The sequence below is a fragment of the Pantoea sp. DY-15 genome (genome assembly GCF_019795935.1).
In the GTDB taxonomy this organism is placed as follows: Bacteria; Pseudomonadota; Gammaproteobacteria; order Enterobacterales; family Enterobacteriaceae; genus Pantoea; species Pantoea leporis.
In genome coordinates, this window is the sequence record NZ_JAIMIF010000001.1 from 1,087,170 (window position 1) to 1,201,290 (window position 114,121).

103 protein-coding genes and 6 pseudogenes (2 of these 109 only partly in view) are annotated in these 114,121 nt (G+C 55.4%); 61 read left to right on the plus strand and 48 right to left on the minus strand.

Translation table 11 applies throughout. The features are described 5' to 3' along the window. Window positions 1-1,025, minus strand: partial view of an enolase C-terminal domain-like protein gene (locus tag K5Y32_RS05230; protein ID WP_192233810.1) — the 5' portion only. The gene continues 175 nt to the left of window position 1, outside the view; only the first 1,025 of its 1,200 coding nucleotides appear in the window; the start codon lies at window positions 1,023-1,025; its stop codon lies beyond the left edge, outside the window. A gap of 303 nt (window positions 1,026-1,328) precedes the next feature. Between K5Y32_RS05230 and K5Y32_RS05235 the strand changes: the two genes are divergently transcribed. Next, a complete protein-coding gene (locus K5Y32_RS05235) occupies window positions 1,329-2,720 on the plus strand; it encodes a PTS transporter subunit EIIC (RefSeq protein WP_222182005.1) in 1,392 nt (463 codons plus the stop codon). A 34-nt stretch (window positions 2,721-2,754) separates the two neighbouring features. Here K5Y32_RS05235 and K5Y32_RS05240 read toward each other — a convergent pair whose 3' ends face one another. Beyond that, window positions 2,755-3,771 (minus strand): lipoate--protein ligase A, encoded by a 1,017-nt coding sequence (locus K5Y32_RS05240; RefSeq protein WP_222182007.1) that lies wholly within the window; start codon window positions 3,769-3,771, stop codon window positions 2,755-2,757. A gap of 204 nt (window positions 3,772-3,975) precedes the next feature. Between K5Y32_RS05240 and K5Y32_RS05245 the strand changes: the two genes are divergently transcribed. From K5Y32_RS05245 to K5Y32_RS05255, 3 genes are all read left to right on the plus strand, one after another. Then, complete coding sequence (locus K5Y32_RS05245) at window positions 3,976-4,656, plus strand: type 1 glutamine amidotransferase domain-containing protein (protein ID WP_179451778.1); 681 nt, start codon at window positions 3,976-3,978, stop codon at window positions 4,654-4,656. A 68-nt stretch (window positions 4,657-4,724) separates the two neighbouring features. Then, window positions 4,725-5,480, plus strand: coding sequence for an alpha/beta fold hydrolase (locus K5Y32_RS05250; RefSeq protein WP_222182009.1), 756 nt, complete (start codon window positions 4,725-4,727; stop codon window positions 5,478-5,480). Window positions 5,481-5,534: 54 nt separating this feature from the next. Then, window positions 5,535-6,140, plus strand: coding sequence for a TetR/AcrR family transcriptional regulator (locus K5Y32_RS05255; protein ID WP_137385767.1), 606 nt, complete (start codon window positions 5,535-5,537; stop codon window positions 6,138-6,140). Window positions 6,141-6,205: 65 nt separating this feature from the next. Here K5Y32_RS05255 and tkt read toward each other — a convergent pair whose 3' ends face one another. After that, the gene (gene tkt / locus K5Y32_RS05260; protein WP_222182011.1) at window positions 6,206-8,197 is read right to left on the minus strand and encodes a transketolase; all 1,992 of its coding nucleotides are present in this window, start codon (window positions 8,195-8,197) and stop codon (window positions 6,206-6,208) included. Window positions 8,198-8,226: 29 nt separating this feature from the next. After that, window positions 8,227-8,685, minus strand: coding sequence for an RpiB/LacA/LacB family sugar-phosphate isomerase (locus K5Y32_RS05265; RefSeq protein ID WP_101764432.1), 459 nt, complete (start codon window positions 8,683-8,685; stop codon window positions 8,227-8,229). A gap of 446 nt (window positions 8,686-9,131) precedes the next feature. Here K5Y32_RS05265 and K5Y32_RS05270 point away from each other — a divergent pair, with 446 nt between their 5' ends. The 7 genes from K5Y32_RS05270 to K5Y32_RS05300 all read left to right on the plus strand — a co-directional run bounded on the left by K5Y32_RS05270 (window position 9,132) and on the right by K5Y32_RS05300 (window position 17,679). Continuing rightward, a complete protein-coding gene (locus tag K5Y32_RS05270) occupies window positions 9,132-10,466 on the plus strand; it encodes an MFS transporter (RefSeq protein ID WP_101764431.1) in 1,335 nt (444 codons plus the stop codon). Between the two features lies 1 nt (window position 10,467). Beyond that, window positions 10,468-12,213: a dihydroxyacetone kinase family protein gene (locus K5Y32_RS05275; protein WP_222182013.1), complete on the plus strand. Its 1,746-nt coding sequence runs from the start codon at window positions 10,468-10,470 to the stop codon at window positions 12,211-12,213. Window positions 12,214-12,216: 3 nt separating this feature from the next. Then, window positions 12,217-12,990: a triose-phosphate isomerase family protein gene (locus K5Y32_RS05280; protein WP_222182014.1), complete on the plus strand. Its 774-nt coding sequence runs from the start codon at window positions 12,217-12,219 to the stop codon at window positions 12,988-12,990. Next, window positions 12,990-13,799, plus strand: coding sequence for a sugar phosphate isomerase/epimerase (locus K5Y32_RS05285; RefSeq protein ID WP_222182016.1), 810 nt, complete (start codon window positions 12,990-12,992; stop codon window positions 13,797-13,799). The genes K5Y32_RS05280 and K5Y32_RS05285 overlap by 1 nt, the downstream gene beginning before the upstream one ends. Window positions 13,800-13,803: 4 nt before the next feature. Then, window positions 13,804-14,661 carry a phosphogluconate dehydrogenase C-terminal domain-containing protein gene (locus K5Y32_RS05290; RefSeq protein WP_101764427.1) on the plus strand — a complete coding sequence of 286 codons (858 nt, stop codon included), beginning with the start codon at window positions 13,804-13,806 and terminating at the stop codon, window positions 14,659-14,661. A gap of 193 nt (window positions 14,662-14,854) precedes the next feature. After that, complete coding sequence (locus tag K5Y32_RS05295) at window positions 14,855-15,829, plus strand: sugar-binding transcriptional regulator (protein WP_008104043.1); 975 nt, start codon at window positions 14,855-14,857, stop codon at window positions 15,827-15,829. 242 nt (window positions 15,830-16,071) lie between these two features. Continuing rightward, window positions 16,072-17,679 (plus strand): ABC transporter ATP-binding protein, encoded by a 1,608-nt coding sequence (locus tag K5Y32_RS05300; protein ID WP_222182018.1) that lies wholly within the window; start codon window positions 16,072-16,074, stop codon window positions 17,677-17,679. Here the strand turns inward: K5Y32_RS05300 and K5Y32_RS05305 are convergent. From K5Y32_RS05305 to K5Y32_RS05335, 7 genes are read right to left on the minus strand one after another with little or no spacing between them, the layout of a single operon-like run. Then, the gene (locus tag K5Y32_RS05305) at window positions 17,665-18,483 is read right to left on the minus strand and encodes a sulfurtransferase (protein ID WP_222182020.1); all 819 of its coding nucleotides are present in this window, start codon (window positions 18,481-18,483) and stop codon (window positions 17,665-17,667) included. The two genes, K5Y32_RS05300 and K5Y32_RS05305, sit on opposite strands and share 15 nt — an antisense overlap. After that, complete coding sequence (locus tag K5Y32_RS05310) at window positions 18,473-19,456, minus strand: ornithine cyclodeaminase (protein ID WP_222182022.1); 984 nt, start codon at window positions 19,454-19,456, stop codon at window positions 18,473-18,475. The genes K5Y32_RS05305 and K5Y32_RS05310 overlap by 11 nt, the downstream gene beginning before the upstream one ends. Further along, window positions 19,456-20,454, minus strand: a complete 999-nt coding sequence (locus K5Y32_RS05315; RefSeq protein WP_222182024.1) for a 1-aminocyclopropane-1-carboxylate deaminase/D-cysteine desulfhydrase — start codon at window positions 20,452-20,454, stop codon at window positions 19,456-19,458. The genes K5Y32_RS05310 and K5Y32_RS05315 overlap by 1 nt, the downstream gene beginning before the upstream one ends. Further along, window positions 20,454-21,857, minus strand: a complete 1,404-nt coding sequence (locus K5Y32_RS05320; protein WP_222182026.1) for a M20 family metallopeptidase — start codon at window positions 21,855-21,857, stop codon at window positions 20,454-20,456. The genes K5Y32_RS05315 and K5Y32_RS05320 overlap by 1 nt, the downstream gene beginning before the upstream one ends. Further along, window positions 21,854-22,768, minus strand: a complete 915-nt coding sequence (locus tag K5Y32_RS05325) for an ABC transporter permease (protein WP_110866134.1) — start codon at window positions 22,766-22,768, stop codon at window positions 21,854-21,856. The genes K5Y32_RS05320 and K5Y32_RS05325 overlap by 4 nt, the downstream gene beginning before the upstream one ends. Before the next feature lies 1 nt (window position 22,769). Further along, the gene (locus K5Y32_RS05330) at window positions 22,770-23,630 is read right to left on the minus strand and encodes an ABC transporter permease (protein ID WP_101764420.1); all 861 of its coding nucleotides are present in this window, start codon (window positions 23,628-23,630) and stop codon (window positions 22,770-22,772) included. After that, the gene (locus K5Y32_RS05335) at window positions 23,627-25,117 is read right to left on the minus strand and encodes an ABC transporter substrate-binding protein (RefSeq protein ID WP_222182028.1); all 1,491 of its coding nucleotides are present in this window, start codon (window positions 25,115-25,117) and stop codon (window positions 23,627-23,629) included. Before K5Y32_RS05335 ends, K5Y32_RS05330 begins: the two co-directional genes overlap by 4 nt. A gap of 168 nt (window positions 25,118-25,285) precedes the next feature. Here K5Y32_RS05335 and K5Y32_RS05340 point away from each other — a divergent pair, with 168 nt between their 5' ends. From K5Y32_RS05340 to K5Y32_RS05365, 6 genes are all read left to right on the plus strand, one after another. Beyond that, window positions 25,286-25,948 carry a GntR family transcriptional regulator gene (locus K5Y32_RS05340; RefSeq protein ID WP_222182030.1) on the plus strand — a complete coding sequence of 221 codons (663 nt, stop codon included), beginning with the start codon at window positions 25,286-25,288 and terminating at the stop codon, window positions 25,946-25,948. 129 nt (window positions 25,949-26,077) lie between these two features. Next, the gene (locus tag K5Y32_RS05345; RefSeq protein WP_222182032.1) at window positions 26,078-27,178 is read left to right on the plus strand and encodes an ABC transporter ATP-binding protein; all 1,101 of its coding nucleotides are present in this window, start codon (window positions 26,078-26,080) and stop codon (window positions 27,176-27,178) included. A 27-nt stretch (window positions 27,179-27,205) separates the two neighbouring features. Continuing rightward, window positions 27,206-28,480: an ABC transporter substrate-binding protein gene (locus tag K5Y32_RS05350; protein ID WP_222182034.1), complete on the plus strand. Its 1,275-nt coding sequence runs from the start codon at window positions 27,206-27,208 to the stop codon at window positions 28,478-28,480. Next, a complete protein-coding gene (locus K5Y32_RS05355) occupies window positions 28,480-29,394 on the plus strand; it encodes a carbohydrate ABC transporter permease (RefSeq protein WP_222182035.1) in 915 nt (304 codons plus the stop codon). The genes K5Y32_RS05350 and K5Y32_RS05355 overlap by 1 nt, the downstream gene beginning before the upstream one ends. Further along, window positions 29,391-30,209, plus strand: a complete 819-nt coding sequence (locus tag K5Y32_RS05360) for a carbohydrate ABC transporter permease (protein ID WP_110866140.1) — start codon at window positions 29,391-29,393, stop codon at window positions 30,207-30,209. Before K5Y32_RS05355 ends, K5Y32_RS05360 begins: the two co-directional genes overlap by 4 nt. Before the next feature lie 12 nt (window positions 30,210-30,221). Continuing rightward, window positions 30,222-31,115, plus strand: coding sequence for a metallophosphoesterase (locus tag K5Y32_RS05365; RefSeq protein ID WP_222182037.1), 894 nt, complete (start codon window positions 30,222-30,224; stop codon window positions 31,113-31,115). A 90-nt stretch (window positions 31,116-31,205) separates the two neighbouring features. Here K5Y32_RS05365 and K5Y32_RS05370 read toward each other — a convergent pair whose 3' ends face one another. Continuing rightward, window positions 31,206-31,943, minus strand: a complete 738-nt coding sequence (locus K5Y32_RS05370; RefSeq protein ID WP_222182039.1) for an HPP family protein — start codon at window positions 31,941-31,943, stop codon at window positions 31,206-31,208. A 179-nt stretch (window positions 31,944-32,122) separates the two neighbouring features. Between K5Y32_RS05370 and rluF the strand changes: the two genes are divergently transcribed. Continuing rightward, complete coding sequence (gene rluF / locus K5Y32_RS05375) at window positions 32,123-33,004, plus strand: 23S rRNA pseudouridine(2604) synthase RluF (protein WP_222182041.1); 882 nt, start codon at window positions 32,123-32,125, stop codon at window positions 33,002-33,004. Window positions 33,005-33,041: 37 nt separating this feature from the next. Here rluF and K5Y32_RS05380 read toward each other — a convergent pair whose 3' ends face one another. Both K5Y32_RS05380 and K5Y32_RS05385 read right to left on the minus strand, forming a co-directional pair. Next, window positions 33,042-33,782, minus strand: a complete 741-nt coding sequence (locus tag K5Y32_RS05380; protein WP_101764410.1) for a nitroreductase family protein — start codon at window positions 33,780-33,782, stop codon at window positions 33,042-33,044. A 134-nt stretch (window positions 33,783-33,916) separates the two neighbouring features. Further along, window positions 33,917-34,681, minus strand: a complete 765-nt coding sequence (locus tag K5Y32_RS05385; RefSeq protein WP_176970418.1) for a hypothetical protein — start codon at window positions 34,679-34,681, stop codon at window positions 33,917-33,919. Between the two features lie 294 nt (window positions 34,682-34,975). Between K5Y32_RS05385 and K5Y32_RS05390 the strand changes: the two genes are divergently transcribed. Genes K5Y32_RS05390 through K5Y32_RS05410 form a run of 5 tightly spaced genes read left to right on the plus strand, consistent with a single transcriptional unit; the run spans window position 34,976 to window position 40,835 of the window. Continuing rightward, window positions 34,976-35,953: a sugar ABC transporter substrate-binding protein gene (locus K5Y32_RS05390; RefSeq protein ID WP_222182043.1), complete on the plus strand. Its 978-nt coding sequence runs from the start codon at window positions 34,976-34,978 to the stop codon at window positions 35,951-35,953. Beyond that, a complete protein-coding gene (locus tag K5Y32_RS05395) occupies window positions 35,943-37,466 on the plus strand; it encodes a sugar ABC transporter ATP-binding protein (protein ID WP_222182044.1) in 1,524 nt (507 codons plus the stop codon). The genes K5Y32_RS05390 and K5Y32_RS05395 overlap by 11 nt, the downstream gene beginning before the upstream one ends. Then, a complete protein-coding gene (locus K5Y32_RS05400; RefSeq protein WP_222182046.1) occupies window positions 37,463-38,476 on the plus strand; it encodes an ABC transporter permease in 1,014 nt (337 codons plus the stop codon). Before K5Y32_RS05395 ends, K5Y32_RS05400 begins: the two co-directional genes overlap by 4 nt. Then, window positions 38,469-39,455, plus strand: a complete 987-nt coding sequence (locus K5Y32_RS05405; protein WP_370634169.1) for an ABC transporter permease — start codon at window positions 38,469-38,471, stop codon at window positions 39,453-39,455. Before K5Y32_RS05400 ends, K5Y32_RS05405 begins: the two co-directional genes overlap by 8 nt. A gap of 12 nt (window positions 39,456-39,467) precedes the next feature. Next, window positions 39,468-40,835 carry an LLM class flavin-dependent oxidoreductase gene (locus tag K5Y32_RS05410; RefSeq protein ID WP_222182048.1) on the plus strand — a complete coding sequence of 456 codons (1,368 nt, stop codon included), beginning with the start codon at window positions 39,468-39,470 and terminating at the stop codon, window positions 40,833-40,835. On the opposite strand, the gene K5Y32_RS05415 is transcribed toward K5Y32_RS05410, so the two are convergent. Then, on the minus strand, window positions 40,832-42,085 hold the full coding sequence (locus K5Y32_RS05415; protein WP_222182057.1) for an SfnB family sulfur acquisition oxidoreductase: 1,254 nt from the start codon (window positions 42,083-42,085) through the stop codon (window positions 40,832-40,834). The two genes, K5Y32_RS05410 and K5Y32_RS05415, sit on opposite strands and share 4 nt — an antisense overlap. Window positions 42,086-42,194: 109 nt before the next feature. Continuing rightward, complete coding sequence (locus K5Y32_RS05420; RefSeq protein WP_222182059.1) at window positions 42,195-43,223, minus strand: NADP-dependent oxidoreductase; 1,029 nt, start codon at window positions 43,221-43,223, stop codon at window positions 42,195-42,197. Between the two features lie 147 nt (window positions 43,224-43,370). On the opposite strand from K5Y32_RS05420, the gene K5Y32_RS05425 reads away from it, so the two are divergent. From K5Y32_RS05425 to K5Y32_RS05445, 5 genes are all read left to right on the plus strand, one after another. Further along, window positions 43,371-43,622 carry a helix-turn-helix domain-containing protein gene (locus K5Y32_RS05425; protein WP_222182061.1) on the plus strand — a complete coding sequence of 84 codons (252 nt, stop codon included), beginning with the start codon at window positions 43,371-43,373 and terminating at the stop codon, window positions 43,620-43,622. Beyond that, window positions 43,612-44,847, plus strand: a complete 1,236-nt coding sequence (locus K5Y32_RS05430; protein ID WP_222182063.1) for a type II toxin-antitoxin system HipA family toxin — start codon at window positions 43,612-43,614, stop codon at window positions 44,845-44,847. The genes K5Y32_RS05425 and K5Y32_RS05430 overlap by 11 nt, the downstream gene beginning before the upstream one ends. A gap of 197 nt (window positions 44,848-45,044) precedes the next feature. Further along, complete coding sequence (locus tag K5Y32_RS05435) at window positions 45,045-46,397, plus strand: MFS transporter (protein WP_101764401.1); 1,353 nt, start codon at window positions 45,045-45,047, stop codon at window positions 46,395-46,397. Then, on the plus strand, window positions 46,375-47,718 hold the full coding sequence (locus tag K5Y32_RS05440; RefSeq protein ID WP_222182065.1) for an enolase C-terminal domain-like protein: 1,344 nt from the start codon (window positions 46,375-46,377) through the stop codon (window positions 47,716-47,718). The genes K5Y32_RS05435 and K5Y32_RS05440 overlap by 23 nt, the downstream gene beginning before the upstream one ends. Window positions 47,719-47,727: 9 nt before the next feature. Continuing rightward, on the plus strand, window positions 47,728-48,846 hold the full coding sequence (locus K5Y32_RS05445; RefSeq protein ID WP_222182067.1) for a beta-propeller fold lactonase family protein: 1,119 nt from the start codon (window positions 47,728-47,730) through the stop codon (window positions 48,844-48,846). A 46-nt stretch (window positions 48,847-48,892) separates the two neighbouring features. Here the strand turns inward: K5Y32_RS05445 and K5Y32_RS05450 are convergent, their stop codons facing one another. The 3 genes from K5Y32_RS05450 to K5Y32_RS05460 form a co-directional block, all read right to left on the minus strand. Further along, on the minus strand, window positions 48,893-49,297 hold the full coding sequence (locus K5Y32_RS05450; protein ID WP_222182069.1) for a cupin domain-containing protein: 405 nt from the start codon (window positions 49,295-49,297) through the stop codon (window positions 48,893-48,895). A gap of 120 nt (window positions 49,298-49,417) precedes the next feature. Then, complete coding sequence (locus K5Y32_RS05455; protein WP_222182071.1) at window positions 49,418-50,848, minus strand: cytosine permease; 1,431 nt, start codon at window positions 50,846-50,848, stop codon at window positions 49,418-49,420. A 290-nt stretch (window positions 50,849-51,138) separates the two neighbouring features. Continuing rightward, window positions 51,139-51,420 carry a VF530 family DNA-binding protein gene (locus K5Y32_RS05460; protein WP_110866150.1) on the minus strand — a complete coding sequence of 94 codons (282 nt, stop codon included), beginning with the start codon at window positions 51,418-51,420 and terminating at the stop codon, window positions 51,139-51,141. Between the two features lie 125 nt (window positions 51,421-51,545). On the opposite strand from K5Y32_RS05460, the gene K5Y32_RS05465 reads away from it, so the two are divergent. Beyond that, window positions 51,546-51,854: a hypothetical protein gene (locus K5Y32_RS05465; protein WP_222182073.1), complete on the plus strand. Its 309-nt coding sequence runs from the start codon at window positions 51,546-51,548 to the stop codon at window positions 51,852-51,854. Between the two features lie 243 nt (window positions 51,855-52,097). Here the strand turns inward: K5Y32_RS05465 and K5Y32_RS05470 are convergent. The 3 pseudogenes from K5Y32_RS05470 to K5Y32_RS05475 form a co-directional block, all read right to left on the minus strand. Beyond that, window positions 52,098-53,017: pseudogene (locus K5Y32_RS05470) on the minus strand (carbohydrate porin); the annotation flags it as partial. After that, a pseudogene (locus K5Y32_RS25005) lies at window positions 53,018-53,146 on the minus strand (hypothetical protein); the annotation flags it as partial. A gap of 10 nt (window positions 53,147-53,156) precedes the next feature. Continuing rightward, window positions 53,157-53,932 (minus strand): annotated as a pseudogene (locus K5Y32_RS05475) (MFS transporter); the annotation flags it as partial. On the opposite strand from K5Y32_RS05475, the pseudogene K5Y32_RS05480 reads away from it, so the two are divergent. Both K5Y32_RS05480 and K5Y32_RS25010 read left to right on the plus strand, forming a co-directional pair. Then, window positions 53,932-54,159: pseudogene (locus K5Y32_RS05480) on the plus strand (AraC family ligand binding domain-containing protein); the annotation flags it as partial. The pseudogenes K5Y32_RS05475 and K5Y32_RS05480 overlap by 1 nt on opposite strands. A 3-nt stretch (window positions 54,160-54,162) precedes the next feature. Then, a pseudogene (locus tag K5Y32_RS25010) lies at window positions 54,163-54,270 on the plus strand (AraC family transcriptional regulator); the annotation flags it as partial. Window positions 54,271-54,316: 46 nt separating this feature from the next. On the opposite strand, the gene K5Y32_RS05485 reads toward K5Y32_RS25010, so the two are convergent. Then, entirely contained in the window at window positions 54,317-55,573 is a 1,257-nt protein-coding gene (locus K5Y32_RS05485) for an enolase C-terminal domain-like protein (protein WP_255602382.1), read from the minus strand. An 85-nt stretch (window positions 55,574-55,658) separates the two neighbouring features. Beyond that, a complete protein-coding gene (locus tag K5Y32_RS05490; protein WP_110866446.1) occupies window positions 55,659-56,360 on the minus strand; it encodes a FadR/GntR family transcriptional regulator in 702 nt (233 codons plus the stop codon). 286 nt (window positions 56,361-56,646) lie between these two features. Between K5Y32_RS05490 and K5Y32_RS05495 the strand changes: the two genes are divergently transcribed. The 4 genes from K5Y32_RS05495 (at window position 56,647) to idnD (ending at window position 61,206) form a co-directional block, all read left to right on the plus strand. Continuing rightward, on the plus strand, window positions 56,647-57,414 hold the full coding sequence (locus K5Y32_RS05495) for an SDR family oxidoreductase (RefSeq protein ID WP_222182075.1): 768 nt from the start codon (window positions 56,647-56,649) through the stop codon (window positions 57,412-57,414). Between the two features lie 74 nt (window positions 57,415-57,488). Beyond that, on the plus strand, window positions 57,489-58,781 hold the full coding sequence (locus K5Y32_RS05500) for an MFS transporter (RefSeq protein ID WP_222182077.1): 1,293 nt from the start codon (window positions 57,489-57,491) through the stop codon (window positions 58,779-58,781). 17 nt (window positions 58,782-58,798) lie between these two features. After that, window positions 58,799-60,154: an MFS transporter gene (locus tag K5Y32_RS05505; protein ID WP_110866447.1), complete on the plus strand. Its 1,356-nt coding sequence runs from the start codon at window positions 58,799-58,801 to the stop codon at window positions 60,152-60,154. 11 nt (window positions 60,155-60,165) lie between these two features. Beyond that, a complete protein-coding gene (gene idnD / locus K5Y32_RS05510; protein ID WP_255602383.1) occupies window positions 60,166-61,206 on the plus strand; it encodes an L-idonate 5-dehydrogenase in 1,041 nt (346 codons plus the stop codon). A 30-nt stretch (window positions 61,207-61,236) separates the two neighbouring features. Here the strand turns inward: idnD and K5Y32_RS05515 are convergent, their stop codons facing one another. The 8 genes from K5Y32_RS05515 to K5Y32_RS05550 all read right to left on the minus strand — a co-directional run bounded on the left by K5Y32_RS05515 (window position 61,237) and on the right by K5Y32_RS05550 (window position 68,356). Further along, a complete protein-coding gene (locus tag K5Y32_RS05515) occupies window positions 61,237-61,668 on the minus strand; it encodes a hypothetical protein (protein WP_222182078.1) in 432 nt (143 codons plus the stop codon). 94 nt (window positions 61,669-61,762) lie between these two features. Beyond that, the gene (locus tag K5Y32_RS05520; RefSeq protein ID WP_061718879.1) at window positions 61,763-61,972 is read right to left on the minus strand and encodes a glycine zipper 2TM domain-containing protein; all 210 of its coding nucleotides are present in this window, start codon (window positions 61,970-61,972) and stop codon (window positions 61,763-61,765) included. Between the two features lie 202 nt (window positions 61,973-62,174). Next, the gene (locus K5Y32_RS05525; protein WP_222182914.1) at window positions 62,175-62,906 is read right to left on the minus strand and encodes a YoaK family protein; all 732 of its coding nucleotides are present in this window, start codon (window positions 62,904-62,906) and stop codon (window positions 62,175-62,177) included. A 195-nt stretch (window positions 62,907-63,101) separates the two neighbouring features. Next, a complete protein-coding gene (locus K5Y32_RS05530; RefSeq protein WP_101764389.1) occupies window positions 63,102-63,962 on the minus strand; it encodes a DeoR/GlpR family DNA-binding transcription regulator in 861 nt (286 codons plus the stop codon). 106 nt (window positions 63,963-64,068) lie between these two features. Further along, the gene (locus K5Y32_RS05535; protein ID WP_222182080.1) at window positions 64,069-65,016 is read right to left on the minus strand and encodes a D-ribose ABC transporter substrate-binding protein; all 948 of its coding nucleotides are present in this window, start codon (window positions 65,014-65,016) and stop codon (window positions 64,069-64,071) included. 73 nt (window positions 65,017-65,089) lie between these two features. Continuing rightward, window positions 65,090-66,145 (minus strand): ABC transporter permease, encoded by a 1,056-nt coding sequence (locus K5Y32_RS05540; protein WP_008104141.1) that lies wholly within the window; start codon window positions 66,143-66,145, stop codon window positions 65,090-65,092. A gap of 22 nt (window positions 66,146-66,167) precedes the next feature. Further along, window positions 66,168-67,706 carry a sugar ABC transporter ATP-binding protein gene (locus tag K5Y32_RS05545; RefSeq protein WP_222182082.1) on the minus strand — a complete coding sequence of 513 codons (1,539 nt, stop codon included), beginning with the start codon at window positions 67,704-67,706 and terminating at the stop codon, window positions 66,168-66,170. Next, window positions 67,703-68,356, minus strand: a complete 654-nt coding sequence (locus K5Y32_RS05550) for a DUF2291 domain-containing protein (RefSeq protein WP_222182084.1) — start codon at window positions 68,354-68,356, stop codon at window positions 67,703-67,705. Before K5Y32_RS05550 ends, K5Y32_RS05545 begins: the two co-directional genes overlap by 4 nt. Before the next feature lie 422 nt (window positions 68,357-68,778). On the opposite strand from K5Y32_RS05550, the gene K5Y32_RS05555 reads away from it, so the two are divergent. The 4 genes from K5Y32_RS05555 to K5Y32_RS05570 all read left to right on the plus strand — a co-directional run bounded on the left by K5Y32_RS05555 (window position 68,779) and on the right by K5Y32_RS05570 (window position 73,920). Further along, entirely contained in the window at window positions 68,779-70,326 is a 1,548-nt protein-coding gene (locus tag K5Y32_RS05555; RefSeq protein WP_222182086.1) for an FGGY-family carbohydrate kinase, read from the plus strand. Between the two features lie 10 nt (window positions 70,327-70,336). Beyond that, complete coding sequence (locus K5Y32_RS05560) at window positions 70,337-71,863, plus strand: glycerol-3-phosphate dehydrogenase (protein WP_222182088.1); 1,527 nt, start codon at window positions 70,337-70,339, stop codon at window positions 71,861-71,863. Between the two features lie 10 nt (window positions 71,864-71,873). After that, on the plus strand, window positions 71,874-72,812 hold the full coding sequence (locus K5Y32_RS05565; RefSeq protein ID WP_222182090.1) for a sugar phosphate isomerase/epimerase: 939 nt from the start codon (window positions 71,874-71,876) through the stop codon (window positions 72,810-72,812). Window positions 72,813-72,966: 154 nt separating this feature from the next. Then, window positions 72,967-73,920 (plus strand): sugar-binding transcriptional regulator, encoded by a 954-nt coding sequence (locus tag K5Y32_RS05570; protein WP_222182092.1) that lies wholly within the window; start codon window positions 72,967-72,969, stop codon window positions 73,918-73,920. A gap of 40 nt (window positions 73,921-73,960) precedes the next feature. Here K5Y32_RS05570 and K5Y32_RS05575 read toward each other — a convergent pair whose 3' ends face one another. From K5Y32_RS05575 to K5Y32_RS05585, 3 genes are all read right to left on the minus strand, one after another. After that, window positions 73,961-74,704, minus strand: a complete 744-nt coding sequence (locus K5Y32_RS05575) for a DNA-binding transcriptional regulator YciT (RefSeq protein ID WP_222182094.1) — start codon at window positions 74,702-74,704, stop codon at window positions 73,961-73,963. A 42-nt stretch (window positions 74,705-74,746) separates the two neighbouring features. After that, entirely contained in the window at window positions 74,747-76,009 is a 1,263-nt protein-coding gene (locus K5Y32_RS05580; RefSeq protein WP_222182096.1) for a DUF1479 domain-containing protein, read from the minus strand. A 178-nt stretch (window positions 76,010-76,187) separates the two neighbouring features. Next, the gene (locus K5Y32_RS05585; protein ID WP_222182098.1) at window positions 76,188-76,700 is read right to left on the minus strand and encodes an AAA family ATPase; all 513 of its coding nucleotides are present in this window, start codon (window positions 76,698-76,700) and stop codon (window positions 76,188-76,190) included. Between the two features lie 105 nt (window positions 76,701-76,805). Between K5Y32_RS05585 and K5Y32_RS05590 the strand changes: the two genes are divergently transcribed. The 11 genes and pseudogenes from K5Y32_RS05590 to K5Y32_RS05640 all read left to right on the plus strand — a co-directional run bounded on the left by K5Y32_RS05590 (window position 76,806) and on the right by K5Y32_RS05640 (window position 87,378). Continuing rightward, window positions 76,806-77,144 carry a cupin domain-containing protein gene (locus tag K5Y32_RS05590; RefSeq protein ID WP_222182100.1) on the plus strand — a complete coding sequence of 113 codons (339 nt, stop codon included), beginning with the start codon at window positions 76,806-76,808 and terminating at the stop codon, window positions 77,142-77,144. 58 nt (window positions 77,145-77,202) lie between these two features. Further along, window positions 77,203-77,358: pseudogene (locus tag K5Y32_RS05595) on the plus strand (LysE family translocator); the annotation flags it as partial. A gap of 265 nt (window positions 77,359-77,623) precedes the next feature. After that, window positions 77,624-78,649 carry a substrate-binding domain-containing protein gene (locus K5Y32_RS05600; protein ID WP_222182102.1) on the plus strand — a complete coding sequence of 342 codons (1,026 nt, stop codon included), beginning with the start codon at window positions 77,624-77,626 and terminating at the stop codon, window positions 78,647-78,649. Window positions 78,650-78,659: 10 nt separating this feature from the next. After that, on the plus strand, window positions 78,660-80,168 hold the full coding sequence (locus K5Y32_RS05605) for a sugar ABC transporter ATP-binding protein (protein ID WP_222182104.1): 1,509 nt from the start codon (window positions 78,660-78,662) through the stop codon (window positions 80,166-80,168). Beyond that, window positions 80,165-81,160, plus strand: a complete 996-nt coding sequence (locus K5Y32_RS05610; RefSeq protein ID WP_222182106.1) for an ABC transporter permease — start codon at window positions 80,165-80,167, stop codon at window positions 81,158-81,160. Before K5Y32_RS05605 ends, K5Y32_RS05610 begins: the two co-directional genes overlap by 4 nt. Before the next feature lie 13 nt (window positions 81,161-81,173). After that, on the plus strand, window positions 81,174-82,163 hold the full coding sequence (locus K5Y32_RS05615; RefSeq protein ID WP_222182108.1) for a sugar-binding transcriptional regulator: 990 nt from the start codon (window positions 81,174-81,176) through the stop codon (window positions 82,161-82,163). Then, window positions 82,156-83,910 (plus strand): glycerol-3-phosphate dehydrogenase/oxidase, encoded by a 1,755-nt coding sequence (locus K5Y32_RS05620; RefSeq protein WP_222182110.1) that lies wholly within the window; start codon window positions 82,156-82,158, stop codon window positions 83,908-83,910. Before K5Y32_RS05615 ends, K5Y32_RS05620 begins: the two co-directional genes overlap by 8 nt. Next, complete coding sequence (locus tag K5Y32_RS05625; RefSeq protein WP_222182112.1) at window positions 83,894-84,733, plus strand: class I fructose-bisphosphate aldolase; 840 nt, start codon at window positions 83,894-83,896, stop codon at window positions 84,731-84,733. Before K5Y32_RS05620 ends, K5Y32_RS05625 begins: the two co-directional genes overlap by 17 nt. Before the next feature lie 60 nt (window positions 84,734-84,793). Continuing rightward, entirely contained in the window at window positions 84,794-86,278 is a 1,485-nt protein-coding gene (locus tag K5Y32_RS05630; protein WP_222182114.1) for an FGGY-family carbohydrate kinase, read from the plus strand. Window positions 86,279-86,395: 117 nt separating this feature from the next. Next, window positions 86,396-86,878, plus strand: coding sequence for an antitoxin Xre/MbcA/ParS toxin-binding domain-containing protein (locus K5Y32_RS05635; protein WP_222182116.1), 483 nt, complete (start codon window positions 86,396-86,398; stop codon window positions 86,876-86,878). Beyond that, window positions 86,878-87,378 (plus strand): RES family NAD+ phosphorylase, encoded by a 501-nt coding sequence (locus K5Y32_RS05640; RefSeq protein WP_222182118.1) that lies wholly within the window; start codon window positions 86,878-86,880, stop codon window positions 87,376-87,378. The genes K5Y32_RS05635 and K5Y32_RS05640 overlap by 1 nt, the downstream gene beginning before the upstream one ends. Before the next feature lie 41 nt (window positions 87,379-87,419). Here K5Y32_RS05640 and K5Y32_RS05645 read toward each other — a convergent pair whose 3' ends face one another. Then, window positions 87,420-88,682: a phosphatase PAP2 family protein gene (locus tag K5Y32_RS05645; RefSeq protein WP_222182120.1), complete on the minus strand. Its 1,263-nt coding sequence runs from the start codon at window positions 88,680-88,682 to the stop codon at window positions 87,420-87,422. Between the two features lie 75 nt (window positions 88,683-88,757). Further along, on the minus strand, window positions 88,758-88,997 hold the full coding sequence (locus K5Y32_RS05650; RefSeq protein ID WP_101764365.1) for a hypothetical protein: 240 nt from the start codon (window positions 88,995-88,997) through the stop codon (window positions 88,758-88,760). Window positions 88,998-89,247: 250 nt separating this feature from the next. Between K5Y32_RS05650 and hpxO the strand changes: the two genes are divergently transcribed. Then, the gene (gene hpxO, locus K5Y32_RS05655) at window positions 89,248-90,405 is read left to right on the plus strand and encodes an FAD-dependent urate hydroxylase HpxO (protein WP_222182122.1); all 1,158 of its coding nucleotides are present in this window, start codon (window positions 89,248-89,250) and stop codon (window positions 90,403-90,405) included. 24 nt (window positions 90,406-90,429) lie between these two features. Here hpxO and dcp read toward each other — a convergent pair whose 3' ends face one another. The 5 genes from dcp to guaD form a co-directional block, all read right to left on the minus strand. Next, on the minus strand, window positions 90,430-92,478 hold the full coding sequence (gene dcp, locus K5Y32_RS05660; RefSeq protein WP_222182124.1) for a peptidyl-dipeptidase Dcp: 2,049 nt from the start codon (window positions 92,476-92,478) through the stop codon (window positions 90,430-90,432). Between the two features lie 72 nt (window positions 92,479-92,550). Continuing rightward, window positions 92,551-93,333: a xanthine dehydrogenase accessory protein XdhC gene (gene xdhC / locus K5Y32_RS05665; RefSeq protein ID WP_222182126.1), complete on the minus strand. Its 783-nt coding sequence runs from the start codon at window positions 93,331-93,333 to the stop codon at window positions 92,551-92,553. After that, the gene (gene xdhB / locus K5Y32_RS05670; RefSeq protein ID WP_222182127.1) at window positions 93,320-95,686 is read right to left on the minus strand and encodes a xanthine dehydrogenase molybdopterin binding subunit; all 2,367 of its coding nucleotides are present in this window, start codon (window positions 95,684-95,686) and stop codon (window positions 93,320-93,322) included. Before xdhB ends, xdhC begins: the two co-directional genes overlap by 14 nt. Next, window positions 95,676-97,118, minus strand: coding sequence for a xanthine dehydrogenase small subunit (gene xdhA / locus K5Y32_RS05675; protein ID WP_222182129.1), 1,443 nt, complete (start codon window positions 97,116-97,118; stop codon window positions 95,676-95,678). The genes xdhB and xdhA overlap by 11 nt, the downstream gene beginning before the upstream one ends. Beyond that, window positions 97,115-98,443 carry a guanine deaminase gene (gene guaD, locus K5Y32_RS05680; RefSeq protein ID WP_222182131.1) on the minus strand — a complete coding sequence of 443 codons (1,329 nt, stop codon included), beginning with the start codon at window positions 98,441-98,443 and terminating at the stop codon, window positions 97,115-97,117. The genes xdhA and guaD overlap by 4 nt, the downstream gene beginning before the upstream one ends. Before the next feature lie 384 nt (window positions 98,444-98,827). Here guaD and ydfG point away from each other — a divergent pair, with 384 nt between their 5' ends. Continuing rightward, window positions 98,828-99,574, plus strand: coding sequence for a bifunctional NADP-dependent 3-hydroxy acid dehydrogenase/3-hydroxypropionate dehydrogenase YdfG (gene ydfG, locus K5Y32_RS05685; protein WP_222182133.1), 747 nt, complete (start codon window positions 98,828-98,830; stop codon window positions 99,572-99,574). Between the two features lie 127 nt (window positions 99,575-99,701). Here the strand turns inward: ydfG and K5Y32_RS05690 are convergent, their stop codons facing one another. Beyond that, entirely contained in the window at window positions 99,702-100,031 is a 330-nt protein-coding gene (locus K5Y32_RS05690) for a YnfA family protein (protein WP_192233901.1), read from the minus strand. 130 nt (window positions 100,032-100,161) lie between these two features. Here K5Y32_RS05690 and K5Y32_RS05695 point away from each other — a divergent pair, with 130 nt between their 5' ends. Next, window positions 100,162-100,497, plus strand: a complete 336-nt coding sequence (locus K5Y32_RS05695) for a DUF1283 family protein (RefSeq protein ID WP_222182135.1) — start codon at window positions 100,162-100,164, stop codon at window positions 100,495-100,497. Between the two features lie 52 nt (window positions 100,498-100,549). After that, the gene (locus K5Y32_RS05700) at window positions 100,550-100,846 is read left to right on the plus strand and encodes a DUF1161 domain-containing protein (RefSeq protein ID WP_222182915.1); all 297 of its coding nucleotides are present in this window, start codon (window positions 100,550-100,552) and stop codon (window positions 100,844-100,846) included. A gap of 31 nt (window positions 100,847-100,877) precedes the next feature. On the opposite strand, the gene K5Y32_RS05705 is transcribed toward K5Y32_RS05700, so the two are convergent. Next, window positions 100,878-102,338, minus strand: a complete 1,461-nt coding sequence (locus K5Y32_RS05705) for an MDR family MFS transporter (RefSeq protein ID WP_222182137.1) — start codon at window positions 102,336-102,338, stop codon at window positions 100,878-100,880. 384 nt (window positions 102,339-102,722) lie between these two features. On the opposite strand from K5Y32_RS05705, the gene K5Y32_RS05710 reads away from it, so the two are divergent. From K5Y32_RS05710 to osmV, 4 genes are read left to right on the plus strand one after another with little or no spacing between them, the layout of a single operon-like run. Continuing rightward, a complete protein-coding gene (locus K5Y32_RS05710) occupies window positions 102,723-103,439 on the plus strand; it encodes an ABC transporter permease (RefSeq protein ID WP_222182139.1) in 717 nt (238 codons plus the stop codon). A gap of 16 nt (window positions 103,440-103,455) precedes the next feature. Further along, complete coding sequence (locus K5Y32_RS05715) at window positions 103,456-104,382, plus strand: glycine betaine ABC transporter substrate-binding protein (protein WP_008108905.1); 927 nt, start codon at window positions 103,456-103,458, stop codon at window positions 104,380-104,382. A 9-nt stretch (window positions 104,383-104,391) separates the two neighbouring features. Next, entirely contained in the window at window positions 104,392-105,039 is a 648-nt protein-coding gene (gene osmW, locus K5Y32_RS05720; protein WP_064738719.1) for an osmoprotectant ABC transporter permease OsmW, read from the plus strand. Continuing rightward, window positions 105,039-106,175, plus strand: coding sequence for an osmoprotectant ABC transporter ATP-binding protein OsmV (gene osmV, locus K5Y32_RS05725; RefSeq protein WP_101764353.1), 1,137 nt, complete (start codon window positions 105,039-105,041; stop codon window positions 106,173-106,175). Before osmW ends, osmV begins: the two co-directional genes overlap by 1 nt. 144 nt (window positions 106,176-106,319) lie before the next feature. Here the strand turns inward: osmV and K5Y32_RS05730 are convergent, their stop codons facing one another. From K5Y32_RS05730 to K5Y32_RS05745, 4 genes are all read right to left on the minus strand, one after another. Next, on the minus strand, window positions 106,320-107,693 hold the full coding sequence (locus K5Y32_RS05730; protein WP_222182141.1) for a nucleobase:cation symporter-2 family protein: 1,374 nt from the start codon (window positions 107,691-107,693) through the stop codon (window positions 106,320-106,322). Window positions 107,694-107,871: 178 nt separating this feature from the next. Next, on the minus strand, window positions 107,872-108,576 hold the full coding sequence (bioD, locus tag K5Y32_RS05735; RefSeq protein WP_222182143.1) for a dethiobiotin synthase: 705 nt from the start codon (window positions 108,574-108,576) through the stop codon (window positions 107,872-107,874). A gap of 102 nt (window positions 108,577-108,678) precedes the next feature. After that, the gene (locus tag K5Y32_RS05740; RefSeq protein ID WP_222182145.1) at window positions 108,679-109,896 is read right to left on the minus strand and encodes an ROK family protein; all 1,218 of its coding nucleotides are present in this window, start codon (window positions 109,894-109,896) and stop codon (window positions 108,679-108,681) included. Window positions 109,897-110,030: 134 nt separating this feature from the next. After that, the gene (locus tag K5Y32_RS05745) at window positions 110,031-110,927 is read right to left on the minus strand and encodes a LysR family transcriptional regulator (protein ID WP_222182147.1); all 897 of its coding nucleotides are present in this window, start codon (window positions 110,925-110,927) and stop codon (window positions 110,031-110,033) included. A 94-nt stretch (window positions 110,928-111,021) separates the two neighbouring features. On the opposite strand from K5Y32_RS05745, the gene K5Y32_RS05750 reads away from it, so the two are divergent. From K5Y32_RS05750 to K5Y32_RS05760, 3 genes are all read left to right on the plus strand, one after another. Next, window positions 111,022-112,278, plus strand: a complete 1,257-nt coding sequence (locus K5Y32_RS05750) for an MFS transporter (protein WP_222182148.1) — start codon at window positions 111,022-111,024, stop codon at window positions 112,276-112,278. A gap of 168 nt (window positions 112,279-112,446) precedes the next feature. Then, window positions 112,447-112,704, plus strand: coding sequence for a hypothetical protein (locus tag K5Y32_RS05755; RefSeq protein ID WP_101764347.1), 258 nt, complete (start codon window positions 112,447-112,449; stop codon window positions 112,702-112,704). 365 nt (window positions 112,705-113,069) lie between these two features. Next, window positions 113,070-114,121 carry the 5' portion of a sugar transporter gene (locus K5Y32_RS05760; protein ID WP_101764346.1) on the plus strand. 133 nt of this gene lie beyond the right edge of the window, so the window shows 1,052 of its 1,185 coding nt (coding positions 1-1,052); its start codon is at window positions 113,070-113,072; its stop codon lies off the right edge, out of view.

A 114,121-nucleotide genomic window follows, 5' to 3' on the forward strand; every position in this document is an offset into this window, starting at 1 on the left:
GTCAGCGTTGAGCGTGGAATAAATTCCTGAATCGCAGCATTGTGCAGGTGAATATTCAGATGTGTATTAACCGCCACGCCAATCGGCGTCATATCGCCCGGTCCGTGCCATGCCAGTCGCACACCAAATGCCTGACACAGTGCAGCCAGTTTCAATGCCGGCGTAATACCACCAATCTGCGAGACGTGACAACGAATAAAGTCGATGCGACGATTGACAATTAACTCGTGCCATTCTGCGGGATTATTAAATAATTCGCCTAACGCTAACGGCACCGCGCTTTGCTGACGCAACTGCGCTAGCCAGCCAGTTTGCGCGGGTGGGAGCACATCCTCAAGGAAGTAGGGCATATATGGCTCAAGCTGTTTTACCAGCTGAATGGCCTGCTGCGGGAATAAGCGCTCATGCACGTCATGCAATATTTCAAAACAGTGACCGTATTTCTCCCGCAACGCGCGGAACATCTCGACCGTATTCGTCATGTACTCTTGCTGCGAGTAGTAAGCGCCGGAGGTGCTATTTTCCGGTGCGTGGAGTTCTTTCGGCGTTCCGCCGTAAAAGCCCAGCTGACAGCGGATATGGCGATAGCCTTTCTCTAAGGCGTTATCAACGGAGGTATAAAGTTCCTCCAGCGTTTCACCGCTGGCATGGGTGTAAGCTGCAATCGCATCGCGCGCTTTGCCGCCCCAAAGCTGATATAAAGGCATATCGGCTAACTGCGATTTAATATCCCACAGCGCCATATCCACGCCCGAAATGGCATTGTTGGTCACCGGCCCGTTACGCCAATAGGCATTAACGTTCATCATCTGCCACAGGTCTTCAATATTATTGGCATCGCGTCCAACTAATAGCGGCACCAGATACTCATCCACCATGGTTTTTACCGCCAAAGGACGCTGTTGAAAGGTGGCGCAGCCGTGACCGGTAATCCCTTTATTGGTGGTGACGCGTACGGTAATAAGGTTATGGCGATCGGGGCGGGTAATAAAACACTCAATACTTTCAATAAGGGTTGGGGTCACGTGAAATACTCCTGTGGCGTAGTGACTGCGCTCAATTTCAAGGCCTGTAGATAAGCTATTTTGGCGTATCATTACCGGGTTTTTATTGAGACGCAAACCCTTTTTCAGCCAATAAATATTGGTCAGTAAAAAAGAGCAATTATCGCGATAAAACAGACCAATTTGCCTTTTTAAAACTTAATAGCTCTGTTGCAGCGGGTTTTGTGATCGCAGTCAAGATTTATTGGTTTGTTTTGTTGAGCGTCATTTATTACCATCCAGTGCAGATTTTATCAGGCTGTTTTTCTTCCCTCAGGAGCACGTATGGGAACGCAGGAAGTAATAAAGAATATAATCCACTTAGTGGGTGGGAAGAATAATATCAATAAGGTCTGGCATTGCATGACGCGTCTGCGCTTTGACCTTATTGATGACAATAAAGTTAACCAGAGCGAAATTAAAACCTTGCCCGGCGTATTGGGCGCGCAAATGCAGAGTGAACAATTCCAGATCATTATCGGGCCCAAGGTTAATAGCTGGTATGAGCAAATCGTTCCGGTGTTAAATAACGATGTCGTTCAGCCCGCGCAAAACGAGAAAGCGCGCAAAAGCCTGATATCGCTGTTTATGGATACCGTTTCGGGCGTATTTGGCCCGATTGTTCCCGCCATTGCTGGCGCCGGGATGATCAAAGGTTTGCTGGCAGGATTAGTGGCGTTACAGCTGGTTTCGGCCAAAAGCGATACGGTGATGGTGATTGATTTAATTGCCAGCGGCGTGTTCTATTTCCTGCCGTTCTTTTTAGCAGTCTCCGCCGCCAAAATTTTCAAAACCAACGAGTATTTAGCCGCAGCCGTGGCGGCGTGTTTAATGTATCCCTCTTTAATTGATGCGGCAAAATCGCTGGCGGCGCATCAGGAGGGCGCAGTGAGCGCATTTTGGCTGATGGGCGTGCTGCCGGTTTCGGTATTTAATTATGCTTCCAGCGTTATCCCGGTCATCTTCTCTATTCTGGCTCTCAGCTATATTCATCGCTGGGTGGATCGCATTATGCCGGAAGTACTGAAAACCGTATTTACCCCAACCTTAACGCTGTTCCTTGCGGCATTAACCGCGCTGGTGGTAATTGGCCCGATGGGAATTTGGCTCGGCAAAGGTCTGGCGCTGTTTATTGAGGGCTTATTCAATATTTCAGCAAGCTTTGCTGGCTTAATTGTCGGCGCCATTCGCCCCGTTGCGGTGCTAACCGGCATGCATCACGCGATGACACCGATTGCGCTGCAGAACTTCAGCGATCGCGGTTATGACATGTTGATGCCGATGATGTTTATGGCAAATATGTCGATTGCCGGAGCCACATTTGCTATCTGGAAATTGAGTAAAAATCGTCAGGACAAAGTGGTCACGCTTTCAGCTGCCATTTCAGCCTTATTAGGCATCACGGAACCGGCGTTGTTTGGCGTATTAACGCGCTACAAAAAAGCCTTTATTGCGGCAACGGTTTCCAGCGCGCTGGCTTCGGCCTTTATCGGTTTCTTTGGCGTGCGTTTATACGGCTATATTCTTTCCAGTATATTCAGTTTGCCGGCCTATATTGGCCCGTACTTTATCTGGGCCATTTCCGGCGTCGCCATTGCGCTTATTATGTCGTTTAGTCTGACATTGATGTTGGTAGGCAAAGAACCGGATTTAGTCGTACAGCCCGAGAATAAGTAATGTTTGGTCGCCATTTATGGCGACCAATTTACGCTTAGCTCACACTCGCCACCAGCCAGTTTTCCAGCTCGCTCAGCTCATTCATCTGCTGAGGATATTCTGCTTTCAACTGCGCTAATTGCGCCAGTATGGTTTCAGGTCGATACACCGCGCCCTGCAGACGCAACGCCAGCGCTTCTAATGGCGAAGGGTTCAGGCTGTCGGTGAAAATCTGGCAGCGAGAAATCACGCCGCGTTCGACATCAAAGTGGATCTCAACGCCGCCCCAGACAAAACGCTCATTCAGCAGATGCGAGAAATCCGGTGCGTTACCAAAATTCCATTCCCAACTGCTTAGTCGCGCAAACTGCTCTTCAAAACCGGGCAAATCAGGCAGTGCGGCGGGGGAGATATGCTCCGGCTCGCACTCTTCCTGATAGTAATCGTAATAGGCGGCAATCACCTCACGGCAGATCGCCTCAAAGCTGATGCCTGGCACCAAATCGGCAATGTTGGCCACGCGCGATCGCACCGAGGTAATGCCTTTCGCCTGTAACTTTTTAATGTCTGGATTGAGGTAATCGGCGAGACGCGACAGATCGGCATTCATCAAAAAGGTGCCGTGATGAAAGCCGCGATCCGGCGTTTCACGATAGGCAGATCCCGAAATTTTGCGTACTTCACCCTCCACATTTACCACGATATCGTTGCGACCCGAGGCTTCAGCCGGAATGCCGAGCTGTTCCAGCGCGCGCAGAATAATCGCCGTGGAGACCGATTTATCGTATTCCGGTTTGCCGGCCATAAAGGTGAAGCAGCAGTTGCCCAGATCGTGAAACACCGCGCCGCCACCGCTGCTGCGTCGTGCCAGCTTGATGCCGTCTTCCGCCATGCGCCGCGTGTTGCACTCTTTCCACGGATTCTGGGCGCGACCGATAACCACGGTTTCGGCATTCTGCCAGAGAAACAGCACGCGCTGCGTTGTCGGCATCTGGCGGAAAATACACTCTTCAACCGCGAGGTTAAACCAGGGATCGTGTGAGTCAGAAATGAGTAAACGTAGGGTGGACATTATTCCTCCAGTTCCGTGAGAAAGGGCAAACCGGGACAGAGTACGCTGAAGCGGATCGAAAGGTAAGAAACAGCAGCGCATTTCATTTCAGTAAAAAAATGAATTAATCTCTAGACGACTGGTCTATTAGCTGTTACTTTGAATTCAAGCGCTAGACGACTGGTCTAGTTTAGAAGTTTAAACCCAGCAAGCAGGAGATTGATGATGAAAATTCTTATGGTTTTAACCTCACACGACCAATTAGGTAACACCGGACGTAAAACCGGTTTCTGGCTGGAAGAGCTGGCCGCGCCTTACTACGCCTTCAAAGATGCTGGCGCAGAAATCACGCTGGCGTCACCGAAAGGAGGCAACCCGCCGTTAGATCCTAAAAGCAATGAACCCGATTTCCAGACGGAGCAAACGCATCGCTTTGAAGCGGATGCAGCAGCAACCGCGCAACTCGCCGCCACCGTGCGTCTGGACAGCGTATCGCCAGCCGATTTCGACGCGGTGTTTTACCCAGGCGGTCACGGTCCGCTGTGGGATTTAGCAGAAGATCAGCATTCAATCGCGCTGATTGAAGGCTTCCTGGCCGCCAATAAGCACGTTGCACTGGTGTGTCATGCGCCGGGCGTACTGCGTCACGTCAAAACACCGGAGGGAAAACCGCTGGTAGCAGGCCGTAAAGTCACCGGCTTTACCAATAGCGAAGAGGAAGCGGTCGGCCTGACTCAGGTGGTGCCTTTCCTGGTGGAAGACGAGCTGATTGCGAAGGGCGGTCTGTATTCGAAAGGTGCGGACTGGAGTTCCTATGTCGTCAGCGATGGTTTGCTGATTACCGGACAAAACCCAACGTCTTCAGCAGAGACGGCGCAACAGTTGATTAAGCAACTGGCGCAATAAACGCATCGGGAGGCGAACCGCTGTCCGCCTCCCTTGTTCTGCATCGTGAAAATTGTGGAGAGAAAATCATGTTTAAAAAATCATTAACCACGTTAGCGTTAGGCGCAGTTCTGTCGATATATGCGCAGGCTTCACTGGCTGAGCCGGTGAAAAACATTGTGCTGGTTCACGGTGCGTTTGTGGATGGCTCGGGCTGGAATCCGGTGGCGCGCATTCTCGATAACGACGGATATAAAGTGTCGATTGTGCAGGAACCGCAAACTTCGCTGGCCGATGATGCGGCGGCTACCCGACGCGTTCTGGCGCTGCAGCAGGGCAAATCGCTGCTGGTCGGACACAGTTATGGCGGCATGATTATCAGCGATGCGGGTAACGATCCCTCAGTTGCCGGCCTGGTGTACATCGCCGCGTTCCAGCCGGAGCAAGGGGATTCGCTGCTCAGTCTGGCGAAAAAATATCCACCTGCCGCGCAATCTATCGCTGAAACGCCTGACCATTATCTCTATTTGAAACCGGAAAAATTCCACGCTGATTTTGCCGCAGATCTGCCTGTTAAACAGACCGATTTGCTGGCGCGTTCTCAGGTGATGCCTGCCGTCGCGGCCTTTGCTGCACCGGCCGGTGCGCCAGCCTGGAAAACCAAACCCAGCTGGGCGGTGGTGGCAACCGAAGATCGCGCGATCAATCCGCAACTGGAACGCTTTATGGCGCAACGTGCGCACAGCAGCGTGACGGAGTTAAAAGGAAATCATGCGATTTACGCCTCACAGCCTAAAGAGATTGCGGCGGTGATCGAGAAAGCGGCACGCAGCTTATCGCAGTAGTAAACGCATGTTCAGCACCTAGACGACTGGTCTAGTATTTGGTAATCTAACGCTATGACGACTACATCCCAATTGCATAGCAATGAAATCCGCGATCACATCCTTGCCACTGGCCAACGCATTATGGCCGGCAAGGGTTTTTCGGCTGTCGGATTAAATGAAATCCTCACCGATGCCGGTGTGCCAAAAGGCTCGTTCTATCACTACTTCAGCTCGAAAGAGGCTTTTGGGGTGGATATGTTGGCGCGCTATTTCGATGATTATCTGGCTGAACTTGACGCGACTTTGAGCCAGCCGGGCCTGACGATGGCGCAGCGGCTGATGAACTACTGGCAGCTGTGGCGTGAATCGCAATCGTTCTCCGATTGTCAGGGCAAGTGTTTGGCGGTGAAGCTGGGCGCGGAAGTTGCCGATCTCTCGGATAGCATGCGCGGCACGCTACAGACCGGCACGGCCGGCATTATCGCGCGACTGGCGGATGCGTTAGAAGCGGGTATTGAGGAAGGTTCGCTGTCTATCGATGATAAACCGAGCCGTGTGGCGGAAAGCCTGTATCAGCTGTGGGTGGGCGCCAGCGTGATGGTGAAAATCGTGCGCAATACCGGGCCGTTTGATTCCGCCATGAGCATGACGCAAAAGATCATTCGTATCACCGCTTAGTAAAAAGGGCGACTTAACAGAGTCGCCCTTTATTTTGTTGGGTCGCCATTAATGGCTACCTGAAATCAAAAAACCGATTTCGCCGTGTTAACCACGTTCTCAACGGTAAAACCAAACTCTTTGAACAGCTGATCCGCAGGCGCTGACTCACCGAAGGTGGTCATGCCGACGATCGCGCCGTTCAGGCCTGTGTATTTGAACCAGTAATCCGCGATACCCGCTTCAATCGCCACGCGAGCAGTAACCGCTTTCGGCAGCACGGATTCACGGTACGCCGCGTCCTGTTTGTCGAAGGCGTCGGTGGATGGCATGGAGACCACGCGCACCTTGCGGCCTTCCGCTGTCAGCTGCTCATAAGCGCTCACCGCCAGCTCCACTTCAGAACCGGTGGCGATCAGGATCAGCTCAGGCGTGCCTTCGCTGTCCTTCAGCACGTAACCGCCGCGCGCCACGTTAGCCAGCTGCTCAGCGCTACGATCCTGCTGCGCCAGGTTCTGACGCGAGAAGATCAGCGCCGACGGGCCGTCCACGCGCTCAATCGCGTACTTCCACGCTACCGCTGACTCAACCTGGTCGCACGGGCGCCACAGGCTCATGTTTGGCGTCACGCGCAGGCTGGCCATCTGCTCAACCGGCTGGTGCGTCGGGCCATCTTCGCCCAGACCAATTGAGTCGTGGGTGTACACCATGATCTGACGGATCTTCATCAGCGCGGCCATACGTGCGGCGTTGCGCGCGTACTCGACGAACATCAGGAAGGTGGCGGTGTACGGCAGGAAGCCGCCGTGCAGCGCGATACCGTTGGCGATGGCGGTCATACCGAATTCGCGCACGCCGTAATGGATGTAGTTGCCCGCCGCATCTTCGTTGATTGGCTTCGAGCCGGACCACATGGTGAGGTTGCTCGGCGCCAGGTCAGCGGAGCCGCCCAGATATTCCGGCAGGATTTTACCGAAGGCTTCGATGGCGTTCTGCGAGGCTTTACGGCTGGCGATTTTCGCCGGACTGGCCTGCAGCTGCTCGATGAACTTCTGCGACTCGCTGGCCCAGTTCGCCGGCAGCTCGTTGTTGACGCGGCGCTTAAACTCGGCAGCCAGCTCCGGATGCGCGGCGGCGTAGGCGGCAAACTTCTGGTCCCACGCGGACTCCTTCGCCTGGCCGGCTTCTTTGGCATCCCACTGCGCGTAGATGTCTGAAGGGATTTCAAACGGACCGTGGTTCCAGCCGAGCTGCTTGCGGGTCAGCGCGATTTCATCGGCACCCAGCGGTGCGCCGTGCGAGTCGTGCGTGGCGGCTTTGTTCGGCGAACCGAAACCAATCACGGTTTTGCACATCAGCAGCGAAGGCTTGTCGGAAACCGCTTTGGCTTCTTCCACCGCTTTTTTAATCGCGTCGGCATCGTGACCGTCCACGCCGCGCACCACGTGCCAGCCGTAGGCTTCAAAGCGTTTGGCGGTGTCGTCGGTGAACCAGCCGTCAACGTGACCGTCGATGGAGATGCCGTTGTCATCGTAGAAGGCAACCAGTTTGCCCAGCTTCAGGGTACCGGCGATGGAGCAGACTTCGTGTGAGATGCCTTCCATCATGCAGCCGTCGCCCATAAACACGTAGGTGTTATGGTCTACGATGTCATGACCCGGACGGTTGAACTGCGCCGCCAGCGTGCGCTCGGCAATGGCAAAACCGACGGCGTTAGCGATGCCCTGACCCAGCGGGCCGGTGGTGGTTTCAACGCCTGCGGTGTAACCGTATTCGGGATGCCCCGGAGTTTTGGAGTGCAGCTGACGAAAATTTTTTAATTCACTGAGCGGCAAATCGTAACCGCTCAGGTGCAACAGGCTGTAAATCAGCATCGAACCGTGACCGTTCGATAAAACGAAGCGGTCGCGGTTAGCCCAGTGAGGATTGCGTGGATTGTGCTGCAAAAAGTCGAGCCACAACACTTCAGCGATATCCGCCATGCCCAGCGGGGCGCCCGGATGTCCCGAATTGGCTTGTTGTACGCCATCCATACTCAAAGCGCGGATGGCGTTGGCTCTTTCCCGGCGTGTAGACATAAGGTTCTCCAGAGGTGCGACGTCGGCGCTTATTTAGCGTGGGATACTTGTTCGTAGTAACCGATCTTGTCTACTTTGGCGGTTGAGCCGCCACCTTCAAATTCCGATGCCAGCCAGGCATTAACAATGTTCTTCGCCAGCTCAGGACCAATGACGCGCGCGCCCATGGTCATGATTTGCGCGTTGTTGCTCTTGCGAGCACGCTCAGCAGAGAAGGTGTCATGGCACTGCGCCGCGCGCACGCCTTCTACCTTGTTGGCGACAATCGCCACGCCGATGCCGGTGCCGCACAGCAGAATGCCGCGCTCAAATTCGTTCTTCTGGATAGCGGTGGCGAGCGCAAATGCCACATCCGGGTACATTGGACGGTCGTTTTGCGCGTCATTGGTATAATCCGTCACCACATACTCTTTCTCTTCCAGCAGCTTTTTAATCACATTTTTCAATTCGATAGCCGCATCATCGGCGCCAATTGCGATAGTTTTCATCGTCGTTCTCCAGCAGGGTGTGCAATGACGCCTGCACGTTTGTTCAGCAGGCGAGAAGATGTTCATGGTTAGCCTGCCACAAAATCAATCATATGTTCAATGGTTGTTCATATGAATTGCCTTCAGGATCGCGCCTGAATGCCTCAGAAAACCCTGTTAAACCGCCTGTGTCGAGCCGTATGGGCGCAGTAATCCGATAAGTTGACCAAAATCAAATCTTATGCGGCTGCTCACACTTTCGCGTGTTGCAGTTGAGAGATGCACAATTATCCGTGTAGTGTTCATATGTTCGCATGACTATACCAATGTACAAGAAGACCCATCGAGGACTCGAACATGTGTCATTTACACCGTACCTCTCAGTACTCCTGCAGCCAGCGCCTGTTTGGCGATTGGTCAACACCACATAAAGAAATGATCACTCACGCACGTCGTGGAGGTGCGTTATGAACCAACCATCAATGACAGCGGTGGAACAATCCACCATCAGAAAAATCTCCTGGCGCTTAGTGCCGTTCGTGGCGCTGATGTTCTTTATCAACTTCCTCGATCGCACCGCGATTTCGTTTGCCGGCCCCAACGGCATGACGCAAGACCTCGGCCTCACCGCACTGCAGTTTGGCCTGGCATCGGGCATCTTCTTTATTGGCTACATTCTGCTGGAAGTGCCAAGCAACCTGGCGCTGCATAAGTTCGGCGCGCGTCGCTGGCTGGCGCGCATCATGATCAGCTGGGGCATTGTCTCGCTGCTGTTCACCTGGGTGAGCAGTGTGGAAGGCTTGTATACGCTGCGTCTGCTGCTGGGTATCGCTGAAGCCGGCTTCTTCCCAGGCGCGATTCTCTACCTCAGCATGTGGGTGCCGGGACGTCATCGCAGCAAAATCCTGTCGCTGTTCTATCTTGCCCAGCCGCTAACGGTGGTGTTCGGTGCGCCATTAGCCGCGTCCCTGATTCAGCAGCACGGCCTGTTCGGCATGGAAGGCTGGCGCGTGATGTTTATGGGCGTGTCGATTCCCGCGATTCTGATTGGTATCGTCGCGCTGTTCTGGTTGGTGGATTCGCCGCGTCAGGCCAAGTGGCTGACCGCCGAAGAGAAAACCTGGCTGACCACCGAACTGGAAGCCGAGCATCAACAGAAGCAGGGCCATCAAAAACACAGCCTGCGCTCGGTGATGGGCAACGGCCGCGTCTGGATGCTGTGCCTGATTTACTTCGGCTTTATTTATGGCCTGTATGCGCTGGCGTTCTTCCTGCCAACCATTATCGCGGGCTTCCAGCAGCAGTTCGGTACCACTTTTAACGTGATGCAGAAAGGGCTGATTACCGGCGTGCCGTACCTGATTGCGGCGGTGGTGATGTTCTTCTGGTCGAAAGATGCCACGCGTCGCGGTTGCAAAACCTGGCATATCGCCATTCCAGCGCTGGCAGGCGGCATCAGCGTGCCGCTGGCGCTGTATATGGATTCGCCGTTCACCACCATTATGGTGATTGCGATCACCGCCAGCTCCATCTTCGCTGCACTGCCGAATTTCTGGACCTTACCCACGCAGTTCCTGACCGGCGCGTCTGCCGCCGCAGCCATTGCCTTGATCAATACCTTAGGAAACGTAGCAGGCTTCTCCGCGGGCTACATCACCGGCGCGCTGCATGATGCCACCAACAGCTACGCCTTGCCGATGTTTGTGGTGGGTGGATTCATGCTGCTGTCCGCGTTCCTCATGCTGTTACTTAATCGCCGTCGCTCGCCGTCTCAGCCGACCTCTTTAGCTCAGGAGCATTAATATGACGTACCTGTTTAACCAACCTTCAGCCTTTGCCGCTGAGCTTATCGAAGGCTTTGTCGCCGCCAACGCCGATAAAGTCCGTCAGGTCGCCGGAGGCGTGGTGCGCAGCACCCGCAGCCAGCCGAATACGGTGGCGGTGATTGTGGGCGGCGGGTCCGGTCACTATCCGGCGTTCGCCGGGTTGGTTGGACAAGGTCTGGCACACGGCGCGGCGATGGGTAACTTATTCGCTTCGCCATCAGCGCAGCAGATCTACAACGTAGCGCGTGCGGCCCACAACGGCGCGGGCGTGTTGCTGATGTTCGGTAACTACGCCGGGGATGTGCTGCACTTCGGCCAGGCGTGCGAGCGTCTGCGGGCGGAAGGTATCGCCTGCGAAGTGCTGGCGGTGACTGACGATATCTCCAGCGCGGGTAAAGATGAGCTGGAGAAGCGTCGCGGTGTGGCTGGCGATCTGTGTGTGTTCAAAGCCGCCTGCGCCGCGGCTGAAGCAGGTCACGATTTATCACAGGTCCTGCAGCTGGCACAGCACGCGAATCAACGCACGCGTACGTTTGGCGTGGCGTTTTCCGGTTGCAGCCTGCCGGGCGCTTCGCATCCGCTGTTTGAAGTAGAAAAAGGGCGCATGGCGCTGGGACTGGGCATTCACGGCGAGCCGGGGATTAAAGAGACCGACATGCCGAGTGCGGATGAGCTGGCCGAGATCTTCGTGGAGCGCTTGCTCAATGAACTGCCAGCCGACATCCCGCAAGCTGACGGTCAGCGCGTGGCGGTGATCCTCAACGGTCTGGGCTCGGTGAAATACGAAGAGCTGTTTGTTGTCTATCGTCGCGTCGCGCAACTGCTGGAGGCCGCCAACCTGCAGGTGGTTGAGCCGGACGTCGGCGAGTTTGTCACCAGCTTCAATATGGCCGGTGCGTCACTGACGCTGATGTGGCTGGACGATCAGCTGGAAACCTTGTGGCGCGCGCCGACCAATACGCCAGCGTACCGCAAAGGCAGCGTATTGGTGGCCGAACCGTTAAGCGCCGCTGAGCGCGTTGAAAGCACGGAAGAAGCCTTGCCTGCAGCCACCACGGAATCGCAAGAGAGCGCGAAACGCGTACTCCAGTTGCTCGAATCCGTGGCGGAAATGTTACAGCGTAACGCTGAGCGCCTTGGCGATATCGATGCGGTGGCCGGTGACGGCGACCACGGTATCGGCATGGAGCGCGGCGTGCTGGGCGCGGTTGAGAAAGCGCGTGAAGTCGCTGCGCGCGGTGCCGGAGCGGGCAGCTTGCTGTGCCGCGCGGCAGATGCCTGGGCGGATAAAGCGGGTGGCACATCCGGCGCGTTGTGGGGCGTGGCGCTCACTGCATTGGGTACCGCGCTTGGCGATCGTCAGACACCAGATGCACAGCGTGTGGCCACCGGCGTACGTGAAGCAAAAGAAGGCATTATGCACTTTGGTAAAGCGCGCGTTGGCGATAAAACCATGGTGGATGTGCTGGTGCCGTTCAGCGACAGCCTGAATGAGTCGGTTGCTGCCGGTGCGTCGTTAACGGACGCCTGGCTCAAGGCGGCGCAGGTGGCCGATAAAGCTGCGCAGGACACCGCGCAGCTGGTGCCAAAAATGGGGCGTGCGCGTCCGCTGGCAGAAAAAAGCGTAGGCACGCCGGATGCCGGAGCCATTTCGCTGGCATTGATCGTCAATACCGTCGGCGATCTGCTAAAAGAACACAGTGCCTCTGAACAAGGAGCTTGAAGCATGTCTCAGCCAAAAATCTGGCTCGGCGTCAGTTTAAAAATGTACTTCGGCTATCAGCAAACCTTGCAATGGTGTCGTGATGTAGCGGCATTAGCCGACCATGCTGCGGTGAAAAACGGCGACGTGGGCTTGTTTGTGTTGCCGGCTTATCCGGCGATTCCGGCGGTTGCAGCCATCTTCGCTGACACGCCGGTGCGCTTCGGCGCTCAGGATGTTTGCCAGGCTGAGAACGGAGCCTGGACCGGCGAAGTCAGCGCCAGTATGTTGCAGGAGTTAGGCTGCTCGCTGGCCGAAATTGGTCACGCTGAGCGCCGTCGTCATTTCCACGAAGACAAAGTGCAAATTGCTGCCAAAGTGGCGATGTCGCTGCGTCACGGCATCACGCCGGTGCCGTGCATTGGCGAAGAAGTGCAGGCAGAACCGCAGCAGGCAATCGCGCTGTGCCAACAGCAGCTGGCCGAAGCGCTGGCTGAGTCAGCGCAGCAGGGCTTAAAGGGCGAGGTGTTCTTTGCCTACGAACCGCAGTGGGCGATTGGTGCGCCTCAACCGGCTCCAGACAGCTATATCCGCGCCGTGTGCGCCGGATTGCAGCAGCTCGCCACGCCGCCCGGTATCACGCTGAAAATCATCTACGGCGGCAGTGCCGGTCCGGGACTGATTCAGCGCCTCGGCGCGGATGTAAATGGCCTGTTTCTGGGGCGCTTTGCCCACGATCCCAAAGCCCTGGCAAAAATTATTGATGAAGCCAGTGAGCTGGCTCAGGAGCTGCGTTAATGAGCCGTATCGGACTAAGTACCTACGCCTTTTTCTGGCGCATGTCATCGAAAGCCCCTCATCCGCTGACGCTGGAGCAGATGCTGCAACAGACCGCCGAACTGGATGTGTCGGTGTTTCAAATCTGCGATTACCCGGCGATTGAAAGCTGGACTGACGCACAACTGCTGACGCTGCGCCAGCAGGCTGATGCGCTCGGCATCACGCTGGAACTCGGCACGCGTGGCCTCGGCACTGCGCATCTGCGTCGTTATCTGCACATGGCGGAAATCCTTGATGCGCGCGTCATTCGTTCGATGTTCTACACCGCCGATCACCGTCCCACGCTTGACGAAGCCGCCGAGCTGATTGGCGCCGTGTTGCCGGATTTTGCCCGCCAGCAGGTGCGTCTCTGTCTGGAGACATACGAGCTGGTGAACAGCGGCGCGATGATGTCAGTGATCAACAAGTTCCTGTCTCCGTGGCTCGGCGTGTGTCTCGATCCCGCCAACTGTGTCGCCGGCCTCGAACTGCCAGAGCAGGTGATTGCCAACACCGCCGCGCGCGTCGGCAATCTGCACATCAAAGACTTTGCCTTTACGCGCCGAGATGGCTGGGTCGGCTTTACCTTTGCCGGCTGCCCGATGGGCGAAGGCTTGCTGGATTACGACCGGATGATCGCCAGCGTGCGCCCGGCGGATAAAGGCATTAACCAAATCGTCGAACATTGGTTGCCGTGGCAAGACGATGCCGCTGTAACCTGCGAGCGAGAAGCCGAATGGACTCGCCGCACCGTTGAATTCTTACGTAGTAAACAAGATCAGGAGTAACAACATGAGCGTGCAACTTAAAACCATCACCGTGATTGGCGCGGGCGGCAAAATGGGTATGCGTATTTCTGCCAACTTCCAGAAAAGCGATTACCAGGTGTTTTACTGTGAGAACTCACCGAAGGCGCAAGAGCAGGTGAGCGCGCAGGGTCGCGAACTCTCTGATGCCGCCTCCGTGGTGCCATTGAGCGACGTGGTGATTCTGGCGGTGCCGGATATTGTGCTGGGCAAAGTGTCTGAAGGCGTGGTGCCACAGATGAAACCGGGCGCGATTCTGCTGACGCTGGACCCCGCAGCGGCCTACGCCAATCTGATCGCCCATCGTGATGGCATTGAATACGCGGTGGCGCATCCTTGCCATCCGTCGGTATTCCTTGAGCGTTACACCAAAGAAGAACATGCCGATGCCTTCGGCGGTATTGCGGCGATTCAGCACGTGGCGGCTTCCTATGAAACCGGTTCTGATGAGCAGAAAGCCGAGCTAAGCAAGGTGATCAGCGTGATGTACGGCCCGGTGGAGCAAGTGCATTGGGTTACCGTGACGCAGCTGGCGTATCTGGAACCGACGCTGGTGGAAACCGTGGCCTGCATGGTGGGTGCGTTTATGAAAGAAGCGCTGGACGAAACCGTTAAGCACAGTGGCGTGCCGGAAGAAGCGGCCAAAGCGATGTTGTATGGCCATATTCAGATCGCACTGGCCGTGGCGTTCCGCGCCACAAACCCGTTCTCGGATGCCTGCATGATCGCCATGGAGTACGGTCGTGAGAAGATTGTGAAACCTGACTGGAAACAGATCTTCGATCAGAAAGAGCTGGATATCGTGATTGCCCGTATGCTGAAAATCGACGCCATCAAGCGCTAAGCGTGATGCTCGATCGACTCGCGGCGCTGTGGTCTGGCGAAGCGAGTCGTATCAATGATATAACTCCCTGCCAACGTCAGATCTCGCCCCATTTTGTAGGGTCGCCATTTATGGTGACCTGGTGCGCATTAATGCGGACCCTACATGGCGCGGTCTTTACACCTTCAAATAACACCCAAAAGACAGGTTATGGATGGAAAAAAACACGCTTTCTCAGGACTCCGAGCTGCTGACGGAAATAGCTGTTGCCTATTATCAGGACGAAATCACCCAGGAGGAGATCGCGCGTAAGTTTGGTATTTCCCGCATTAAAGTCGGCCGGCTGCTCAAACGCGCACGCGAAGAGGGCATCGTCGAAATCAACGTGCGTTACCATCCCGTCTTCAGCACCCGCCTCGAACAACAGCTGCAAAATCGCTTCCCACAGCTGCAACGTGCGCTGATAGCGCTCGATCAGCCCGATCAGGAAGAGCAGCGACGTCAGGTCGCCGCGCTGGTGTCGTCACATTTAGCGCAGTCGCTGAAAGACGACGCCATTGTTGCCGTTGGGCAAGGACGCAACGTGGCCGCTGTCGCCGATTATCCCGGCCAGGTGCCGACGCGTAATTGTCTGTTTATCAGCGGTATTGGCGGCACGCATCGTCCCGGTGATGCCATTAACGCCGACCATATCAGCCGTCGTCTGGCGAAGAAGTTCGGCGGCATCAGCGAAACACTTTACGCGCCCGCTTATGTTGAGAACCGCGCGTTGCGCGATGCGTTTATGCAAAACGGCACCATCAAAGAGACGCTGGACCGCGCGCGTAAAGCCGACGTGGCGCTGGTGGGCATCGGCGACATGAATGAAAACAGCTACATGGTGAAACTCGGCTGGTTCACGCCGCACGAAATCATTGACGCCAGCGTTAATCAGGGCGTGACGGGCGATGTCGCTGGCTACGACTTCTTTAATTCGCAGGGCCAGCATGTGGATACCGTGATGAACGATCGCGTCATTGGTCTGAGCATTGATGAACTACGCAAGATTCCCTGCGTAATTGCCATTGCCGCGGAAAATACCAAAGCGATGGCGATCCTCGGCGCACTGCGCACTGGCGCGATCGATATTATCGCCACCACCGCGCAGAACATCCGCACCATTCTGAGTTTGTCGCAGGAGAAGGTTTAGTTAAACGGCTAAGCCTTTGTAGGGTCGCCATTTATGGTGACCGAAAGACGCTTAACCAATGAGCATTCTGCGAAAAAGTTTATCGTTTTACGATTCAACGGCGATCATCGCCGTTAATACGGAGTGTTTTAAACCTGGCGTGCAGCCTTATTCCGCAACGCGCAGTGCCATAACCGAACGGTCTTGTTCGTGCTATGTTCAGGATATATCCTGTATTTTTCCTTGTTGAGAATCCTTGCCTGATGACTAACGCGCGCTTGCTCTCGGTTGAAAATCTCTCGCTGCACACCCACGATCAGCGCTTGCTGGTGGATAACATCTCTTTTCATCTCGATCGCAAGGAAATCCTGGCGTTGGTTGGCGAATCGGGCTCCGGCAAAACCTTAACGTCGCTGGCGCTGATGAGCTTGCTGCCTGCGGGCGTGCAGCAGAGTGGCGGCCGCGTGGTGTTCAATGGCGAGCCGCTGGATGCGCGCACCACCCAGCAATTACGCGGCTGCCGCATCGCCACGGTATTTCAGGAGCCGATGACCAGCATGAATCCCACGCTGCGTATTGGTGAACAGATTGCCGAAGTGCTGGTGCGGCATCGTCAGTTCAGCTGGAAACAGGCACAACAGGAAGCGATAGCGCTGCTGGATCGCGTCGGCATCGTCAATCCAGCGCAGCGCGCGCGGCAGTATATTCATCAGCTGTCGGGTGGCATGCGGCAACGGGTGATGATCGCCAGCGCTATCAGCGGTCAGCCGGAGCTATTGATTGCCGATGAGCCGACCACCGCGCTGGACGTCACCATTCAGGCGCAGATTCTGGCGCTGTTGCAGGAGTTGCAGCAGGAGATGGGCATGGGGATCTTGTTGATCACCCACGATCTCTCGGTGGTGGCGCGCTACGCCGACCGCGTCTGCGTGATGCAGCAAGGGCAGTTGGTTGAACAGGGCGCGGTGCTGAGTACGCTCGGCGCGCCAACGCATCCTTACACGCGCAAATTGATTGCTGCTTCGGCAGCGCAAATCCCTGAGGCGATTGCGCCGGTTGAACAGCCGCCGCTGCTGGTGCTGCGCGACATCAGTAAAAGCTATCCGCTGCCACGCCGCATGCCGCTGTGGCCCGCCAAACGGCAAACCGTTTTGCATCCGGCGAATCTGTCGATTGCGCAGGGCGAAATTGTCGGGCTGATTGGCGAATCCGGCTCCGGTAAAACCACATTGGGCAGCGCGGCGATTGGCCTGATTACGGCGGATGGCGGCGAGGTGCATTTTCAGGGACAGCATTTGCAAGGCCGTCAGCTCCATAGTTTACGTCGCCACACGCAGATTATTTTCCAGGATCCTTATGCCAGCTTGAATCCGAAAATCCCGGTCGGTGAGCAGATCGCCGAACCGCTGCGCGTCTGGCAACTGCGCAAAGGCGCGGCGGTGGATGCGCGGGTCAAAGAGCTGCTGGCGTTGGTGGGATTGAAGGCCGAACATGCCACCCGTCTGCCGGGCGCGTTCTCGGGCGGTCAGCGTCAGCGTATTGCCATTGCGCGCGCGCTGGCGATGGAGCCGAAGCTGCTGGTGGCGGATGAAGCGGTAGCGGCGCTGGATTTATCGGTGCGCGGGCAGATTCTGGCGCTGTTTAATACGCTGCGCCACAAGCTGGGATTATCGGTGCTGTTTATCAGCCACGATCTCGGCGCGGTGCGGCAGTTGTGCGATCGCGTGGTGGTGATGTATCACGGCAGGATTGTGGAATCGGGCGCGACCGCCAGCGTGATTAACCATCCACAGGACAATTACACCCGCCAACTGCTCGCCGCTGCGCCGGACGTGCAGCAGGCGCTGGCGCTGCGATCAGCTGCCGTGTAACAGCGGCAGTTCGTGGTGCTCGGCCCATTCGTGCCAGGAACCGACGTACACCGAAACATGGGGATAGCCCGCCAGTTTTAACGCCGCCAACACCGTGGCGGCGCGGGCACCACGATGGCAATAAACCTGCAACTTCGCGTTTTTACTCAGTCCTGCCGCCTCGGCGCGTGCGGCAATCTGCGGCGCTGATAAGAAATGGCCGTTGGCAATGACATCTTCCCAGAACAGCAGCTGAGAGTGCGGAATGCGTCCGGCGCGCTGGCAGCAGGCATGCGCAAAGCTTCCGTCAAATTCGCTGGGGCGACGGGCATCCACGTTGATCACCGCCACGCCATCTGCTGCTAATACCTGTTCACGGCTGCACACCAATTCGCGGTTCCACGCGGGTGCGTTGGCTGCCGGTGGATGCGCCACCGTGCGGCTTAATCCCAATCCCGGACTGAGCTCATAGCCTGCTGCAATCCACGCATCGACACCGCCATCCAGAATCAGCGCATCATCACGTTTGATCAGCCAGGCGAACCAGGCGCCGCGCGGTGAACGCATGCCAACCTGCTGCTCGAAAAACACCGGCGTGGCGTTGGGATAGGCGGTAAACATCGGTTGCAGCGCGGTGGCGGCTTCGGCAGCCATCACCGCTAAACCTCTCTCGCTGCAATCCTCAATAAAATAGTCGTAGACGTTACAGTGCTGCGCGCCAGGCAAGGTGGCGCGTTGCCAGTCGGCAAATTCGCGGACATCGATCAGCAGAAACGCTTCGCCGCGCGCCTGGCGCTGATGCAGTGAAAGCACATCAATGATCATGCAGGACTCCTGAAAACAGCGACTGCAACGAACCGAGCTCGTCGTGCTCGGCGGCCTGTAACACGCGGGCGGCGAGGGCGATATCAAACACGTTGAGGCCAAACGAGGAGAAATAGACGCTGTCATCGGGCTGTGGACGCCAGTTATCCAGCAGCAGCGCGGCGAGATCGGCCGCCACATCCTGCTCAGCAAACTCCCCGGCGCGGAACATCTGGAACAGGCTTTTGGCGCTGCGCTGGGAAAAATCGCCCCACGCATCCACCACCACCTTGCTGCTGGCTTTGATGGCGGCAAAACTCACTTCGTGATAACCGACCTGCGCAATGATCCTACCGGGACGTACCGCTGCGGCGTCGACAATCGGCTGGTCGGCGCTGGTACAGGTCAGCACGGCGTCATAAGGCTGCGCCAGAGCGAGCGGCAGATCGGTTTCGATTTGCACTTCGCGCAACGCACTGAGTTTAAAAGGAGAACGATTCCACACGCCAATCTGTTCCAGCTGCGGAAACAGCTGCTGCAGCATGCGCAGATGCGCCTGAGCATGCAAACCGGCGCCGAGCAGCAGCACGCGTTTTACCGGACGCGGTGCGGCCAGCTGTAACGCCAGTGCGCTCACCGCTGCGGTGCGTGCCGCAGTGAGTGCGCCGCTGGCCAGCAAGCCGCGCGGAATGCCGCTCTGCGCATCGTTAATCAGGGTTAAGGCTAAGGCGGCGGGCAACGCATCCGGTCGCTGTGGACGATGTGCCGTCCACTTTACGCCCGCAGCGTTGTAGCTGCCGCCAACGCGCGCCGGTAAGGCATACGCTTTACCGAGCGGCGTGCCGAGGTCGATGTGATTTTCAGCGGGCATCTGCGCCTCGCCGAGACGCATCAGCTGAATCACCGCTTTGACGTCTTCCAGCGCCAAAGCGACATCGCCGCCGCCTAATTGCGCGACGGTGGCTTCATCCAGTACACGCAATAAGGCTTCCATTACTGCTCCAGCAGGCGATCGGCGAAAGGATAGAGCGCCGGAGAACCGCCACAATGCACGAAGGTCACGCGCGATCCCTGCGGAATGCGCCCTTGCTCGACCAGCGAGAACAGGCCGTGCATCGCTTTACCGGTGTAGACCGGATCCAGCAGCACGCCTTCCAGTTGGGCGAGTTGATAGATGGCAGCGATGCCGCCGTCCGATGGCACGCCGTACGCCTGACCGACATAACCATCTTCAATCCAGATATCCTCCGGCTGCCACTGCTGCGGCCATTGCAGCAGATCGGCACAATCCTGCGCCATGCCGGCAATGCGTGGCTGGAACCAGTCGGCTTTGGCGCTGACGCTCACGCCAATCACCCGGGTATTGGGCCAATAGCGACGCGTGCCCACATGCAATCCCGCCAGCGTGCCGCCGGAACCGGTGGGCGCGACGATGAAATCGGGTGCGGGCGTCTGGCTGGGTGCCAGCTGCGCCGCAATCTCTTCCACTGCGCGTACATAACCCAATGCGCCGAGTGGCGTTGCGCCACCCAGCGGAATAATCATGGGGGTTTCACCTTGCGCGAGAGCCGCATCAGCGTGCGCCTGCATCGCACCTTCAATCTGGCTGAAATAGCCGTCGGGATCGAGGAACTGCACCTCGGCCCCGAACAGCTTATCCAGCAGCAGATTCCCCTGCCAGCTTGCGGGCGGATTGCCCCGCAGCACCAGCACCGGACGCATACCAAACTTGCGTGCGGCGGCAGCCACCATGCGGGCGTGGTTCGACTGATGCCCGCCGGTGGTGATCACCACATTCACGCCTGTTTTGCAGGCCTCCGCCATCAGATACTCCAGCTTGCGGACTTTGTTGCCGCCGCCGCCGAAGCCACTGTAGTCATCACGTTTGATCGTCAGCGTAATCCCAAGTGCCTCACTGAGCCGCGGCAGCGGCTCGTGAGGAGTGGGGAAGAAGCCGAGCGGAACGCGTTCAAACTCTTCTACTGATTTCATTATTTACTACCTTTATTTTTGTGTACTGCGGTGTTTCCCTGGTGTGGCGCGACCCGGCCAATGGCCGAATCATTGAATGCGTTGAGCCACAGGCTCATGGATTGCTGGAAGCGTTCGAGCCCCGCCAGCGTGACAAACTCATTGACGGCGTGCGCGTTGCCGCCGTGGCCTAATCCGCCAATCAGAAAGGCGGGCGCAACGGCCGCGAAAGCGTAGGCGGGCGCACAGCCCGGCGCCCACGGCCAGATTTGCGGTGCCGCGCCCAGCGTTTGATAGCTGGCGATCAGGGCATCGACGCCGCTGGCGCTGCGACTAAAGCGCACGCCGGGATAGCGATCAAACAGGTGCAGCTCGCTGCCAGCTAAATCGGCTTGTGCCAGACGCTGCTGCACGTCGGCAATCATCGCGTCCTGATCGAAACCCGGCGGGATGCGAAACGCCAGTTCCGCGCTGGCACGGAACGGGATGACGCCGCGTCCGCCTGGCGGATCGCTGTGCAGTTCTGCCAGCGTTAACACCGCGCTGCCAAGCAGCGTTTGCAGGCAGCTCAGCGTGTCGCCGGCGATCATCAGGCGCTGACTGCGACGGAACTTCAGTTCGTCATCGATGCTGAATTCGGCGGCTAAGGTCGCCAATAATTGATTCGCCTCATCGTCCGTGGCGTGACACGCCAATACGCCGCTGTGTTCTGCTGGCGCAATGGCATCTAATGCCTGTACTAAACGCCACGCCGGATTGGCGATCCAACCGGCATTGCTGGCATGAATCGCGGAGGACGGTCCGCCCCATGCGCCGCCGGTGACGCTGAGGCGTCCGCTGGCCAGTCCGGTAAAGCCGAGATAGACGCGCGGTGCGCCGCCACCGTATTCACACAGTGACGGAAACAGCACCGCTTCAGCGGGAGCAATCGGGCAAGGCTGTTGCGCCAGATAACGCCGCAGCGCGCCGCTGCCCACTTCCTCTTCGCCTTCAAGCAGGATTTCGATATTAAAATCGAGCTGCTGGCTCTGCTGCAGTTCACGTAGCAGAATCAGCAGGGCGGCGACCGGGCCTTTATTGTTCTCTGCACCGCGTCCGACAAAGACCGCGCCGAAATCGTCCCAGCGACACACGCCACCGACAAACGGCGGCACATCCCAGCCGGCATCATCCGCAGGCATTACGTCATACATGTTGTACAGCACCACGGTTTTGCTGCTGCCGTTATCGATGCGTACATGGACCAGCGGCGGGACATCATCGGTTTGAGACGCCACCGGATAGACGATCACGGCATTCAGCTGCGTTACCATCCACTGTTCCAGCCAGGCGGCCAACCCGCGCTGCGAGGATAACTGACCGGCTACGCTTGGCCAGCGCGTCAGTTCACTCAGCAGTTCAAGCGTGGCGTCAAGGCGACTCATAAACGAATCCTCGGGTTCAGCACCAGATAGAGCAGGTCGATCAGCAAATTGATCGCCACAAACACCACGGCGGCGAGCAACACAATCGCCTGCACCAGCGGGAAATCGCGGTTTTGAATCGCCTGAATCGCCAGACGACCAATGCCGGGCCAGGCAAAAATAATCTCGGTCACCAGTGCGCCGCCGAGCAGCGAGGCGAAATACATGCCTTGCACGGTGATCACCGGTATCAGTGCGTTACGCAAACCGTGGCGTACCACGATGCGCCAGGCGCTGAGCCCTTTGGCGCGCGCGGTGCGGATATAATCCTGTTGCAGCACATCCAGCAGGCTGGCGCGCGTCAGGCGTGCCACGGCGCTCATGTAAAACGCACCCAGACTGAGCGCCGGCATTACCAGCGCGGCGAAAGTGCCGTAACCGCTGGAGGGCAGCCACTGTAACTTCAGGCTGAATAGCAGAATCAGCAGCAGCCCGAGCCAGAACACCGGAATCGCCTGGCCGGAGAAGGCCAGCAGGCGGCATAACAAATCCCACAGGCTGTGCGGCCGCAGGGCGCTGATAATGCCGAGCAGCAGACCGAGCAGCGAACTCCATGCCAGCGCACTCACCGCCAGCAGCGCCGTCGCCGGCAGACGTTCGGCAATCAACGCCAATACCGGCTGGCTGTAGCGCAGCGATTCACCAAAATCGCCGTGCAGCACGCCGCCAAGATAGTGGCTGTATTGCCACAGCAGCGGACGATCAAAGCCCATGCTGTGACGGAAAGTATCGATCTCCTGTTGGCTGGAGCCGGGCGGCATCATCAGCGCCGCCGGATCGCCCGTCATGTGCAGGCTAAAGAAAATCAGCAGCGACACGCCAAGTAACACTAAAACCGATTGGCCAAGGCGATTGAGCAGAATGTTCAGCATCTTAATCCAGCCTTGTGTGCGTGCGACGAAGCAGCGCATCGCCGAGCAGGTTGCAGCCAATCACCAGCGCTGCAATCACCAAACCGGGATAGAGCACCAGCCATTGCGACAGCAGCATGTAAGAGCGACCTTCGCCAATCAGATTGCCCAGCGTTGGCGTGGGTGGCTGAATGCCCATACCGAGAAAACCCACTGAGGCTTCGAGCACGATCAGGCGTGGGATATCCAGCGTTAGCAACACCACCAGCGGCGTCAGCAGATTGGGCAGGATATGCCGTAGCAGTATGCGCAGCGGCGAAAAGCCCATGGCGCGCACCGCCTGAATATATTCCAGTTCACGAATTTCTAAGGTTTTGGCGCGCGCCACGCGGGCATAAATCGCCCAGCTGGTGCAGCCCATAATCACAATGATGTTGGTGAGTGATGCGCCCATCAGCGCAATCACCAGCAGAATCAACAGAATAAACGGCACCGCCAGCTGGATGTCGATCAGGCGCATGATCAGCGCATCAACCCAACCGCCGGCGTAACCGGCGATCATGCCAAGCGCAACGCCAATTACCGCGCCAATCGCTGCGGCGACCAATACCACCAGCAGCGACAAGCGCGTGCCAGAGAGAATGCGCGCCAGCAGATCGCGGCCCAGTTGATCGGTGCCGAGCCAATGCGTGGCTTGCGCGCCGGGCGAACCCGGCGGCAGGAACATTTCATTGAGGTTATTACTTAAGGCATCGGGCAACGGCAGCCATGGAGAGAGCAGCGCCGCGGCAATCACCACGATCAGCAAAAGGCTGCCGATTACCGCATCGCCGTAAATCAGGCGGCGTGGACGGCGCTGCAGCACGGTGCCCGGTGAAATCATTTCAGCCTCAGATCAAACAGCGGGATGCGGGCATCGACGCGGCCTTTGAAGTTGAGTGACGTGCTATGCGCATACAAGGTGTCTTCACGATACAGCGGCAGCAGCGGTTGTTGTTCCACGACGCGTTGCTGAATCTGCTCTAACACTTTTTTGCGCGCAACGGGATCGACAATCTGACGGCTTTGGTCGAGCAGCTTATCCAGCTCCGCATCATGCACGGTGGAATAGGGCTCGCCGCTGCGCAGGATGGGGAACAGCGCGGCATCAGCATCCAGCGTCTGCGTGGATCCCCACGCCAGCATATACATCGGAGCCTGTTTCTGGGACGCGACCTGCTGGGTGTAAACCGACCATTCCGGTACCTCCAGCTCGGCTTTCACGCCAATGGCGGCTAAATCCTGCACGATGGCTTGGGCTACATCGGCGCTGGCAATATAGCGGCGCGGCGCCTGGAAGCGTAGGCTAAAGCCGTTTGCGTAACCGGCTGCAGCCAGCAGCGACTTGGCTTTCGCCACATCCTGCGCGGTGGCCGGAACTGCCAGATAACCAAAGTCATTAGCACCGGCCATGGTGCCGGTTGGCGTACCGAAACCGTGCAGCAGCTGTTGGGTATAAGCCTGACGGTTTAACGCCAGCGAAAGCGCCTGACGGACGCGCACATCACTCAGCGGTTTCTCATCATCTTTAAGGCCGAGATAAATCGTCAGTCCGCCGCCTTTCACCTGTTCCAGTTCGACATTGGGGCGATTTTTCAGCGCGGGTACTAAATCAGCAGGCACGCTTTCAATCAGCTGCACTTCGCCGGTCAGCAGTGCGGTGAGGCGTGCGGTGGCTTCGGGAATCGGACGCCAGGTAACGCGATCAATCGCCGGTTTGCCGCGCCAGTAAGTTTCATTGGCGACCATCACCACTTTTTCATCCGGGATAAAGCTATCAAGCTTGTAAGCGCCGCTGCCTACCGGTTTGCGTGCGAACTCGCTGGCGCCGACTTTCTTCACGTACGCTGGCGGCACAATGTAAGCCGGGTAGCGGCTCATGCGCGTGGGCAGCAGAGGATCCGGGCCGTTGGTATGGATCTGCACCTGATAGTCGTTAATCACATCCACCGATTTGATGGTGCGGATATAGGAAATCGTCGGTGCGTGATTGGCGGGGTCTAAAATACGATCGATGGAGAACTTCACCGCTTCGGCGTTCACCGGCTCGCCATCGGTAAATTTCACGCCCTGGCGCAGGGTAAATTGCCAGGTGGTGTCGTTAATCGCTTTCCACTCAGTGGCTAAGCCCGGCTGTAATGACATGTCATCGGCACGGCGCACTAAGGTATCGAAGAGGTTGTCGACTAAGGTGGCAGATTCTTTGAGAAAGCCGGGATCCATCGCCGTAGCAGACGTGGGTTGGCCAATGGTCAGTTCCGCTGCCTGTACGGCTGGCATCAGAGCAAATAGCAACGCGGTGGTGGCAAACTTCACTGCAGGTAGTCTCATAACGTTTCCCAAAATTGCCAACGGCAAGGTAGTGAAAAGAGTGGATACTGCCAGAATCAAGACTGTGCTTATTTGTAATACATGATATATCCTATAATCTGGCAAGTTGGCAATAAAACATTAAAAATAACTTACCATTTGCGAATTTCAGTAGAAGGCCCTCAACGTATGATCGAAATGGATAAAGCGCAGCGCATGAGTTTGACCGCGCAGGTGGAATCGTCACTGCGCAGCGCGCTGATTGTTGGCAAGTTAAAACCTGGCGCACGGCTGGTGACGCGCGATTTGGCGGCTCAATTGGGTACCAGCATCACGCCGGTGCGTGAAGCCTTGTTGCGACTGGTTTCTGCTGGAGCGCTGGATGCCACGCCAGCGGCGGCGTTTCTGGTACCGGAAATGACGCGTCAGCGCTTTGATGAGATTACGCTGATTCGTAAGCAGCTTGAAGGTTTAGCGGTGAGGGCGGCGACGCCATTTGTGGGAAAAAAACAGAGTTCTGAGCTGAAAAAACTCTGCGCGCGCTTTATGCAAGCCAAACAGAGCGGTGATGCGGAAGCAGCGTTAGAAGCCAATCGCGCGTTCCGTTTTACGCTGTATAGCTATGCGCAAATGCCAACGCTGGAGGCGCTGATCGAACAGCTTTGGGTGCAGATCGGGCCGTGCTTTAACTATCTCTATCCGCAGCCGGCCGAGGTGGTGAATGGGCATCATAATTATGATCATCTGCTGGAAGCGCTACAGGCGGGTGATGCGGTCATCAGTGAACAGATATTGATGAAAGCGATTGATGATGGTGCTGCGATTTTGCATCAACACTATTTTAATCAGTGATTGATGTTTGAAGGTCGTCATTAATGACGACCTTACGGTGGCCTTTAACCGCGCGGTCACCGCAATGACATAAAACCTTCATTTCCTTCCGCTAGCTTACCGCCATTCTGATTTCTGGATCGCGGATGCATGAGCCACCTTTCGCTTCACCACATCACTAAAGCCTGGGGCGAGAAAATCGCCCTTGACGACATCAGCTTCGACGCGGCAGAAGGCGCGTTTGTCGCGCTGCTCGGTCCGTCGGGCTGCGGTAAATCGACGCTGCTGCGCACCATCGCCGGATTGGAAACAGCCGATCGCGGGGCGATCCACTTTAAACACGCCGACATCACCCATCTGCCGCCGTCGCAGCGCAAGCTATCTATGGTGTTTCAGTCCTACGCGCTGTTTCCCCACCTCAATGTGCGTGAAAATCTGCTGTTTGGTTTGAAAGCGCGCGGCGAGGAGAAACAGTCGTTTGCTGCCCGCCTGGATAACGTCAGCAAGCTGATGGAGCTGGATAAGCTGCTGGATCGTTTGCCGTCGCAGCTCTCCGGCGGACAGCAACAGCGCGTGGCGCTGGGCCGTGCGGTGATCGCCAATAACACGCTGTGTTTAATGGATGAGCCGCTGTCGAACCTCGACGCCAGGCTGCGGCAAAGCATGCGCCGTGAAATCCGCGCACTGCAGAAAAAACTCGGCTTGACCATGCTGTACGTCACGCACGATCAGACTGAAGCGATGAGCATGGCCGACAGCATTATCCTGCTCAACGATGGCCACATTGAACAGCACGGCACGCCAGACGATCTCTACAACAATCCCGCCAGCGTGTTTGCCGCACAGTTCATTGGCGCACCGCCGATGAATATCCTGCCGCTGCAGCGCAATGGCGCGCATCACTATCTGCTGCATCTCACCGCGCCGGTAGTGGAATACCGCGACGCGCCGCTGAGCCTTGGATTGCGTGCCGAAGATATCCAGCTGATAGCCGCAGAACAGGCGGCGCTGACCGCGCGGGTGATCAGTTCTGAATATATGGGCGCTGATACGTTGCTGGTGTGCCTGCTTGCTGGCATCAGCGAACCGCTGACCATTAAAGTGCCGGGCATGCAGCGCTTCACCGATGGCAGTGAAGTGGGATTGCAGTGGTCCGCCGCGCGGCAATATCTGTTTCATCGCGAGAGCGGTAAGCGCTGCGTGCCAGCCGAACAACAGATGTTTGCTTCACAGAAAAAATACGCTGTTTAACCGTTGTCATTTGCCCAAGGGAAAATCATGTCTGCGATTCGTTATTCACGTCTTTCTGCATTAGTCCTCGCCATCACCACCTCAGCTTTTGCGGCTGAACCGGTCAAGCTGCAAATGTATTACCCGATCGCGGTGGGCGGCAAAGTGAGCCACACCGTGGATTCGCTGGTGGCGGATTTCCAGAAAGTGCATCCGGACGTGAGCATTCAGCCGGTGTATACCGGTGACTACGCCACCACCGTGACCAAAGCGTTGACCGCCTTTCGTGGTGGCAACGCGCCGCAGCTGGCGGTGATCGGTGATATCGAAGCGTATTCACTGATTGATGCCGGTGCGATTGTAGCGGCCAGCGATTTAGCGCAGGGTGAGGAAGGCAAAAAATGGATCGACGGTTTCTATCCGGCGTTTCTGCGTCATATTGACGGCAAAGTGTGGGGCGTACCGTTCCAGCGTTCAACTGTGGTGATGTACTGGAATAAACAGGCGTTCGAGAAAGCCGGTTTAAACCCCGATACGCCACCGGCCAACTGGCAGCAAGTGGTCGAGTTCAGTAAGAAGCTCACGATCAAAGATGCTAACGGCGTCAGCCAATGGGGCATCGAGATTCCGTCCACACCAAACGGCTACTGGAACTTCCAGGGCTTGTCCGCCACCAACGGCGGTCGCCTGGATAACGGCAAAGGCACCGCGGTGCACTTCAATACGCCGGGCAACGTGGAAACGCTGCAGTGGCTGACCGATCTCGGCCAGAAAGAGGAGGTGTCGCCGAAGGGTGCCATTGCGTGGGGCACCACGCCGCAGGACTTCATCAGCGGCAAAACTGCCATGATGGTGACCACCACCGGCAACCTGACCAACGTGCGTGATAATGCGAAATTCCCGTTCGGTGTGGCGATGCTGCCGGAGAAAACCCAGCGCGGCAGCCCAACCGGCGGCGGTAACCTGTATGTCTTCAAAAATACCTCACCAGAACAGCAGAATGCGGCGATGGAGTTTATCCGTTGGGTAACCTCACCCGAGCAGGCGGCGCGCTGGAGCATCGCCACCGGTTATGTAGCGACCTCTCCGGCGGCATGGGATACCACGGTGATGAAGGATTACGTTAAAGAGGTTCCTCAGGCATTGGTGGCGCGTGAACAGCTGAAGTATGCGCAGCCAGAACTCTCGACTTACAACAGCGTGCAGATTCAGGATGCGCTCAATCACGCGGTAGAAGCGGCGGTGACGCAGGCGAAAACGCCAGCCGAAGCGCTGGAAGGCGCGCAGAAGCAAGCCGATCGTCTGCTGAAGTCTTATCAATAATGACGAGCACGATTCTCACCGTTGCGCCGGTTCGGCGGCCCCGGTTATGGTCGATGCAGCTGTATGGCTACCTGCTGATTTTACCGGCACTGAGTTTTTTACTGCTGTTTACGCACTATCCGGCGGTTGCGACCGTATGGGAAAGCCTGTTCAGCGCAGCACGTAACGGTCGTCCAGCCCATTTTGTTGGGCTGGATAACTATCTTGCGCTGCTGGATGACGACATCTTCCTTCAGTCGCTGTGGAATAACCTGCTGTATGCGTTGATCACCATTCCGCTGGCGGTAACGCTGGCGCTGCTGATGGCGCTGGCGGTCAATCGTCACATGCGTGCCAATGCGCTGGTGCGCACTGCGTTCTTTATTCCTTCGCTGCTGCCGATGATCGCCATCGCCAATCTGTGGCTGTTCTTCTACACGCCGCAGCTGGGTTTGCTGAATAAGCTGCTGGCGCTGTTTTCGCTGCCAGCGATGAACTGGCTCGGCGAACCGGGTAGCGCCTTGTACTGTTTGATGGCGGTATCGGTATGGCGCGAAGCGGGCTTCTTTATGATCTTTTATCTCGCCGCTTTGCAGCAGATCGATCCGCGCCTCAGCGAAGCCGCGCAGATAGAAGGGGCGTCGCGCCGCTATTTCTTCCGCCGCGTGCAGTGGCCGCTGCTGATGCCCACCACGCTGTTTGTGCTGATCAATGCCTCGATGAATGCGTTTCGCATCGTCGATCAGGTGATCGCGATGACCAACGGCGGGCCGAATAACAGCAGTAGCCTGCTGCTGTTCTACATCTATCGCACCGCCTTCAGTTTCTGGGATATGCCCGCCGCAGCGGCAATGACGGTGGTACTGCTGGTGATCCTCGCCGCGATTGCACTGCTTAAATTCAACCTGCTGGACAAGCGAGCCCATTACCAATGAAGCCAACAATCACGTTTGGTCGCCTGTGTCTGAATATGGGCATTGGGCTTGCCGCGTTGCTGTGGTTTTTACCGATTCTGGTGGCGATCTGGGTGGCGATTCATCCGGCATCCGATCAGGCAAGCTTTTCGCTTTTTTCGCCGCTGACCTTGCAGAACTTCGTTAATGCCTGGCACGCCGCGCCCTTTGGTCGCTACTTCCTCAATACCAGCTTGCTGGTGCTGATGATTGTGGTGGTGCAGCTGATTCTGGCGACCATGGCCGCTTACGCATTAGTGCGCTTCCGCCTGAAATTCTCCGGCGCGATCTTCGCGCTGATCCTGCTGCAGCTGATGATCAGCCCCGACGTGCTGATTCTGAATAACTACAAAACCATCGGCGCGCTGGGTTTCCGCGATACGCTGACCGGCATCGCGCTGCCGTATTTCTCCTCGGCCTTCGCCATCTTTCTGCTGCGCCAGACCTTTAAAAGTATTCCGCTGGTATTGGAAGAGGCGGCGATTGTGGAAGGTGCCAGCCGCTTTTACATTCTGCGCAAGATTTATATTCCGCTGGCGAAGCCGATCTATGTGGCGTTTGCGCTGGTGTCGATCAGCTTCCACTGGAATGATTTCCTCTGGCCGCTGGTGATTACCGATTCCGTCAACGTGCGGCCGCTTACCGTTGGCCTGCAGCTGTTCTCGGCGCCGGAGCAGGGCGTGCAATGGGCGTTGATTGGTGCAGCCACTTTGATGACCACCTTGCCGCTGTTGGTGCTGTTCCTGATTTTCCAGCGTCAGTTTATTCAATCGTTTATGCGTGCCGGTATTCGCTGAGGAGTGCTTTTCGTGTCTTATCCGCATCCGCTGACTGAATTGCAGCGTGAACTGCTGGGCGATGTCGCCGAGCTCTATGCTTTGCCCGATGTGCGTTCCGCGCCGCTGAGCAGCACACTGCGTTTTGGTTTGATTGCCGATCCGCAATATGCCGACATCGACGCCGATATGGCGAAAAATCTCTACTATCGTCACGCGCTGCGTAAGCTGCCGCAGGCGATTGCGGTGTTGAATCAGCAGCCGCTGGATTTTGTCGTTACGCTGGGGGATTTAGTCGATCGCGACTGGAACAGCTACGCGGCGATATTGCCGATTTACGATCGCCTCAAGCATCCACATGCAGTGGTGCTGGGCAATCACGATGCGCAGACTATCGCGCAGCATCTCAACGAAGCAGCGGCGTTGCCCAAAAGCTATTACGCTTTTGGGCTGCAGGGCTGGCGTTTTATTGTTTATGACGGCAACGACATCAGCCTCTATTGCAACACGCAGAACGGTGACGATCGCAAGCAGGCGGAGGCGATGCTGGTGGACCTGACCGCGCGCCAGCAGCCGCAGGCCAAACCCTGGAACGGTGCGGTAGGAACGCAGCAACTGGCATGGATCGAGCAGCAGCTGCTGCAAGCCCAGCAGCAAGGGGAGAAAGTGGTGGTGTTTGGCCATTATCCGCTGGCGCCGCACAACAGCCACAACTTACTCAACGGCAGCGCGCTGGCAGAGCTGCTTTCTAGTTACAACATACAATGCTGTTTCTCTGGACACGATCACCGCGGCGGCTTTGCCCGCATCGGTCGAACAGGCTTTTATACGCTCAAAGGCATGCTGGATGGGGCAGATGAGGTGCCGTTTGCGGTGGTTGAAATTGAGGGCGATGAAGTCATCGTGACAGATTTTAGTCTTTCGTAGGGTGCGCATTCATGCGCACCTGGTCACCATAAATGGCGACCCTACGGGATGGGTAGCGATTGTGAGTCAGGAAAATGCTATGGCGACCGCTCATGATGATGCGGGCATTTGCCCGCGCTGACGAAGAATCGCAATCTCTTCAGCGCGTTGCAGCAACTGCTGCAAATCATCCTCATCAATATCCAGCACTTCACCGCTTTCCAGCGCCTGATGCAGGTCTTCACGCGTAATCGGTACGTCGATCACCACAGGCGGCGCTTTGGTTTCCGTTGCCGCCAGCGGATGCGGGTAACGACGTCCGGCGAGATTGTTAAACAGCAACGCCAGCAGCGCGAGGCAAACCGAGTTCAACAGCACCGGCGTCAGAATAAAGTGGTAACCCAGTTGCTGAACGCCGTTACCGCCTAAAATTGCGGTCAGCGCCACCGCGCCGCTCGGTGGATGCAAACAGCGCAGTTGAAACATCAGTGCAATCGTTACACAGGCCGCGATGCCACACGCCAGCGCGGGATGGGGAACCCACAGCGCGGTGGTGACGCCAACAACGCCCGCCACCAGATTGCCGCCGACAATTGACCACGGCTGCGCCAGCGGACTGTTCGGCAGACCAAACAGCAATACCGCTGAAGCGCCCATCGGCGCGACAAACCACAGATTCACTTCACCCAGCAGCCAGTGGCTGGTAAGGCTGGTAATCATTAAACCCAATCCCGCGCCAATGCTGGCGATGACCATTTGCTTTCTGCCTCCCGGTAACGGATGAGGCCAAAGGCGGGCCAGAAAGGTGCGCACGGAGGTTATCCACGTCACCGATGGCTGATCTGTCATTACGGAATCACTCTGTCATAAGAAAAAACGATGGGTGCGAATTGTCGCTGATCGATCCGCTGACAACAACCACATTGTTAGTGTGCTGTTATATCGTGGTAAGAGAAATGCTGATGATTGTCGCGAGGCTTAACCAACGCCTAAGGTTGCTGTATAGTCCGTTTTTTTTCGGAGGAACCATGCTGCCTAACTCATCCACACGCCTGAACAAATACATCAGCGAGAGCGGAATCTGCTCACGCCGCGATGCCGATCGTTACATCGAGCAAGGCAACGTTTTCATTAACGGTAAACGCGCTGCCGTCGGTGCGCAGGTGTTTGCAGGGGATGAAGTCAAAGTGAACGGGCAGCTGATTGAGCCGCGTGACGAAGAAGATTTAGTGCTGATTGCGCTGAACAAACCGGTTGGCATCATCACCACCATGGAAGAGGGTGAGCGTGACAACATCGGCGATTTCGTCAATCACAGCAAACGCGTGTTCCCGATTGGTCGTCTGGATAAAGATTCCCAGGGGCTGATTTTCCTCACCAATCACGGCGATCTGGTGAATAAAATCCTGCGTGCCGGTAACAACCACGAAAAAGAGTATGTGGTCACCGTCGATAAGCCGATCACCGATGAATTTATTGCAGGAATGGGCGCGGGCGTACCGATGCTCGGCACCGTCACCAAGAAGTGCAAAGTTAAAAAAGAGTCGGCCTTTGTCTTCCGCATCATTCTGGTTCAGGGGCTGAATCGTCAGATTCGTCGTATGACCAAGCACTTCGGCTTTGAAGTCACCAAGCTTGAACGTACGCGCATCATGAACGTCAGCCTGAAAGGGATTCCGCTCGGCGAGTGGCGCGATTTGACCGATGACGAGCTGATCGACCTGTTCAAACTGATTGAAGACTCATCATCTGAAGATCAAAAAACGCAGAAGACGCAGGCGAAAAAGAAACCCGCCAGCGCGGCGAAAAAGCCCGCGGCGGTTGCTGCAAAACCGGGCGAGAAAGCGGGTGCAAAACCGGCTAATCGTCAGCGTTTCGCGCAGCCGGGTCGTAAGAAGAAAGGGCGTTAATTCTCTTTCCCCGCGCACAGCGCGCGGGGAAAAGCCGTCACTTGTCGTTGCCAAACCCTTGCTTCTTCAGCGCGTCCAGCACGTGCGGGAAGTAAATCTTGTGATAATAACCGCTAACGCTTTCGCTCCAGCTCTCGCCATCTTCACGTCCGGTATTTTTCCAGTGCTGCACCATCTCCTGATTGTAGGCAGCGATGTGCTGCTCCAGTCCATCACGTTGATAGCGCTCTTCATGACGGAAGGTGGCCAGCGGCAGACGCGGCTTCTGATGCGCAGGCTGATCGACATGGCCAATCACCACGCCCGCCACCGGGAAGGTGTATTCCGGCAAATCCAGCAAGCGGATTAACGCTTGCGCATCGCGACGAATACCGCCAATCGGCACAATGCCCAAACCTTCCGCACGCGCTGCCGCCATGATAGAACCCAACGCAATACCCACATCGGTTGAGCCCGACACAATGCTTTCGATGCTCTGCTGGGCGATCTGCTCGCGGTCGATAGCGTTCATCGCCAGACGCGATTTATGCATATCCAGCACCAGAGTAATAAACACCGGCGCTTTGGCAATCCACGGCTGACCGCCAGCAATCTGGGAGATTTGTGCGCGTCTTTCAGCATCGCGCGTCACCACCAAAGAGACCTGCTGCGAGTTCACCGAGGTTGGCGCGCGATACGCGGCCGAAATGATGCGATCCAGCACCGCATCCGCAACGGGAAGGTCGGTAAAACTGCGATCGCTTTTATGACTGGTGAAAATATCGATTAATGAACTCATGGATCCTCCTGATTGGGAGGCGAGAGCGTAACAGAAGAGGGAGATATGTGACTTAACCGTTGTTGCCGTGGCTAACTACTTCTTTTGAATAAGCAAAGTGCGGAATGCGATAAGACCGGTGCGTAAAGCACCGGCTAAGCGACTCTGGCTTCAGCAACAGCCGGATGAACGCTACGGTCGGGTCCGCTCAGCATCACCGGTTTACCGGAACGTAATCCGCGCTGGAATTGGGTCATGCGTTCATGGCTGATCCCGGCACCACACCACAGCAAGTGATGATCGTGGCGGCTTTCTGAACCGTACAGCATCGGTTGTGAGGTTTGATCCACATCGACGCAGAATCCTTGTCCGGTAAGGCGAATAGCTTCCAGCCACACTTCCGTTTCATCGCCGGTGCTGACCACTTCCAGCAACAGCGGCATCTGCTGCTGACGGGCTGAAGCGCGTTTGACGCAGTCGCTATGATGAACGATCGCCTCATGGAAGCGCGTTAACCTGCGCGATGCGCCGCGACGCGTATCATCACGCAGCCAGCGATTGAGCGGTTTCATCAGCACATTGACGAAATCATCGCTGCTGTAATCGCCCGCCAGATTGCGCACAGTACGCGCCAGTTCACGGTCGGAACCTAACTCCAGCTGACGTAGCAGATCGCCGCGGCGTGCCACCCAACCAGACGAAGAGTAATCGAGCCCGCAGTGTCGGCCCTGATAGATTTGCCACAGCGTGGCGCCACCCGCGGTCAATGCCATCATGGCGAGCACTTCATCAACCTGATGTCGGCTCCAGTCCTTATTGACGTGATTCTCAGAAATTAATCCACCGCGCAACCAGCGACGTAAATTGGCGCGGTTGGCACCGGTAATGGCGCAAACGGTTTCAGTTGAATAAAAGTACATAACGAGCCCTCAGATTGAGGGTGAATTGCCGTGGGTGCTAATCCAGGATGAGCGACCATCCTGAACCTTATCTGTATGGATTACCAGTATCTTTACGTAACTGTGCATAAATAACCGGCAAAGCGCAGCGGGAAAAAACGCACCGAAATAGTGCGTATTGGCTATTACCAATCACCAGCTAGCCTAAGGAGAAAATAGCATTATGGATAAAAAATGGCTGTGATAATTTTTATTTCACACGCCAGATAACAGGCGTTATACAACATTATTTTATTGTTTCCAGGGATATTAAGAATGAAAAAGCACCGCCTGGCAGGTCTGTTATTGGCTTCTCTATCACTATTATCAGGAATGGCATACTCCGAAGAACAACCGATTCCGTCGCTGGCGGGTAAACGTATTGGCATCACCGTCGCGGGTACCGATCACTATTGGGATTTGAAAGCTTATCAGGGACAAATTGATGAGGTGAAACGCCTTGGCGGAACGCCGATTGCACTGGATGGCGGGCGTAAAGAGTCACAGCAAATTGCGCAGATTCAAACGCTTATTGCGCAAAAGCCGGATGCCATTATTGAAACGCTCGGCACGGCGTCGGTGCTGGAACCCTGGCTGAAAAAAATCCGCGAAGCGGGCATTCCTTTATTTACTGTTGATACCGCCAGCCCATCCAGTATTAACGTCACTACATCGGATAACTTTTATATTGGCGAACAGTTAGCATTAAAACTGGTGAATGACCTGCGCGGCGAAGGCAATATTTTGGTATTTAACGGTTTCTATGGCGTGCCGGTAGTAGCAATGCGCTACGACCAGTTAAAAGCCGTGCTGAAGTGGTATCCGAAAATTAAAATTATCCAACCTGAATTGCGCGATGTCATCCCGAATACCGTGCAGGATGCGTATGCGCAAATCAGTCAATTACTGAATAAATATCCGAAAGGTTCAGTGCAGGCGATTTGGGCGGCGTGGGATGTGCCGCAAATCGGCGCCACCCAGGCGGTAGACGCTGCCGGACGCAACGAAATCAAAACGTACGCGGTGGATGGCAGCCCGGATGTGGTGTCGCTGGTTAAAGATCCCAAATCCAGCGCGGCAGCGGTGGTGGCGCAGCAGCCGTATGTGATTGGCCAAACGGCGGTGCAGAACGTGGCGAAATACCTCGCTGGCGATCGTTCGTTGCCGCCCGCAACCTATGTGCCGTCGATTCTGGTGACTAAAGAGAACGCTGCCGAAGCGCAGAAAACCCTGGGTCAAACGGATGGTAAATAACGCGCCGCTGTTGCAACTGCACGCCATCAGCAAAGCTTTTGATGGCGTGCCTGCGCTGCAATCGGTGTCGCTCAGCGTGCATGCCGGTGAAGTACACGGCTTGATTGGCCATAACGGTGCGGGTAAATCGACGCTGATCAAAGTGTTAGGCGGCATTCACGCCGCCGATCGCGGCAGCATCGAGCTGGATGGCCAGCCGCTTACGCTCGCTACGCCCGCGCAGGCGCAACGCCAGGGCATCGCCATCGTGCATCAGGAGCGATTGTTGCCCGGCTCGCTAACGGTGGCGGAAGCGCTGTGGCTTGGCAACGAACCGCGCTTAGCCGGTACGCCGTTTATCCTGCGACGTCGTATGCGCCAGCAGGCAGAGCAGCAGCTGCAGCAGCACTTTGGTTTGCAACTCGATCCTGATGCGTTGATCGCCACGCTGAGCGTGGCGGAGCAGCAACTGGTGCAAATCTGTCGTGTGCTGCAAAACGCGCCGCGCGTGGTGGTGCTGGATGAACCGACCGCCGCGCTGGCGCGCCATGAAGTGCATGCGCTGTTCCGGGTAATTGAACGCATGCGCCAGCAGGGCATTGCGCTGCTTTATGTTTCGCACTATCTCGATGAAATTCAGGAACTGTGTCAACGCGTCACGGTGCTGCGTGACGGCAAAGACGTGGCGCAGTTCAACGCAGATCAACTATCACCGGTGGCACTGATCGCGGCGATGGTAGGCGACGCGCGTCATGAACTGGCACCGCGTCAGTCGCGCCGCGCCGGTGCGCAAGTGCTGCAGGTTAGTGCGCTCAGCGCCCCCGGCAGTTTTCACAGTGTGTCGTTCACCGGCCGACAAGGTGAAATCATCGGCATCACCGGTTTGTTAGGTTCCGGCGGTAAAGCGCTGATTCGCGCGCTGTTCGGGCTGGAAAACGGCGTCAGCGGCAAGGTTACGCTGGGCGAAGTGAGCGGCGTGCCGGCCTCTCCACATGCCGCAGTGAAGCGCGGAATCGCCTTTGTGCCAGAAGATCGCCGCGCCAACGGCGTCGCGTTAGACTTGTCATTGCGTGACAATGTCACCTTAACCACGGTGCAGCGCTTGCTGCGCTGGGGCGGCGTTTCGCGTCAGGCGGAGAGCGAACTGGTGGCGAAGAACATTCAGCAACTGGATATTCGCACGCCGGGGCAGCTGGCGGCGCTGCGTCAGCTTTCGGGCGGCAACCAACAGAAAGCGGTGCTGGCCAAATGGTTAAACACCGGTGCGCGCCTGTATTTGCTGGATGAGCCCACGGTGGGCGTTGATATTGCGGCTAAGGCAGCGATTTATCACACATTGCAGCAGTTGGCTGATGATGGCGCCCTGATTCTGGTGTTCTCCACCGATTTACTCGAACTGCAAACGCTGGCCGATCGCATTATGGTGCTGGCGCGCGGCGAACATGTCGCCACGCTGGAGGCACAGCACACCAGCCATCAGGAAATTCTCTCCTGGGCTTCGGGCACCGGCGCGTTAACGGAGCGTGCTTCATGAGTGATGTTACCCAATCTGCACCGGTTGCAGCGCCACGCAGCGTGCGCGGTCAGCAGTGGCTGCAACACGTTTCGCTGCTGATTATTTTGCTGGTTTTAGCCGTCTTTGCCTGGCTGTCGCCGATTTTTCTTACGGTGATGAATCTTGGCAACGTGCTGCAGCAGACCGCGGTGGTGGGCACGCTGGCGCTTGGCTTAACGCTGGTTTTAAGCGGCGGCGGCTTGCAGGGTATTACCGGCGGCATTGATCTGTCGATTGCCGCCAACCTTGGCCTTAGTGCGGCGGTGTTTGCCAGCCAGCTCAACGCCGGTCAGCCCATCGCGATTGCCTTGCTGCTGACGCTGTTTACCGGTGCGGCTGTGGGTTTGTTCAACGCGCTGGCGATTGTCTGGCTGGGGATTTTGCCGTTGCTGGCAACGCTCACCAGCATGAATATCGCTATCGGCCTCGAAATGGTGCTGACCAGCAACGCCTCGGTGTCGGCCAGCAGCGATCTGCAAAATCTGTTATTAAGCAACGGTCCGTTAGCGGTGTCGTGGCTGGGCTGGTCGTTTCTGCTGCTGGCGTTTGGCGTGATCGCCTTGAGCCGCCTGACGTCCTTTGGCCTGCGCTTGCAGGCGGTGGGCAGCCATCCGCAAGCGGCGAATGCAGCGGGCATCGGCGTCAAACGCTATCAGGGCTTGAGCTACGTGTTGTGTGGCGTCAGTGCGGCTATCGCGGCAATTGCGTCGGTGTCGCTATTAAGCGGCAGTTCACCTGGCGCCAACGACAATCTGTTGATGGTGATCGCGGCCGCGCTGTTGGGTGTGGTGTTTTCCCGTCGTCTGGTGCCGACACTTGGCGGCGCACTGATTAGCGCGCTATTTCTCAGCCTGATTGCCAACGGCTTTCAGCTGATCAATGTCTCAAGTTACTGGATAAACGGCGTCGAAGGCGTGTTGATCCTATTAGTGGTGGCGTTAACCGCGCTGTTACGTCGTCGCCAGTCAAGGAGAACGCAAGGTGTCTGATTCTTTGTTATCAGCTGTCGCGCCACGCCCGCGCCAGACCGGCTGGCTGCGCGCCATCATCGTGCTGACCTTTATAGCGCTGCTCGTGTTCTTTATTGTCGCGGCACCCGCTTTTGCCACTGTCTCCAATATTCGCAGTGTGTTGCTCAATAACGTCGCGCCGCTGGCGATTGTCGCCCTGGCGATGACGTTGGTGACACGCATTGGCGCGATTGATCTTTCGGTGGGCACGGCGATCGATATTGCCTGTCTGGTTTTGGTGACACTGGTGCTGCATCAGGTCAGTTTGCCAGTGGCGCTGATCGCGGCATTAATTGCTGCGCTACTGGTTGGCGTGTTTAACGCCTTTTTGGTGACACAGTTAGGCGTGGAGCCGTTTCTCGCCACGCTTGGCACGCTGTTTATCGGACAAAGCGTGCAGCAACTGTCGTCAAACGGCGGACAACCGGTTTATCTGCTGAGCCAGAAACTGCCCGATGGGTTTTCGGCGATAGGTCACGGCGCGCTGCTCGGCATTCCGCTGCCGTTATGGCTATTGTTGCTGGTTGCGCTGGCGCTCTATCAGTTGCTGCATCGCAGCGCCACCGGACGTTCGTTGCGGGTGATGGGCGAGCAGTACAGCGTCGCACAGCATTCGGGCGTGCCGGTGAAACGGCTCACTGCGCTGGCGTTTATTCTCGCGGCGTTGATTGCCGGTATCGTCGGTTTGATTCTGGCGGCTAACGTCAAAGCCTGGGTGCCGCTGTCGGGCAATGCCTATCTGCTGAATGCGATTGGTGCCAGTTTTATTGGCGCGACCTTCGCGCCGTCACGTCGGCCTAATGTGTTGGGCACGTTGCTTGGCGTAGTCCTGCTGAGCTTTATCGCCAACGGCTTGCTGCTGGTCGGCTGGAATTTTTACTGGCAACAGGTCGCCACCGGCGGATTAATTTTCATTGTGCTGGCCGTTGGGGCCCTGCGCGCGCGTCGTCATAGCTGAGAGAGGTCAAAGATGAGCCGGGCACCGTTTTTACTGTTTGGTTTTATGATGAATGTGCCGGGCCACATCTCCGCAGGATTGTGGCGGCATCCGCAGGATCAGGCTCATCGCTATACCGAATTGCGTTACTGGACCGATATTGCCCAACAGCTGGATCGCGCCGGGTTTGATGCGCTGTTCATCGCCGATGCGCTGGGTCAGTTGGACGTGTGGCAAAACAAGCCGGACGCGGCGTTGCGTCTGGCGACACAAATGCCGGTTAACGATCCACTATTGCTGGTTTCTGCAATGGCAGCGGTGACGCAACATCTGGGCTTTGGCATCACCGTTTCTACCACCTACGAACAGCCGTATCTGCTTGCGCGCAAATTCACCACGCTTGATCACCTGAGCAACGGGCGCATCGCCTGGAATGTGGTGACGTCAATGCTGGATTCAGCGGCACGTAATCTGGGGCTGACGCAGCAAATTCCGCACGATGAACGCTACGATCGCGCGCAGGAGTTTCTCGATATCACCGGCAAGCTGTGGGAAGGATCGTGGGAAGAGGACGCGGTGCGGCGCGATAAGCAAAACAGCGTTTATAGCGATCCGGCCAAAGTGCATGCTATCAAGCATGCCGGGCGCTGGTATCAGGTACCGGATGCGCACCTAAGCGAGCCCAGTCCGCAGCGCACGCCGGTGCTGTTTCAGGCGGGAACCTCCAGTCGCGGGGCGCAATTCGCTGCACGCAACGCGGAAGTGATATTTCTCGGCGGCGTTACGCCGCAGGCCATTGCTGCGGATATCCAACGCATTCGCCAGTTAGCCGCAGCAGAAGGGCGCCATGCGGCTTCGCTGCGTTTCGTCACAGCGATCACGGTGATCACCGCAGAGAGTGATGAAGCCGCGCAGACTAAATATCGCGATTATCAGCAGTACATCAGCGAAGAGGCCGCGCTGGCGCTGTTCTCTGCGTGGACCGGTATCGACTGGTCACAGGAGGATTTGGATACGCCGCTAGCGTTTCGTGAAACCGATGCCTGTCGCTCAGCCTTAGCCAGCCTGACGCGCATTGACGATCAAAAACGCTGGACGCTGCGTGATGCGGCGCGCTACATCGGCATTGGCGGATTGCATCCGCTGCTGATCGGCGGTCCGGAGAGTATCGCCGATCAGCTGGAACAGTTTGCCGCGGAGTCGGGTGTTGATGGCTTCAATCTGGCGTGGGCGATTAGTCCCGGCAGCTTTGAGGATTTTATCCAGCATGTGATGCCGGTGCTGCGTAGCCGAGGGCTTATCCGTGAAACGCCCGCGCAAGCCGTGACGTTGCGTGAACGGTTGTTTGGTCAGCCGCGACTCACGGCTGACCATCCAGCGGCACGTTTTCGCCGCCGTTAATTCCAGGCATGACGCGGCGGCGGGGTGCCATTGAGGTAATAATTGCCAACGTGGTAATACTTCCAGCGCACCGGATCGTGCAAGGTGTGGGTGCGCGCATTGCGCCAGTGGCGATCGAGGTTGAACTCCTGCAGCGTTGAGCGTGTACCCGCAAGTTCGAACAGCTTGTTACCTGCCAGAATAGCGATTTCGGTGGTTAACACTTTGGCTTCAGCGGTAGCAACCGTTGCTGCTGCAACCGTGCTTTCATCGGGTTGCTGCAGCGCCAGATCAATCGCTTCGCCAGCGCGCCACAGTAAGGCTTCAGCGGCGTGCAGGCGAATTTTCAAATCCCCGACCGCCGCCAGCGTGAAGTGATCATCAGATGCGCGCTCCTGGCCGCTATCAATCCACGGACGTGACCGCTCGCGCACAAAATGCAGCGTGTCTTCAATCGTGCCGCGCGCAATCCCCACATCCACCGCCGCCTGAATAATCTGCGAAATCGGACCGGCGGCAGTCGGGCGCTCAAACGCCTGATAAGCCGGGATCACGCGGGATAGCGGGGCGCGCACGTTCTCCAGCAGCACGGTGCCCGATGCCGTGGTGCGCTGACCAAAGCTCGACCAATTGTTAATGATGGTCACGCCCGGCGTGTTGCGATCCAGCACAATCAGATGCGCGCGATCCTGATCGTCGAGCGCCACTGCGTGAATTCGATGCGCCAGCAGTGCGCCGGTGGCGTAGAATTTCTCGCCGTTGATCACCACGTCATCACCTTCACGCTGAAAACGCGTCTGGAAATCGGCGACGGTGCGCGAATTCTTCTCGGAGAAAGCGTTGCCCCAGCGCAAGCCAGCCAGCACTTCGCCCAGTAGTTCTTGTTTCTGCGCCTCGCTGCCATCCACCACCAGATGCGCCACGCCGGCTAAATGGTTCTGCGGTAGCTGACCGAGCGCGGAATCTGCCGCCGAAATGATGGCGATGACTTTCGCCACCGTCACCCAAGATACGCCCGCGCCGCCATAAATTTTAGGGATCGCCATCGCCCACAAGCCACTTTGTGAGAACGCATCCAATTCGTTGAGCGGCAAGATGCCTTCGCGGTCGCGCAGTGCGGCGTAACGCGCAAACTCTGTGGCCAGACGTTGAGCAATCTCAATGGCTTCGGCATCATCACGAATGATATGCGCCGGTTCAGCAGGTAAGGGAACGGGTGCTTCAGGCTGTTGGGAATTGACCTTCAGGATGTGGGTTTGGCTGAGCGACATGAGAACTCCCGATAATGACGATGTAGGGAAAATATCTTCTCATGCGCTCAGCGCGCGCCATATCTCAATTGCGGCTATGCAAAGTGAAAAATAGCGTTAACACAACGGTTTACTGCGCGACTTTCACCACGGTTTTACCGAAGTTTTTGCCTTTCAGCATATCGAAAAACGCCTGCGGGGCATTTTCCAGCCCGTCGATCATGTGCTCGCGGTAGTGGATTTTTTGCTGCTCCACCAGCGGCGTCATCGCTTTGAGGAATTCAGGATAACGATCGCCGTAATCCTGGAAGATGATAAAGCCCTGCATGCGAATACGACGCTTCAGAATGCCGCCCATGATTTGTGGGGTGCGATCCGGTCCCGGCGGTAATTCGCGGCTGCTGTAGCCAGAAACCAGGCCACAGACCGGCACGCGCGCTGCGGTGTTCAGCAACGGGAATACGGCATCAAACACTTTGCCGCCGACGTTTTCGAAGTAGATATCAATGCCGTCCGGGCAGGCAGCCGCCAGCTGTTCTGCAAAATCGTCACGATGGTGATCGATACAGGCGGAGAAACCGAGCTTCTCAATCGCATAACGGCACTTCTCTTCACCACCCGCAACGCCTACCACATGGCAGCCTTTGAGTTTGCCAAGCTGACCCACCGTTGCACCGACCGGGCCGGTAGCCGCCGCGACCACTAAGGTTTCACCCTGTTTTGGCTGGCCGATATCCATCAAGCCCATATAGGCCGTGAAGCCCGGCATACCGAGAATGCCCAGCGCCCAGGAAGGATGGGGCAGATCGCCCAGTTTCGCCACGCCGTTTCCGTCCGAAACCGCATAGCTTTGCCAGCCGCTCTGCGCGAGGACCACATCACCTTGCTGGAAATCCGCGTGTTTAGATTCCACCACTTCGCTCACCGTGCCGCCAACCATCGGTTGGTCGAGTTCAGCAGGTGCAGCATAGGATTTGCTGTCATCCATGCGCCCGCGCATATACGGGTCGAGCGATAAATAGAGCGTGCGCAGCAGGATTTGGCCGTCCTTCACGTCAGGAATGGGCTGCTCTACCAAGCGGAAATTCTCTTTTACCGGTTCGCCATGCGGGCGTGAGGCTAATAGCCAAGCTTGATTACGTTGAGTAGATTGCGACATTTTTACCTCTATTAGCGTTTTCACGTGAGGCAAGTGTAGACGAGGAAAAGGCATTAAGGCCGTCGATGCAGAACTTAAGTGTTGCTATATGATAACATTTTGGTAAAAATATAGACATTGTTATCATATACCAACAATAGAGGTTTTATGTTGCCTGGTTTGCAAGCAATAGGCGCTAAATGTCAGGAAAGGCGCAAGGCTAACCGTTGGACTCAAGCCGACGCCGCAGCACGTGCAGGTATTCATCGCACGGTTATTTCACAGATTGAAAACGGCGTCTATTCAGGTTCGCTCAAAGCGCTCACATTGTACCTTAATGCGCTGGAGTTGGTGTTATCCGTGCAGTCTGCTGGCTTACCACAGATGGATGAACTGGAGGCGTTGTTTGATGATGACTGATTTTAACCAGCTTGCTCGACCGATTCGTCATATTGATGTCTACAACGGTGGGGAATTAAGTGGCAGATTGCTGCACGAACACGGCAGTTATAATTTTAGCTATGCGAGTTCTGATGTCCGCGCTGCTTCTATGACCATGCAACCATCAAACCGCCTGAGCTATAATTCCAGCCGCTTATTTAATATTTTTGAGATGAATATTCCGGAAGGCTATGTTCGTTATCATATTGCCGAGCGTTTACGTCGTTATGTCGGTAATGTTAGCGACATGCTGTTCTTAGCTTTACAGCAGGATACCGGTATTGGTGCGTTATCTTACAAAAGTGATATTGACCTACCGTGTCCATCGCCGGAAAAATTAGATGATTTACTTCATTGGGATCATAAAGAAAGTGCATTTCAATATCTGCTAAATAAATATTTATTGCAGACTTCGATTTCTGGCGTTCAACCGAAAGTTATGATCAGTACAGAAAGTCGCGGAACCGTTCTTTATCCAAATTTGATAGCTAAGACAGGTGATGAGGAGTACCCGCGTCTGGCTGAAAATGAGTTTATCTGTATGTCATTAGCCAGGTTATGTGGTTTACCCGTCGCTGATTTTTGGCTTTCGGATAACAAAGAGCTGTTTATCATGGAACGGTTTGATATTCAAAATGATAGACGCTTAGCGATGGAAGATTTTTGTGTGCTTTCAGGGAAGTCAGCAGATCATAAATATAGTGGCTCATACGAAACGGGTGGTAAAATCGTCAGTCTCTTTACCCGCGATCAGTCTCAAGTAGAACTTTACTGGCGTTATGTATTGTTTAGTTGCATGGTCGGAAATGGCGATGCGCATTTAAAGAATTTCTCGTTATTATATTCTGCAACGAACAGTAGCACAGCGAAATTATCGCCCTTATATGATGTGGTAAATACACATATCTATCCAACTACCGATGGTGATTTGGCCCTAAAGTTGAATAAAAGCAAAAAATTTCCCGATAGAGACAGTTTGATTAAACTTGCACGTGAATTAAAAATTGTCAAACCAGCCATGGTGATGGAGCAGTTTGCTGATGTCATCAATGATGATTTAAACCGGAATGAAATATACGTTAACTTTCCTGAGATGCGAGAGTCAATTGGTCGTTCTTTGACACGCAGTGTGGCAACTAATAATTTATTTTTGAAAACGGATGTTAAACGCGCCAAAAAACGAAAAACGGATTCCTTACTTTGATAAAAATGCAAAGGGATGATCCTGTCGTGAGCCAGCGCACAAACCAGGCGTAAACTTTTCGACGCGAATTAATATAACGCCATGAATTTTAACAATCATAGGGCATTTGCCTAAGCGGTCTCGGGCAATGCCACATACACCAGGCCTCACTCTGCTGCGTATACCTATAGCGATGCTTTTCTCCCTACAGGTGACGCATGACACAACAACAATACGTATTATCGCCCGATCATGACGCGCATATCGCCTCAGCCATCGGCAAGTTCTTCCGCCGCATCATTCCGATGCTGGCGCTGATGTTAATTGTGAACCAGATTGACCGGGCTAACATTGGCTTCGTTAAAGCCGAACTGCAAACGGACGCGGGTATTAGTGCGGCCGCTTTCGGCTTAGGCGCGGGGCTGTTCTTTATCGGCTATGCGCTGTTTGAAGTGCCGAGCAACATGATGCTGAAGAAACTCGGCGCACGCGTGTGGCTGACGCGCATCATGATTACGTGGGGCATGGTGGTGGTGCTTACCGGCTTTGTGAGTACGCCGCTGCATTTCTATCTGCTGCGTTTCCTGCTCGGCGTGGCGGAAGCCGGCTTCTTCCCTGGCGTGCTGTTCTATTTTCGTCAATGGGTGCCGAATGCGTGGCGAGGACGCGCCACCGCGATGGTGTTGAGCGCCACCGCCAGCGCTTTTCTGTTCTCCGGTCCGCTCACCGGTGCCATTCTGATGATGCATGATGTTGGCGGCATCGCGGGCTGGAAATGGGTGATGTTTATGGAAGGCGGCGGATCAATGGTGATCGGCTTGCTGGCCGCCTTTGTGCTGGTATCCAAACCGCAAGGCGCGAAATGGTTGAGCGATGCCGAGAAACAGGCGCTGGCGCAGCAGTTAGCGCTGGAAGATGATGCGCGCGAAGAGCACGCGGTGAAACACGGCCGCTGGGGCTTGATCAGCGATCGCAGCCTTTTGTCTTACTGCCTGATCTTCTTCACCATGACCATGACCGGTTACACGTTAGTGTTCTGGCTGCCGCAAATCATTCAGCGCATTCAGGGCTTCAACAGCTTTGAAACCGGATTGCTGACCGCCGTGCCGTGGCTGTTCGCTATCGTCGCGCTGTTCCTGCTCGGCAAAGCCACCGACCGCTATCGCGATAAACTGGATAAAGGGCTCGGCATCGCCATGCTGATCGCCGCGTGCGGCACCTTTATGGCTACGCTGGGTACGCCGTGGTTTGGCTTTGTGGCGATGATTGTGGCCTGTATCGGCTCCAAAGTGAGCGCGGCGTTCTTCTGGCCGATGCCGCAAAGTGAATTACCCGCCTCGATTGCCGCGCCCGGCATTGCGCTAATCAACTCGATTGGCAACCTCGGTGGCTTCTTTGCGCCCACGGTATTCGGCTACCTCGAAATGCACACCGGCAGCACCACCGGCGGACTTTACGCGCTAACCAGCGTGTCCGTGGTTACCGGACTCTATTTGCTGCTGCGTCGCAAACCTGTTCCACCCGCTTTCGGTCACACGGAGAGAAACCATGTCAGACAGTCCAGTCATTAAATCGATGCGCATCGTGCCGGTTGCCGGTTACGACAGCATGTTATTGAACATTGGCGGCGCCCATAACTGCTACTTCACGCGCATCATCGTGATACTGACCGATTCCGCCGGACATAGCGGAGTTGGCGAAACGCCGTGTCATGCATCTACCTTGCAGTTGCTGGAACAGTTTCGCCCGCTGATTGAAGGCAGTTCACTGCTGCGTCTCAACGCGACGCTGAGCCAGTTGTTCAGCAGCGAGGCACGTCAGCAACAAACCTCACACACCAACGACATTCATATCCCGCAGATGAATCCGGAGAAGTTTTATAACGCCGCCGCCGCCATAGAAGCGGCGCTGCTGGATCTGCAGGGCAAGCTGTTAAACCTGCCGGTGGCGGATCTGCTTGCCAGCGGTAAACAGCGCGACCGCATTCCGGTGCTGGGCTATTTGTTCTACATCGCCGATCGCAAGCGCACCAATATGCACTATCGATCGGGGGAGCATGAGCAAGAAGGCTGGTTCCGTCTGCGTCATGAAGCGGCGATGGACAGCGAGGCCGTGGTGCGACTGGCCGAAGCGGCAGTTGAGCAATACGGCTTCCGCGACTTCAAGCTCAAAGGCGGCGTGCAGGCAGGTGAAGTGGAAGTGGCAACGGTGGAAGCGCTACTGGCGCGCTTCCCAGAAGCACGCGTCACCGTCGATCCTAACGCCAGCTGGTCGCTGGAGCAGGCGATTCGCTTTGGCAAGCAGCTGGCGGGGAAGGTGCCGTATCTGGAAGATCCTTGTGGCGCTGAACAAGGCTATTCCGGTCGGGAAACGCTGGCCGAGTTTCGCCGCGCCACCGGTGTGCAGGTCGCGACTAATATGATCGCCAACGACTGGCGCCAGCTGCATCATGCGCTGCAACTGAATGCCATTGATATTCCGCTCGCCGATCCGCACTTCTGGACGATGCGTAACGCCAACGTGGTGGCGCAGCTGTGCAACGAATGGGGGCTGACAACCGGCTGCCACTCCAATAACCATTTTGATATTTCGCTGGCGATGGTGGCGCACCTGGGTGCAGCCGCGCCGGGCGATCGTCAAACCGCCTTTGATACGCACTGGATTTGGCAGGATGGTCAGCAGCTTACATGTCAACCGCCGCAGATCCGCGATGGTTATCTGGAGCTACCGCCGGGGCCGGGATTGGGCATCGAGCTGGATATGGATCGCATCGAACAGGCGCATGCGCTATATAACGCGCTGCCGGATAAAAATCGCAACGATGCGCTGGGGATGCAGTTTTTGATCGATAACTGGCGCTATGACGCCAAACGTCCGTCATTGGTACGCTAAGGAAACAGCATGAAGAACCTATTACGCGCGGCGACGCTTTTAGCGTCGTTGGCCGCCAGCGCGCCGTTGCTGGCGCAGACTTTTGTCTACGTTTCAGAAGCCGACGATGGCACCATCGCGCGCTACGCGCTGAACGAGCAAACCGGTGCGCTACAACTATTGGGACGCACTCAGGCCGGCGGCAAAGTGATGCCAATGGCGTTGAGCGCCGATCATAAACATCTGTACGCCGCGATTCGCAGCAAACCGCTGCAACTGGTGAGCTTGAACATTGACAGCAAAACAGGCGATCTCAGCCCATTGAATAGCGTATCTGCTGCAGCCAGTTATCCGTACATCAGCACGGATCCGCAGGGACGTTTTCTGCTGGGCGCGTCCTATGATGGCGATGTGGTGCACGTTTATCGACTCAATAGCGAGGGCAAGCTAGTTGCGCCGCCGGTCGGCAGCTATAAAACCGGACATGCCGCGCACTCGGTGATTGTCGATGCGAGCGGCGAGCATGCTTATGTCGGCAATCTCGGCACCGATCGCGTGCTGCAGTTGAAACTAAGCGCCGAGGGCGAACTGTCGGGGTTAGGCAACGGCTATGTTAAAACGGCGACAGAAAACGGACCGCGCCATTCGGTGTTGTCGCCGGATAATCGCTATCTCTACAACATCGGCGAGATGGGCGGCATCATTACGCAGTTTCGTCGTGAAGCCAGCGGTGAGCTGGTGAAGGTGGCGGAGACGCCAAATGCGGTAGCGGAAAAATATCAACTGCAACACGGCAAAGAACGGCCGCCGGGCTACAGCGACACTACGCCGCGCATCTGGGCGGCCGATATTCGTCTGACGTCGGACGGCCGTTTTCTCTATGTTAGCGAGCGGACCAGCAGCACCATCAGCGGATACCGGATTAACAAGGCGGACGGCAAACTGACGCTGATTGATAGCTGGCAAGTCGAGAAGCAGCCGCGCGGCATTGCGATCACCGCTGACGGACGTTGGTTGATTGCCAGCGGCGAAAAGAGTGTGGTGACCGGCAGCTATGCTATTGATCACGAAAGCGGGGCGCTGAAACGGGTTAGTGAAGCACCGGCCGGCGGTGACGCCAATTGGGTGACGGTGGTAAGTTACAAATAATCCTGTAGGGTCGCCATTAATGGCGACCGCTATCAAAATGCGCACCTTAAAGTTGCTTATATTCCTCGTCAGAAACAGGTTCCAGCCACTCGTTGGAAGCGCCTTCAGCCGGCACGGCGATAGCAATGTGTGCAAACCAGCTATCTGCTGCCGCGCCATGCCAATGCTTCAATCCCGCTGGAATGTTGACCACATCGCCCGCCACTAACTGACGCGCTGGCTGATTCCACTCCTGATACCAACCGGTTCCGCCAGTCACCAGCAAAATCTGCCCGCCGCCATGATGGATGTGCCAATTGTTGCGGCAGCCCGGTTCAAATACCACGTTGCCGATGTTGACGCCTTCTGTCGTTAGCATGCTCAGATAGCTGGTTCCGGTAAAATATTGTGCAAAAGCGTCGTTTTTAGGCCCTTTAGGGAAAATACCATTGCCGTCAAATTGATCTTTCATCTTTATCTCCATGTAAGTGCAGCATGGTTAAAGTGTAGCGGCGAGTTGGCTGAATGATAATGCGCTCAAAGCTGCAAGCACTTGTGAGCGCAATTCATTAATGCGAGATGCGTGACAATGTCACTGATTGGGATAAACAGAGTGCGATAATGTCCCTCGACGATCGACGTTTCTTGCGGCTAACCACAGCAGCGCGGTGACAAACCAGCCAATAATCCACGACACATCATTACCGGCAAAAATCCAGGTTAACGAACCGTGATGCAGTGGATTATCAATGAACGGCAACTGAACCAGCACGCCGCAGAAGTAGACAATTATGCCCGCCCAGTTCCAGCGACCGTAACGTCCGTTGGGCTGGGAAAGCGCCGGTACATCGACTTTACCTTTGGTGATCAGGTAGAAATCGGTCAAGCTGATTGCGCTCCACGGCACAAAAAAAGCAAGTAAAAACAGCAGGAAATGGGTGAAGGATTTCAGGAATGCGGGTTCGCTAATCAGCGCAATCACACAAGAAATCGTCACCATCAACACCACAAACAAAATGCGGCCGCCACGACTCAATGCGGTTTTCTGACGGAAGCCAGAAACGATGGTGGTGAGTGACATAAAGCTGCCGTAAGCATTCAGCGTGGTGAAAGTGATTTTGCCGAAGCAGATCGCGAAGTAGATCACCATCGCCATGGTGGCGCTGCTGCCTAAACTGACAATATAGCCAACCTCGTTGCCAGAAAAAGCCTTGCCGGCAATCGCCGCGACAATCACACCTAACGTCATCGAAGCCTGGGTTCCTAAAACCGTGCCGAAGAAAACGCAGCTAAAGAGTTTTTTTGCTGAGACGTAAGCCGGTAAATAGCGCGAATAGTCAGAGACATACGGACAAAATGCAATCTGCCAGGAAGAAGACAACGAAACGGCAAGCAGGAAGTTAGCGACCGTGAAATGCTGGTTCTGCCACACCGCGGACAGATCATGGGTTGAGAGCAGCGTGACAAATAGGTAAACAAAGGCGAGCACGCCAATCACGCTGGCCACTTTACCGAGCTTGTGAATCACGCGATATCCCAGCACCGCGATGACGACAATAATCGCACTGAACAGGATCATGCCTGACGCATTGCTGGTATCGATCAGTTTGGCCAGCGCCTGTCCGGCTAACACCGTGCCGCTGGCAGAGAATCCGACATACATGATGCACACCAGCACTAACGGGATCACCGCACCATAAACGCCAAACTGCATGCGGCTGGTGATCATTTGCGGCAATCCGAGGCGCGGTCCCTGAATCGCATGCAGTGACATGATCGCCGCGCCCACAACTTGCCCAACCAGCAAGCCGATGATCGACCACACCACATCACCGCCCAAAACCACCGCCAGCGCACCGGTTACGATGGCGGTGATCTGCAAATTGCCGCCAAACCACAAGGTGAACTGGCTGAAAGGATGTCCGTGGCGTTCGCTCGGAGGAATGTAATCAATGGATCGTGTTTCTGACAAGCGCTGTTTCTCTGCGCCGGCGTAATCTGCTGCAGGTGATTCGGCTGACATAGTTTCCTCGCTGAAGCGTCTAAAGGTGGGGAATTATTGTTAGTATGATGTGGCTTCTCTTGGTGGTACATGTATATACATGTAGCGATATTGTCATGCAGAATGGAAACTTACAATACGATCGGTCATTGGAAAATGTGATGACGCGGGCAAGGTTGGGAAGTTATGAAAGTGACAGAGCGGAGGGTAAATGGGAGAACTTATATGATGTCGCTACGTGAATTCTGTAAAAAGAGCAGGGTGGAAGTTGCCGAGAATTCACGTAGCGCTGCCGGTTTTGTCGCCAGAAACTACTGATCTTTGCCCATGGTCCAGGGATTGGGCGCGGAATCATCTGCCTTATCCGCAGCAAAATCATCCAGTGAATCCAGATACAGTGCTTCAACCTCAGCGCGTGCCCAGGGTGTGCGGCGTAAAAACTTCAGGCTCGATTTAACGCTTGGATCGCTTTTGAAGCAGTTGATATTGATGAGCTTACCCAGTTCGGCCCAGCCATAATGGGCGACCAGCGCATTAATTTGCATCTCAAGCGTGACGCCGTGCAAGGGATCTTTGGAGCGATGATCGTTCATAGGAAATCCTTAAAATGTTGACGGCAAAGGTTACAAGAAAGCCACGCGAGCGGCAATGGCGCGATCTTCAATGCCGGTAAATGCTGTACACTTGTTGCCAGAAAATCACTATTGGACGGTACGCTATGAACGACAAGAAAATGATTTCCATCGATCAATTCAATCTGACTGAACGCGTTGCAGTAGAAGAAGCGTTTAAAGGATTGATGGAGAAGTATCGCCAGCGCACCGGCAAAGAGCCGGATGCAAAGAAAGAGAAAGAGTTCACGGCCGAGGCCCGGCAGCAAATCATGACAACGAAACTGGCCAAAGAGAAAGCGCTGGCTGAAAAGGCAAAGAAAACGCCTACACGCAGGAAGAAACCTGAATCGCTGAAAGAGAGTGAAGTCAGTGATTTCAACTGGAAGGCGTCAGTGATTAAAGGGCGCAGATAACGGCAGCATGAGTACAACAGTCCGTCGCCGGGAGCTGGCACGGATTGTTGGTGAAGGAGGTGAAAGAAGGCAGGTGATGAGCGGATGACGGTTTGAGTGCGCGATTATATATTTCATTTAACATAATATACATTATGCGCCCTTTGATTGTAACGGCTAAATTCAGATGTCCGCCTTGGAATTGACGCCCTCGTATAAGCTTGGGCGTCGGTTTTAATCACAGCAAAATCAGCGCATCGACTATCAGAACCATATTTCAGCCTGCACGCCAAAATTCCAGTTCCCACCCGAAGTAAATCCGGCACTACCAAAATCATCGTTCATCGCATAGTTATCCAGTTCTTTTGACCAGTTCATGTAGCTGGCAAAAAAGCGGATCTCCGGGCGTGCTTTGATATCAAATACATCGCCTACTTTGAACGTTGGCGCAAAGGTTAACTTATAGAAATCCCCTTTAACCGCGCGATACGCCGCGACATCGCCGTCATTGTTGTAGGTTCGTCCATTCGGATTCAGATTCATGTACTGCCATGACGCTTCATACAGTAACGCAAAATTCTCGGTGATCGCCTGCGAGGCTCGAAGGTTGAACGTTGCCCAGTCATAACGATCGCCCTGACGGTAGCGATCTTCACTGTGCTGAGCGATCACGGACGGTGCGAGATCCCAGGTTTCGTTAAATCGCCCATCTCGACGTAAGCCTGGCGAATATTCATATGGTGGCTATCATTATCCTGCACCCAGGGATCGGGATTATTCGCGCCATCCGCCAGCATGGCTTTGAAGCGTGCATGTGACCCATCCTCAAACTGCAGTTTTTTGATAAAACTCAGCTCGACATAGTTATCCTTTTCGTTGCCGAGACGCCCAACGTGCGCATCGCCACCAATTGAGCTGGCGGGCGAAACGCCGGGACCGCCGCGCCCTCCTCGTCCTTTGCCGTTGACCAACATGCCCGAACGCGCATAGCCGGAAAATTCGAAATCTTCCGCTTTGTCTTTGCTGGCGGTTGATGTTGTCACGCCCTGACTTTCCGCTGTCTGGGCCTGCTGCTGGGCCAGTTTTTGTTCGGCTTCCATGGCACGACGCTCAGCTAAACGCGTCTGTTGCTGCGCGGTTTCGACGTTCGCCTGGGCATTTTTAACATCGGATTCAGCCTGGTTGAGACGTTGCTCAAGTAGTTCAAGTCGCTGTTCTACCGTCAGTTTTACCGCAGCCACGCTATTCATTGGCACGAAAGCGCCCCCCGCTAGCGCACAGCAGAGCGCAGCGTTTAGAGATATCTTGTTCATTTTTTTCTCGTTATTTTAGATTGGCGTTCACAGTGGTAAGGGCATTGTCAGCAATGGCGGTCATCTCTGGCGGGGGCTCGACGTTATTACGTTGATCCAGCTCGCGACGAATACGCTCATATTGGGCGTCCAGCTTGTAGAAGCGTCCCATCCACATCATTGACAGCAGAATGAGTCCGGCAGGGATATAGAGGTAGCAGGCTTTGATAGCCAGAAGTGCTTCAGGCGACTGGCTTTGATTCGCCATGTAGCCGCCCCAGGAAAGTAATCCACCTGAAATCGCGCCAGCGCTGGCCATCGCCACTTTTCCCAGGAAACCATTGACGGACGTCAGGATGCCAGCGGTATTGATGCCGGTTTTCCACTCGCCGTAATCGACAGGATCGGCCTGCATAGAGAAGTAGATTACCGTACGTTGACCCGCCCCAATCGACAGAATTACTGCACCGGTGAGCAGGCCCATAACGCTATCATTGGACAGGATCATCACCGCCATCCCCAATAGATTCACCGCGCAGGAAACCTGGTAGACGTAGATCTTTCTCATGCGGGAGGCCAGCCACGGCACGGTAAGCGTACCCAGCAGCGGAACAAAGGTTGAAATTCCGGCGGCTAAGGCGGTCAGGTCCGCACTGCGAACGTGATAGGTGAAGTAATAGACCAGCGCCCCGGTCTGGAAGAAGAATGCGCCCCACATCAGGAAAATATTAACTGCAAAGATCTTCCAGGGTTGGTTGTTCTTCAGGCCAACCACGCACGTGACAGTGTCATTTTTTCATTGACGACATTGCCATGAGTTCGCGGAACTGGTGTTGGTGGAGAGTGGACATGGTTTGCATGTGATTAACGGTAAACCGAGTTATATCCAAGAAGGTGATGTGTTTTTCGTCAACGAAGGCGACCATCACTTCTATGATGAACTCGGCACCTTAAAACTCACCAATGTGCTGATTAATCGCCAGCAGGATTTCCACTTCCTGAGTAATACCGACACGTTAATTAATCGTATTACTGACATCGCTTATATGTGCGGATTTTCCAACAGCAATCATTTCACGGTCTGCTACAAACACGTGTTCGGTCATACACCTTCCAGCGAGCGTTCACGCGCCCGGCTGTTATAAATAAAAATCCGGGGTTAATACCCCGGAATTCACACACTCAAATCGCTTAGGGACGTGCCGCCGTGCCATCTGGCAGACGCGCGTTAGTCCAGTCCGGAATGCCGCCTGAAACCGGATATTTCGCCGCTTCTTTCAGATCGATATCCACGCCCAACCCCGGACGATCGCTGAGATAGGCATAACCGCGATCAATCTCCGGACAGCCTGGGAACACTTCCTGCAATGCTTCATTCACCGGCGTGTACTCCTGAATGCCAAGATTGGTGATGCTCAGATCAATATGCAGGTTTGCTGCCACGCCAATCGGTGAGATATCGCCCGGACCGTGCCACGCAGTGCGTACGCCAAACAGTTCCGCAAAGGTCGCCAGCTTCTTCGCCGGCGTGATGCCGCCAATGGTGCTGACATGGCAGCGAATATAATCGATCAGCTGGTTTTGAATTAATGGCTTCCACTCGTTGATTTGTGTGAACAGCTCGCCCATGGCAATTGGTGTGCTGCTTTGGATGCGTAATTTACTCAGCCAGTCGATATTTTCTGGCGCAACCGGATCCTCGAGGAAAAATAGCTGATACGGTTCGAGTGATTTCGCCAGCTGGATTGAAGCGATCGGTGTGATGCGTTCGTGCACATCATGAATAAACTCGACGCCAAAACCGAGCTTATTGCGCAGATGGTCAAATAGGCGCGGTACGGCGCGCGCATAAGCATCCGGATCGAAATAGATGCCGTGAGTAGGATTACGCGGTGACACTTTCGGCTGGATATTGCGAGCTTTGGCCAGCTTGCCGGCGATCAAACGCAAATCATCGGTACCCGCGCCACCATACATGCCCATCTGACAGCGCACATATTGATAGCCCTCCTCCATGCGTGCGCGAATGTTATCTTCAACTTCGATCTCATCGGCGCCGTCGCAGTGACGATAAAGCGGCACGCCATCGCGACATTTGCCGCCAAGCAGTTCATACACCGGCAAGTCGGCAACCTTGCCCTTCAGATCCCACAGCGCCATATCCACGCCGGAGAGCGCATTATTCATCACCGGACCGTTACGCCAGTAACCGCTGACCGCCGCCGATTGCCAGATATCTTCGATACGCGCCGGGTCTTTGCCGATCAAAAACGGCTTCATGTAGTTTTCAATCGCGGCGGCGACCGCGTAGATACGCTGAGTAAAGGTGGCGCAGCCCAAACCGTATAAACCGGGTTCGCTGGTTTCGATTTTTACCACCACCAAATCGATGCCGCCTGGCGCGGTAAGGATGGTTTTTACATCGGTAATTTTCAGGTTACTCATCATGATCCTCACGGTAACTGGATAACATGCTGTATGATGTCCTACATGTTATGTGTATTTAAAAGCCCTGTGCAGGGCTTTTGGTTATTCAGTTATGGCGTACATCTTCAATGGCGTGCACGTTATGTGTCATCGCGCTATTAAGCGTCTCGGCTGCCAGCGAGGCATCGCGGTTTTTCAACGCCATAAAGACTTTAATGTGGGCTTCAACGCTTTCCAGCGTGATGCCTAACACTCGATTTAACTCTTCGAGGTAATGCACATAAATCCCCTTGAGGGATTCCATGACGTGGATGAACACTTTGTTGTGCGAAGCTTTCACAATCGCCAGATGGAAATCGTAGTCCGCCAGCGAGTACTTCTTGTAGTCATCTTTACTCACCAGCATGCGATTTAGGGCGCTTTCCAGCACTTTGACATCCTCATCAGTGGCGTTCTGCACTGCCAGCTCCATACATTTGAACTCGACGGTCTGACGGAAAACCCGCATATCATCAAACTCTTCCTGCGAAAGGTGCAGAATGGGCTGGTTATCGCTGAACGATCCGTAGCGCGCCACTTCGCGGGTAACATAGGTACCCTTCCCTTGATGCGTCACCACCACGCCAAGGTCTCGCAGCTTCTGCACGGCACTCCGCACGCTGACGCGGCTCACCTGAAAGGTTGCGGTCAATTCCGCTTCAGACGGCAACTTACAGCCCGGCTCCCACAGACCATCCTGAATGTTCTGCTTCATCTGCTCGTAGATGACATCAACCACATTATGTTTTTGGATACTTTCCAGCGCCACGGCGTTACTCACTTGTCCTACATGTCTACCGCTTTTTAACGCGTCACTGCTTGCAACACAAGCAGCAATTTTTCGCGCAGCAAAAGCGATACTGGAAAACCCCGAAATTTAACTATTACTTTCATTAGGTTAATCTTCAAAAGTAGATAATTACCTTCTGACGATGACATTAAAAAATTGTGAGATATCTTACAAATCTCTCGCCTGCCAATTGCTGCCTTTCTGCGCATAACGTAAAAGTAACTCATCCAACTTGTTAGTCATGTTACATGAAGGACGTTTTGTTATGCAGACCTTATTTAACCTCTCCGGGAAAACCGCCCTGATTACCGGCTCAACGCGCGGTTTGGGATTTGCTTATGCACAAGGCCTGGCGCAAGCCGGCGCAAAAGTGCTGCTGAATGGCACGCGTCAGGAGCACATGGATAAGGCGCTGGAGCAATTACAGCAACAAGGATTTGATGCCCGAGGCTTTCTGTTCAATGTGGCAGATGAAGCCGCGATTGAAACGGTATTCCAGCAGCTTGATGAAGAGAACATTCACATCGACATCGTGATCAACAACGCAGGCATTCAGTTCCGCAAACCGATGCTGGAACTGGCATTGAGCGACTGGCAGCGGGTGCTGGATATCAATCTCACCAGCGCGTTCCTCGTCTCACGTGCTGCAGCCAAACGCATGGTGGAACGCCAGCGCGGTGGGAAAATTATCAATATCGGATCGCTGACCAGCGAAGCCGCGCGCCCTACCGTCGCGCCCTACACTGCGGCAAAAGGCGGCATCAAGCTGTTAACCAAATCGATGGCGGCTGAATGGGCGCCGTTCAATATCCAGACCAACGGCATTGGGCCGGGCTATATCCTAACGGATATGAACGAAGCGCTGGTCGAAAACGAAGAGTTCAACAAATGGGTCTGCAGCAGTAATCCTTCTGGTCGCTGGGGAAAACCCGACGAACTGGTTGGTACCGCCATCTATCTGGCGTCCTCTGCTTCCGATTACGTCAATGGCCAGATGATTTACGTGGATGGCGGCTGGCTCGCCACCTTATAACGGGCTGATTTAAACGACCTAAGCTGGGCATCAAGACTCAGCTGTATCCTACTCAAGCGACCTGAGGTCATAGCATGAACCAGAATATTGCAGGGATTTTACCGGCTAGTCGGTGGGGAAAACTCATCCCGATTGCCTTTATTACCTATAGCCTCGCCTACCTCGATCGTGCCAACTACGGTTTTGGTGCCGCCGCAGGTCTGGCTGAAGATCTCAATATCACGCCCGCCATTTCGGCATTACTCGGTGCACTGTTTTTCCTCGGTTATTTCTGTTTCCAGGTGCCGGGCGGCATTTACGCGGAAAAGCACTCGGCGAAGAAGCTGATTTTCTGGAGCCTGATCCTGTGGGGCGCATTGGCCACCGCCACCGGCATGGTGCACAGCGTGGCGCTGCTGGCGGTGATCCGCTTCCTGCTCGGCGTCGCAGAAAGTGTGGTGATGCCGGCGATGCTGATCTTCCTCAGCCACTGGTTCACGCGCGCGGAGCGTTCCAAAGCCAACACCTTTCTGTTCCTCGGCAATCCGATTACCGTGTTGTGGATGTCGATTCTCTCCGGCTATCTGGTGAACGCCTTTGGCTGGCGCGGCATGTTCATTATTGAAGGCGTGCCTGCCATCTTATGGGCGTTCATCTGGTGGAAAATTTATGCCGACCGGCCGCGTGATGCCAAATGGCTGAACGAGGCCGAAAAGCGTGCGGTGGAAAACGCGCTGGCGGCAGAGCAGCAGTCGATCAAACCGGTTAAGAATTACCGTGAAGCTTTCCGCTCGCCTAAAGTGCTGGCGCTGGCGTTTATCCACTTCTTCTGGAATATCGGCATGTACGGTTTCATCATGTGGCTGCCTTCCATGCTGAAGAGCGCGTCCGGCATGGGTATTGTCGCGACCGGCTGGCTCTCAGCCGCGCCCTATCTGCTCGCCGTGCCGCTGATGCTGACCGCATCCTGGTTCTCCGATAAATATCAGCAGCGTAAAAACATCGTGCTGCTTTTCCTTGGGCTGGGCGCGGTGTGCTTCATTGCTTCCTTTACGCTCGGTGCGACGCACTTCTGGCTCTCATGGGTGCTACTGGTGATCGCGGGCGGTGCGATGTACACGCCGTACGGACCCTTCTTCGCTGCGATCCCTGAGATGCTGCCACGCAACGTTGTGGCGGGCGCGCTGTCCTTCGTGGTCTGCTTCGGTGCGCTGGGATCCTTCGTCGGCGCATGGATTGTGGGCTATCTCAATGGCCTGACCGGCAGCCCAGCGGCCTCTTATGTATTTATGGGCGGATCGCTGGTTGTGGCGGTATTACTCACCGCGCTGACCACCTTTAGTAGCCTGAGCACGCCAACGGCACAAACCCGCTCTGCACACTCATAGAGAATGAAGTCATGACCATGAAACCCACGCGCACGCGTTTAAGCGTTTTATTCATGCTGTTTATTGTCACCGCTATCAACTATATGGATCGCGCTAACCTGGCGGTAGCCGGTTCCCATATTCAGGGCGAGTTTTTCTTATCCGCCACGCAGTTAGGTTTACTGTTTTCGATGTTTACCTGGTTTTATGCGCTGAGCCAGATTCCGGTCGGCTATCTGCTTGACCGTATTGGTTCGCGCTGGCTGTACGGCAGCGCGATTGTGCTGTGGAGCCTGTTTACCCTGCTAATGGGATTGGCGTCGCATCACTTTTTCACCACCGCCACCGCGTCATTTATGATGCTGTTGGTGTGCCGCGCGCTAATTGGCGTAGCAGAAGCGCCCTCTTTTCCCTCCAACACCAAAATCATCGCCACCTGGTTTCCCGACCATGAACGTGCGCGTGCAACGGCAACCTATTCCAGCGCGCAATACATTGGTCTGGCTCTGCTGACGCCGGTGCTGTCGTTTATCGTCTCTCAATGGGGTTGGGAGATGTCATTTTATCTCTCTGGCCTGGTGGGCATTGTGTTCGGCATTTACTGGCTGATTGTCTATCGCGACCCGCAGCACAGCAGCAAAGTGAATGATGCGGAACTCGATATTATCCGCAAAGGTGGCGGCCACGGTTCAGTGAATCAGCAAACCGGAAACGGCAAGGTTAACTGGCTGTCGGTAAAATACATTCTGCGCCAGCGCACCACCTGGGGTTTGTTTATCGCGCAGTTCGCGGCCTCATCGACGCTCTACTTTTTCCTGACCTGGTTTATTGTCTATCTGGAAAAAGGGCTGCATCTGTCGATCGATAAAGCGGGGATTGGCGCAATGTTCCCTTATCTGATGGCGATGGCTGGCGTGCTGTGCGGCGGAACGCTGAGTGATTTCCTGCTCAAGCGTGGCCGCAGCCGCACCTTTGCACGCAAGCTGCCGGTAATGCTGGGGATGTTGCTCACCTGTTCGATTGCGCTAGTGAATTTCTTCCAGGACAGCCCGGTAATTGCCATCGCTATTCTCTCTATCGCCTTCTTCGCCAACGCCTTCTCTAATCTCGGCTGGGTGGTGTGCAGCGATGTGATTCCGCGCCACTTAATCGGCACCATCGGCGGCTTTCTGAATATTTTTGGCAATCTCTCCGGCATTGTCAGTCCGATCATCATCGGCGTTATTTTGCAGCGCACCCACAACTTCCAGTACGCGATGTGGTACATCGCCGCCGTCGCGCTGATGGGCTTTTTGGCCTACCTGCTGCTGGTTGGCAAAATTGAAGTGATGACACCGCCCGGCGAACAACCGGCTGAAAATAAGAAGAAATTCGAAACCCCTTCAAACGCATAGAGAGAAGCATAATGCAGCAGAAAACAGTGAACGCGGTGATCGTCAATGCCGCACATGATGTGCGCTGTGAGTCGCGGGAAATTGAGTGGAACGCGCAGCAAGTGTTAGTCAAAGTTGAGCGTGGCGGGATTTGTGGCTCGGATATTCACTATTTCCAGCATGGCCGCGCGGGCATGTCGGTACTGAAAGCGCCTATGATTTTAGGCCATGAATTTGTCGGCATCATTGAGCAAGTGCCAGAAAACAGCGACCTGAAGGTTGGCCAGCGCGTGGCGATCAATCCTTCCCAACCGTGCCAGCTGTGCGCGCTGTGTCAGGAAGGAAAACAGAATCTTTGTCGCTCAATGCGCTTTATGGGCAGCGCGCAGTTTTTCCCGCATGTTAACGGCGGATTTGCCGAATATGTGGCGGTTAATCCCGTGCAGTGCGTACCGTACAGCGATGGCGCGGATGCCAAAGTGATGGCCTTTGCCGAACCGCTGGCGGTGTGTATTCATGCGGTACGCCAGGCTGGCGATCTGACCGGCAAGCGCGTGCTGGTCACCGGCGCCGGACCAATCGGTTGTCTGGTCATCGCGGCGGCACTGGCTTCGGGTGCCACCGAAGTGGTGGCTACCGACATCAGCGAACGTTGTCGTCAGTTGGCGATCAATATGGGTGCCAGCGCGGCGCTGGATCCGCGTGACGAACAGCAAATTGCGCGCTGGGCGGAAAATGGCGGCAGTTTTGATGTCTGTTTTGAAGCTTCCGGCGCAGGCGCGGCGGTGGCTTCGCTGGTCGCCTTTACTCGTCCGGGCGGCATTATCGTGCAGCTTGGCATGGGCGCGGCAGAGGTAAACTATCCAATCGGACCATTGCTGGTCAAAGAGATACAGCTACGCGGCTCCTTCCGTTTCACCAGCGAATTCACCACCGCAGTACGCTGGCTTGAGCAAGGAAAAATCAATCCGCTGCCGCTGCTTTCAGCCGAAATACCGATGCAGGATGCGGCACGCGCGCTGAAACTGGCGGCGGATAAAGAGCGCGCGGCTAAAGTACAACTGATTTTTTAAAAAAACAAATCGGAGATTAAACCTCTCCGGTTATTTCGTGAGAATGATTAATTCGCGAAGCGTGCCGTGATCGAGTTCCGGAAACGCAACAAAGATATCATCGCCTTTCATGGCATAAATTTGCTGGAAATAAACTTTTGCACCCTCAACTGCGCCGAGCGCATAAAGCGCGCGCGCCACGGTCATACGGGAAAGAATCTGATTTTGTTGCGCTTCCCAATCAAAGGCTTCTTTTGCCGCTTCAATGGCTTCCTGATAGCGCTGACATTGGATTAATATTGCGCCATAGCCGCTCATAATCCAGAAATAGATATCGTCATCTCGCAGATGCGCTTTGGCTAATTCAGCGGCTGCACCCCATGAACAGGCTGCAGCCTGATGCTCACCCAACATATCGAGTGAAATACCTCGATTCGCTAAATCGAAGGCTTTCTCATGCCAGTTTTTACGGTGGAACTCCATGTCATCACCTCTTTTTGCGGTAGGAACAGTATTGATATCCTGTGCAGCATAAATGAGAGTGAAATAAAGTTCATCGTTACGCGAGAATATTGCCTTACCTGCTAACTTCGTGTCCGATTAAACCACCAATCGCCGCGCCACCCAATGTACCGAAGGTGCTACCACCGGTAAGTACCGCACCGCCTACCGCACCAACACCAGCACCAATCGCGGTATTTCTGCCACGATGCGACATGCCACACGCGGTAACAGAAAACATGACCAGTACGACAATAGCAATATTACAGCTGCGTTTTAAAAGCATACAAAGCCTCACTGCCATGAATAGATGGCATGCAAAAGTGTTTATTTGATTGTTGTTAAAATACCCAATCTGTTGTGACTGGCACTGCTCGTCGGCGTGAATTTAAGGTGTTTTATGATGAGACGGAAGGTAAAAATTCTTATTTGCGGCTGGCACTAGCGAGGCGGCGAAAAAGTCGCCGCCTTGCACACACTCCATCATTTCAGGAAGCCGCCCGCTTAACCCGCACCACCGTTCTCACCATCGCCAACGTGGCAACAATCAGCAGTATGCCGCCGACCATCGACATGGCTTTAAAACCTAGATGTTTAAACATCATCAGGCCGACAATCCCGCCGATCAGGAAGGAAAATATCGTGGTCAGATGCGTCAACAGCTGACGTTTCTGGCCTGAGAACTGTTTTGACGGATCGCGGCGGAACAGCGCGGCTAATACCGATGCCAGCGAAATTCCGGCATCGGTTAACGTGCCGGTAATATGGGTGGAGCGCACGCGGCCATTGGATAACTGCGTAGAGGTTGAATTATGCACGCCCATCAGGAAGCCCAGAATGACAATAACTTCCCGGTTGTTGGCCGACGAATAAAAGAACATTTCAAACAGCGATAACGCTATTAAGGCCAGCCCTTCAACCCACAATATTTGGCAGAATATAATGCGATTGCCATTGGCTAATCCGCTGATCACCACCATTCTCGCCGTGACCGCACCACAAACAAAGGCAAACAGGATGGTGGCTAAAAAGGTGATATCACGGAAATTAACGTTCGATACTTCACTGGATAATTGAGAGGTATTACCTGACATATGCGAGGGGAAAAAGCCAAACGCCCCCAAGGCGATTGCATTGAGCACACCGGCGGCCGTGGCGAGCCACATTGCCAGATTCCTGTCCTCATCATGCGTTCGTGTGCGTTTAAGTTTAATCAGCATCAGATACCTCATTATTCTGAACCAGGGCCGAATAATAACCATAGAGCACTACGCAGCGTACATAACCAGGAAATCCCCGAATAAGACGCTGAGCAGATTAAAGAAAGTAAAAAAAATCAACGAGGCGGGATATATTTAAATTAATGTAAAGATTGGCATGTCATTTAAAGGTCGCCATTTAGGGTGACCGCCTTTTCACGAATTAACCGAATGATTTATTTTCATCGGTGCGACCACCACATTCACGCCTAAATCCTGCATCCGCCGCAAAATAGGCACCGGCGTGCCCTGATTAACAATCACCACATCGAATTCACTCAGATGCGCAAAACGGTGCAGTGCCCGGCGTTCAAACTTGGTGTTATCCATCATCAGAATGCGCTTCTGCGCGGCATCAAACATCGCGCGTTTGGTCTCTACCGTTTCGGCGGATTGGTGGAACACAGCATCATCGATAATCGCTGACATGCTGACGAAAAACACATCGGCGCGCAGGCTGGCAATTTCATCCCGCGTCATGCGGCCCATAAATGCATTGCACCAGTGATAGAACTGTCCGCCGAGGCCCATCAAGGTGATATCGCGGCCGTTGCGCAGCTCGTTCATTAAGGTCAGCGAATTGGTGATCACCGTCAGCGGCGCGCGCGCCGAGAGCAGCCGCGCCATCTGCTGCACGGTGGTGGAATCATCGAGGAAAATCGCCTGTCCCGGTTCGAGGTAGGTAGCGGCCACATCGGCAATCGCCTGTTTCTCTTCCAGCTGACGGGTAGCGCGGTAGATATCGCTGGACTCAACCAGGCTAGTTGGCGTCGCGGACACCACGCCGCGCGATTTATGCAGCAGGCCGCGCTCAACCATTTCATCGATATCACGATGGGCGGTCATCAAACTAATGCCGAAGCGATCGGTGATATCTTCGATGCGAATCGCCCCTTCTGCCATCACCGCTTCGGCGATTAACTGGCGACGGGCCAGTTGCCGCGCCTGGCGGCTATCGCTGGGTAAGGTTTCGGCCATAAATACGCCAAGTGAAGAGTCCTGCGGGTTGTGCGCCATATTTCATCCGGGAAAGTGAAGCGAGAAGCGGTTTCGGCACTCATTACAGCGTTTAAAACAGGTTTTGGCAAATGCTGAGGTCGCCATTAATGGCGACCTGGTTTATTTACTGCTTCAACACAAACGGTGAAGCAAAGTTACCGGCGTTCTCTTTGGTGATCAGAATGCAGTCAAACAGCTGCTTCTCGGATGCCGCACCGGTTTTGCCGGTTTTCAGGAAGCTATCCGCCTGCTCTACCGCTTTCTGCGCGAACTGCGCCACCGGCTGCATCACGGTGTAGGACAGCGTACCGGCTTTTACGGCGTCAACCGCATCCGGTGAACCGTCAAAACCGCCGACTTTGATCTGATTCAGCTTGCCAGCTTCTTTCAACGCAGCGATCGCGCCCAGCGCCATTTCGTCGTTACCGCTGATTACGCCTTTAATATTGGGATTGGCCTGCAGCAGCGACTGCATTTTGTTGAAGCCCTGCGTACGATCCCAGTTAGCCACTTCCTGGCCGACTTTCTTCAGCGTGGGATATTGCGTCAGCACTGTATCAAAACCGTTGGCGCGGGTGGCGGCATTATTATCTGACGGCGGGCCAACCAGCTCGACATAGTTCGCACTATCGCCCACCTGCTTCACCCACTCCATTGCGCCAACCGCTGCGCCCTGCGCGTTGTTGGAAACCAGCTGCGCTTTGGCGAGCCCGCTCTGATTCAGTTCGGCGTTGATGATAAATACCGGAATATTGGCGGCGATGGCCTTTTTCACCGAGCCGACCGAACCATCGGCGTTCGCCGGATCGAGAATAATCGCCTTCGATTTATTGGTGATCGCCGTATCAATCAGCTGGCTTTCGGTATTGGTATCGCCTTTGTGGGCGCTGACTTTGGCGCTATAGCCCAGCTTTTCCGCGGCTTTCTGGGCTACCTGACCTTCCGTCAGCCAGTAAGGGTTGGAAGGATCGTTAACGATGATGGTCATTAACCCGTTATCTGCCCAGGTGGGTGCAGCAAAAGTGGTGATGGCCATAGCCGCGGCCGCGATGAAGAGACGTTTAGTGAACATAGTTGGTGCTCCGTTATTATTTGGGGTACAGGTTTTACGGATATCCGCGCGCTGCTGAAACAGCGCGCGTGAGTTAGCGAGCGCGCCGTCCGTATTGCAAGGTGTTGAGCAATACCGCCAGCACGATCACGGCACCAGTGAACACCGTCTGCCAGTAAGCAGAGACGCCGATAATCACCAGGCCATCAGAGAGAAAACCAATCACGAACGCGCCAAGCAGCGTGCCGCGCACGTTGCCGCGTCCGCCGGTCAGTGCCGCGCCACCAATCACCACCGCCGCAATCGCAGTCAGTTCATAAGTGGTACCGGCGGTTGGGCCGGCCGAGGTGAGCTGTGAGGAGAGCACCAGCCCGGCGAGTGCCGCGCAGACGCCAGACAACACATAGACGCTGATTTTGATGCGCTTCACCGGCACACCCGACAGATCAGCCGCGCGTTCATTACCACCCGACGCGTACAGCCAGCGACCAAACGCTGAGCGGCTGAGCAGGAAACCACACGCCAGCGCCACTACGCCCAGCACCAGCACGCCAACCGGGATATTGAAGATGCGATTAAAACCGAGCCAGTCGAAGCCGGTATTCCCCAGCGCTTCGCTGCCGGAGAGTTTGTTGTAGGTCAGACCATTAGTGATCAGCAGCGCAATGCCGCGCGCCACATACATTGTGCCGAGCGTGGCGACGAAGGCCGGAACGCGGAACCAGGCGATAAGCACGCCGTTGACTAATCCCACCAGCGCGCCGACCACCAGCGTCAAAATCGCCACCGCCCACACCGGTAGATAGAGCACCACGCCGAGCGCTTCGAGGTTGATACCCTGCATCATAAATCCGGCCATCACTCCAGCGAGACCCAGCGTGGAGCCCACCGATAAATCAATGCCACCGTTGAGGATCACCAGCAGCATGCCGATCGCCGGCAAACCGAAGATCGCCACGTGCGACGCCATGGTGAGAAAGTTAGCGCCGGTAAAGTAGTTGGGCGACAACATGGAGAAGGTAGCGATAATCACCAGCAGCGCGATAAAGGCGCGCCCTTCCAGCAGCAGACGCGCCACATTCAGCTGCTTGTCGCTTTTTTTCTTGTTGACCACCGGCGGCGTGTCCAGCGTTTGGGTTCTGTCAGTCATACCTTTTGCTCCACTTTTCATGTCATGCCACCAGAGACTCGCCTGAAGCGGCCATAATGCGTTCTTTACTGACACTTGCGTCGAAGATGGCGGAGATGCGCCCTTTGCTCATCACCACAATGCGATGGGCAATACTCAGGCATTCGCCCACTTCCGAGGTGGTATACACCACCGCCAGCCCCTTTTTGGCGTTCTCCGCCAGCAGGCGAAACACTTCCGCTTTAGCGCCGATGTCGATGCCGCGGCTCGGCTCATCCAGCAGTATCACTTTGGGACGGGTGGCGAGCATTTTGCCGATCACCACTTTTTGTTGATTGCCGCCGGAGAGCGATCCAATCGCCGCATCGCCGCCAGAGGTTTTCACCGTCACGTTACGAATGCTGTCGTTGACCAGCTGTTTTTCCCGGCTTCTGGAGAGCACCAGTCCGCGTACAAAGTCGCCGATGCTGGCCAGCGACAGGTTTTCCCCCACCGACATGGTTTGTACCAGGCCATCGCGCTGCCGATCTTCCGGCACCAGCGCCAGCCCAATTTGAATGCGTTGTGAGATGGTTAGCGCGGAGATATCGGTGTCCTGCAGCAGAATGTGACCGCTGCTTTGCTGCAGACGTCCGGCGATGCACTCCAGCAGCTCGGTGCGCCCCGCGCCCATCAGCCCGTAAATGCAGACAATCTCCCCTGCTTGCACCGCCAGCGATAAGTTGTCCACCAGCCGAATGCCGGTTTTACTTTTCACCGTCAGATCTTTCACCGTCAGCGCTGGCAGCCCGAAGTCGTAGCCCTGCGGCGGCGATCCCAGATCAAAGTGATCGCCAACCATGTTGCGCACGATCCATTCGAGATCGATCTCATCGCGTTTGGCATAGGCGGTCATCACGCCATCGCGCAGCACCACCGCCCGATCGGTAATCTCAAGCGCCTCTTCCAGATGATGCGAGATATAGACAATCGCCACGCCCTGACTGGTTAAATCGCGGATCACCTGGAACAGCACCGCCACTTCCGCTGCGCTCAGTGCTGAGGTTGGTTCATCCATGATCAGAATCTGCGAATTCACCGACAGCGCGCGGGCAATCTCCACAATCTGCTGCTGTCCCAGACGCAGGTTCTCCACTGGCGTCAGCGGATCGATCTCCTCCTCCAGCGCCGCCATCAGGTGCGCTGTTACGCGCGCCTCTTCGGCATAATCGACGCCGCCCGGCTTCATGATTTCGCGCCCCATAAAGATGTTGTCGCGCACGTTCATATTCGGCGCGAGATTCAGCTCCTGATGGATAATCGAGATGCCACAGTCACGCGCTTCGGTGGCGGATCGAAAGGTCTTCTCCTCGCCGTGTAGCAAGATTTCCCCGGTTGTTGGCGTAATCACACCAGACAAAATTTTCATCAGCGTCGATTTACCCGCGCCGTTTTCACCAAACAGCGTGGTCACTTCGCCACGACGAATTTCGAAATTGACGCCCTTCAGCGCGTGCGTGGAGCCGTACACTTTGCTGACGTTGCGCGCTTGCAGGATCACTTCGCCTTTCAGCAAGGCGGGATTGAGGTTGAACGGTTTCATTTCACCTCCATGCTGACCGGCGTCACCATCCAGTTTTTCGCGTTGAGTAAGCGGAACACGCCAACCACCTGCACGGTTTTGCCCGGCAACGCATCACGATCCAGCTTGTCGAGCACCGCGCTTTTCATCGCACGATTGATGGCGGAACCGGCATTTTGATATTCGATTTGGTTCGTGAAATCACCGAACTGGATCTTGCCGTTAGCGTCACGCAGATCGGTGCCGGTAATCGCCGGACCGGTTTGCAGCCGCACCTGCATATCTCCCGGCAATCCATCGATTTTCATCGGGAAGATGCCCATCTGCCCGGCTTGCACCACGCCGGAGAACTTGACGGCAAAGACCGGCAGCGGTGCGCCAACGCCATATTTCTGCACCGCTTCCTGCTGATTAGTTTGCAGCGCATCGGCTAACGTTTTGGCATCTACTGCGCGTGATGCCACATCCTGCTGGATGGTCGGGAAGGTTTTCTGGCCGTAACTGTCGGGGGAGAAGCCTTGCTCCTGCGCATCTTCGGCGGAGCCCATTTTTACCACTTTGGTGTCGAGCGCCATCGCCGCGATCAGCGCAACTACCACCACGCCGAGGGTGGCGTAGCGCTGGACGCGCTTGCGGGAGATTTGCTGGGCCTGGATTGAGACATCGGACATAACGTGACCTCTCACTGACATCAGCTGCGATAATCGCGCCGATAATGTTATAAATGTGATAATTTGTGTGATGAGAATTGTGCTGATGTGACTAAATTGTCAACAGGTGACGCGCAATTTTTTCAGGAGAGCGATCTGGATCGCTTAATTGATGTGGACCCCATCACAAAGCGCAATAAACCCCGCCTTATCAGCCTGTTCGCCGTGTTGTCTCATTTCTACCTGTAAGGTTTTGACGCCTGATTCGTGATCGCAATCGCTATTTCAGGTGAAATTTATTGGTTTTATCGAAAAATAATACAGTTAATATGTTATCTCAGTGAGAAGTGGTGTAAGACATTATTTAGCAAATTCATCACAGCCCGTTAACACCTTTCGGTTTGGCGGCGATGAATTGAACTCTTCTTCTTTCGGAGGTGTATGTGGACAGTGGCGATATCATTCTGGGTCTGGATTCCGGCACCTCAGTGGTTAAAGCGGTGGCGTTTGATCTGGAAGGCACGCAACTGGCATGCGCATCGGTGCGTAACCGTTATTACCGCAGCGAAGGCGGTGCAGCGCAGCAGTCAATGAGCCAAACCTGGCAGGATGCAGTCACGGCGATACGCAAACTGGGCGAGCGTGTCGACAACCTAGCCGCGCGGGTGGTTGCCGTGGCCGTCACTGCGCAAGGCGACGGCAGCTGGCTGGTGGGTGCCAACAATCAGCCGGTCGGCGATGCCTGGATCTGGCTGGATGCGCGCGCGGCACCAACGGTTGAAAAACTCAATCAGCACCCGTTAGCCGCCGCGCGCTTTCGCGCTACCGGCACCGGACTCAACACCTGTCAGCAGGGATCGCAGTTGGCGCACATGGATCACTTCTATCCCGAGCTGTTAGCTAACAGCGAAGTGGCGCTGCACTGCAAAGATTGGCTTTACCTCAATCTCACCGGCATCCGCGCCACTGATCCTTCTGAGGCCAGCTTTACCTTTGGCAACTTCCGCCACCAGCGTTATGACGATCAGGTGATTGCCGCGCTGGGGCTGGAACAGCATCGTCATCTGCTGCCGGAGATCATTGAAGGCACTGAAACCACGCATCCGTTAACCGCAGAAGCCGCGCAGGCCACCGGTTTACGGGCTGGCACGCCAATCTGCCTCGGCTATGTCGATATGGCGATGACCGCGCTTGGCGCTGGCGTGCACACCGGCGAAGCCAATACCGCCTGCTCGATTGTTGGCTCGACCGGCGTGCATCTGCGCAGCGTCACCATTGATGAGGTGTGGCTGAATCCGGCGCAAACCGGCTACGTGATCCCGCTGCCGTGGCCGGGCTATGTCACGCAGGTGCAAACCAATATGGCATCAACGCTCAACCTCGACTGGTTGCTGAATCTCGCGAGCGATCTGCTTAACAGCTTTGGTTGCGAAATCGATCATGCCCGTTTGGTGGGCCATATCGATCGCTGGCTCATCGCGGCGAAGCCCGGCAGCCTGCTCTATCACCCGTATATCTCGATTGCCGGTGAGCGCGGGCCGTTTGTTAATGCCGAGGCGCGCGCCAGCTTTACCGGCCTGAGTTACACCCACAATTTTGGCGATCTGGTGCGGGCGGTCATCGAAGGCATCGGCTTTGCGGCGCGCGATTGCTATCAGGCGATGGGCAGTTTGCCGGGCGAAATTCGTTTAACCGGCGGCGCGGTGCGTTCGCAGCCGTTACGCCAGATTTTGTCTGCCTGCATTGGTGCGCCGGTGCGCATCAGCCAGCGCGACGAAGCCGGAGCGGCCGGTGCCGCGATGATGGCGGCGGTGGCGATTGGCGCGTATCCATCGATGGAGAGCTGCGTCAAAACCTGGGTGATGCCGCTGCTGGATGCGCCCGAAGCGCCAGCGAGCGAACTGATGCAGCGCTACAACCAGCTGTTCCCCACCTATCAGCAGATGCGTAACGATCTTCCTGCCGCCTGGAACGCGCTAAAACAGTTTTGAGGAGTAAATCATGAGTGAACACATGCTGGATCTGTTTGTGATTGGCGGCGGTATCAACGGTGCCGGTATCGCGCGTGACGCCGCCGGTCGCGGATTGTCGGTAATGATGTGTGAGAAAGATGACCTCGCGCAGGGCACCTCATCGCGCTCCGGCAAGCTGGTGCACGGCGGGCTGCGTTATCTGGAGTATTACGAGTTTCGTCTGGTACGTGAGGCGTTGATCGAACGCGAAGTGCTGCTCAACGCCGCGCCGCATATCATCTGGCCGATGCGGTTTGTCTTGCCGCACAGCCCAACCGATCGTCCGGCGTGGCTGGTGCGCCTCGGCCTGTTTCTTTATGACCACCTTGGTGGCCGTCAGAAACTGCCGGGCACGCGTTCGCTGGATTTACGCCGCGATCCCGAAGGTGCGCCGCTGCTGGATAATTACAGCAAAGGTTTCGAGTACTCCGATTGCTGGGTGGATGATGCGCGGCTGGTGACGCTGAATGCGCTGGATGCCGCCGAGCGCGGCGCCACCATTCTGCCGCGCACCCGCTGCGTGGCGGCGACACGTCATAACGGCAAATGGGAAATCACCCTGCAGGATGCCAGTGGTACCTCAAGCACCGTGTTTGCCAAAGTGCTGGTCAACGCCGCCGGACCGTGGGTGCTGGATATCGTCAATCAGGTCACGCACACCAAAAGCAGTCGCAACGTGCGGCTGGTCAAAGGCTCGCACATCATCGTGCCGAAATTCTGGGAAGGTCAGCAGGCGTATCTTGTGCAGAACACCGACAAGCGGGTGATCTTTATCAACCCGTATGAAGGCGATAAAGCGCTGATCGGCACCACCGATATTCCGTGGCAAGGCAAAGCGGAAGCGGTTACCGCCGACGACAGCGAGCAGCAATACCTGATCGACGTGGTGAATCGCTACTTCAAGGTGAAACTGCGCGCCAGTGATGTGATCACGCGCTTCTCCGGCGTGCGTCCGCTGTTTGATGACGGCAAAGGCAATCCATCGGCGGTGACGCGTGATTACGTGTTTGACCTCGACGATCAACAAAATGCCCCGCTGCTGCATGTGTTTGGCGGCAAGATCACCACCTTCCGCAAGCTGGCTGAACACGCGATACAGAAACTGGCACCGTTCTTCCCCAACATGGGCGCGGAATGGACGCGGGGCGCCACCTTACCGGGCGGCGATATGCCACACGCCGATTTCGACAGTTTCTTAGAGCAGGTCAAAGCGCGCTGGCCGTGGCTACCGCAGGCGCTGCGTAAACACTATGCGCGGCTGTATGGCACGCGTATCGATAAGCTGATCGGTCATGCCAATGCGCTGGGCGATCTTGGCCGCCACTTTGGTGGGCAACTGTACGAAGCCGAGGTGCGCTATCTGGTGGAAAACGAATGGGCGCAGCAGGCCGAGGATGTGTTGTGGCGCCGCACCAAGCATAAGTTGCACCTCGATGACGCGCAGCAACAAGCTTTTACTCAGTGGTTCAACGCCACCGTTGCTGCTCCCGCGCCGCTGCGTGCGCATGCTGGATGAGAGGTGAATCATGCCGTTAACGCTGTCACTGAATACCAATCCGCTGGTGAACCGCTTTGCCGACCCGCAGGATTTGATTACCACCGTGGCGCAGCAGATCCGCATCCGTGATGTGCAGCTCACCCATGAATTCATCAATCCCGGCTGGCCCGCTGCGACCATCACGCGCATGACGCGCAAGATGCAGCAGGCGCTGCGCGCCACCGGCGTGCGAGTCACCTCCGGCATGACCGGCCCCTATGGTCGCCTCAACCATTTTGGTCATCCTGATGTCGAAGTACGCCGCTATTATGTTGGCTGGTTTAAAACCTTCGCTGATATCACCGCCGAGCTGGGCGGTGACGCGGTGGGTTCGCAGTTCGCCATCTTTACCCAGCAGGATTTCAACAATGTTGCGCGCCGCGACGCACTGATAGACATCGCCATTGATTGCTGGGCCGATGTTGCCGAACACGCCAAAGCCGCCGGATTGAAATACCTGTTTTGGGAACCCATGAGCGTGGGCCGCGAGTTTGGCGAAACCATTCCGGCCTGTCTGGCGCTACAGCAGCGTTTGAGTGCTGCCTCAATGGCGCTGCCGATGTGGATGATGGCGGATATCGATCACGGAGATGTCACTTCCGCCGATCCGCGCGATTACGATCCTTATGCGTGGGCCGAAGCGGTGCCGCGTTACTCGCCGATTATCCATATTAAACAGAGCATGCTGGATAAAGGCGGACACAGACCTTTTACATTGCAGTACAATGCCGGCGGCCGCATTCAGCCGCAGCCGCTGCTGGATGCGCTGGCGCGCGGCGGTGCGCAGGATAATGAGATCTGCCTTGAGCTGAGCTTTAAAGAGCGCGAGCCAACCGATAGCAACGTGGTGGCGGAGATCGCCGAGAGCGTCGCCTTCTGGGCCGGGCATATCGATACCGGCGTGCAGGATCTGCATTTGGCGGAGTGAGGGGCGCGGTTTCCCCCTCACCCTCACCCTAACCCTCTCCCGCAAGCGGGCGAGGGAACTGTCCGCGCACGCTGCTCGAACGGCCCCTTCTCCCACTTGTGGGAGAAGGTTGGGATGAGGGCTTAAGCGCACCATATAAACCAAAGGACAACCCATGAAACCGGCACCAACCTCGACTGAACGCGACGAATCTCTGGCGCTGCGCGCCGCCTGGCTGCACTACGTCGGCGGCTTAACGCAGGCGGAAGTGGCGAAACGACTCGGGCTGCCGTCGGTGAAAACGCACCGCATGATTGCGCGCATGGTGGCGGAAGGCGCGGTGAAGGTGTCGATTGATGGCGATATCGTCGCCTGCGTCGAATTAGAAGATCGGCTGCGCGCGAAATTCGCGCTTAACTTCTGTCATGTCGCACCCGACCTCGGGGAAGAAGGCTTGCCGGTGCGCGCGCTGGGCATGGCGGGCGCGGATTACCTGCGTAACCTGCTCACCGCGTCGCCTTCCACTACGCTCGGGCTGGGACATGGGCGCACCCTTTCCGCCGCCATCCACCAGTTGCCGCGTATTGATGCGCCACATATGCGCTTTGTTTCGCTGCTCGGCTGTTTAACTCGCAACTACGCGCTCAATCCCCACGACGTCATGCATCGCATCGCCGAGAAAACCGGAGCGCAGGCCTACATGATGCCCGTGCCTTTCTTTGCGAATACCCAGGAAGATCGTGAAGTGTTACTGGCGCAGCGCGGCGTGAGCGAAGTGTTTGCCATGGCGGCGCAGAGTGAAGTCAAACTGGTGGGAATTGGCACCGTGGAACCCGCCGCTCAGCTGGTTGAAGCTGGCATGATTGATGAAGCGGAGATCAATGATATCTCCTCATCCGGTGCGGTCGGCGAACTGCTGGGACATTTCTTCGATGCCAACGGACAGATGATTCACACCAACTTAACGGCACGCACTTTGTCGGTGGATCTCGATCTCTCGCATCGCGCAGAGATTGTCGCCCTGGCGGGCGGCGCCAGTAAAGTCTCCGCGATTCGCGCAGTGCTGGCCAGCGGTCTGGTGACCGGTTTGATTACGGATGAAGTGACGGCGCAGGCTTTGGTGGATTGATAAAGAGTTAAGGGTAAGCATTCATGCGCACTTGGTTTTCCTATGAAACCAAACTCACTTCAACGCCCTTCTCACGCAGCGTCTTTTGATAGATCGACTCCAGTTCGGCATCGGTGATCAGTTGGTTAAACGGCTGAAGCGGTGCCAGCGCAAACGGATGAATCTGGCCAAACTTTGAGGAATCCGTCAGCGCGATGGTGTGTGTAGGTTTTTCCATGATGGCGTTGACCACGTCACAGCGCAGCATATCGCGACCGGTAAAGCCGGTGATCGCATCCCAGCCATCAATGCCGATAAACGCCTTATGAAAATTGAGGTGCTGAATACACAGACGCGTCAGCGGCCCCACCACCGATTCACTGCTTTTCTGGAACAGGCCGCCGAGGATGATTACATCGCCGCCCTTTTCGCGCAGCAATCCGGCGATGTAATGGCTCACGGTAATGATGGTGATATCGTTGCGTTCACTCAGCTCACGCGCCAGCAAGGCGTTAGTGCTGCCGCCTTCGATAAACACCGTTTCACCACTGTTAACCAGCGATGCCGCGTACTCGGCCAGACGCTTTTTCACCGCGAAGCGGGTTTGCATACGCGCGCCAACATCATCACTTTCTGGCGCCACGGCGGAACCGTGCACGCGGCGCAGAAAGCCGCCTTTCTCCAGAAGATTGAGATCCTGACGCACCGTCACTTCTGAGACGCCAGTGGTGTGCGCCAACTCATTTACGCTGACGCTGCCGCGCTCGCTAACCAATTGGATAATCTGCTGATGACGTGCGTTCATAACACCCGCTGCTGTGAAATTTTTGCCAAGCTTACCAGAAATTTAGCTCAATCCCAGACTGCGGCGACCGTGAACATTGAGCGCATCGAGGGTGAAGCGATCGCGCCACTGCGTTTCGTAATCCTCCTGCGGGAAATCGCCCGGCGATGCGCCGCTGGCCAGCGCCTGCGCCACTTTCTTAGCGTATGCTGCATTTTTCTCGCACAGCGGCGCGGCGGGAATGTACATCACATTGCCCCAGCCTTGCTGATCGTCTACCGGCGCGACCGAGTGGATCACATCGCAATGCCACCAAACCGAATCGCCAGCCTGCAGCGCGGGAATCGAACACAAGCCCTCAATCAGTTCCGGATGCCACTGCGCTGAAACCGGCAGCACCTTGCCCGGCGCAACGCCGCAAAGCTCATCTTCCGGTACATCTTTCAACAACGGACGCAGCAACAAATAGGCCATCGCTTCCGGCACCGGCACCACATGCAGCAAGCCCTGACCAATCTGCATATCCGACAGCGCGGTCCAGCCCTGGAAGGTACGGAATACCGAGCACTTGGTGGTAGTCCCCGATTGATACTCATTCACTTCAGTGCGATACGCCGCATCCCAGGGATCGTATTGATCAAACTGATTGGTGAAAATTTTGCTGAACACCTGTTGATACGCCGGCAGTAACCAACGCTCCAATGCGCCTGAATCGGTGTGCGCGCCAAGACCTTTGGAGGTGGTGCCTGGCAAGCGACGACGAATACGATCGGGATAAATGATGCTGACGTCAGGTTCAAACCAGCGCGTGCCGCGCGACTCAAACGTCCACAAGCGATTGAGGAAGGATTGCGTCTGGGCCATTGCCTCGCTTTGACGCGCTGACATCTGCGCATCGCTCCAGTAAATCGGATAGATTTCCGGACGTGACGCATCAAGATTGCCGAAGAAGTTATCGCCCGGCCCTTGGTAGACGTTGTCGAAATCGTTGTCATCGAGGTATTTGAGCATCGATTCATCCCAGGCCAGCGCCTGTTCGCGCGGGAAAGTCTGCTTCACCACCACACAACCGCGCCGACGGATGTGATCCTTCACCTCATCGCTGATACGTCCCGCCGCAATATCCTGCTGGCTGACCTGCGGCCACGCGCTGCCGTTTTGCGCTTCTTCCACGCGAGCGGTGGCAATTTCGCTGACGATTTTGCTTCTGACTTGTTCAAACAGACCTTCGACATCGCCGATCTGCTCTCTCAGCACCCGTTTCATCAGGCGTACGTTTTGTTGGAAATCATCAGGTTGTTGCAATGAAGTGAAAGTATTATTCATGACATGCTCCGATTCATTAACTTGCTAGTTTCATTTGAAACTAAATTACACTTCATTCATAACAAATGCGCAGCAATAAACAATCCCGCATGTGCTGAATACGGAGGTTGATCACATTAAGTTTGAAGGATGGGTTTCAGGTGAAAGTGGCGGCGCGTTTTACGCCACCACTGAAAGATCAGGATTGTGACGTTTTCGACAGCGCTTGCAGAATGGCATCAACGCACTGCTGCGCCGAGAGCAATGCGCTATCTAGCTGCAGATGATCACGTTCCCAGGTTTGATATTCACGCTGTTCAACCGCCTGCCAATCCGGCAGTTTCAGGCCTTTGATATCGGAAGCGCGATTTTCGACGCGAAAGCGATGCTTGTTACGATCGGAACAGATCACTTCGACTTCCAGCAGCGGCGAACCGCTTAACAGGGCGATATCGCGATACGCATTGCGGATCAGTTGCAGGTCGTTAACCGAGTCGGTTATGACGGTGGAACCAAGCAGCAAATTATCGCGCGCCAATCCGTAGATGACGAAATACCCTTCCGGCCCGATGGCTTTCTCGCTCTCTTCACCCGATCGCAACGCCTGTTCGATAGTATCGACGCGTAAATACACCGCGCCGATCTGCTGCGCTAATAAGCGCGCAATGGTGCTTTTGCCGGTGCCGGGTAATCCACTAAACGTGATGAGCATTATTCAATTCCTATTTTGCATTGATGTTCACTTAACGTTTTTCGAGAACAGAGTTTATGCTAAAACAGATAACCTGCTGAAGACAATGAAAAGTGAGTAAAAACAATGATTTCAAAAGAAAATGCACAGCACTATAACTGGGGAGATAACTGTGATGGCTGGACGCTTGTCAATCATCAGGAGATGCTGGTTATTCATGAAAAAATGCCTGCTGACACTGCAGAGCAACGCCACTTCCACAGCGTTTCGCGTCAATTTTTCTTTGTACTCAGTGGCGAACTCACTATGGAACTTGAAGGTGTAATGCATCATCTCTCGTCACAGCAAGGCATCGAAATTCCGCCGAATGCTCGTCATCAAGCGCGTAATAAATCGGCTGCTTCCGTTGAGTTTTTAGTGATCTCTCATCCCAGTACTCGCGGCGATCGTACCGAAGTTGAATGAAATTGTTTAACGCTTACCGTGATTGAGCGGTACTCTTCTGAGGAGTCTAAATGCCTGAATTATCGAGTTGTTGGCGTTTGCGTTAGTGGCGCTGAGATTAGTGTTAACGCCCGGCCCCAATATGATCTATCTGGTATCGCGCTCGCTGTGCCAGGGCAAACGCGCCGGATATATATCGTTGGGCGGTGTGGCATTAGGATTTGTGTTTTATATGCGTTTGCAGCGCTGGATGCGCGTAAATAGCTTTCGTCAATAAATGTGTAAAACGCCAGGAGCCCCTTGCGCAATTAGTGAACGCACTCACAAGTCAGAAACAATTCATTAACCAACGTTTGATCTTTTCCCCGCCAGCTTTTATACCTTTTGAAAATTATTTCATGCATAAGAAATAATTTTCAAGGTTAACCCCGGCTCGTTATTCCGCGTTTTGTCGTCACGGCTGAGCCATACACATTCAGCGTCAGTTCCGGGGAATAAACATGAAAAAAATCACTGTTCTACTCGCCAGTTTATTGATGGCGGGCAGTTTCACCAGCATCACGCAAGCAGCGGATGCGCCTCAATTTCGCTGTAAATCCGGCGAAACTTACTACATGAACGTTATGGTGACAGGCGTAGAGTATTGGTTCCCGGTTTACGAAATGTTCAAGCAGGCTGCGCATCAGCTGGGCTGTAAGACAGTATACGGTGGCACACCCGCTTATGACGTTAACCAGCAACTCTCGAGCTTTGAACAAATCCTGGCACAAAAACCCGCCGGTATTTTTCTTCATCCAATGAATCCTGACCCCTTTATTGAGCCCATTAATCGTGCTGCTGAAATGGGCATTCCAGTGGTGACGTTTGCCGCCGATTCACCTAACAGTAAACGCGTTGCTTATATCACTTCAGACAATTTCCGTGAGGGTAAAGCCGCAGCCGACGAACTAGGGAAAGCAATGGGTAAAGGTGCCGAATTTGCGGTGCTGGAAAACCCCGGTCAGGATAATCACGATAGGCGTGTCACTGCGTTTATTAATGAGATGAAAACCGCCTTTCCTGACAGCAAATTAGTCGCACGCGCTGCGACGAATCAGGACCCTTCGAAAGCCTATAACGCCGTACTCTCAATGTTGCAGGCGAACCCCAATCTGAAAGGCATCTTTATGCCGGAAGCCAGCTCTGCGATTGGTGCTGCGCAGGCAGTGGCTGAAAACGGCGGCAAAGTGAAAGTGATGACCGTGGATGTCAACGCTAAGGTGCTGGATATGATTAAAAGCGGTCAGGTATTTGGCGCAATCAATCCAAATCAGGGCATCCAGGGCTATATGGGTTTTATGACCTTGTTCCTTGCTGCCCATCCTGAACTGATCGATCCGATGAATGATGCCAAACGCAACGGGACCAATCCTTTTGCCTTCCCAATCCTTGATAACGGTTATGCGGTGGTGACTAAAGACAACGCCGATGATTTCCGCTGGGATGTTTATCTGAAACGCCGCGGCACTAAAGGCATCAATGAGTAAGGCGACGATTATGACAGCATTATTGGAATTACGTGGCATCACTAAAAGTTTTGGCGCGGTACGGGCTTTACAGGGGGTAGATCTCACGCTCCGGGCGGGAGAAATTCATGCGCTGGCCGGAGAGAATGGCGCTGGAAAATCAACGTTGATGAACATTATTGATGGCATTTTGCGTCCAGATGGTGGCGAGATGTTGCTGTGTGGCAAGGCCGTGACCATTCGCTCACCACGTGAAGCACAGAGTCTTGGCATTGGTCTGGTACATCAGGAAATTGCTCTTTGTCCTGATATCAGCATTTATGAAAACATTTGGATGGCGCATGCCGCTAGCCAGCGCGGCGTGCTCATGCCGCATAAAGTACTACGTGAAAAAGCGCAGCAGGTGATGAATCGACTCGCGCCGATAGCGGTGACTAAAAAAGTGGGTGAACTTTCTCTCTCTCAGCAGCAACTGGTGGAGATCGCCAAAGCGCTGACGCTGGATTGTCGCCTGCTCATTCTGGATGAACCCACCGCCGCGCTAACCGAACCAGAGGCTCAAACGCTGTTTACGATTGTGCGCCAGTTGCAGGCGCAAGGTATTTCAGTGGTCTATATCAGCCATCGCATGGCAGAGATTTTTGCGCTATGCCAGCACATCACCATTCTGCGCGATGGCCTTACGGTACACAGTTCAACGCTGCAAAACATGACGCCCGATGAAGTGATTACACGTTTGGTCGGACGCGAACTGTCGCAACTCTATCCTGATAAACGCCCAGTTAGCGCCGCTTCACCATTGCTTGAAGTGCGTGAACTTGGCGATGGCAAACATTTCCACGATATCAATTTTGATTTGCGTCCCGGCGAAATCCTTGGCATTGGCGGTTTGATGGGGGCAGGACGCAGCGAAATTGCGCAGGGTATCTGCGGTTTACTGCCCATCAAACGTGGCGCAATCCGTATCAAGAGCAAAGCAGTGACATTGAGGGATTACGCCGCGAGTATTGCGCTGCGCATGGTCTATTTGTCGGAGGATCGCAAAGATGCCGGACTTTTTTTAACGATGCCGATCGAATGGAACATTTCGGCTCTGGATGTCAACGCAGTCAGTCATCATCGTTTGTTGCTCAGTCCACAGCTTGAGCGTCAGCAGGCAGAGGCGCTGGCAAAGCAAGTGAAACTCAAGCTTGCCAAATTAAGCGATCCGGTGTCGTCGCTATCAGGTGGGAATCAGCAGAAAGTCGCGCTAGCACGCGTATTATCGGTACAGCCGGAAATTGTATTTCTTGACGAACCAACACGTGGCGTGGATGTCAGCGCCAAGGCTGAGATCTACAGTATCCTCGCCAAACTGGCGGCCAGCGGTGTGGGTTTAATCGTGATTTCATCAGAGTTACCGGAACTCATTGGCCTGTGTGATCGCATCATCGTGATTCATGAAGGGCGCATGAGCGGAGAAGTGACCGGTGAGGCAATGAATGAAGAGAACCTGATGCGGCTAGCGGCTGGCATCATTCCAGAAGCGGAGGCTGTATGACAATGAATACCACCTTGCCTACACTGCAAAAATCGCGTTGGTCTCTGTTTGGCGGCATTCATAAACAGCGCGAAGTGGGACTGATTGCGATCATTGCACTGATCTTCATGGTGATGAGTTTCACTTCCCCCTACTTTCTCACCTGGGCCAACATGAAGGCGATGCTACTGTCGTTTTCAATTGAAGGCATTGTGGTGATTGGCATGACTATTCTGCTAATAGTTGGCGGTATCGACCTTTCGGTTGGCGCAGTGGTTTGTCTTTCAATGGTGGTCGCTGGGCAGCTATTTATTAGCGGCGTGGATCCCTGGCTGGCTGGCGTAGGCGGCATTGCGGCGGCGGCGCTGGTTGGCTTTTTAATGGGGCTGACGGTAACAAAAATCGGCCTCAGTCACTTTATCGCTTCGCTGGCGGCGATGGTTATCGTGCGCGGCCTGTGTATGATCGTCACTCAGGGAACGCCGCTATCATTATTTACCCTGCCCGTGAGTTTCAAATTTATTGGCCAGGGCGCTCTGTGGGGCGTTCCGTTCGTTATCCTGCTGTTCTTCGTGCTGGTCGCGCTGTTCGACTTCTTGCTGCGTAAAGCCACGTTATTTCGCAAAGTGTTCTACACCGGCAGTAATGAACGTGCCGCCGCCTATTCCGGCATCAACATTAATCGCATCAAATTGTGGGTCACAGTACTGACCTCTACGCTGGCAGGACTCGCCGGAATTATTTATATGGCACGTCTTGGCTCTGCAACGCCAACCTTTGGTGTCGGTATGGAACTGAATGTCATTGCAGCGGCGGTCATTGGCGGCGCGAGTCTGAAAGGTGGCACTGGCTCGATTCTTGGCGCGGTGCTTGGTGTTGCATTGCTGTCGATCGTCACCAGCTCGCTAATATTAATCAACGTCTCCGTTTACTGGCAGGAGTTGATTAAAGGTTTGATCTTACTGGCCGCCGTCTCAATCGATCACTTACTGAATAAATACCGTGCTGCATAAGGAATTATCGCCCATGGAATTCGCTAATGAGCACCCTGCGTTTCATAGCGCGCGTCAGATTTACCAGGTTCTGGTGATGTATTACCTCGATGGCAAGAAACAGTCGGAGATTGCGGTTGAAACCGGCTTATCGGTTGCCAGCGTTAATCGTCTGATACGTCAGGGCAAGGAGAGCGGCATGGTGGAAATCACCATCAAATCCCCTTGGCTTTCAGCACATCAACTGGAGAGCGATCTGGCTGCCCTCGGCAAGTTACAACAGGTGGTGGTGGCGCCGAACGTTGCACGCAGTGAGGATAATAGTCTGCAAATGGTCGGCGCAGCGGCGGCAGAATATTTGTTATCACGTCTAAAGGATGGCGATGTCATTGCTATTACTGGTGGCAAAGGTGTAAGTGCGCTGGTTGAAGCATTACAGCCCTCACGTAAATACGATGTTCAAGTGGTACCCGCGCTTGGCTGCGTGCAAGGCAAACATTACACCGACGTCAATCATGTAGCCTCGGAAATGGCGGCGCGTCTTGGCGGACACGCATGGCAGATTCACGCCCCGCTGTTTACTGATTCTGCCGATGAACGCGACATGCTGATGGGCATTAGCGCCGTCGACCAGGTGCTGGATAAAGCGCGTAACGCCACGTTAGCGGTAGTGGGTTTAGGATCGATTCATAGCGACAATTCCAGCTACTACGATCTTAACCTCTCGGCGCGCCATGCTTCCTCCAGCATTGAAACCAGCGGTGCGCGCAGTGAACTGTTAGCCTGGCTGCTGGATGCTAACGGCCAACCGGCTCCGTTCGATGCCAACCGGCGTTTAGTTGGCCTGACGTTGCCTGAACTGCAACGCATTCCCTTCTCAATGGCGGTGGTGGCTGGTCGTGACAAAGTGGACCCGATTGACTGCGTGCTGCACGGTCAGTGGCTGAAAGGCATGGTCACTGATGAATCGACTGCGGCAGGCGTACTGGAATTGGCCCTGAGCCGAGGTGCATCTCATGGATAACATTAAAACCCGTGAACAACGCCTGAGCGCCCTGCGCCTGCGTTCATCGACACCGGTGTTGATTGTCGGCGGCGGCATCAACGGCATCAGCACTTTTCGTGAGCTGGCGCTGCAGGGCATTCCGGCGCTTCTGGTGGAAAAAGGCGACTGGTGCCAGGCCGCCAGCGGTGCGCTATCGCGCATGATTCATGGCGGTTTGCGGTATCTGGAAACCGGTGAATTTTCGCTGGTCAAAGAGTCGGTCACCGAGCGCGATCGCCTGCTGAAAAATGCCTCGCACTATGTTTTCCCCCTACGCACCACGGTGCCGATCGATAATCTCGCTGGCGGCTTAGTGAATGCCACGCGCCGTTTTCTACGCCTGAGCGATAAACCGACGCGGCGCGGGGCGTTGCTGATCAAAACCGGGCTTAGCCTGTATGACATTTACACCCGCCAATATGGATCGATGCCGAAGCATCAGGTGCGCAATGAAGCCGCCACGCGTGACCGCTGGCCGGGTTTCGCGCCCTGGGTGAAATACAGCGCCAGCTATTACGATGCCTGGATCAGCGCGCCGGAACGGCTGGGATTTGAGTTGATTGATGATGCCGAAAAAGCTAGTCCAGAGGCGCTTGCGCTCAATTATCTGCAGCTGGTCAGCGCCGAGGGCGAAACGGTTATTTTGCAGGATGCGTTAAGCGGCGAGCGCTTCAGCCTGCAACCACATGTGCTGGTGAATGCCGGTGGTGCCTGGATCGATCAGCTCAACCAACGCATCTCTTCACGCAACGATCTACCCAAGCTGATTGGCGGCACCAAAGGATCGCATCTGATCCTCGATCATCCCGAATTGCTGCAGATGCTGGATGGCGAAATGGTCTATTTCGAGAATCAGGAAGGCCGCGTCTGCATCATGTTTCCGTGGTTCGGCAAGGTGCTGGTGGGTTCCACCGATATCCGCGTGGACGATCCCGATGCAGTGGTGTGCGAAGAGGAGGAAAAGAGTTACATCCTTGAGTCATTGCGCTTCGTCTTCCCGCATATCGAGGTGCCGGATTCCGCCATCGTTTACACCTTCTGCGGCGTGCGTCCACTGCCCGCCAGCGAGGCCAAACTTAACGGCCAAATCTCGCGGAACCACTCGTTAGTGGTGTTGCCGGCTGACGCCAATCGCGCCTGGAGCACGCTCTGTTTAGTCGGCGGCAAATGGACCACTTTCCGCCAGTTTGGTGAAGAGGCGGCGGATCGCGTGCTGCGGCTGCTCGGCGAAAAACGGCAGGTCTCCAGCGGTGATGTGCCGATTGGCGGCGGACGTGATTTTCCCAAACCTTCAGGACAAACCGCGTGGCTGGCGCAACTGGCGCAGCGTTATGCCGTGCCGCTGCCGCGCGTGATGCAACTCGCCAAACGTTACGGCAGCCGCGCCCTGCCGCTGCTGGCGCTGATCCAGCAGCACGGCGAGCAAATGTTGCAGCATCACGCCGCCTACAGCAATGTCGAATTGCGTTATCTGATTGAGCATGAACAGGTTTGTCAGCTGGAGGATTTGCTGGTGCGCCGCACCTCGCTGGCGATTTGCGGTGAACTTAGCGCGCCGCTGGTGCAGGAGATCGCGCAGATCATGGCCGCAACGCTCGGCTGGAGCGACAGCGAACGCGCGCAGCAGCTGCAGCGCGGCTGCGCCAATCTGGCACGTTTGCACGGACTTACCGGCCTTTATCCCACGGTTTTTCAGGAGGAAACACGACATGTTAGTAACCAATAAAGTGCGCATGCAGCGTCTGTTTCAGCACGGCAAATGTCTGGATGTCGCCATCGATCACGGTATCGCCAACGAGCCCGATTTTCTCATCGGACTGGAGAATATTGAGGGCGTGATGGATAACCTGGTCGCCGCGCAGCCGGATGCGATTCAGGTCAACTACGGTCAGGCCGATCTGCTGCAGCGTGTGGCGGGACGCAAACCGGCGCTGGTGATGCGCACCGATGTGGGCAATGCCTACAACGCGGCGCGTCACCGGGAAATGTGGGCGGTGCTGCACAATCCGGATGAACCGATTCTTGCCGCGTTGCAGATGGACGCCGCCGCAGTGGTTGTGAACCTCTATCTGATCCCGGATGAACCGGGCATTTTTCGCATGTGCGTCGAAAATATTGGCCGCTTGCGCCAGGCTTGCGATCGCTACGCCATGCCGCTGATGATTGAACCGCTGGTGATGGCCCCCGCCGGACAAGGCGCGGCTTACGGCTCACTCGGCGATGTCGAGAAAATTGTGCCGCTGGTGCGGCTGGCGCGTGAGTTAGGTGCCGATATCATCAAAGCCGATCCCACTGAGAACGTGGAAGATTTTCATCGCGTGGTGGAAGCGGCGCGCTGTCCCACGCTGGTGCGCGGCGGCGGCAAAGGTGAACTGGCTGGCGTGCTGACGAAAAGTGCCGCGCTGATGGCGCAAGGTGCCAGCGGGATGGTGTATGGCCGCAATGTTTATCAACACGATAATCCGTCACGCGTGGTGAAAGCGCTGATGGCGATTATTCATCAGGGCGCCAGCGGCGCGGACGCCCTGGAAATCTATCAGCAGGGTTGAGCCTTACCTGCACCGGCGCTTAAGCGGTGCGCCGTCTTCGCCAGTTGCACGGAGTCGGATATGAAGATAGTTGGTATTGATGCCGGAAACACCATGATCAAAGCGGTGCTGTTTGATCTCAGCGGTCGCGTATTGTCGGTGGCCGAGTGCGCGGGAGAAACCCATCGTCCACAGGAAGGCTACGCCGAACGGCCGGTGGCGGATATCTGGCATGGCGTCAGCGATGCGGTGAGCCGTTGCCTGCAGCAGGCGGAGACGCCCGCCAGCGATGTGATTGCGGTTGGCGCGGCCGGCCACGGCAACGGTTTGTACGCGCTGGATAAGCATCAGCAGCCACTGTTTGGTATTCAGTCTATCGATCATCGAGCTTGTGACACAGTGAACGCGCTGGAAATGAGCGGCGCGGATAAGCGCATCTACCAGATTTCGCTGCAAAAACCCTGGCCTGCGGCAACGCCGGTATTGATCAGCTGGATTAAGCAACATCAACCCGAGCGCTGGGCGCAAATCGGACATTTATTGCTGGCGAAAGACGTTATCGCCCATTTTCTCAGCGGTGCGATTAGCGCTGATTTTTCAGATGCCGCCGGCGCCGGCTTAATTGATTATCGTGCGCGCGGCTACAGCCGTGAATTGATGGCGCTGTACGACATCGAAGAGGCGCTCGCCCTGCTGCCCGCACTGCGTGAATCCTGCGAGGTGGTTGGCCATGTCACGGACCGGGCTGCCCAACTCACCGGATTACCGGCGGGCATTCCGGTGGTGGCGGGCATTTTTGATGTGGTGGCCAGCGCCGTGGGTTCTGGCGTGGTGAACAGCGGTGAAGCCTCGATTGTCGCCGGTACGTGGAGCATCAATCAGGTGGTGGTAGATAAACCCGATTATCTGCGCCCGGTATTTATGAACTCCATTATTGAGTCCGACCGTTATATGGCGATTGAGGCCAGCGCCACCTCGGCGGCGAATCTCGACTGGTTCCTTCGCGAATTTGACGATGGTCGCGGCGGTCAGGGCGCGGTGCGCAGCAGCGATAGCGTGGCGCACGTGCAACCCAATGCCCAGCTACCGCTCTATCATCCTTATCTTTATTCCGGACGCAAATCGGAACCGGCCAAAGCCGGATTCTATGGCTTAGGCGGCTGGCATACGCGCGCCGATATGCTGTTCGCGCTGTTTGAAGGCGTGACCTTTGCCCATCGGGCGCATATTGATCGCTTGCGTGCGGCAGGCATCCCTTTTACGCAGGCCATTTTGTCGGGCGGCGCGGCGCGCAGTTGCATCTGGCCGCAGATGTTTGCTGACGTGTTAGGCATACCGATTCGCGTGGCGCAGTGCAAAGAGACCGGCGCGCTTGGCGCCGCCTTGTGTGCCGGTGTGGGCGTCGGCGCGTGGCGCAATCTTGCCGAGGCCGCGCAGCAGGCGGTGCAGATCAATCCCGGCGAATTGTTGCCGCGAGCGGAGCGCGTAGCCTTTCACGATGCGCGTTATCGGGTGTTTAAAAAGCTGGAGCTGGCGATGCGCGAGATGTGGCAGGAAGCCAGTTGATTATTGTTTATTAACAATGCATTAGTTTTAAGGTCGTATAAAAAATGACAACCCCTGCGCAGTAATGTACACTTGAGCTATCAAAATGTTCAAATGAACATTGCTCAGGAGGTTGTTATGACAACTGCATCCCCATTCAATCACGGCAATGCCGCACGCGTCTTCGATCCCACGCTGATCCAGAACGCTCAGCAATCGTTTATGGATCAAATGGGCTTACCGCGTAATCCGCTGAAAGCGCACCAGTTGATCACCGAAGGTCTGGATGTCGGCATCGTTGAACGCGCGGCTACGGTGCTGAAAGCAACGCCGCTGGATGTGGCCCAGATGGTCTCTATCGATCGCAATACCTATCGCCGCCGCGAGAAAGCCGGATCGCAACTCTCGGTGGAGCAAGGTGCGCGCGTGTATCAGGTGTTCGAAATTCTGGATGCCGTTTTGCAATTATTTGCCGGTGACGTTGACGCTGCCATGCACTGGATGTATCAACCTGCGTTGGCACTGGATGATGCATTGCCAATGGAGATGCTGAGCACGCCTGCGGGTTGTGATGCGGTGTTAACGCTGATTGGTCGCCTGGAACACGGAGTGATTGTGTAATGACGCAACGGAAGGAACCGGATGCTCCCTATCGGCTGTTTTATCGACTCGTGAAAGAAGAGTACGCCAGCGAGGCATTTAGCGGCGCTGGCGCTGAAAAATGGGGCGGACGCTGGAATCCGCCCGGTATTAAGACGGTGTATCTCAGCAGTTCAAAGGCGCTCGCCACGCTGGAACTGGTGGTGCATGCCGGTAAGGCGATGCTGGAAAAGAGCCGCTTTGTGATTTTTACCCTGCCGATCCCTGAGAGCGAAATCATGGCGCTGGACAGCAATAAACTGCCCGACGATTGGCAAAAGTATCAGCAGCAGGAAGAAACACAGGCGATTGGCGCTGCGTTCCTCGATGTGCAAGGCGGCTTTGCTTTGCTATTAACGGTACCCAGCATTTTGACCGGCGAAGACAACGCCATTCTCAATCCCGACCATCCCGCCGCTGCCGCCCTCTTTGCACAAGCCACTTCAGCGCCCTTCACGCTTGATCGCCGGATTAAAGAATGACGAGGGCTTTCATAGGGTCGCCATTCATGGCGACCTAAATATCAACGCGCCGGTTTCGCTAAAGCATACGCCGCCGTTAAATCCACACGTTGCCAGAATGACTGATCTGCATCATTGCCAGACAGCGGATAGCCGTTTGGCAGCGCGCTTTTCACCATCAGGCTACGAATCTGCGCATCAGACAGCTGCGGCAACGCGGTTTTTAGCAGGATCTCCGCGCCCTGCGGGACCTTGACAGGCGTATTCTGCACATTGGCTTTTGGCAGGTTGTAACTCATGGTGAAACGATAGAACTGCTTCATCGCCGGTGAGCGATACGGATCGTCATTGCCATTGCTGCGCGCACACTCTGCCAGCGACGTGCCACACTCTTTTTCCAGCGCGGCACGCAACTGATTACGCGCTTCCCTAAACAGTGCCTGATAGCGCGCATCGTTGAGATAATTCGCCACGTTGCGCTGCGCTACCATGCGCGAACCCATCACATCCAGCGGGTAATGCACGCCCAACACTAAACGCGAATAACCGTAGCGTGCGCCGCGCGTCACCAATGCTTCAAAACGTTCCGGCACCATTTCGGCCAGCAACAAAGCATCGGTATAACCGGTGTTGGTGTGACCACTCGGGAAAGAGCCGCCGTCGGCGATGTAACGCACGTTATCCTTCACCACCACATCGTCCGGTACCAGATGGATGCTGTTGCCTTCACGCAGGAACGGTCGCGGATAGTTAAAGTGCTTTTTCGCCGCGCTGGTGCTGACTTCACTGGCTTTAATCAGCGCGGCGGCTTTACCAATCTCACCTTTGTCGTAAGCGGCGAGGAAGGCTTTGCCAAGGCGCGGACCAAGCGCATCGGAGAGGAAATAGAGATAGCTGATGGCTTCTGCATCGGCCAGAGCCTGATGACGCACATTTAGCGTGGCGTTCAGATTGATGTGGGTAACGGTGGCTTGACTGGCATCAAGCACGCTGGCGGGCAACGTGCTAAAGCCTGAAAGCAGCGCAATTCCGGCCTGCTGGTTCTCTTTCATTTTGAAATCGTAGCCGCTGTTTTTCAGCCACTGCGTGTCTGCCTGTTTCGCGGTCTGTTTAGCTTTTTCCAGTTGCTCGCGCGTCAACGTGCTGCTGTCACCTTGCAGCGCCTGACGTTCAGCCTGTAGCGATTGCTGCTCGAGATCGCTATAAGCGGAGATGGAACCGGTAGAGGTTAAGCCTGCCAGCGCGGCCGCATCGGGCAGTGAAACCGCATGTGCCTGCTGTGCCAGCAGAATAACCGATGCAATCAGTGTGAAGCGGGTTTTCATTATTTTCCCCTGTTATCAGAATATTACCTTGCCGGGGAAACACGCTAGCACTCGGTTATGACAGATTTATTTCACTTAACGACACTGACTGGCACAGTTTTGTACGCAAATTTGTGCCAGCGAGCCGCAGCCGCCGTTATTGTCGTTTTTACACTGTGATTGCTGCACATAGCAGTTTTGCTGACAGGCTGAAACATCGCACTTCGCGGCAATCGGCGTTAGCTGCACCACCGGTGCTTTTCGCTCCGGCTGCCATTGCGGTTGTGCCAGCACGCTGGCGCTGAACAGCAAGGTAAAAGCCATTATCCATTTCATGATTGAGTCCTCGCAGAACGGGTGTAATGAGTATGGCTGCTGCGGGGCCAATTACCATGCTGAAACAATCGATTCACTCTTTCGCAGAAGTTGCTCTGCTGCAGTGCATGGGCGTGCGCCACTGTAGTGCAGAGCGGCAAGAGTAGATGCTGTTTCGTTGATGTAGAATCAATGAGTTAGTCGCCGTTCGGCCAATCTTTCAACTTGGTACAAAAGTTGCAGTCTCCAATGCATAGCAAAGGAGACGAATATGAAAGCGATTGTGATTGGCGCGGGCATTGGCGGTATGAGTGCTGCGATTGCGCTGGAGAAAGCGGGTTTTGACACCGCAGTGTTTGAAGCAGTTAAAGAGATGAAGCCGGTGGGTGCGGCGATCTCTATCTGGCCCAACGGCGTGAAATGCCTCAACGCGTTAGGCATGAAAGAACCGCTGCGCGCACTGGGCGGCAACATGGCGTTTATGGCCTACAACGATGCGCACAGCGGTAGCACTCTCACCCGCTTCAGCATGAAACCGCTGGTGCAGCAGGTGGGGGAATATCCCTATCCTGTGGCGCGCGCCGAATTGCAGGCGATGCTGATCGATACCTACGGACGTTCGCGCATTAGCTTTGGCAAACGCGTCACGCAGGTTGAGCAAACCGAGCATGGCGTCACCGCCTGGTTTGATGACGGTAGCCAGGCCGAAGGTGATTTTCTGATTGCCGCCGATGGTACGCACTCGGTGATCCGCCACTATGTGCTGGGTGAAAGCGTGGAACGTCGTTACGCCGGTTACGTCAACTGGAACGGCCTGGTGACGATTGATGAAGCGATTGCGCCCGCCGATCAATGGACCACTTTTGTCGGTGAAGGCAAACGCGTGTCGCTGATGCCGGTTAGCGATAACCGCTTCTACTTCTTCTTTGATGTTCCGCTGCCAAAAGGCTTGCCGGAAGATCGCGCAACGTTGAAAAACGATCTCAAAGGCTACTTCAGCGGCTGGGCCGAACCGGTGCAGCGTCTGATTGAACGCCTCAATCCGGAAACCACCAACCGGGTGGAAATCCACGACATCGAACCGTTTAGCCGTTTTGTTAAAGGTCGCGTGGCGTTGCTGGGCGATGCCGCACACAGCACCACGCCGGATATCGGGCAAGGCGGTTGTTCGGCGATGGAAGATGCGGTGGTGCTGGCGCAGACGCTGGCGTCACACTCTTTAGGGATTGAGGATGCGTTGTTGCGCTATGAAGCCCGACGCGTGGAGCGCACCAAAGATTTGGTGTTGAAAGCCCGTAAGCGCTGCGATGTGACCCACGCTAAAGACGCGGAAGTGACGGCGGCATGGTATGCAGATTTGAAAAACGAAACCGGCGAGCGCGTGCTGGCCGGCATGTGCGATACCATTGAAGGCGGTCCGCTGGGTTGAACCAGCTCGCCATCAATGGCGTTTCTACGACTCTAATCCACGATTTTTCAGCATAGGGCCGATCTCCGGCTCTTTGCCGCGCCACGCCAGCCACAGATGCTGCAAATCGGTGCTGTTACCGCGTGACAGAATATGTTCGCGGAACTGCTGACCGTTTTCGCGTGTTAATCCACCTCGTTCAACAAAGGCTTGATAGCCATCATCGGCGAGCATCTGCGTCCAGATATAGGCGTAATAACCGGCTGCATAGCCGCCGCCCCAGATATGGCGGAAATAGCTGGAGCGATAGCGAGGCGGAACCGTCGCCAGCGCAATGTTTTCGGCGGCCAGCGCCTGCAGCTCGAAGTGGCTAACGTCTTGCGGATTGTCGTGTGTGGTCAGTGAATGCCACTGCAGATCCAGCAGCGCGGCGGCCAGCAGCTCGGTCATGTCGTAACCTTTGTTGAACTTCGCGGCGCGCACCATCTTGTCACGCAGCTCAGCAGGCATCGCCTCGCCGGTTTTGTAGTGGCGCGCATAGTTGGCAAACACCGCTTCGTTGCTGGCCCAATGCTCATTAATCTGCGACGGGAACTCGACAAAGTCGCGCGGCGTGGCGGTGCCCGACAAGCTCGGATAACGTTGCGTGGCGAACAAGCCGTGCAGCGCATGACCAAACTCGTGGAACAGCGTGATCACTTCATCCCAGCTCAGCAGCGCCGGCTGGCCTGCCTGCGGCTTGGTGTAGTTGCACACGTTGTAGATCACCGGTTTGGTGCCGAGCAGCGTGGTTTGGTCGACGAAATTACTCATCCACGCGCCGCCGCTTTTGTTATCACGCTTAAAGAAATCGGTGTAGAACAGCGCCAGCGGCGTGTCGTCGACATCGAAAATCTCGTAAACGTTAACGTCCGGATGATAAACCGGCAGATCGTGGCGCTGGCTAAAGCGAATGCCAAACAGCTGGCTGGCCGACCAGAACACACCTTTTTCCAGCACGTTATTCAGCTCAAAGTACGGGCGGATTTGGCTCTCATCCAGCGCGTATTGGGCTTTACGCACCTGCTCGGCATAAAAACTCCAGTCCCAGGCGCGCAGCGGAAAACTGTGATGCGCGGCTTCAATGGCCTGCTGAATGTCGGCGGCTTCGCGTTCAGCGCGAGCCCGCGCGGCAGGGACAATATTGCGCATAAAGGCAAAAGCCGCCTCCGGCGTTTTCGCCATCTGATCCTGCATGCTCCATTCGGCATAGGTTTTGAAACCGAGCAAACTCGCCTGCTGCGCGCGCAGTTGCGCCATGCGTAACACGATGTCGCGCGTGTCGTTATCATCGCCCTGCTCGCTGCGTGTTAGCGCCTGCTGGAACAACGCTTCACGCGTGGCGCGCACTTCCAGCGCCTGCAGCGCCGGTTGCTGCGTGGTGTTTTGCAGCGCAATCAGCCATTCGCCGTGCAAGCCGCGCGCTTCGGCCGCCGCTTTGGCATGCGCCAACTCTTCCTCGCTTAATCCGGCCAGCGCCGCAACATTGCTCACCACGTAAGCACCGGCTTTGGTGGCCGCCAGCAACTTATTGCCGAAGCGGGTGCTAAGGCTCGCCAGCTCCTGATTGCAGGCACGTAGCTGAGTTTTATCTGCTTCGCTCAGGCTGGCACCGGCCAGCTGGAAATGCTGCCAGGTGACTTCCGCCAGACGCATCGCTTCGGCATCCGGACACTGCGAACCGCGATGCTGGTAAACGGTGTCGAGGCGAGCGAACAGCTGGCTGTTCAGGCAGATTTCATCATTGAGTGCGGTGAGCTGCGGGGTAATCAGTTCATCGATTTCCTGCAGGCGATCGCTGGTGTTGGCGGAAGTCATGGCACCAAACACCAGATTCACGCGCTTCAGCAACTGGCCGCTACGCTCCAGCGCCTCAAAGGTGTTGGCAAAGGTTGGCGCCTCAGGATTGCTGGCGATCGCCGCCACTTCGCGCCGTTTCTCTTTAATCCCCGCTTCCAGCGCCGGCAGAAAATCCTCTTCCTGAATCTGGTCAAATGGCGGGGTTTGATACGGCAAGGTGCTGGCGGTGAAAAACGGATTGGCTCGTGAATTCATTATCGCTCCTGATAATCAGCAACGCCGCACGGTGGCGGCGGGATGGTTCTATCCTGGCAGTTTCCTCGTCACTCAACAACTTATCGCCTGCTGCTGATAAACGCTGATGATTTCTGCCGCCACCGCGACGGCAATTTCCGCCGGTAACTTGCCCTTCACATCCGCCAAACCAATCGGGCAGCGCAAACGTGCGAGAGAATCTGCTGCAATGCCTTTGCCCTCTAAGCGATAGCGAAAGCGCTGGGCTTTAGTGGCAGAACCAATCACACCGGCATAGCGAAAATCGCCGCGGCGCAAGATCGCTTCGCTGAGCGCCAGATCGAGCGGATGATCGTGCGTCATCACAACAAAATAGCTGTCGGGCGCGGCTTCGTGCACGCAGTCAATCGGATCATCAACCTGGCGCACCGTCACGCCGGGCGGCACGGCGCGAAACTGCGCGGCGCGGCTATCAATCCAGGTAATGTGGCACGGCAAGGTGGCGAGCAGATTCACCAGCGCCTGGCCGACGTGGCCTGCGCCGTACACCTGGATTTCCGGCTGCTGTTGCATCAGCGGTTCAAACAGTAAAGTGGCGTGACCACCGCAGCATTGGCCGAGACGTGCAGCCAGCGCAAACTCTTCACTGCGCGGTTGAGTGCAGCGCTGCTGCAGCATCTCGCGCGCCTGCGCAATGCATTGATACTCAAGATGGCCGCCGCCAATGGTGAGAAAGGTGTCAGTGGCGCTGACCACCATTTTGCTGCCGCGATCGCGCGGCACGGAGCCCCGCTCGCTGAGCACAGTGATCAGTACGCAGCTTTCGCGTTTTTCCCGCAGGCTGTGCAATACGCTGATCCAGTCATGATAAATCATGGTCCGCTCCTGATAAGCGCTGAATCCCCCAGAATACTCGCTCCGGCGTGGCGGGCGCGTCCAGCTGCGGATGGCGACGATAGTTATCAACGCTGGCAACCGCATCCTGCAATGCGCACCACACGGCGATGCCCAACATGAACGGCGGTTCGCCGACGGCTTTGGAGTGGAACACCGTGTCCTGCGGGTTTTTGCGGTTCTCAACCAGCGTGACACGCAAGTCGCTCGGCACATCGCTGATCGCCGGAATTTTGTAGCTGGCCGGGCCATCGGTAAGCAATTTACCCTTGTCGTTCCACACCAGCTCTTCGCAGGTGAGCCAGCCCATACCCTGCACAAAACCGCCTTCAACCTGGCCGATGTCGATAGCCGGATTCAACGACGCGCCCACGTCATGCAAAATGTCGGCGCGCAGCAAACGGTATTCGCCGGTCAGCGTATCCACCAGCACTTCACAGCAGGCCGCGCCGTAGGAGAAGTAATAGAACGGTTTGCCGCGTCCGGCGGCGCGATCGTAATGGATGCCCGGCACTTTGTAGAAACCGGTGGCAGAAAGCGGCACCTGATTAAGCCACGCTTGCTGTGCAACCTGGGCGAAGGTGAAGTGTTTCTCGCCGACGCGCACGATACCGTTGCTGAAATGCACCGCGTCTGCCGCGCATTGATGTTGCTGACACAGCATCTCGGTTAAGCGATCGCGCAGGATTTGCGCCGCATTTTGCGCCGCTTTGCCGTTGAGATCGGCCCCGCTGGACGCTGCGGTTGGCGAGGTGTTGGGCACTTTGCCGGTATCGGTGGCGGTCACCTGAATCTGGCTGATATCAATCTGCAGCACTTCCGCCACAATCTGCGCCACTTTGGTGTTTAAGCCCTGGCCCATTTCGGTGCCGCCGTGATTGAGCTGCACCGTGCCATCGGTGTAAATCAAAATCAGCGCGCCGGCCTGATTGAGGAAGCTGGAGGTAAAAGAGATGCCGAATTTCACCGGCGTCAGCGCCAGTCCGCGTTTCATAAAACGGTTGCTGGCATTAAATGCGCTGATGTCACGACGGCGCGCGGCGTATTCGCTGCTGGTTTCCAATTGCTCCGTCATCTCATCCAGCAGATTGTCTTCCACCTGCTGGTGGTAATGGGTGATGTTGCGATCGGTTTTGCCGTAATAGTTACGTTTGCGCAGTTCGAGTGGATCTACTCCCACTTCGCGCGCGACGTGATCCATGATCTGCTCAATCGCCACCATGCCTTGCGGCCCGCCGAAGCCACGGTATGCGGTGTTCGAGGCGGTATGTGTGCGGCAGCGGTAGCCGGTAATCAGTGCATCGCCGAGGTAATACGCGTTATCGGCGTGGAACATCGCGCGATCGACAATCGATCCGCTGAGATCGAGCGAATAACCGCAGTTGCCGGCCAGATCGATCTTCACGCCGCAGAAGCGACCATTGTCATCGACGCCGATATCGTAGCGGACAAAAAACGGATGGCGTTTGCCGGTGATCTGCATATCGTCGCGGCGCGCCAGGCGCATTTTTACCGGTTTACGCAGCTGACGCGCGGCGATGGCACACAAACACGCCACGCCTGCCGCCTGCGTCTCTTTGCCGCCAAAGCCACCGCCCATGCGCCGCATATCAATGGTGACTTTGTTCATGGTGATGCCCATCACTTCCGCCACCAGCTTCTGCACTTCGGTGGGATTTTGCGTCGAGGAGAACACCTGCAAGCTGTCATCTTCGCCGGGGATCACCAGCGCCGTCTGGGTTTCCAGATAGAAATGTTCCTGACCGCCGATGTGAAATTCGCCCTGAATACGGCGTGACGCCCGCGCCAGCGCAGCGTCGGCATCACCGCGTTGGTGAATATGCGGCTGCTGCACAAAGAAACGCTGTTCCAGCGCTTCACGCACGTCGAGGACGGCCGGTAGCGCTTCGTACTCGACAATCGCCGCTGCGGCGCCGGCACGCGCCGCTTCCGGTGAATCAGCGGCGACGGCAATGACGATTTGACCGAAATATTCGATTGTGTCCTGCGCCAGCAGCGGATCGCCCGGTTCGAGCGGACCGACATCATTGAGCCCCGGCACATCGCGCCACGTCAGCACGCTGACCACGCCCGGCACCGCGTAACATGGCTGCACATCCAGTTTGGTGATGCGCGCATGCGCATGCTCGCTCAGACGCTGACAGAGATGCAGCAATCCCGGCAGATCCGGCTTGTCGTCGATATACAGCGCTTCACCTGAGATATGCTTATCGGCACTTTCATGTTTATTGCTGCGCCCGACGCCCGTTTGCATGTTGGTGGCAAATTGGGCTTTCAGCAGCGTTTCGTTCAGTTCCGGACGGTTATGAGACATAGCGCGATACCTCGGTAATGGTCAGCTCGCCAGACGCTTGTGCGTAGTAGCGGCGTAACAGATTGCGCGCCACCTGCAGGCGATAATCGGCGCTGGCGCGGAAGTCGCTGAGCGGCTGGAAATCCACACTCAGCGCGCTACAGGCTTTTTCGATGGTGCTGAGATTCAGCGGTTGGCCCAGCAGTTGTGCTTCAGCCGCCAGCGCGCGTTTCGGCGTGGCGGCCATACCCCCAAAGGCGAGCCGCGCTTCCACAATTACCCCTTCCGCGATGTGCAGATTGATGGCGGCGAAAACCGCGGAAATATCATCGTCCAGCCGTTTAGCCACTTTCCACGCCGCAAAGTTGGGTGACACCGTCACTTTGGCGATGGTGATGCTGCGAATGAATTCACCCGGCAGCAAGACCGTTTGGCGATATGCAGTAAAAAAATGGTCGAGCGGGACTTCTCGCCTCTTTTCACCCTGCTGCAAAACCAGACGCGCATTCAATGCCAGCAGCATCGGCGCGCAATCACCAATCGGCGATGCGTTACCAATATTGCCGCCAAGCGTGCCCTGATTACGAATTTGCAATGAGGCAAAACGCTCCAGCATGCTGCTAAACGCTGGAATGTGCTGTGCTAAAAACTGATAGCAATGCTGCAATGAGGCGGCAGCACCGAGATAAAGATGCGTTTCATCTTCGTGGCAGACCTTCAACTCATCAATCTGCTCCAGCGCGATCAGCAGCGGCAAGCGCTGATATTGCTGAGTGATTTGCAGCGTCAGATCGGTACCGCCAGCCACCAGACGGGCTTCAGGATATTGCTGATAGAGCTCGGCGAGTTGCGCTACTGTTTTCGGCAGATAGCAGCGGCTGCCCGCGGCTTCGATGATCTGTACTTCATCGTTGCTGAGCGCCTGTAAACGCTGTACTAGCGCGGGTGCATTGGCGCTGAAGGCATCTGCATCAGGTTGTTCACACGCCTGCTGCGCCGCATCCATGATCGGACGATAGCCGGTGCAACGACATAAATTACCCGCCAGCGCCTGTTCTGCCTGATGTCGATCCCAGCCAGCGCTGTTTTTCTGCAGAGTAAACAGCGACATCACGAAACCCGGCGTGCAGTAGCCGCATTGCGAGCCGTGGCAATCCACCATCGCTTGCTGCACGCTGTGCAGTTCGCGGCCCTGCTTGAGATCTTCCACGGTAATCAATTGCTTGCCTTGCAGGCTGCTGACCAGCGTCAAACAGCTGTTCACCGCCTGATACTGCATCTGCCCATCGACGACTTTACCGAGCGTGACGGTGCAGGCACCGCAGTCGCCAGACGCGCAGCCCTCTTTGGTGCCGCGACGCTGCTGCTGGCCGCGCAGGTAGTTAAGCACGGTGAGATTGGGATCAAGCTCGCGTTCGGTGATTAAACGATCGTTGAGTAAGAACTGGATCATGCGATTTGCTCCTCACTTTCGCGCTGCCAAACCGGCTTGCCGCTCACCCAGGTTTGCGCGATGTTGCGGTCGTCGCCAAGCGTCATCATCACAAACAGCCGCTCCCAGATGTCTTTGCTGTTGGCATTGCGCAGCTTCTGCAGCGGCGACACCGCCGCATCGAGTACCACGAAATCGGCCTCTTTGCCGGGGTTAAAATTGCCGATGACGTCATCCAGATCGAGCGCGTGCGCGCCGCCTAAGGTGGCGTGATAAAACGCTTCGCAGGCGCTGAGTTTGTATTGCTGTAGCTGGCCGACTTTGTAGGCTTCGCCCAGCGTTTGCAGCAGATTAAAGGTGGTGCCTGCGCCCACGTCGGTGCCAATGCCCATGCGCACGCCCTGCTGCCAGCAGCGTTTGATGTTGAATAAACCGCTGCCGAGGAACAGGTTTGAGGTCGGGCAGAAGGCAATCGATGAATCGGTGTCATGCAGGCATTGCCACTCTTGATCTTCCAGATGCAGGCAGTGCGCGAACACGCTGCGTTTGCCGGTAAGTTGGTGATGATGATAAACATCAAGATAGCCTGCGCGCTCCGGGAATAGCGCTTTTACCCAGGCGATCTCCTGCGGATTTTCACTTAGGTGCGTGTGCATCCAGACATCAGGAAACTCCTCGCGCAGCTGACGCACTTTATCCAGCAATTCCGGCGACGAGGTCGGTGCAAAGCGCGGCGTGAGCGCATAGCTCAGGCGACCGCGCTGATGCCAGCGCTCAATCAGTTCACGCGTGTGCTGATAACTCTCTTCCGGCGTTTCGGTCAGGTATTCAGGCGCGTTGCGATCCATCATCACTTTGCCAGCGATCAGTCGCATATCCAGCTGCTGCGCGGCGCTGAACAGCGAGTCGACCGACTGCTTATGCACGGTGCCGAACACCAGCGCGGTGGTGGTGCCGTTCGACAGCAGCTGGTGCAGGAAGAACGCCGACATTTTTGCCGCGTGATCGGGACAGTGATATTGGCTCTCCACCGGGAAAGTGTATTGGTTGAGCCACTCCAGTAGCTGTTCGCCAAAAGCGCCGATCATTTCGGTTTGCGGATAATGAATATGGGTATCGATAAAGCCGGGCACGATCAGTTTACCGCGCAGATCGGTGACGCGCGTGAGATCGACGCGCCCTTCCGCGATTTGCCAGCTTTCCAGGCTGACCACTTTGCCGTCACGCAGCGTTAATAAGCCATCTTCGAGATAGCGCGCGTTGGCAGCAATGTCGTCTGGCTGCGCGGCCAGAGCGGTGAAATCAAAGAAGCTTGCGCGCAGCAGCGTTTCAGGTGCGTAAGGCATAATGGTTCCTTGGTGCTTTTTTATGAGTGCAAGTAATTGCCTTAAAGATAGTTTGCAAAGCGCATGCCAATGCAAAGAACAAAAAATACTGTTTACTTTCAATATAATAGGTTGATTTGGTGGGTTTTTGTGTCAAGCTTGGTGAGCAAACGTATGCGCAACCGGTTGCCTGCTATCGCAAACGGTTGCTATTTAACATTGCGGCGAGTTTTACTGCGCATGGCGTGATAATCGCCTGTTGAGATGCGTCTTTGTGGTGCGCCATTGCACTCGTAATGTGCAGGAAAAATCCTGCAACACGCTGCTTTTGGTTTTCATGAGCATGGGTTCGAGGTTAATGCTAAGGTGTGGCTGATAACCTGAAATCGTATAAGGAACAGTGAGATGATTATTTTTGTTACTGGCGCAACTGCTGGTTTTGGTCAAAGTATCACCCGCCGCTTCATTGCTACAGGTCACAAAGTGATCGCCAGCGGACGTCGCGCTGAGCGCTTAAAAGAGTTGAAAGATGAGCTGGGCGACAATCTGTATACCGTTCAGCTGGACGTGCGTAATCGCGCTGCCATCGATGAAGCGATCGCCTCCCTGCCCGCTGATTGGCGCAATATTGATGTGCTGGTTAACAATGCTGGCCTGGCGTTGGGTGTGGAACCGGCGCACAAAGCCAATATCGAAGACTGGGAAAATATGATCGACACCAACAACAAAGGTTTGGTGTACATGACGCGTGCGGTGCTGCCTGCAATGGTTGAGCGCAACGTCGGTCATATCGTAAATATCGGTTCGATTGCCGGCAGCTGGCCCTATTTGGGTGGCAACGTGTATGGCGCGACCAAAGCGTTCGTGCGCCAGTTCAGCCTGAATCTGCGTACCGACCTGCACGGCACCGCGCTGCGCGTGACCGATATCGAGCCAGGTTTGGTGGGCGGTACCGAGTTCTCAAACGTGCGCTTCAAGGGCGATGACGATAAAGCGGGCCAGGTTTATGAAGGCACCACCGCGCTGACGGCGGAAGATGTCACCGAAGCGGTGTATTGGGTGACGACGCTGCCGAAGCACGTCAACATCAATACGCTGGAGATTATGCCGGTGACGCAAACCACCGCAGGACTAAAGGTGCATAAAGGTTAATCGCGGTTACACGCTGTTTGATCGAAATACCCGGGGCGACCATCCTATGAGGCGCTCCGGCGGCTTTTGCCGCGACGACCTCATGGGGATGTTTCCCCCTGATATCGCACGCCGGTGTGGCCGATGATTACGCGCGGCCCCAACCGGTCACGATAATCAACATGCCGCTCAAGGCGACCAGCGCGCCAACCCAATCCCACGTACTCAGTTTTACGCCATCCACCACGCGCAGCCAGATTAGCGCCGTCAGCACATATACGCCGCCATAGGCCGCATAAACGCGCCCGCTCGCGGCGGGATGCAACGTCAACAACCAGACAAACAGCGCCAGACTTGCCGCGGCCGGCACCAGCAGCCACGCCGTCATGCCCTTCTTCAACCATAGCCACGGCAGGAAACAGCCAACAATTTCCGCTATCGCAGTGATAAAAAACAGCAAGGCGGTTTTGACCAGCATAGAAAATCTCTCGCTAAGCTAAACAAAGCGCTCACCGCTGGTGAGCAAAGAAGCAGCGATGATATACTAGCGCCCATGGTTGTTACAGCCGCGATCCCGGCTGTGCTGGTGTTAACTGAAGGAAATGACGATGAAAAAACTGTTTTCCGCCCTGCTGGCTACCGTGGTGACGTCGAGCCTGTTAATGGCTGCGCCCATCGCTGCGGCCAAAACCGAACGCCTGATTATTGAAGATGGTAGCAGCGCCTCCAGTAATGAAGCCGCGCGCCAGAGCAAAGAGCAGTGGAACGATACCAAAAACCTGCGTAATAAGGTCAATACGCGCGTTGAGAAAGAGTTTGATAAAGCGGACAAAGCCTTTGATACCCGCGATTCCTGCGAAAAGAGCTACAACGTTAACGCCTATTGGGAACCGAATACGCTGCGCTGCCTCGACCGCCGCACCGGACGTCCAATTGCACCTTAATCGTTTATCACTGCTATAGTTTTGACAGGATTTCTGACCAAAGGAGTGAATGATGAAAAAACGTAATGCAGTTCTGCTGATGGCGATCTTGTCGCTGCCGGTATTGGCGCAGGCGTCTTGTGAAAGCGTCAAAGCGGACATCAGCAAAAAAATCATTAACAACGGCGTCGCCGAATCGGACTTCACGCTGGATATCGTGGCCAATGATCAAGCCGATCAGGTCGGCGGCCAGGTTGTGGGTCATTGTGAGAACGACACACAGAAAATCGTCTACAAGAAAAATGGCCGTGATGGTGACAGCACCGTGCCAGACAGCGCGGGCAGCTCTCAGGATACGCCAGCGCAGTAAACTTTCGGGCGGCTCTCTGGCCGCCCTGCTTTTACTCCACTTCCGGCCTTTGCCGCGGCATTATCCACGCCACCCACAACGTTAGTAGCGCAATCAGCAACGACACTACAAACACCCAATGTAAAGAACTGGCGATTTGTCCGGTCCAGTCATGCAATGTCGCCTCCGACAGCGCCTGACGGCTTTCAGGCGACATGATTTTCTGCATCGGATCGTCGGCCTGCGGCAGACGCAGAGACAAATTGAGGTTCAGCACCGCGCCCAATAACGCGGTACCAATCGCCGACCCGATCATGCGGCTGAACATGATTGAGGCGGTGCAAATGCCGCGAATATCGTAATGCGCATGGTTCTGTACCGATACCAGAAACGTGGTGCTGGTCATGCCCATGCCGGTGCCAATCACAAAGGCGGTGAATCCGGCCTGCACGATTGAGCTGTCGCTGCGCAGTAGCAGCAGTAATGCGCTGCCCGCAATCAGCAGCAGCGCGCCCAACTGCGCGGTGAAGCGATAGGAGGTGATAAGCATCAACCTACCGCTCAATGTACTGGCCAGCGGCCAGCCAATCGACATCATCGCCAGTGCGCTGCCGGCCTGCAGCGGCGTGCCGCCGGTGATGCCCTGAATCCAGGTTGGTAGAAAGGCGCTGATGCCCATCATACTGGCACCGATGATCAGGTTGCCGATGTTGCCAGCAACGATGAGCCGGCTGCGCCAGATTTCCAGCGGGAACAGCGGCGCATCAGCACGCTGTTCATGCTGTTTTAAACGCCAGGCAGCAATGACCGCCAGCAGCAGGAACGGCACCAGCCAGAAACCGAGCACTTCTGCCTGCAGCAGCGCGACCAGCAACGCCGTTACGCAGATCATCAGCCAGCAGCTGCCGGTGAGATTGAGCGTGGTGGCCTGATTTTGTTCACGCGATGGAAGAAAACGCGCCAGCAGCAGCATGGCGATGGCGCCAATCGGCACGTTGACCCAGAAAATCACCGACCAGCTAAAGTGCTGCACCAGCCACGCGCCGCTCAGCGGACCAATGATTGCCGCCACGCCCCAGACGCTGGAGAGCCAGCCCTGTACGTTGGCGCGTTCGCGCGGCGAATAGACGTCCGCCACAATGGTGGACGTTAGCGGCATAATCGCCCCGGCACCTAACCCCTGAAAAGCGCGAAACAGGATCAGCCACGCCATGCTGTGGGCAAATCCGCACAGAATCGATCCCATTAAAAAGAGCGAAACACCGATAAACAACAGTCGTTTGCGGCCCCACATATCTGCCAGTCGGCCATACAGCGGCACGCTGACGGCTTGCGTCAGTAGATAGATGGAAAATACCCAGCCAAACTGCGAAAAGCCGCCAAGATCGGCAATAATGGTCGGCATGGCGGTGGCCACGATGGTGACTTCAATCGCCGCCATAAACATAGCGAGCATGCAGCCGATAAGAATCCAGTGGCGATGTTCCGTGTTCAATTCTGCAGTTTCAGTCATACGTCTCCTTAATTTCTAACAAGGCTAGCTCAAAATTCGCCAGACCAGTTTCCTCTGCGTGCGACCTATCTGTGACGACGTCACTTATTTCGATGAATATTTTTTATTGTCGGATGATGCCTTATTCCACGCGGGTTAGATGGCGTTTTTTATTATTTCTATCTGTCTGATTTTGCCGCAAAAACTAGCGCTTATCGACAAGCATTGCTATAGGTCTAAGCGGTGCTTTCCAGATATTCACTGAAAAAGCATCTGATAACAGTCATTTTAACTGCAATTTAACGGGGTGAAGGATTTTCGTATGTGTGCGTTTTAACACTGCGCCGCCATCCTGGGAATGACATTACCTATCGAACGATTTCTTGAATCAGGGAGACACTGGCTATGCAAAATGCATCGCTCGCCCGCCGCGCTGGGCTGGCTCTGCTCGCGATTGTTGCGGTGCTTGCCCTGCTGGTTTGGGGGCTGGGGCTGAACACGCTGCGCGACCGGCGGGAAGATTTGGTTTATCTCGGGCAGCAGCATCTGTTTTTAGTGTTTTGGTCAATGTTCTTTGCGTTACTGGTGGGCATTCCCAGCGGCATCCTGCTTAGCCGTCCGTTCGCTCGTCGCTGGGCAGAGTACGTGATGCAAATTTTCAACGTGGGTAACACGCTGCCACCGCTGGCGGTATTGGCGCTCGCGATGGTGATTGTCGGTATCGGCGATCGTCCCGCGCTGATTGCCCTGTTCCTCGCCTCGCTGCTGCCGATTGTGCGTAATACTTTTGCCGGTTTAAGCGCGGTACCGCCGTCGCTGATTGAAGCCGCCAACGGTATAGGTATGACCAAGTTTCAGCGTTTGCGTCAGGTGGAAATTCCCAATGCGCTGCCGGTGATTCTGGCAGGCGTGCGCATCGCCACGGCGATTAACGTCGGTACCGCGCCATTGGCGTTCCTGATCGGTGCCAGCAGTTTTGGTGAGCTGATTTTCCCCGGCATCTACCTCAACGACTTCCCTACGCTGATCCTCGGCGCTGTGGCCACCGCACTGGTTGCGCTGGTGCTCGACATGCTGCTCGCGGCATTGGGACGTTATCTCAGCCCGCACTCTGCGGCTTAACACAAGGAGCTTTGTGATGGCCACTGCCAACAAACTGGCGCGCTGGGTTAAACGTACTGCGCTGGCACTCACCGCGACGCTGGCAATCAGCCAAAGCGCTGCGGCTGCAACACCGATTACCATGGCAACTAAGAGCTTTACGGAGCAGCACATCCTCTCCGCGATGACAGTAATCTGGCTGCAAAAGAAAGGTTTTCAGGTGATTCCCAAGACCAATATCGCCACCACTATTGGTCGTAACGCGATGATCAATAAACAGATTGATATGACATGGGAATACACCGGTACTTCGCTGATCATCTTTAACCACATCAATAAGCCTATGTCGACCGAAGACGCGTATAAAACGGTAAAACAGCTGGATGCGAAGTTAGGGCTGGTGTGGCTCAATCCTGCACCGATGAACAATACCTATGCGTTTGCCATGCAACGCGATCGTGCGGAGAAAGAAGGCATCAACACCATGTCGCAACTGGTGGCGAAGCTGGAAGAGGTACGCAAGAACGATCCGGATCATAACTGGAAACTGGGTTTGGACCTGGAATTCTCGGGCCGCTCCGATGGTCTTAAGCCATTGCAGAAAGCCTACAACATGCCGCTCGATCGTCCGCAGATTCGCCAGATGGATCCCGGCTTGGTTTACAACGCGATTCGCGATGGCTTTGTTGATGCCGGTTTGATCTACACCACCGATGGCCGCGTGAAAGGGTTCGAACTCAAAGTGTTAGAAGATGATAAGCACTTCTTCCCAAGTTACAACGTCACGCCCGTAGTGCGTCAGGATGTGCTCGAGAGCCATCCGGGTTTGGATACGGCGCTTAATCAGCTCTCCGCGTTGATTAATGACGAAGCGATCACCGAGATGAATAAGCGTGTCGATATTGATCATCAGTCGCCGCAACAGGTGGCGCGTGATTTCCTTCAATCCAAGAACATGCTGTAAGGAGGCGCTGTGGATACCTTGCATTACATCATGAATAACTGGCACACCTTGATGACGCTCACCTGGCAACACACGTGGCTGGTACTGGTGGCGGTCGGTTTCGCCATTATCGTTGGCGTACCGCTGGGCATTTTGATTGTGCGCTTTAAGTGGCTGGCCACGCCGGTGCTCGGCATCGCCACCATTGTGTTAACCATTCCCACCATCGCGTTGTTTGGTTTGATGATTCCATTGTTTTCTATGATCGGTCAGGGCATTGGCGCCCTTCCCGCTATCACCGCCGTGTTCCTCTACTCGCTGCTGCCGATTGTGCGTAACACCCACACCGCGCTGGAGAATTTGTCTCCCGGACTGCGTGAAGCCGGTCGCGGGATTGGCATGACCTTCTGGCAGCGTCTGCGCTGGGTCGAGATTCCGATGGCGCTACCGGTGATTTTTGGCGGTATTCGTACAGCGGTGGTGATGAACGTCGGCGTGATGGCGATTGCCGCCGTGATTGGTGCAGGTGGTTTGGGCCTGCAACTGCTCGACGGGATCAGCGGCAGCGATGTGCGCATGTTGATTGCCGGTGCCTTGATGATTTGTTTGCTCGCGATTGTGCTTGATTGGCTGCTGCACCGTTTGCAGTCGGCGCTGACTCCTAAGGGGATTCGATAATGATAAAACTGGAAAACCTGACGAAAACCTTTACGCAAAAGAACGGCACATCACTCAATGCCGTGGACAACGTCAGCCTTGAAGTGCCTGCCGGGGAAATGTGCGTGCTGCTCGGCCCATCGGGTTGTGGCAAAACCACCACCCTTAAGATGATTAACCGTTTGATTCCCTCCTCAAGCGGCAGGATTTTGATCAACGGTGAAGACACCAGCGGACAAGATACCGTCACCCTGCGCCGCAATATTGGCTATGTCATCCAGCAGATTGGTCTGTTCCCGAATATGACCATCGAGGAGAACATTACCGTGGTGCCGCGCATGTTGGGTTGGGATAAGAAGCGCTGCCGTGAACGCGCCACGGAATTGATGAGCATGGTGGCGCTCGATCCGACCAAGTTCCTGCATCGCTATCCGCGCGAAATGTCCGGCGGTCAACAGCAGCGTATTGGCGTGATTCGCGCGCTGGCTGCGGATCCACCGGTATTGCTGATGGATGAACCTTTCGGCGCGGTCGACCCAATCAACCGTGAAGTGATTCAGAACGAATTCCTTGAGATGCAGCGCCAGTTGAAGAAGACCGTGATGCTGGTTAGCCATGATATTGATGAAGCGCTGAAGCTCGGCGACCGCATCGCGGTATTTGGTCAGGGCAAAATTGTGCAGTGCGCCAGCCCGGATGAGCTGTTAGCCAAACCGGCGAACGACTTTGTTGGCTCCTTTGTCGGTCAGGACCGTACGCTGAAACGTTTGTTGCTGGTGCAGGCCGGCGATGTCACCGATCAGCAGCCCACCATCACCGTGCAGCGTAATACGCCACTGCAGGAGGCCTTCGCCACCATGGACGATAACGATATGCGTTCGGTGACGGTGGTTGATGAAGATGGCAAGCCACTGGGATTTGTGAAGCGTCGTGAAGCGCGCGGCGCCACGGGACGCTGCGAAGAGATGCTGCATACCTTTAAAGTGACCGGCAAAGCGGAAGAAAACCTGCGCGTGGTGCTGTCGAAGCTCTATGAGCACAACACGGTGTGGATGCCGATCGTCGATGAGGAAGGTCGTTATAGCGGCGAGATATCGCAGGATTACATTGCCGATTATCTCAGTTCTGGACGTACGCGCCGTCGGTTGAATCCGTAAAACCTTAAGCAGTCGCCGAGGGGCATATGGCAGATCGTAAAGTCGCCATAAATCATCCCTGAGGCTCAGCCCGCGCCTTCCCTGGCGCGGGATGCTTTACTCCTCTGCCATATGCCCCTCAGCTATTTGACTCCGTGCGCTTTGTTAACGCGACTCCTCAGCCGTTTTTGCCGCCACTGCTTCGCTGCGCTCTGAAGGCAGCACGACATTCAAAATAATCGCCAGCATCCCGCCGGTAGTCACCGCGTGACCAAACAGGTTGCTAATCAGCGTAGGGAACTGTTTCAGCACCTCAGGCACCGCTTCGACACCCAAACCGATACCAAACGACACGGCAACAATTAGCATCTCGCGACGGCCAAGCGGCGTTTGCGTCATCACGCGGATGCCGGCAGCCACCACGCTACCAAACATCACAATGGTCGCGCCGCCCAGTACCGGCGGTGGAATCTGTTGCAGCATATAGCCAATCGCCGGGAACATACCGAGCAGCACCAGCATCACGCCGATCACCATGCCAACGTAACGGCTGGCGACGCCGGTCATCTGGATGACGCCATTATTTTGCGCGAAAGTGGTGTTGGGAAAGGCAGAGAACACGGCGGCAAGCAAGCAGCTGATGCCATCGGCAAAAATACCGCCCTGCATGCGGCGCTCAAACGCTTCGCCTTCAATCGGCTGCTGCGACAACATGCAGTTCGCCGTAAGGTCGCCCACCGCTTCAATCACAGCAATCACCGATACCAGCGCAATGGGAATGAAGATGGTCCAGTCAAAGGCAAAACCAAAACGGAACAACGTCGGCAGTACCAGCCACGGCGTATCGGCCATCGGCTTAATAGTGAGATGGCCGGTTAACGCCGCAGCGATACAGCCCGCGGCAATGCCGGCCACCACCGCAACCAGCCGCGTCCAGCGATTTTGCGAACGGTTAAGTACGATAATCACCAGCAGCGTCAAGGCACCGAGCGCCAGATTGCCGGGCGCGCCAAAATCGTTGGCGTTATGGCCGCCAGCCCAATCGGTGATGCTGACTTTGATCAGGCTGATACCAATTAAGGTAATAACGGTGCCGGTAACCACCGGCGTCAACACTTTGCGTAATGGCGCGATGCAGCGGCTGATCAACATCGGAATCATCGCCGCTACTAAGTTGCAGCCAAAGATCATCGCCATGATCTCTTCTGGCGATCCGCCGCGCGCTTTGACCATCAATCCGCCCGACAGAATCACACCGAGAAAGGCAAAGCTGGTGCCCTGCAGGCAGATCATGCCTGCGCCAATGCCCATAAAGCGGCGCGCCTGCAGGAAAGTACCGAGACCGGAAACGAGCAGCGACATGCTGATCAGATAAGGGATCCATGCCTGTAATCCCAACACGGAACCAATAATCAGCGGCGGCGTAATGATGCCCACTACGCTGGCCAGCACATGTTGCAGTGCGGCACAAAATGCAGGCAATGGACCGATGCGGTCATTCAGCCCATACAACAAACCTTTCTCATCTGATTGCGACATACAGGTGCTCCGGCAAGATATTCATCAGAGCTGCTGATGCATGAATCACGCCAGAACAAGGGGTTTATTAAAATTTGTAAGTAAAATATTGAATATTATGGCAATTAATTCAGTAAAGAGGAGGGCTGAATCTGAAATCTTAGATTCAGCCATTGATCATTTGCGGCTTTTTGTTTCATCAGGCCGCAGGCTTTGCACTGTTGTCGTGCGTAAAATTTTCATCGAGCAGTGAAATATCCAGATAACCACTCAGCTCCCGCTGTTCTGCGCGCGGCAGATAAGGCAACTCGCCTAATAAAGGTGCACCTAACTTGTTGCTCAAAACATCAATAATTTCAGCGTAATGCGCCAGACCGGGATTAATACGGTTGGCTACCCAACCCACGAGTCGCAATCCATCCTGCGCAATCGCCTCGGCGGTCAGTAAAGCGTGGCTGATGCAACCTTCTTTAATGCCGACTACCATCACAACCGGCAAATGTTCCTGCCGCACCCAGTTTGACAAAGGCTGTAAGTCGTTCATTAAACTGCGCCAGCCGCCAGTGCCTTCCACTACCACGCGCGCGGCGCGCTGCTGCAAATCGTTTAGACTGCAACTGAGCAACGGATAATCTATGCGCTGCGACGCGCTGGTGCTGATTTCATCCTCTTGTAAGGCTATAGGATTGACGGCGGAATAATCGAGAGCGAGACCTGAAGCCTGCTGTAATAACAGGGCATCTTTATTACGTAAGCCTTCAGATGTGAGTTGCGCGCTTTTGGCGACAGGTTTGAAGCCTGCGGCGCACAGATTCGCCTTGGCAAAGCACTGTAATAACGCGCGTGATACCACGGTTTTACCCACCGCGGTGTCGGTACCGGTGACAAAAAGCGTTTTCACCATTCTCCTCCTTCATTAAAGCGATGTGTAACGTGCGAAGGAGGCAGTTTAAGGAAATGTTTTCACGGGCAGATTGCGTTAGGACAAACTTAAGGTGAGCTGTAATTATCCCTGCAACAGTTTTACCAATAAATGGCCGCTATAGAGCGCGTCTTTTATCAGTGCGGCGCCGCCAAAGGTGCCGGGATCGCTGAAAGCCGTTGGTGTGAGCTGAATTTCATTGCTATATGCGGGCAACGCCTGTTGTCGGATGGTACTGCTCACCGCAGGAAACAGCACATCGGCGGCCTGATTAAGCGGCGAACCGATAAGGATTTGTTGAGGATTAAAGATGTTGACCATCATCGCCAGCATGCGGCCAATATGATGTCCGACGCCCGCAATCACATCACGCGCCAGGCGATCGCCCTGCTGCGCGGCTGCGCATAAGCTCTCAATCGTCAACGGTGTCTGATGCAATACACTGTCCGGCTGCGACGGCAAACGCTGGGCGGTGAGAGTAAGCAAGCTTCCGATGCTGGCGACGGTTTCCAGACAGCCGTTATTGCCGCAATAACACTGCTGGCCGTAAGGATCGATTTGCGTATGACCAATTTCCACCAGCGTACGACCATTTTTGTGCAGCAGTTGCCCGTCGCTGATCACGCCCGCGCCGACGGTTTCATCAATCACAATCTGAATCACATGTTGCGCGCCACTGGATGCGCCAAACAGCGCTTCGGCTAAGGTCCAGGCGGAAATATCATGCTGCACGAACACCGGCAAACCGGTGCGCTGCGCCAGCGTTTCTCCCAGCGGCATATCCTGCACGTCATAACCCGGCATGCGATGGACCACGCCAGAAGCGGCGTTAATCAATCCCGGCAAAGTAATGGCGATGGCGGTCAAACGCTCTAGCTTGCTTTGATGACGAATAAAGAAGTCATTCACTGTCTCGTGCAAGGTTTGCAGCAGCGGTTTGTCGGCGCTGGCGTGCAGCGGCAGGCGGTCTTCCTGCAGCGCGCGGCTGCTGAGATCGCGCAGCGTCAGCGTAATGAATCCGGGCTGAATGCGAACGGCAAGATAGTGCCAGGCAAGTGTATCGAGGATCAAACCAATTGCGGGACGACCGCGACTGCCCGGCTCCTGAAATTCGGTTTCCTGAACCAGATGGGCATCGAGCATTTCACGCACGATTTTGGTAATGCTGGCGGGTGCTAACTGGGCACGTTTAGAAAGCTCAATACGCGAAATCGGGCCGTAAAGGTCAATCAGTCGGTAAACCACACCTGCGTTGGTCTGTTTTATCTGATCAATATGACCAGGTTGACTGTACAGATTCACGCCCAGCTCCCATTATTTTCGCGCTTCTAAATAAACAGCAGCTATGGTGATGCAGATTGACCAGCAGCGTCAAATATTTGATTAGAAATGTGATTTATCGCACATAAAGTTTGGGCCCTCATTCAACTGCGGACTCAATTCTCTGCATTTTGCAGCATCAGCGACATCATATTGGTCATTTGCGCCGTAGGTTCTCGCGTCGCTGACCAGACCAGCCAAACTTCAGAAATCGCGTCGCTCTCCTGCAACGGGATCCACACCACATCAGCCAGACGTGCACGGCTGAATGACGCCGGCAGAATCGAAACGCCGAGTCCGGTCGCCACCAGACCAAGGATGGTCATCGCCTCGCCCACTTCCTGCGTAATAAAAGGTTTGATTTGATAGCGATGCAGCAGCGCCAGGATTTCACCGTACAACGCAGTGCCGCCTTGCGGATCGAAAAATACAAACGGCTCGTTGGCTAATGCCTGAATGGAAATCGACTCTGCATCGGCCAGCGGATGCGCCCAATGCACTACCGCGCATAGCGGCTCACGCAGTAACACGCGGTGCTGCAGATCGCTGGGCAGCGGCGTATTGCGCATCACACCAAGATCGAGTCGAGCATCATGAAGTGGCGCAAGCTGCTGCCGCGTGTTGTTCTCCTGCATCTGAATGTGTACTTCTGGCCAACGCTGACGGAATTGGTACAGCGCGTCAGAAACCAGACCGGTAAACGGCGCTGAGGAGGTAAAGCCGATGCGCAACTCGCCCTCCTGCCCGCTATGCACGCGTGCGGCGCGGCGGGTGGCCTGCTCCACCTGTAACAAAATGGCACGCGCATCCTGCAAAAACAGCGCGCCGGCGGGCGTGATCTGTACGCTGCGATTGGTGCGGGTAAACAGCTGGGCGCCAATTTCCTGCTCCAGTTGCTGGATCTGCTGACTCAGCGGCGGTTGCGAAATATTCAGGCGCTGCGCGGCGCGGCCAAAATGCAGTTCCTCCGCGACGGCAGCGAAATAGCGTAAATGACGCAACTCAACATTCATACTTTAAAAGTCTCATTTGAGATTATTAATATATTGTACAACCTATTCGCCCTTTCCTACAGTAACGGCATGATTGTTCAAACGAGGATGTTCCGTGAGTCGCTCTTCTCAGGCGGTGATACTCGATGAAGACGAGTTGTCCGTAAAGCCTGCTCCAGCTGCAACCCCTTCAGAATGGATTGAACGCGGATCGCCGCAATTTATGCGCGTTACGCTGGCGCTGTTCTCTGCCGGTCTTGCCACTTTCGCCCTGCTGTATTGCGTGCAGCCCATTTTGCCGGTGTTATCGCAACAGTTTGGTGTTTCTCCAGCGCAAAGCAGTATTTCTCTCTCGCTATCGACCGGCTTAATGGCATTCGGATTGCTGTTTACCGGGCCGCTGTCGGATGCGATTGGGCGTAAATCGGTGATGGTTACCGCGCTGTTGCTCGCGGCTATCTGTACCTTGATTTCCGCCACCATGAGTAGTTGGCAGGGGATTTTGCTGATGCGCGCGCTGATTGGCTTATCGCTGAGCGGGGTTGCGGCGGTTGGCATGACCTATCTGAGTGAAGAGATACATCCACGCGTTATCGCCTTTTCCATGGGGCTGTACATCAGCGGTAACTCGATTGGCGGCATGAGCGGACGCCTGTTGACGGGCGTATTGACCGATTTCTTCTCGTGGCGCGTTGCGGTGGGCGTGATTGGCTGTTTCGCGTTGGCGGGCGCGCTGATGTTTTGGAAAATCCTGCCTGCATCGCGTCATTTCCGTCCAGCTTCGCTGCGTCCGCGTAGTTTGCTGATCAACTTCCGTTTACACTGGCGCGATAAAGGATTACCGCTGCTGTTCGCTGAGGGCTTCCTGCTGATGGGCGCGTTCGTCACGCTGTTCAACTACATCGGCTATCGCCTGCTGAGTGCGCCCTGGTCGCTGAGCCAGGCGGTGGTGGGATTGCTGTCGGTGGTCTATCTGACCGGCTCCTGGAGTTCACCGAAAGCCGGCGCGATGACCAGCCGCTTTGGACGCGGTCCGGTGATGATTGGCGCAACTGCGATTATGCTGACGGGATTGCTGCTGACGGCGTTTAACTCACTGTGGCTGATTTTACCCGGCATGATGTTGTTCACCGCCGGATTTTTTGCGGCGCACTCTGTTGCCAGCGGCTGGATTGGCCCGCGTGCGCGTCGGGCTAAAGGCCAGGCATCGTCACTCTATCTGTTTAGCTATTACGTTGGATCCAGCGTGGCGGGTACATTGGGCGGCGTGTTCTGGCACAGCTATGGCTGGATGGGCGTTACGGCATTCATTAGCTTGCTATTATTAATGGCTTTGTTGGTCGGCTGGCGATTGCAGTGCCGGAAACTGTAATACCTTTCATCTGTTAAACGGGGCTAATGCGCCCCGTTCTCTCATCAAGTCCACGCCATCCGGTGATCTCACAGTCCCAGATAAAACAAAACGGCCAATCGTCGCTATAATTCATTCCATTCCAACAATAGTTAGACTTTTATTATTTCACAGCAATGAGGACGATAGATGGGACTCTATTATTACGTCGATAAGCATGCCGGCTATAACGACAACCATGTAGTACACGCAACGGGATGCCCGTACCTACCCGCCGATGAGGCACGCCGTTTCCTTGGGACTTTCTACACGCCAAATGCCGCCATTCAGCAAGCGCGTAAATTTTATGCCAGCGCGCTGGGCTGCGAGCACTGCTGTCCGGTGGGGTTAAAAAAAAACATGACGACTCAGAATAGTGTGGCACTAAAACATATGGTGCGACTCTGATAATCATGATGTGAGAGTGGTCAGCAGACCTAACTCTTTTGTTAAGCAGCACTGCGGCGTTTCATAATAATTATAAATTTAAGTGTAATAATAACTGGACCTTAAGGCGCTCAAGGTGGCGTCAGGTCCAGTTGCCTCTTTCTCCCCCGTTGTTAATCTTGCTCGCTCTCGTATTGATGACAGAAAGCTTAAAAACCTCAGGCTATTAATTACGCCACTCTTGATAAAAAATATTCAGTAATAAAAGCCCGACAAACGGTTTCCCTCCGCTCATTAATGCTCCACAATAGCGGCAATTTGTGACTCCGGTCACTTTCTGGGGTGCTTTTTGCCCTTTCATTTGCCGTCTGACTGATTTGAACTCCATGCAATCTACTACTGTTTCCCGTAAAACGGCCTGGCTACGCGTTGTACTGCTGGCTATTGCTGCTTTTGTCTTTAACACCACAGAATTCGTGCCTGTCGGTCTGCTGTCGGATATCGCCGCCAGCTATGACATGAAGACTGCCGATGTTGGCATTATGCTGACCATCTACGCGTGGGTTGTCGCGCTATTGTCACTGCCGTTGATGCTGTTAACGCGCAATATTGAGCGTCGCCTGCTGTTGGCGGTGTTGTTCATTGTGTTTGTTGCCAGCCATGTGCTCTCGTCTTTGGCATGGGATTTCACCTCACTGGTTATCTCGCGCATCGGTATTGCCTTAGCGCACGCCGTGTTCTGGTCAATTACCGCTTCGCTGGCCATTCGCGTGGCGCCTGCAGGCAAGAAAACTCAGGCGTTGAGTATGCTGGCAACCGGTACCGCGCTGGCGATGGTGCTGGGCGTGCCGATTGGGCGTATCGTCGGTCAATATCTTGGCTGGCGCACTACTTTCGGCATGATCGGCTTGTCTGCTTTGGTATTGCTGATTTTGCTGATGCGCATACTGCCGCGTCTGCCGAGCGAGCACACGGGTTCACTGAGCAGCGTTCCGATGCTATTCCGCCGTCCGGCGCTGGTGGCAATGTACGTTCTGGTTACCGTGGTGGTGACGGCGCATTACACCGCTTACAGCTACATCGAACCGTTTATGCAGGTGGTGGCTAATGCCGATGATAATTTCACCACGCTGCTGTTACTGCTGTTTGGATCAGCGGGCATTCTCGGCAGCGTGCTGTTTAGTACGCTGGGCAATAGATTCCCTTCTGCGATGCTGATCGCCGCGATTGCGATGATCACGCTAAGCATGGGCTTGCTGGTGTTTGCTGCTGTACGTCCCGCTGCAATCACCGTGCTGTGCATCGTTTGGGGCATGGCAATGATGATGATTGGTCTGGCGATGCAGGTGCGCGTTTTGGCGCTGGCACCGGATGCCACCGACGTCGCGATGTCGCTGTTCTCGGGTATCTACAACATCGGTATCGGCGCGGGTGCGCT

What these genes read in the sequence shown, in the direction of transcription:
- K5Y32_RS05235 (WP_222182005.1), top strand. Translation starts at nt 1,329, where the DNA reads ATGGGAACGCAGGAAGTAATAAAGAATATAATCCACTTAGTGGGTGGG.
- K5Y32_RS05240 (WP_222182007.1), bottom strand. Translation starts at nt 3,771, where the DNA reads ATGTCCACCCTACGTTTACTCATTTCTGACTCACACGATCCCTGGTTT.
- K5Y32_RS05245 (WP_179451778.1), top strand. Translation starts at nt 3,976, where the DNA reads ATGAAAATTCTTATGGTTTTAACCTCACACGACCAATTAGGTAACACC.
- K5Y32_RS05250 (WP_222182009.1), top strand. Translation starts at nt 4,725, where the DNA reads ATGTTTAAAAAATCATTAACCACGTTAGCGTTAGGCGCAGTTCTGTCG.
- K5Y32_RS05255 (WP_137385767.1), top strand. Translation starts at nt 5,535, where the DNA reads ATGACGACTACATCCCAATTGCATAGCAATGAAATCCGCGATCACATC.
- tkt (WP_222182011.1), bottom strand. Translation starts at nt 8,197, where the DNA reads ATGTCTACACGCCGGGAAAGAGCCAACGCCATCCGCGCTTTGAGTATG.
- K5Y32_RS05265 (WP_101764432.1), bottom strand. Translation starts at nt 8,685, where the DNA reads ATGAAAACTATCGCAATTGGCGCCGATGATGCGGCTATCGAATTGAAA.
- K5Y32_RS05270 (WP_101764431.1), top strand. Translation starts at nt 9,132, where the DNA reads ATGAACCAACCATCAATGACAGCGGTGGAACAATCCACCATCAGAAAA.
- K5Y32_RS05275 (WP_222182013.1), top strand. Translation starts at nt 10,468, where the DNA reads ATGACGTACCTGTTTAACCAACCTTCAGCCTTTGCCGCTGAGCTTATC.
- K5Y32_RS05280 (WP_222182014.1), top strand. Translation starts at nt 12,217, where the DNA reads ATGTCTCAGCCAAAAATCTGGCTCGGCGTCAGTTTAAAAATGTACTTC.
- K5Y32_RS05285 (WP_222182016.1), top strand. Translation starts at nt 12,990, where the DNA reads ATGAGCCGTATCGGACTAAGTACCTACGCCTTTTTCTGGCGCATGTCA.
- K5Y32_RS05290 (WP_101764427.1), top strand. Translation starts at nt 13,804, where the DNA reads ATGAGCGTGCAACTTAAAACCATCACCGTGATTGGCGCGGGCGGCAAA.
- K5Y32_RS05295 (WP_008104043.1), top strand. Translation starts at nt 14,855, where the DNA reads ATGGAAAAAAACACGCTTTCTCAGGACTCCGAGCTGCTGACGGAAATA.
- K5Y32_RS05300 (WP_222182018.1), top strand. Translation starts at nt 16,072, where the DNA reads ATGACTAACGCGCGCTTGCTCTCGGTTGAAAATCTCTCGCTGCACACC.
- K5Y32_RS05305 (WP_222182020.1), bottom strand. Translation starts at nt 18,483, where the DNA reads ATGATCATTGATGTGCTTTCACTGCATCAGCGCCAGGCGCGCGGCGAA.
- K5Y32_RS05310 (WP_222182022.1), bottom strand. Translation starts at nt 19,456, where the DNA reads ATGGAAGCCTTATTGCGTGTACTGGATGAAGCCACCGTCGCGCAATTA.
- K5Y32_RS05315 (WP_222182024.1), bottom strand. Translation starts at nt 20,454, where the DNA reads ATGAAATCAGTAGAAGAGTTTGAACGCGTTCCGCTCGGCTTCTTCCCC.
- K5Y32_RS05320 (WP_222182026.1), bottom strand. Translation starts at nt 21,857, where the DNA reads ATGAGTCGCCTTGACGCCACGCTTGAACTGCTGAGTGAACTGACGCGC.
- K5Y32_RS05325 (WP_110866134.1), bottom strand. Translation starts at nt 22,768, where the DNA reads ATGCTGAACATTCTGCTCAATCGCCTTGGCCAATCGGTTTTAGTGTTA.
- K5Y32_RS05330 (WP_101764420.1), bottom strand. Translation starts at nt 23,630, where the DNA reads ATGATTTCACCGGGCACCGTGCTGCAGCGCCGTCCACGCCGCCTGATT.
- K5Y32_RS05335 (WP_222182028.1), bottom strand. Translation starts at nt 25,117, where the DNA reads ATGAGACTACCTGCAGTGAAGTTTGCCACCACCGCGTTGCTATTTGCT.
- K5Y32_RS05340 (WP_222182030.1), top strand. Translation starts at nt 25,286, where the DNA reads ATGATCGAAATGGATAAAGCGCAGCGCATGAGTTTGACCGCGCAGGTG.
- K5Y32_RS05345 (WP_222182032.1), top strand. Translation starts at nt 26,078, where the DNA reads ATGAGCCACCTTTCGCTTCACCACATCACTAAAGCCTGGGGCGAGAAA.
- K5Y32_RS05350 (WP_222182034.1), top strand. Translation starts at nt 27,206, where the DNA reads ATGTCTGCGATTCGTTATTCACGTCTTTCTGCATTAGTCCTCGCCATC.
- K5Y32_RS05355 (WP_222182035.1), top strand. Translation starts at nt 28,480, where the DNA reads ATGACGAGCACGATTCTCACCGTTGCGCCGGTTCGGCGGCCCCGGTTA.
- K5Y32_RS05360 (WP_110866140.1), top strand. Translation starts at nt 29,391, where the DNA reads ATGAAGCCAACAATCACGTTTGGTCGCCTGTGTCTGAATATGGGCATT.
- K5Y32_RS05370 (WP_222182039.1), bottom strand. Translation starts at nt 31,943, where the DNA reads ATGACAGATCAGCCATCGGTGACGTGGATAACCTCCGTGCGCACCTTT.
- rluF (WP_222182041.1), top strand. Translation starts at nt 32,123, where the DNA reads ATGCTGCCTAACTCATCCACACGCCTGAACAAATACATCAGCGAGAGC.
- K5Y32_RS05380 (WP_101764410.1), bottom strand. Translation starts at nt 33,782, where the DNA reads ATGAGTTCATTAATCGATATTTTCACCAGTCATAAAAGCGATCGCAGT.
- K5Y32_RS05385 (WP_176970418.1), bottom strand. Translation starts at nt 34,681, where the DNA reads ATGTACTTTTATTCAACTGAAACCGTTTGCGCCATTACCGGTGCCAAC.
- K5Y32_RS05390 (WP_222182043.1), top strand. Translation starts at nt 34,976, where the DNA reads ATGAAAAAGCACCGCCTGGCAGGTCTGTTATTGGCTTCTCTATCACTA.
- K5Y32_RS05395 (WP_222182044.1), top strand. Translation starts at nt 35,943, where the DNA reads ATGGTAAATAACGCGCCGCTGTTGCAACTGCACGCCATCAGCAAAGCT.
- K5Y32_RS05400 (WP_222182046.1), top strand. Translation starts at nt 37,463, where the DNA reads ATGAGTGATGTTACCCAATCTGCACCGGTTGCAGCGCCACGCAGCGTG.
- K5Y32_RS05410 (WP_222182048.1), top strand. Translation starts at nt 39,468, where the DNA reads ATGAGCCGGGCACCGTTTTTACTGTTTGGTTTTATGATGAATGTGCCG.
- K5Y32_RS05415 (WP_222182057.1), bottom strand. Translation starts at nt 42,085, where the DNA reads ATGTCGCTCAGCCAAACCCACATCCTGAAGGTCAATTCCCAACAGCCT.
- K5Y32_RS05420 (WP_222182059.1), bottom strand. Translation starts at nt 43,223, where the DNA reads ATGTCGCAATCTACTCAACGTAATCAAGCTTGGCTATTAGCCTCACGC.
- K5Y32_RS05425 (WP_222182061.1), top strand. Translation starts at nt 43,371, where the DNA reads ATGTTGCCTGGTTTGCAAGCAATAGGCGCTAAATGTCAGGAAAGGCGC.
- K5Y32_RS05430 (WP_222182063.1), top strand. Translation starts at nt 43,612, where the DNA reads ATGATGACTGATTTTAACCAGCTTGCTCGACCGATTCGTCATATTGAT.
- K5Y32_RS05435 (WP_101764401.1), top strand. Translation starts at nt 45,045, where the DNA reads ATGACACAACAACAATACGTATTATCGCCCGATCATGACGCGCATATC.
- K5Y32_RS05440 (WP_222182065.1), top strand. Translation starts at nt 46,375, where the DNA reads ATGTCAGACAGTCCAGTCATTAAATCGATGCGCATCGTGCCGGTTGCC.
- K5Y32_RS05445 (WP_222182067.1), top strand. Translation starts at nt 47,728, where the DNA reads ATGAAGAACCTATTACGCGCGGCGACGCTTTTAGCGTCGTTGGCCGCC.
- K5Y32_RS05450 (WP_222182069.1), bottom strand. Translation starts at nt 49,297, where the DNA reads ATGAAAGATCAATTTGACGGCAATGGTATTTTCCCTAAAGGGCCTAAA.
- K5Y32_RS05455 (WP_222182071.1), bottom strand. Translation starts at nt 50,848, where the DNA reads ATGTCAGCCGAATCACCTGCAGCAGATTACGCCGGCGCAGAGAAACAG.
- K5Y32_RS05460 (WP_110866150.1), bottom strand. Translation starts at nt 51,420, where the DNA reads ATGAACGATCATCGCTCCAAAGATCCCTTGCACGGCGTCACGCTTGAG.
- K5Y32_RS05465 (WP_222182073.1), top strand. Translation starts at nt 51,546, where the DNA reads ATGAACGACAAGAAAATGATTTCCATCGATCAATTCAATCTGACTGAA.
- K5Y32_RS05485 (WP_255602382.1), bottom strand. Translation starts at nt 55,573, where the DNA reads ATGATGAGTAACCTGAAAATTACCGATGTAAAAACCATCCTTACCGCG.
- K5Y32_RS05495 (WP_222182075.1), top strand. Translation starts at nt 56,647, where the DNA reads ATGCAGACCTTATTTAACCTCTCCGGGAAAACCGCCCTGATTACCGGC.
- K5Y32_RS05500 (WP_222182077.1), top strand. Translation starts at nt 57,489, where the DNA reads ATGAACCAGAATATTGCAGGGATTTTACCGGCTAGTCGGTGGGGAAAA.
- K5Y32_RS05505 (WP_110866447.1), top strand. Translation starts at nt 58,799, where the DNA reads ATGAAACCCACGCGCACGCGTTTAAGCGTTTTATTCATGCTGTTTATT.
- idnD (WP_255602383.1), top strand. Translation starts at nt 60,166, where the DNA reads ATGCAGCAGAAAACAGTGAACGCGGTGATCGTCAATGCCGCACATGAT.
- K5Y32_RS05515 (WP_222182078.1), bottom strand. Translation starts at nt 61,668, where the DNA reads ATGGAGTTCCACCGTAAAAACTGGCATGAGAAAGCCTTCGATTTAGCG.
- K5Y32_RS05520 (WP_061718879.1), bottom strand. Translation starts at nt 61,972, where the DNA reads ATGCTTTTAAAACGCAGCTGTAATATTGCTATTGTCGTACTGGTCATG.
- K5Y32_RS05525 (WP_222182914.1), bottom strand. Translation starts at nt 62,906, where the DNA reads ATGCTGATTAAACTTAAACGCACACGAACGCATGATGAGGACAGGAAT.
- K5Y32_RS05530 (WP_101764389.1), bottom strand. Translation starts at nt 63,962, where the DNA reads ATGGCGCACAACCCGCAGGACTCTTCACTTGGCGTATTTATGGCCGAA.
- K5Y32_RS05535 (WP_222182080.1), bottom strand. Translation starts at nt 65,016, where the DNA reads ATGTTCACTAAACGTCTCTTCATCGCGGCCGCGGCTATGGCCATCACC.
- K5Y32_RS05540 (WP_008104141.1), bottom strand. Translation starts at nt 66,145, where the DNA reads ATGACTGACAGAACCCAAACGCTGGACACGCCGCCGGTGGTCAACAAG.
- K5Y32_RS05545 (WP_222182082.1), bottom strand. Translation starts at nt 67,706, where the DNA reads ATGAAACCGTTCAACCTCAATCCCGCCTTGCTGAAAGGCGAAGTGATC.
- K5Y32_RS05550 (WP_222182084.1), bottom strand. Translation starts at nt 68,356, where the DNA reads ATGTCCGATGTCTCAATCCAGGCCCAGCAAATCTCCCGCAAGCGCGTC.
- K5Y32_RS05560 (WP_222182088.1), top strand. Translation starts at nt 70,337, where the DNA reads ATGAGTGAACACATGCTGGATCTGTTTGTGATTGGCGGCGGTATCAAC.
- K5Y32_RS05565 (WP_222182090.1), top strand. Translation starts at nt 71,874, where the DNA reads ATGCCGTTAACGCTGTCACTGAATACCAATCCGCTGGTGAACCGCTTT.
- K5Y32_RS05570 (WP_222182092.1), top strand. Translation starts at nt 72,967, where the DNA reads ATGAAACCGGCACCAACCTCGACTGAACGCGACGAATCTCTGGCGCTG.
- K5Y32_RS05575 (WP_222182094.1), bottom strand. Translation starts at nt 74,704, where the DNA reads ATGAACGCACGTCATCAGCAGATTATCCAATTGGTTAGCGAGCGCGGC.
- K5Y32_RS05580 (WP_222182096.1), bottom strand. Translation starts at nt 76,009, where the DNA reads ATGAATAATACTTTCACTTCATTGCAACAACCTGATGATTTCCAACAA.
- K5Y32_RS05585 (WP_222182098.1), bottom strand. Translation starts at nt 76,700, where the DNA reads ATGCTCATCACGTTTAGTGGATTACCCGGCACCGGCAAAAGCACCATT.
- K5Y32_RS05590 (WP_222182100.1), top strand. Translation starts at nt 76,806, where the DNA reads ATGATTTCAAAAGAAAATGCACAGCACTATAACTGGGGAGATAACTGT.
- K5Y32_RS05600 (WP_222182102.1), top strand. Translation starts at nt 77,624, where the DNA reads ATGAAAAAAATCACTGTTCTACTCGCCAGTTTATTGATGGCGGGCAGT.
- K5Y32_RS05605 (WP_222182104.1), top strand. Translation starts at nt 78,660, where the DNA reads ATGACAGCATTATTGGAATTACGTGGCATCACTAAAAGTTTTGGCGCG.
- K5Y32_RS05610 (WP_222182106.1), top strand. Translation starts at nt 80,165, where the DNA reads ATGACAATGAATACCACCTTGCCTACACTGCAAAAATCGCGTTGGTCT.
- K5Y32_RS05615 (WP_222182108.1), top strand. Translation starts at nt 81,174, where the DNA reads ATGGAATTCGCTAATGAGCACCCTGCGTTTCATAGCGCGCGTCAGATT.
- K5Y32_RS05620 (WP_222182110.1), top strand. Translation starts at nt 82,156, where the DNA reads ATGGATAACATTAAAACCCGTGAACAACGCCTGAGCGCCCTGCGCCTG.
- K5Y32_RS05625 (WP_222182112.1), top strand. Translation starts at nt 83,894, where the DNA reads ATGTTAGTAACCAATAAAGTGCGCATGCAGCGTCTGTTTCAGCACGGC.
- K5Y32_RS05630 (WP_222182114.1), top strand. Translation starts at nt 84,794, where the DNA reads ATGAAGATAGTTGGTATTGATGCCGGAAACACCATGATCAAAGCGGTG.
- K5Y32_RS05635 (WP_222182116.1), top strand. Translation starts at nt 86,396, where the DNA reads ATGACAACTGCATCCCCATTCAATCACGGCAATGCCGCACGCGTCTTC.
- K5Y32_RS05640 (WP_222182118.1), top strand. Translation starts at nt 86,878, where the DNA reads ATGACGCAACGGAAGGAACCGGATGCTCCCTATCGGCTGTTTTATCGA.
- K5Y32_RS05645 (WP_222182120.1), bottom strand. Translation starts at nt 88,682, where the DNA reads ATGAAAACCCGCTTCACACTGATTGCATCGGTTATTCTGCTGGCACAG.
- K5Y32_RS05650 (WP_101764365.1), bottom strand. Translation starts at nt 88,997, where the DNA reads ATGAAATGGATAATGGCTTTTACCTTGCTGTTCAGCGCCAGCGTGCTG.
- hpxO (WP_222182122.1), top strand. Translation starts at nt 89,248, where the DNA reads ATGAAAGCGATTGTGATTGGCGCGGGCATTGGCGGTATGAGTGCTGCG.
- dcp (WP_222182124.1), bottom strand. Translation starts at nt 92,478, where the DNA reads ATGAATTCACGAGCCAATCCGTTTTTCACCGCCAGCACCTTGCCGTAT.
- xdhC (WP_222182126.1), bottom strand. Translation starts at nt 93,333, where the DNA reads ATGATTTATCATGACTGGATCAGCGTATTGCACAGCCTGCGGGAAAAA.
- xdhB (WP_222182127.1), bottom strand. Translation starts at nt 95,686, where the DNA reads ATGTCTCATAACCGTCCGGAACTGAACGAAACGCTGCTGAAAGCCCAA.
- xdhA (WP_222182129.1), bottom strand. Translation starts at nt 97,118, where the DNA reads ATGATCCAGTTCTTACTCAACGATCGTTTAATCACCGAACGCGAGCTT.
- guaD (WP_222182131.1), bottom strand. Translation starts at nt 98,443, where the DNA reads ATGCCTTACGCACCTGAAACGCTGCTGCGCGCAAGCTTCTTTGATTTC.
- ydfG (WP_222182133.1), top strand. Translation starts at nt 98,828, where the DNA reads ATGATTATTTTTGTTACTGGCGCAACTGCTGGTTTTGGTCAAAGTATC.
- K5Y32_RS05690 (WP_192233901.1), bottom strand. Translation starts at nt 100,031, where the DNA reads ATGCTGGTCAAAACCGCCTTGCTGTTTTTTATCACTGCGATAGCGGAA.
- K5Y32_RS05695 (WP_222182135.1), top strand. Translation starts at nt 100,162, where the DNA reads ATGAAAAAACTGTTTTCCGCCCTGCTGGCTACCGTGGTGACGTCGAGC.
- K5Y32_RS05700 (WP_222182915.1), top strand. Translation starts at nt 100,550, where the DNA reads ATGAAAAAACGTAATGCAGTTCTGCTGATGGCGATCTTGTCGCTGCCG.
- K5Y32_RS05705 (WP_222182137.1), bottom strand. Translation starts at nt 102,338, where the DNA reads ATGACTGAAACTGCAGAATTGAACACGGAACATCGCCACTGGATTCTT.
- K5Y32_RS05710 (WP_222182139.1), top strand. Translation starts at nt 102,723, where the DNA reads ATGCAAAATGCATCGCTCGCCCGCCGCGCTGGGCTGGCTCTGCTCGCG.
- K5Y32_RS05715 (WP_008108905.1), top strand. Translation starts at nt 103,456, where the DNA reads ATGGCCACTGCCAACAAACTGGCGCGCTGGGTTAAACGTACTGCGCTG.
- osmV (WP_101764353.1), top strand. Translation starts at nt 105,039, where the DNA reads ATGATAAAACTGGAAAACCTGACGAAAACCTTTACGCAAAAGAACGGC.
- K5Y32_RS05730 (WP_222182141.1), bottom strand. Translation starts at nt 107,693, where the DNA reads ATGTCGCAATCAGATGAGAAAGGTTTGTTGTATGGGCTGAATGACCGC.
- bioD (WP_222182143.1), bottom strand. Translation starts at nt 108,576, where the DNA reads ATGGTGAAAACGCTTTTTGTCACCGGTACCGACACCGCGGTGGGTAAA.
- K5Y32_RS05745 (WP_222182147.1), bottom strand. Translation starts at nt 110,927, where the DNA reads ATGAATGTTGAGTTGCGTCATTTACGCTATTTCGCTGCCGTCGCGGAG.
- K5Y32_RS05755 (WP_101764347.1), top strand. Translation starts at nt 112,447, where the DNA reads ATGGGACTCTATTATTACGTCGATAAGCATGCCGGCTATAACGACAAC.